The sequence below is a fragment of the Streptomyces sp. NBRC 110028 genome (assembly GCF_001417735.1).
Lineage (GTDB): Bacteria > Actinomycetota > Actinomycetes > Streptomycetales > Streptomycetaceae > Streptomyces.
In genome coordinates, this window is record NZ_BBUZ01000028.1 from 226,297 (window position 1) to 341,639 (window position 115,343).

Consider the following 115,343-nt stretch of genomic DNA (forward strand, 5'->3'; position numbering starts at 1 on the left):
ACACCGGTCCCGGGGCGGGCCCCGGTTGGGTAGGGGCGGGGTGGGGGATTGCTGTCATGGACACAGCCGCGACCGTAGAGGGGACCCATGCCCGGACGACTCCGCACCCTCGCCCTCGCCACCATGGCAGCCGCAGCCACGCTGATACCCACGGGCGGCGCCGTCGCCCAGGACGGTTGCGACGCCCCCATCGTCAACGCGTCACAGCACGTCGTCGAGGTCTGCGATGACCCCGCCCGCATCATCGACAAGGCCGTCCACACCGTTCCCACCCCCGGCCAGCTCGCCTGGCAGCAGCGGGAGGTCACCGCCTTCACCCACTTCGGCATGAACACCTTCACCGACCGCGAATGGGGCTCCGGCACCGAGGACGAGAAGCTGTTCGACCCCGCCGCGCTCGACTTCGGCCAGTGGATGCGCGCGTACAAGGCGGCCGGCGCCCGGCAGGTCATGCTCACCGCCAAGCACCACGACGGCTTCGTGCTCTACCCCAGCCGCTACACGGACCACGACGTGGCCGCCAGCCCCTGGTGGACCCGTGGCCCCGGGGGCCAGAACCCCGACGGGGACGTGCTCGGGGCGTATGTGAAGGCGGCGAGGGCGGCGGGGCTCAAGGTCGGGGTGTACCTCTCGCCCGCCGACGGGGCCGAGCTGCCGCACGCCTGGCACGCCCAGTGGGTCGAGAAGGTCAGGCAGAAGCAGGCGAACGGCGAGCAGCTGTCGCTGCCGGAGCGCATGGCGCTGGAGGACGCGGGCCGCGCGCCCGCCGGGCAGGGCAGGTACGGCAACGGCAGCAAGCCCACCGAGCGCACCATCCCGACCCTCGTGCCCGGCGACGACCGCGCCGCCGACGTCGCCTCCGGCAAGCTGCCCGGCTTCCGCTTCACCGCCGACGACTACGACGCGTACTACCTCAACCAGATCTACGAGATCCTCACCCAGTACGGCCCGATCGACGAGTTCTGGCTGGACGGCGCGAACCCCTGGTCGGGCGCCGGGGTCACGCAGAAGTACAACGTCACCAACTGGTTCCGGCTGATCCAGGACCTCTCCCCGGACACCGTCGTCTTCCAGGGCGCCCAGGGCGTGCGCTGGGTCGGCAACGAGGGCGGAGTGGCCCGCGAGACGGAGTGGTCGGTGACCCCGTCCGCCGTCGATCCCTGGACCGTGATCGGCGGAGGGCTCCCCAACGACTCGACCGACGCCGACATCGGCTCCCGGGCGAAGCTGACCGCCCCCGGTGTGAAGTACCTGCAGTGGTACCCGGCCGAGGCGGACGTCTCGCTGCGCCCGGGCTGGTTCCACCACCCCTCCGAGCGCCCCAGGACGGCTGCGGAGCTGATGTCGCTGTACGAGCGCAGCGTGGGCCGCAACGCCTCGCTGCTGCTCAACGTCCCGCCCGCGAGGAACGGCCGGATCGACGACGCCGACGTCGCCTCGCTGACCGCCTTCGGCGCGGCCGTGACGAAGACCTACGGCTCCGGCCTGCCGACCGGCGGCGGGCCCGTGACGTTCGACCGGGTGCGGCTCGGCGAGGACATCCGCTACGGGCAGCGGGTCGAGGCGTTCACCGTGCAGGCGCGGACGGCGGGGGTCTGGCGGGACATCGCCTCCGGCACCACCATCGGCGCGCGCCGCATTCTGGCGCTGCCCGCTGCCGTGACCGCCGACGCGGTGCGGGTGGGGGTCCAGGAGTCCCGCGCGACGCCCCGGCTGCTGCCGGTGACCGTCCACCGGGCGCAGAAACCCCGAGGTCAGGCCGTCCACCGGGCGGAACGGCCTTAAGGGGCACCCCGCGCACGGACCCCGCACGGACGTCCGATAGCTTGAGCGTGTGAGCAACAAGGTCAAAAAGAACGCCGTGCGCGCCGGTGCCGTCATCGCCGCGACGACGGTGATGCAGCTGATGTCGTCCCCCGCGTTCGCGCTCACCCGCGACGACGGTGACGACCCGGGTCCGGGCCTGAGCGTCGCCGAGACGCTGGGCCTCTTCGTCGTCGCCCCGATCCTTCTGTTCCTGGTGATCGCGGGCCTCGTCATGCTGGGTGACAGGAAGTCCCGTCAGCAGACCGACTGACGGCGGGCGAGCGAAAGACGAAAGCGCTGAACGGCGCTGCGAGGGCGTCCCTGGCCGAACCGGCCGGGGGCGCCCTCGTCGTATGCGCGTACCGCTCCCCGGATCAGGGGCCGCCACACGCGGAACCGGCCCTTTTATTTTCGCTTTAACCTACGGTGTCGTAACCTACGGAGGCGTAGGTAAAGCTCGTTGTACCCGTCCCCGTCCCCAGGAGCTTCGTAGTGACCCTCGCCCCCTCCAGCCGCAACGGTCAGGCCGTGTGGAGCGACGCCCAGCTCCTTTACGCGCTCGAAGAGGTCGTCGAGACCGAGCTGAACCGGCACCTGAAGGTCGCCAAGGAATGGATGCCGCACGAGTACGTGCCGTGGAGCGACGGCCGCAACTTCGACGGCGTGATGGGCGGCGAGGCCTGGGCGCCCGACCAGTCCAAGGTCAGCGACGTCGGCCGGATCGCGCTCGTGGTGAACCTCCTCACCGAGGACAACCTCCCCAGCTACCACCACGAGATCGCGACCCTCTTCGGCCGGGACGGCGCCTGGGGCACCTGGGTGCACCGCTGGACGGCGGAGGAGGGGCGGCACGGCATCGTCATGCGCGACTACCTGCTCACCAGCCGCGCCGTCGACCCGGTGCAGCTGGAGCGGTTCCGCATGACGCACATGGGTGAGGGCTTCGAGTCCGACAACAACCACAGCATGCTGCACACCGTGGCCTACGTCGCCTTCCAGGAGCTGGCCACCCGCATCTCGCACCGCAACACCGGCCACCACTCCGGCGACCCGGTCTGCGACCGGATGCTGGCGCGCATCGCCACCGACGAGAACCTGCACATGATCTTCTACCGGAACCTGCTCGCGAAGGCGTTCGAGCTGGCGCCGGACCAGACCATGTGCGCCGTCCGCGACGTCGTCGTCGGCTTCCGCATGCCCGGTCACGGCATGCCCGGCTTCGAGCGCGCCGCCGCGCAGATAGCGATTGGTGGCATCTACAACCTGCGCATCCACCACGACGACGTCCTCCAGCCGGTGCTGCGCTTCCTGAAGGTGCTGCAGATCGGCGGGCTCGGCCCGGAAGGGCTCAAGGCGCAGGAGGAACTGGGTCTCTACATGGGCGGACTGGACGACCAGGCCACCAAGTTCGACGAGCGCCGCGAGGCGCTGCTGGCCAGGCGCAGGGCCCGTGCCGAGCGGGATTGATCACTCTGGCACCATCGGGTGATGGTCGATCATCGTTCGCACGGGGCGTCCGGCGCGGCCCCTGCGGAAACCGCCGGTGGAAACCGTGACGAGGCAGCCGAGTTGCGGGCCGCGGCGGCGGCCGGGGAACCGGGCGCGTACCGCTCGTACGCCGAACTCCTCACCGGGCGCGGGCAGTTGGACGAGGCCCTGCCCTGGTGGGCCAGGGCCGCCGACGCCGGTGACGCGGACGCCTCGCGCACCCTCGCGATATGCCACCGGGACCGCGGCGACTTCGCCGAGGCCGAACGGTGGTACCGGACCGCCGCCGACCGCGACGGCGGCTGCGCCTTCGGGCTCGCCCGGCTGCTGCAGGAGGCGGGCGACCTGGCCGGTGCCGAGGAGTGGTACGGGCGCGGGGCCGCGCTCGGCAGCGTCGCCTGCACGACCAACGGCGCCCTGATGCTGGCCGCCCGGGGCGAGTGGGACACCGCCCTGGAGCGGCTGGCCGAGGCGTCCGCCGAGGGCGACGACGTCGCCACCCGCGCCCGCAAGGTCATCGAGGACCTGCTCGGGGAACTGGCGGACCGGCGCGACGCGCTCGCCGCGGCGGAGACCGCGGGCGACCCCGAGGCCGCGTACGAGGCGCTGCGCGCGCTGCTCGCCCCCGACCGGGCGACCATGTACGACACCTATCCGCACATGGTCGCCGAGGCGGAGGCGCTGTACGCCCGAGCCGCCGCGGTCGGCAGCGTCAAGGCCCTGGTCGACCAGGCCATCTTCGTCGCCCGCGACCCCGGCCGCCGGGACGAGGCCCGCGCCCTGGTGGAACGCGCCCATGAACTCGGCTACGACGGCGCCGCGTTCGTCCTCGGCGTCTGGTCCGAGGAGCGCGGCGACCTGCGGGCCGCGGAGTCCTGGTACCGCACGGCCGACGACGCGGACGGCGGCCACTTCTGGGCCTGCTACAACCTCGGCGTGCTGTGCACCCGCCAGCGGCGGCTGGACGAGGCCGAGGAGTGGCTGCTGGCCACCGGCGTCGACCCGGAGGACCGGGACCCGTTCTCGGAGAGCGAGGAGCGGGTCGTCAGAGCCCTGGAGGACGTCGCCGCCCTCCGCGACGACCCCGGACGGGAGGGCTCCGCCCAGTGGCGTGACCGTCTCCCCGGGCTGCGCGCCCGCGCCGAGGACGGCGGCCCCGACGCCTGGTACGCCTACGCCGAGGCCCTGGACCACATCCACCGGCTTCCCGAGGCCGCCGAGTGGTACCGCAAGGCCGGCACCCCGCGCGCCCTCCTCGCCCTCGGCCGGATGCTGTACCGGTCGGGCGGCGCCAGGGGCACGCTCATGGTGCCGTACTACGAACCCGCCGCCGGCGAGGGCGATGCCTCCGCCGCGTACGACATCGGCCGCATCCACGACGAGGCCGGGGACCGGCGCGCCGCCGAGATCTGGTTCCACCGCGCCGCCGGGCTCGGCCACGGGGGCGCCGCGTGGTGGCTCGGCCGGACCTCCGAGGAGCGCGGCGGCGATCCCCAGCAGGCCGAGCGCTGGTACGTCCGCGCCGCCCGCACCGGGCTCGTACCGCCCGCCTTTCTCGCCGGGCGCAGCATGGTCCGGCGCGGTGCCCACGCCGACGCCGTACCGCTGCTGCACGCCGCCCACGACGGCGGCCACGCGGAGGCCGCGTACTGGCTGGCCAAGGCCGTACGGGGGCTCGGCCGCCCGGAAGAGGCCGAGCGGTGGCTGCGCACGGCGGCCGAACGCCACCCCCAGATCCTGCGCGAGTACGGCGACATGGCTCGCCTGGCCATCCCCGACCCGGTGGAGTAGCAACCCCGTTCGCGGGCAGTCGTCCCGCCGGTCGGGACGACTGCCCACAGGCGAGGTCAGCTTGCCGCCGCCGCGTCCGCCTCGCGGGCCTTGAGAGCGCGCTCGACGCCCGCCCGGGACTCGGTCACCAGCCGCCGCAGCGCCGCACTGGGCTCGGCGGAGGCCAGCCACGCGTCCGTGGCGTCCAGCGTGGCCCGGGAGACCTGGAGCGCCGGGTACAGCCCGACGGCGATCTGCTGCGCCATCTCATGGCTGCGGCTGTTCCAGACGTCCTTGACCGCCGCGAAGTACTTCTCGGCGTACGGCGCCAGCAGCTCCCGCTGATCGGTCTGGACGAACCCCCCGATCACGGCCGCCTGCACCGCGTTCGGGAGTTTGTCGCCCTCGACGACCGACGCCCACGCCTCGGCCTTGGCGGCCTCGGTCGGCCGGGCGGCCCGCGCCGTGGCGGCGTGCCGCTCGCCCGCCGAGGTCTTGTCGCGCTCCAGCTCGGCGGCGATCCCGTCCTCGTCGATGCGCCCGGTCGCGGCGAGCCGCTCCACCAGGGCCCAGCGCAGCTCGGTGTCGATGACCAGGCCCTCGATCGTCTCGCTGCCGTCGAGCAGGGCGGCGAGCAGGTCGAGCTGGGCGTCGGTGCGGGCCGTCGCGGCGAAGGCGCGGGCCCAGGCGAGCTGGTGGTCGCCGCCGGGGGCGGCGGCGCGCAGATGCTCCAGCGTGGCGTCGGTCCACTGGGCGAGCCCGGTCTCCCGCCACTCGGGCGCGGCGTACAGGTCGAGCGCGAGCTTCACCTGGCGGTGCAGCGACTGCACCACGCCGATGTCGGACTCCTTGGCCACCCCGGACAGCACGAGCGCCAGGTAGTCGCGGGTGGCCAGCTCGCCGTCCCGGGTCATGTCCCAGGCGGAGGCCCAGGACAGGGCGCGCGGCAGGGACGCCTCGAAGTCGCCCAGGTGGTCGGTGACGACGGCCAGGGAGTCGGCGTCGAGCCGGACCTTGGCGTACGACAGGTCGTCGTCGTTGAGCAGGATGACGGCGGACCGCTTGGTGCCGACCAGGGCGGGCACCTCGGTCAGCTCGCCGTCCACGTCCAGCTCGATCCGCTCGGAGCGGACCAGCTTGCCGGTCGCGGAGAGGTCGTACAGCCCGATCGCGATGCGGTGCGGCCGCAGGGTCGGCTCACCCTTGGCACCCGTCGGAAGCGCGGGGGCCTCCTGCCGGATCGCGAAGGAGGTGATGGTGCCGGAGGCGTCCGTGGCGATCTCCGGGCGCAGCACATTGATGCCCGCGGTCTGCAGCCACGCCTTCGACCAGGCCGTCAGGTCCCGTCCGCTGGTCTCCTCCAGCGCGCCGAGCAGATCGGTGAGCCGGGTGTTCTTGTAGGCGTGGCGCTTGAAGTACGCCTGGACGCCGCGGAAGAACTCGTCCATGCCGACGTACGCGACGAGCTGCTTGAGCACGCTCGCGCCCTTGGCGTACGTGATGCCGTCGAAGTTGACCAGGACATCGTCCAGGTCGTTGATCTCGGCCATGATCGGGTGGGTGGACGGCAGCTGGTCCTGCCGGTAGGCCCAGGTCTTCATGGAGTTGGCGAAGGTGGTCCACGAGTGCGGCCACTTGCTGCCCGGCGCGTAGGCCTGGCAGGCGATGGAGGTGTACGTGGCGAACGACTCGTTCAGCCACAGGTCGTTCCACCACTCCATGGTGACCAGGTCGCCGAACCACATGTGGGCCAGCTCGTGGAGGATGGTCTCGGCCCGCACCTCGTACGCCGCGTCCGTCACCTTGGAGCGGAAGACGTACTGGTCGCGGATGGTCACCGCGCCCGCGTTCTCCATCGCGCCCGCGTTGAACTCCGGCACGAAGAGCTGGTCGTACTTGGCGAACGGGTACGCGTAGTCGAACTTCTCCTCGAACCAGTCGAAGCCCTGCCGCGTCACCGCGAAGATGGCGTCCGAGTCGAGGAACTCGGCGAGCGAGGGACGGCAGTAGATGCCGAGCGGCACCGACCGCCCGTCGCCGCCGTCCCAGCTGCTGTGCACGCTGTGGTACGGGCCGACGATGAGCGCGGTGACGTACGTCGAGATGCGCGGCGTCGGGTCGAAGCGCCAGACGTTGTCCTTGGGCTCGGGCGTCGGCGAGTTGGAGATCACCGTCCAGCCCTCGGGCGCGGTCACGGTGAACTGGAAGGTGGCCTTCAGGTCCGGCTGCTCGAAGCTCGCGAACACCCGGCGGGCGTCCGGCACCTCGAACTGGGTGTAGAGGTATGCCTGCTGGTCGACCGGGTCGACGAAGCGGTGCAGCCCCTCACCGGTGTTGGTGTACGCGCAGTCGGCGACGACCCGCAGCTCGTTGCGCCCGGCCAGCAGCGACGGCAGCGTGATCCGCGAGTCCTGGAACACCTCGGCGGGGTCCAGGGCGTCCCCGTTGAGGACCACCTCGTGCACGGCGGGCGCCACCAGGTCGATGAACGAGGCCGCACCCGCCTCGGCGGCGTCGAAGCGCACCGAGGTCACGGATCGGTAGGTGCCGCCCTCCTGCGCGCCGCTCAGGTCCAGCTCGATGTCGTACGCGTCCACGGTCAGGAGGCGCGCTCGCTCTTGCGCTTCCTCCCGGGTGAGGTTGGTACCAGGCACGTCGGCTCTCTCCCGTTCGTCATGTGCGGTATGTGCGGTACGCCATGCGTCAGGCGGATTGCCATCCTCGCACGTCGGAACCGGTTGGCGCCGGTACATGAGCCGGTACGCGGGGGCCCGGGAAACGCCGGAGGGGGGAGCGGCCGAAGCCGCTCCCCCCTCCACGTGTGGGTGTCAGCTCAGATCGGCCGCGACCAGCTCGGCGATCTGCACCGCGTTCAGCGCCGCGCCCTTGCGCAGGTTGTCGTTGGACAGGAACAGCGCGAGACCGTTCTCGACCGTTTCGTCCACCCGGATCCGGCCCACGAAGCTCGGGTCCTGGCCCGCGGCCTGCAGCGGGGTCGGGATGTCGCTGAGGGCCACGCCGGGGGCGCCCGCCAGCAGCTCCACGGCCCGCTCGACGCTGATCGGACGCTCGAAGCGGGCGTTCACCTGGAGCGAGTGACCGGTGAAGACCGGGACCCGGACACAGGTGCCGGAGACCTTCAGGTCCGGGATCTCCAGGATCTTGCGGCTCTCGTTGCGGAGCTTCTGCTCCTCGTCGGTCTCCAGCCGGCCGTCCTCGACGATCTTCCCGGCCAGCGGGAGCACGTTGTAGGCGATCGGGCGGGCGTAGACCTCCGGCTCGGGGAAGTCGATCGCCGAGCCGTCGTGGGTCAGCTCGGCCGCGCGGTCGGCGCCCTTGCGGATCTGGTTGTCCAGCTCGGCGACGCCGGACAGCCCGGAGCCGGAGACGGCCTGGTAGGTGGTGGCCACCAGGGCGGTCAGCCCGGCCTCCTGGTGCAGCGGGCGCAGCACCGGCATGGCGGCCATGGTGGTGCAGTTCGGGTTGGCGATGATGCCCTTGGGGCGCTGCACCGCAGCGTGCGGGTTGACCTCGGAGACGACCAGCGGAACGTCCGGGTCCATGCGCCAGGCGGAGGAGTTGTCGATCACGACCGGGCCCTGCGAGGCGACCTTCTCGGCCAGCGCGCGGGAGGTGGCGCCGCCCGCCGAGAACAGCACGATGTCCAGGCCGGAGTAGTCGGCCGTGGCCGCGTCCTCGACGGTGACCTCGGTGCCGCCCCAGGGGAGCGTGCGGCCCGCGGAACGGGCGGACGCGAACAGCCGCAGCTGGTCGGCGGGGAAGTCGCGCTCGGCGAGTATCCTCCGCATCACTCCGCCGACCTGGCCGGTCGCTCCGACGATTCCGATCCTCATATGAACCCTTTTCCTTGGTCGTGTCTCGCGATGGCGCCTACCCTTCCGGCCAGTGTCTCAGGCCCCGCCGTGACCCTTCCGTGACCAACGCCACGCTGGTCCGCCGCCCCGGGGCGAGGCCCGGCGTTCCCGCGCGGGTGAACACGAAGTGAGCGGAAGAATTCCTGTTCACGAGGGTGCGATGGCCGTTTTCTTCACCAAGATCGACGTGAGCAGATCGGCGACCGACGTTGCCGCGTCGTTCACTCCCAGGCCATCCCCGATGCCAACGATCCGAAGTGAGGACAGCCGCCGCTGTCCGCCCGCTTCGCGAATCCACTCGGGGAGAGATCGCGCATGTCCCGCATACGGTCCGCCGCCTCCGCCGTCGCCGCGCTCGACCGCCGCACCTTCCTCACCGCCGCGGCGGCCACCGGCGCCACGGCCGGCCTCGGCATCGCCTTCGGGCCCGGCAGCGGATCGGCGAAGGCCTCGCAGCCCGCCACGGCACGCACCGTGGGACGCCGGGTGGCCCAGGCGCCCGCCGCGCCCTCCAACGCGGGCACCACCCTGGAGACGTTCTCCGCGCCCCTCTCCGGCTCCGGCGGCTACCGCCGGCTCGGCGACGGCCCGGCCTGGGACCGCAGGGTACGCACCGACATCACCGGCGCCAAGGCGGGCCGGGAGGACCGGCGCACCGCGCTGGCCTCGTTCGTCCAGCTGACCGACCTGCACCTGACGGACGTCCAGCACCCGCTGCGCTACGAGTTCCTGCGCTCCGGGCGCACCGGTGCCTGGCGGCCCCACGAGGCGCTGACCGTCGTCGGCCTCACCTCCCTCATCGAGCGGATCAACGGGCTGCGCGGCGGCCCGGCCACCGGCGCGCCGCTCTCCTTCGTGATGACCACCGGTGACAACACCGACAACAACGCGAAGATCGAGCTGGACTGGTTCCTCACCGCCATGAACGGCGGCCGGATCACCCCCAACACCGGCGATCCGCGCCACTACGAGGGCGTGCAGAACAGCGGGCTCAAGGAGTTCTGGCACCCGGAGCAGGCGCTGCGCGACTCCGACAAGCAGGCCGGTTTCCCGCGCATCGACGGCTTCCTCGACGCCGCCCTGCGCACCGTCAACAGCCCCGGGCTGCGGCTGCCGTGGTACTCGACCATCGGCAACCACGACGACCTGGCGGGCGGCGTCTACTCGTTCGGCGGCGACTACCTCGCCGAGCTGGCGACGGGCAAGCGGAAGCTCCAGCTCATCCCGGCCGACGAGGCCGCGAAGATCTACAAGGGCGAGCGCAAGGGCGCCGACCCCAAGGGCGCCGACATGAAGGCGGTACTGGAGGCGCACGCCAAGGACATGCGCACCGTCACCCCCGACGAGCGCCGCGCTCCCTTCACCCAGAAGGAGTACGTCGCCGCCCACCTCGACCCGCTGGCCGCCGGGGCGGGCCCGGTCGGCCACGGCTACACCAAGGCCAACCTCGAAGAGGGCACCCTCTACTACTCGTTCCGGATCTCCGACAACGTCGTCGGCGTCAGCCTGGACACCACCGACCCGGGCGGCCACTACACCGGCTCGATCGGCACCGCCCAGCTGAAGTGGCTGGAGAAGACGCTCAAGGAGCACAAGGACGACTACGTCATCGTCTACAGCCACCACTACAGCGACAGCCTGAACAACATGAACACCGACCCGAACCACCCGGGCGAGGCCCGGCACGGCGGCGACGAGGTGGTCTCCCTCTTCCAGCGCAACCCCCACGTGCTGGCCTGGATCAACGGCCACAGCCACCAGAACGAGATCACCCCGCACGACACCTTCTGGGAGATCACCACCGCCTCCCACGTCGACTTCCCCCAGCTGGCCCGGGTCATCGAGGTCGTGGACAACGAGGACGGCACGCTGTCCCTGTTCACCACGCTCATCGAGGCGGCCGCCCCGCGCCGCACCGACTTCGAGGACCTGTCGCAGACCGGACTCGCCGCGCTCTACCGCGAACTGGCCTTCAATGCGCCCGGTGCCAGCCAGACCCTCGCCGGTGACCCGGACGACCGCAACACCGAGCTGCTGCTGCGCAAGCCGTGAGCGTTGAGCGCCCTCAGCGCGGCAGGAGCAGCACATAGGGGGCCGGGCCGCGGTCGGCCGCCGCGAACAGCGCCGTACGGACCACCGCGGCCTGCTCCTCCAGGCCCTCCCGGAGCCGCTTGGGCGTGACGCGCACGACCGTGATGCCCATCTCCTCCAGGCGCTCGCGCCGCCGGGCCTGGGCGGTGCCCGGGACGGGCCCGCCGTGGCGCGGCGCCCGGGCGTCGATCTCCAGCGCGACGCCCTGGTCCCGCCAGTACGCGTCCACCCCGCCGAGCGCGGGCCCGCCCGGCAGCCGCAGCTCCACGTTCCACAGCGGTTCGGGCAGGCCGCAGCCGCGCACCAGGTCGTACAGGCGGCCCTCGGCGATGGCCCGCCCCTCGGCGAGCAGCGCGTCCACGGCGTCGACGACATGCGGCCGGGACAGCAGCCGGGCCCCGCTCAGCTCCGTGACCACGGCCGCGGCGTCGCAGTGCCCCTGACGCACGGACTCGGTGAGCAGCGCCCGCACCGTCTCCGCGTCGGACAGCCGGGCGACCGCGTCGGCCAGCGCCCGGGCGACCGGGGCGGTGGGCATCCCGGCGCGGCCCTGCGGCGGCGGGAGGGGGTGGGCCCGGACGAAGCGCACGAAGCCGGTGGAGCGCAGCCGCCGGGCGCGCGGCACGAGGATGTCGATGCGGTCGAGGGAGACCGGCGGGGGAGCGGAGGCGAAGTGGTGCAGGGCGAGCGCGGCGAGCCCGGTGATCATCGCGTCGCCGTCATGGCCGCCGCCCGCGGCGTCGCCGTGCCCGCCGCCGCCCGCCTGGCGGCGGCTCGCGGTGTACAGCAGCGCCGCGTACAGCCGCTCCTCGCCGGTCGGGGGGCCGGGGTGCAGCAGATGCACCCCCGGCAGCATCCGCTGCCAGGGGCCACCGGCCCGGCAGCGCTCGGCGGTCTGGGCCGCCGTCACACCGTGCTCACGCAGCTGATGTGTCGTCAGGACCCGGCAGCGGGCGTCCGAGAGATGGTGGAGGGGGCGGGGCGACAGCGGTGTGTTGTGGTTCATGACCCCGCCATTCCCGCCCGCTCCACCCCGCTCACCGCTGTGACAGAACCGTCGACAAAACCGGACAACACCGCACTAAAGTACGGCAGTTCGAATGCCGAAAGGGCCCCCGTCCGCCGACGGGCGTCACCACCGCGGCCGTCAGCCCGCCGCCCGTGCGTCGCACTCCTGTCCGCGCAGGGTCCGCGCGAGGTCGTCGCGGGCCTCCAGCACCAGGCGCCGCAGCGCGGGCGGCGCCTCCGGGTGACCGGTCAGCCAGGCGTCGGCCGCCGCCAGGGTGGTGGCGTCGCCCTGGGTGGACGGGAACAGCCCGCGCACGATCGCCATGGCGATCTCGATCGACCGCTCCTGCCAGATCCGCTCGATCACCTCGAAGTAGCGCGGGGCGTACGGGGCCAGCAGCTCGCGCTGGTTCGCCTGGTCGAAGCCCGCGATGGTGGCCTCCACCAGCGCGTTGGACAGCCGGTCGGAGTCCACCACGGCCGCCCACGCCTCGGCCTTGACCGACGCCGAGGGCCGGGCGGTCAGGAGGCGCACCTGATGGCGCTTGCCGGACGCGGTGTCGTCGCGGGACAGCTCCGCCGCGATCGCCTTCTCATCGGCCTCGCCCAGCGCGGCGAGCGCCGCCAGGAACGTCCAGCGCAGCTCCTGGTCCACATCGAGCCCGTCAATCCGGGCCGAGCCGTCCAGCAGGCCGCGCAGCATCCGCAGCTCGGCGTCGCCGGTGGCGACCTGGGCGAAGAACCGCGCCCAGGCGAGCTGGTGCCCGCTGCCCGGTTCGGCGAGCCGCAGCTCGCGCAGCGCGCCCTCGGCGATCCGGCTCCCGGCCTCCGCACGCCGCTCCGGCGCGCTGTAGTGGTGCAGCGCGGACAGCGCCCACGCCTGGACCGTCTGGAGCACGCCGATGTCGCTCTCCGCCCCGGCGAACCTCGCCACCAGCGCGAGGTAGTCGCGGGCGGGCATCAGCCCGTCCCGGGTGAGGTTCCACAGCGCGGACCAGCACAGCGCGCGGGCCAGGGGATCGCTCAGCTCGCCCAGGTGCTCGCGCAGCGTGTCCAGCGAGCCCTCGTCGAAGCGGATCTTGCAGTAGGTGAGGTCCTCGTCGTTGACCAGGATCAGATCGGGCCGCTCGGCCCCGGTCAGCTCGGTGACGACCGTACGGGGGCCGTCGACGTCGACCTCGGCGCGGGCATACCGCACCAGCGCCCCGGCGCGCTCGCCGGCGGCCGCGTCCTTCCGGTACAGCCCGACGGCGACCCGGTGCGGGCGCAGCGTGCCACGCGGCGGAGCCGCGTCATCGGGAGCGGCGCGGGTGGACGCGGCCTCCTGGAGGACGGCCAGCTCGGTGATGTGCCCCTCGGCGTCGTAGACGGCCTGCGGGGTGAGCACATTGACGCCCGCGGTCTCCAGCCACGCCCGCGACCAGGCCACCATGTCCCGGCCGGAGGTCTCGGTGAGCACCGACAGCAGATCGGTCAGCCGGGTGTTGCCGTACGCGTGCCGCTTGAAGTAGCGGCGGGAGCCCTCCAGGAAGGCGTCCTGCCCGGCGTAGGCCACCAGCTGCTTGAGCACGGACGCGCCCTTGGCGTACGTGATCCCGTCGAAGTTGAGCTTGGCGTCCTCCAGGTCCCGGATGTCGGCCGTGATGGGATGGGTGGAGGGCAGCTGGTCGGCGCGGTACGCCCAGGACTTGCGGCGATTGGCGAAGGTGATCCAGCCGTCGGTGAAGCGGGTCGCCCCGACCAGCGCGAAGGACCCCATGAAGTCGGCGAACGACTCCTTGAGCCACAGGTCGTCCCACCACTCCATGGTGACCAGGTCGCCGAACCACATGTGCGCCATCTCGTGCAGGATGATCGTCGCCCGGTGCTCGTACGACGCCTGGGTGACCTTGCCGCGGAAGATCAGCTCCTCGCGGAAGGTCACGCACCCCGGGTTCTCCATCGCGCCGATGTTGTACTCCGGCACGAACGCCTGGTCGTACTTCCCGAAGGGGTACGGGTAGTCGAAGTGGTCGTGGAAGAAGTCCAGGCCCTGCTTGGTGACCGTGAAGACGTCGTCCGCGTCGAAGTGCTTGGCGAGCCCCTTGCGGCACAGCGCGCCGAGCGGGATCTCCAGCACCGAGCCGTCCGGCCGGGTGCGGCGGTAGCGGTCGCTCTCGTAGTGGTACGGGCCGGCGACGACGGCCGTGATGTACGTCGAGATGGGCAGCGTCGGGGTGAAGCGGGTGGTCGCGGCCCCGTCGCCGTCGCCGGACGGCTCGACCCCCTCGGCCGTCCCGTTGCTCAGCACCGTCCAGCCTTCGGGGGCGGTCACCGAGAAGGTGAACGGCGCCTTCAGATCGGGCTGTTCGAAGTTGGCGAAGACCCTCCGGGCGTCGGCCGGCTCGTACTGGGTGTACAGATACACCTCGCCGTCCTCGGGGTCCACGAAGCGGTGCAGCCCCTCGCCCGTGCGGCTGTAGGCGCATCGCGCGTCCACCACCAGCTCGTTCTCCCCGGCCAGCCCTTCCAGGGCGATCCGGGTCCCGTCGAAGACGGCCGCCGGGTCCAGCTCCCGCCCGTTGAGCCGCACCGCGACGACCTCCGGCGCCACCAGGTCGGCGAAGGACGCGGCGCCCGGTTCGGCGCAGCGGAAGCGCACGGTCGTCGTCGAGCGGAAGGTGCGCGGGCCCGGGCCGGTGTCCGCCCCGACCGCCGACCGCAGATCGAGGGCCACCTCATAGGCGTCCACCGACAGCAGCCTCGCCCGCTCGCGGGCCTCGTCACGGGTCAGGTTCTCACCGGGCACGTAGCGGCTCCCTCGTCTTCGGCTGGCCATCTCGGATGGCGGACAGCGGGAATCATGTCACGCGGCACTGACACTCGGTATCGGGGAATGGTCCCCGTACCCGGCCACGTTGTCGTACGAGATAACTCCGTATCCGCGCGTTTCCCGTCCGAGGAGAGACCATGGCCGAGACTGTCAAGACGCCCGCCGATTTCTGGTTCGATCCGCTGTGTCCCTGGGCCTGGATGACCTCGCGCTGGATGCTCGAGGTGGAGAAGGTCCGCCCGGTCGAGGTGCGCTGGCACGTGATGAGCCTCGCGGTGCTCAACGAGCCCAAGCTCGATGAGCTGCCCGAGAGGTACCAGGAGCTGATGAAGACCGCCTGGGGCCCGGTCCGGGTCTGCATCGCCGCCGAGCAGAAGCACGGCAGCGATGTCCTCGGCCCCCTTTACACCGCCCTCGGCACCCGCTTCCACAACCAGGGCCTGGAGAAGACCCGGGAGACGATCGTCGCCGCCCTGGAGGAGGCCGGGCTGCCCGCCGACCTCGCGGACGCGGCCGACTCCGACGCGTACGACACCGAGCTGCGCGCCTCCCACAAGGCGGGCATCGACCTGGTCGGCCAGGAGGTCGGCACCCCGGTCATCGCCGTCCCCGGCCCGGACGGCGAGCAGATCGCCTTCTTCGGCCCGGTCGTCACCCCCGCCCCCAAGGGCGACGCCGCCGCCCAGCTGTGGGACGGCACCCTGATGGTCGCCTCCATCCCCGGCTTCTACGAGATCAAGCGCACCCGCACGGTCGGCCCGATCTTCGACTGACCCGCCCGCCTGCCCCGGCACGGCAGGGCCCCCGCGCGACTCGACCGCGCGGGGGCCCTGTTTTTCCGCCTGCCCGTGAAGGTTGAGAAGACGATCACGTGAGCAGGAGGTCTGTCACGGAGCGAGCAGCAGGTTGTGGGCGCGCTCCTTCGCCGCCGTGTAACGGCGGGCCACATCCTGCCAGTTGACGACCTTCCACATGGCCTCGATGAAGTCCACCTTCTGGTTCTTGTACTGCAGGTAGAAGGCGTGCTCCCAGGCGTCGAAGACCAGGATCGGCACCGAGCCCTGCCCCACGTTGCCCTGGTGGTCGTACACCTGCTCCACCACCAGCCGCCCGCTCACCGGCTCGTACGCCAGCACCCCCCACCCCGACCCCTGCGTGGTCGCGGCCGCCTTCGACAGCTGCGCCTTGAACCGGCCGAAGGACCCGAAGTGCTCGGCGATGGCATCGGCCAGCTCGCCCACCCCGTCCTTCTCCAGCGGCTCACCACCGCCGTCGCCGGTCATGTTGTTCCAGTAGATGCTGTGCAGGATGTGGCCCGACAGATGGAAGGCCAGGTTCTTCTCCAGCCCGTTGATGGACCCCCACTGGTCCTTCTCCCGCGCCTCCGCGAGCTGCTCCAGCGTGTCGTTCGCGCCCTTGACGTACGTGGCGTGGTGCTTGTCGTGATGCAGCTCGATGATCTCGGGACTGATGACCGGGGCCAGCGCCGCGTAGTCGTACGGAAGTTCAGGAAGTGTGTAGATGGCCATGCCAAGCCCTCCGGACCCTTATTGCAATTAACTTGCAACTGCACGCTACCAGCAAGAGCGTTTTCCGCCAGGGGGGAGCCGAAGGTTCACGCCAAAAGACCGAGGCGGGGCGGGCCCTCGGATGGAGGACCCGCCCCGCCTCGGAAGCGGAAGGACAGAAGGGAGAGAAGGGGATCAGTGCCGGGCGGACACCGCCCGCTGACGCGCGTAGCCGATGACCGCGAGCACCACCGTCATGCCGAGCGTGAAGTACAGCTGGGTGCTGGTGTCGTCCTCGCGGAGCATCAGGAGCAGGACGGCGATGGTGGCGGCCAGGGCCACGTAGGTCAGATAGGGGAAGAGCCACATCTTGACCACCAGCTTCTCCGGGGCCTCGCGCTGGAGGCGGCGGCGCATCACGAGCTGGGACACGGCGATGAAGCCCCAGACGACCAGCACCGCCGCGCCGACCATGTTGAGGAGCCACTTGAAGATGGTGTCCGGCCACCAGTAGCTGAGCAGGACGGCGACGAAGCCGAAGAAGGACGAGGCGAGCACGGTGAGGCGGGGGACGCCACCGAAGACCCGGCCGAGGAAGGCGGGGCCTTCGCCGCGGACGACCAGGGAGTAGGACATGCGGGAGGCGCCGTAGATGTTGGCGTTCATCGCGGAGAGCAGGGCGACCAGCACGATGACGTTCATGATGTTGCCGGCCGCCGGGATGTCGAGGTGGTCGAGGACCGCCACGTACGGGCCGTCCTTGACGACCGACGCGTCGTTCCACGGTATGAGCGTGACGACGACGACCATCGAGCCGACGTAGAACAGGGCGATGCGCCACATGGCGGTGCGCACGGCGCCGGCGACGCTCTTGACCGGGTTCTCGGACTCGGCCGCCGCGATCGTCACCGTCTCCAGGCCGCCGTAGGCGAAGACGGAGGCCAGCAGACCGACGACGAGGCCGTTCGCGCCGTTGGGCATGAAGCCGCCCTCGCCGGTGAGGTTGCTGCTGCCGGGGGCGTCGGTGCCGGGCAGGACGCCGATGATGGCGAGGACGCCCAGAAGGAGGAAGATGCCGATCGCGGCGATCTTCAGCGCGGCGAACCAGAACTCGAACTCGCCGAAGTTGCTGACGGCCGCGAGGTTGGTGCCGCAGAACATCGCCATGAAGACGGCGACCCACATCCAGGAGTCGGTGCCCGGGAACCAGTGGACCATGATCCCGGCCGCGCCGATCGCCTCCGCGGCGATGCCCACGCACAGCAGCACCCAGAACATCCAGCCGACGGTGAATCCGGCCCACGGCCCGATCGAGCGCTCGGCGTGCACGGAGAACGAACCGGAGGCCGGGTTGGCCGCCGACATCTCGCCGAGCATGCGCATCACGAGCATCACGAGCAGCCCGGAGAGCGCGTAGGCGAGGATGATCGAGGGCCCGGCGGCGGCGATTCCGGCACCGGAGCCGACGAACAGCCCGGCGCCGATCACGCCGCCGAGGGCGATCATCGACAGATGGCGCTGCTTGAGGCCGTGCGAGAGCGGCCGCGCGGCGTCCCCGCCCGCGTCGGTCGCCTTGGTGCCGCTCTGCGGCGCTGAGGACGCAGGTGTCGGGTTCATGGCTGGTCTCTGTCCCTTGTGTGAGGGCGGGCGGATGCAAAACGCCCCCAGTGTGGGGCGTGCGTCCGATCAGGACAACATTGATGTCAAACTTTTCTGGATATCGGACATCCTGGTCACGCTCCGTATCGCGCCATTCTGCGTGACGATCTGCCCGAAGCCGCCAAGCCCGCGGCCCGGCATTTGTGCTGATCCGATGGTGCGCGGCGGCTTCACCTCGGGTTACCGTCGGGTAGTCCGCCCCTCCCGACCCCGGAGTTCCGCTCATGAGCACTGTTTCTGCCGCCGCCCCGACCGGTACGGTCCTCGCCGACGCGGTCTTCCCCGCGCGGCGCGTTCTCGCCCGTGACACCGCGCTCGTCGTGGGTGGCGCCGTGCTCACCGGCCTGGCCGCGCAGATCTCGGTGCCCGTCCCCGGCTCGCCGGTGCCGGTGACCGGCCAGACGTTCGCCGCGCTGCTGGTGGGCACCTCGCTCGGGGCCCGCCGGGGCTTCCTGTCGCTCGCGCTGTACGCGCTGGCCGGGATGGCGGGCATGCCCTGGTTCGCCGAGGGCGACTCCGGCGCCGCGATGCCGTCCTTCGGCTATGTGCTGGGCATGCTGCTCGCCGCGACCGTGGTGGGCGCGCTGGCGCGGCGCGGCGGTGACCGGAGGGCGCTGCGCACCGCGGGCACGATGGCGGTCGGCTCCGCGATCATCTACGCGATCGGCGTCCCGTACCTGGCGCTGGCCACGGACCTCTCCCTCGGCCAGGCGGTCGCCGCCGGACTGACCCCGTTCCTGATCGGGGACGCCCTGAAGGCCGCGCTGGCGATGGGCGCGCTGCCGGCCGCCTGGAAGCTGGTGGGCCGCCGCGGCTGAGCCGTCACTCCTCATCGGTACGCGTCGGGCGGGCTGGTTCTCCAGCCCGCCCGACGCGTATCCGGCGCACGGCCTACGGGGCCACGGACTCCTTGGAGGCGTTCTCGGCCGGGGCGGTCGGCTTGGGTCCGGCGACCCGGTCCCGTACCAGCGCGAAGCCCACCACGAGCACCGCCACCAGGGTGGACAGCAGCACCTGGTCGCGCCCGTCCTTGTCGGTGAGCATGTAGACCAGCACGAACAAGATCATCCCGATGGTCGCCCAGGTCAGATACGGGAAGCCCCACATGCGGACGACCAGCTTGTCCGGGCTTTCGCGCAGGATGATGCCGCGCATCCGCAGCTGGGTGAAGCAGATCACCAGCCAGACGAAGAGCGCGACCGCGCCCGAGGAGTTCAGCAGGAACTGGAAGACCGTGTCCGGCCACTGGTAGTTGAACCACACCGCGACGAAGCCGAAGACGACCGAACCGAGGATCGCGGCCTGCGGTACCCCGCGTCCGTTGGTCCTGGCGAACGCGGCCGGGGCGTCACCGCGCTGCCCGAGCGAGAAGGCCATGCGGGAGGCGGTGTAGAGGCCGGAGTTGAGGCAGGAGAGCACGGCGGTCAGCACGATGACGTTCATGACCTGGCCGGCGTGCGGAATGCCGATCGAGTCGAGCGCGGCGACGTAACTGCCGTCCTTGGTGATCGACTTGGCGTTCCAGGGCAGCAGGGTGACCACGACGAAGATCGAGCCCAGGTAGAAGACCGCGATGCGCCAGATCACGCTGTTGGTGGCCTTGGAGACGGCCCGCTGCGGGTCGGCGGACTCACCGGCGGCCAGGGTGACGATCTCGCTGCCCATGAAGGAGAAGACGACCAGCAGCACTCCGGTGAGGATCGCGCCCGGACCGTTGGGCAGGAAGCCGCTGTGGTCGGTCAGATGCGCCAGACCGGCGCCCTCGTTCTCGGAGCCGGGCAGGAGGCCGAAAACCGCGAGCCCGCCGATGACGATGAAGGCGGCGATCGCGACGACCTTGATCCCGGCGAACCAGAACTCGAACTCGCCGTAGGAGGAGACCGAGGCCAGGTTGGCGGCGGTGAGCACGAGCATCACGATCAGTGCCCAGCCCCACTGCGGTACGGCCGGCCACCACTCCTCCAGGATCTTGGCACCGGCGGTCGCCTCGACCGCCAGCACCACGACCCAGAAGAACCAGTAGAGCCAGCCGATCGAGAAGCCCGCCCAGCGGCCGAGCGCCCGGTCGGCATAGGCGGAGAAGGAGCCGGAGGTCGGATTCGCGGCGGCCATCTCGCCCAGCATGCGCATCACGAGGACGACCATGAGGCCGACGAGTGCGTACGAGACGAGGATGCCCGGTCCGGCCTTGGCGATGCCGGCGCTGGAGCCGACGAACAGCCCGGCGCCGATCACTCCGCCAATCGCGATCATCGAGAGATGGCGGTTCTTGAGCCCGGCCTTGAGGCCATCGGGGGAAGTCGCTGGTTGTGCGCTCATATGGCTCGATCCTTAGCTTCCGGAATAGGAGCGACGCCAGTGAATCTCAGGAGAACCAACAGGTGAACCTTCGATTTCAAATCGTTACTTGAGGTTTCCATGAGGTTCCTTGGTGTTGCGTAGTAATCACAGGGCGCCTACCCGGCTCGGCGGGAAAGACACGGCCATGCCACACTCAGGGCATGCGCGTGTACCTCGGCTCCGATCATGCCGGATACGAACTGAAGAACCACCTCGTGGAGTGGCTCCGGGCGGGCGGTCATGACCCCGTCGACTGCGGCCCGCACATCTACGACGCCCAGGACGACTACCCGCCGTTCTGCCTGCGTGCCGCCGAGCGGACCGCCGCCGACGGCGACAGCCTCGGCATCGTGATCGGCGGCTCCGGCAACGGCGAGCAGATCGCGGCGAACAAGGTCAAGGGGGTGCGCGCCGCACTGGCCTGGAGCGAGCAGACCGCCGCCCTCGCGCGCGAGCACAACGACGCCAACGTGATCAGCATCGGCGGGCGCATGCACACCCGGGAAGAGGCGATCAAGTTCGTCGAGATCTTCCTGGCCACCCCGTACTCCGGCGAGGAGCGGCACACCCGCCGCATCGCCATGCTCGCCGGCTACGAGACCACCGGCGAACTGCCGCCCATCCCGGCCCACCACCCCGCCGGCGACTGATGCCCGAGGGGCACACCATCCACCGACTGGCCGCCGACCACCTCGACCGGTTCGGCGGCCGGCCCGTCCGTGCCGCCAGTCCCCAGGGCAAGTTCGCCGACGGGGCGGCCCTGGTGGACGGGCAGGTGCTCCAGCACGCCGAGGCACACGGCAAGCACCTCTTCCTGGACTTCGCGGCCACCGGCTGGGTCCACGTCCACCTCGGGCTCTTCGGTAAGTACACCTTCGGCCCGGCCCCCGCCCCGCCGCCCACCGAGACCGTACGGCTGCGGCTCGCGGGCCCCGGAGGGTACGCCGATCTGCGCGGGCCGACCGCCTGCGCCCTGATCACCGAGCCCGAGAAGCAGGCCATCCACGACCGCCTCGGACCCGATCCGCTGCGCCCCGGCGACGACGGCGCCGACGCCTGGGCCCGGATCTCCCACAGCCGGGTCAGTGTGGCCGCGCTGCTCATGGACCAGAAGGTGGTCGCGGGCGTCGGCAACGTCTACCGCGCCGAGGTCCTGTTCCGGCACGGCATCGACCCGTACCGCCCGGGCCGCGGGCTGACCCGCGACGAATGGGACGCGCTCTGGGCCGATCTGGCGGAACTGATGCGCGAGGGCGTACGGAACAACCGGATCGACACGGTCCGCCCCGAGCACACCCCCGAGGCCATGGGCCGCCCGCCGCGCGTCGACGACCACGGCGGCGAGGTCTACGTCTACCGCCGGGCCGGGCAGCCCTGCCATGTCTGCGGCGGTGAGATCCGCACCGCGGGCCTGGCCGCCCGGAACCTGTTCTGGTGCCCCGCTTGCCAGCGGTCGTGAGGCGCGGCAGCCGGCGCTCCGTCAGGTGCGACCGCCGCTCCGGCCGCCGGTGGAGCGCTCGCATTCGGTCAACTCCCGCCGCAGCGCGGTTTTCCCCGTCGATCGGGGTACGGGACCGAAGGCGAACACCAGCTTTCCGTACCAATCATCCCAAACAGTCGATCGGCCGCCCCCGGCTCCGCCCTCATATCCCCATCCCCAGCAGCGGTTTCCCGTACACCCGAACGAATACCGCTTATAATTGCCCCCCTGGCTGGGTGGCTCAACGCGCCACGAATCGACGCGCGTCCGAACGGGTGGGTAGGGTCCCGGTGCAATGACTGGCGGCGCGGACACTCCGATGGCCCGGATGCGCAAAGCTCTGCACCGGGTTCGCACAGGCGTGCGCAAAGCCGGAGTCGACTACTTCCGCGGCGAGGGCTCCGACCGGCTCGCCCTCACCCTGCTGCTCCTCGCCGTCCCCGCCATCGCCTGCGGCACCATCGCCACCCCCGACTGGTGCGCCCCCTCGGCCCTCGTCCTGCCGATCGTCGCGGGCGGACTGCTGCTGCGCCAGGACTGGGAAGAGGGCTTCGCGACCTCCGTCCACCTCGTACTCGACCTCGACAGCGGCGACTTCGAGCTCTTCTCCGCCGGACATCTGCCCGCGCTCCAACTCAGCGCGGGCACCGGCAAATGGGAGGAGAAGTCCGCAGACGGCCCGCTGCTCGGCGTCTACGACGGCGCCCAGTTCGACCCCACCAAGGGCACCCTGCGCCCCGGGGACGTCCTGATGCTGTTCACCGACGGCCTCGTCGAGACCGCCGACCGCGACATCAGCGAGGGCATCGACCATCTGACCGGCGAGGCCGACCGCTACGTCGCCTCCGGCTTCCATGGCGCGGCCTGGCACCTGATCGAGACGGTGGCCAAGGACGTCAACGACGACCGGGCGCTCCTGCTGATCTGCCGCCAGTAGGACCGTCGTACCGGGGGTCAACCCCCCGTGGGCACGGCGGTGACCGCCATGGCCCCGGGACACCCCCGATCCCTACGTTCGTGGGACCCCGCAGGACATCGGGCGAACCTTCGGAGAAGGGCCACCACCATACGGCTGCGCAAGCGGCGTACGACAGCGGTGCCCCCGGCACCGCACCCCGCCCCCACGCCATCGAACTCCGGGGCGTCCAGCGCCGCTACGGCCGCGGCGGCAACGCCGTGCACGCGCTCCGCGGCATCGACCTCGCCCTCCCGCACGGCAGCTTCACCGCCGTCATGGGCCCCTCGGGCTCCGGCAAGTCGACGTTCCCGCAGTGCGCCGCCGGACCGGACCGGCCGACCGCCGGGTCCGTGACGCTCGGCGGCACCGAGATCACCGGGATGCTGCCGGCCGGGACAGCCGAGGTGCTCGGGCTGCTGCGGCACGCGGTGGACGCGCTCGGCGCGACCGTGGTGAGGGTCACGCACGACCCGGTGGCCGCGAGCTACGCCGACCGGGTGCTCTTCCTCGCGGACGGAAGCGTGGCCGACCGGCTCACCCGCGCCCCGGCGCACGAGATCGCCGACCGGATGACCCGGCTCACCGCCCGCACCCCCGCCGGCCTCGCCGTCGTCCGGTGAGGGCTGGGCACCCTGCGCCTGATCGGATCGACCCGGCGGCAGGTGCTGGGCATGGTGCGCTGGGAGGCGCTGCTGGTGGCCACGGCCGGTGTCGCGCTGGGCACGGCGATCGCCCTGGCCACGCTCGTACCGATGGTGCGCGGGCTGACCGGCGGGAGCCCGTACGTCCCACCGCTGACCTGCGCCGGGTTCGCGGGCGCGGCCGTGGCGCTCGGCCTCGCGGCGACCCTGCTGCCCGCCCGGGCGGCGCTGCGCCGGGAGGCGGCCGGAAGGAACGGGTGAGCGGATGAGCGAAAGGGGCCGGGGCCGGTGCGGTACCGGTCCCGGCCCCTCGGGGGCGTTCTGTGAGCCGTCAGGCGGCCGTACGGTGGCGCGCCTGCTCGGCGGCGTCCTTGCGGAAGGCCCACGTCATCTTCGGCTCCATCGCGAAGCGGAAGACGCGCTGCACCGGCGGGGTGCACAGCGCGGTGACCACACTGGCGGCGACGACGGTGACCGCGATCTCACCCAGCGGCTTGTGCACCCACTCGGCGTCGAACCAGCCCCAGAAGCGGGAGCCCTTGGCGAGGAAGCCGTGCAGCAGGTAGCCGTACAGCGTCCCGGCGCCCAGCACGGTGAACCACATGTGGCGCCGCGGCACCCAGGCGAAGAAGCAGGCGGTGAGGACCATCGAGCAGCCGAACATGGCCAGGGTCATCACGGGACCGGTCCACGCCGGGGCGTGGAGCTCCTGGACGCTGTCGCGGTGGTAGAACCAGGCCGAGTTCATCCGGGGCGCCGCCCAGTAGGCGAAGAGCAGCGCGCCCGCGAAGATCGGCACGGACGCGATCCGCATCTTGCGGCCCCGCATCAGCTGGAAGTGCTCGGGCTTCATGCACAGGCCGATGACGAAGAACGGCAGGAACTGCAGGACCCGCTGGAGGTCGAGGTCGTCGCCGATGTCGGGCGAGACGGACGCCAGGGTGGCGATCGCCAGCGAGAGCGGGACCGGCCAGCGCACCAGCTTCCAGATGGGCGTCGTGAGCCGCCACACGAACAGCGCGACCAGGAACCAGGTCAGGTACCAGGGGTCGAGCAGGCTGATCGGGTGGCCCGGGTCGTCGTCGGCCCAGCGCTTGAAGAAGCTGTACGCCACTTCGAAGAGCACGTACGGCACGGCGACCCCGGTGATGAGGCGCCGGAGCCGGTCGGGCCGCATGTCGAAGCTGCGGGAGAAGAAGCCGGAGATGACGATGAAGGCCGGCATGTGGAAGGTGTACACGGTCATGTACAGGGCTTCCGCGGTGCGGCTGGAGTCGGTGAGCGGCTCCCACGAGTGGGCCATCGCGACCAGCACGATCGCGAGGTACTTCGCGTTGTCGAAGAACGCGTCCCGCTGCTTCGGCTTCTGCCCGGCAGGGGCACTGGCGGCGGGCGGAGTCGCCTGACGCACCGCTTCTTCGCGCTGCGGTGTGGGGGGTGCCCCGGCCTCGGCCACCCGGGCCGGGGGGAGGGGGGACCGCTGGGAACCGTGCGGGCGCAGGGAGTTGGTCACAGGCCCTCCCACCAGGAGCTGGGGGAGAGCACCCGGGACCGCACTGCGCGTGGGGGAGAGATGGCAGCGTGGAACATCTGAGGCACGATAGCGCCGAAACCTCTATTGCGTAAAACCTCGTCCAGGTCTTCCCCGGTAATACAGTTCACACTCCGGCCGATAGCCGACCGTTATCAAGTCGACATAGCGATCCGGTTGTTCGATATGAGGAACCAGACCGCCCGTTCTGTCGGGTTTCATCCCCCTTAAATGGTGCATATGCCCCTCAGGTGGCTCCGGTGGTATGTCTGATTCATGGAAATCGGAATTCCCTTCCGGGTTATGTGATCAGGCCGAGAATTGATCCACGAAATTGTGGGGAGCGTCACCCGTAACCGCCCGTGTAAAGGATTTCTGACGGGGTACCAAGGGGGTGGGTGTGGTGTGCGCCGGCGCAGGTGATCACCTCACCCTGCTGCTGTGGAGCCGTAGTTGATGGCACGATGGTTGCAGCGGGGGTGTGCGAGGTCGCGTGCTTCCGGGGCCGGGTGAAGACATGAGCGACCGAGGAAGTGTGATCAGCTGTGGTCATTTCCCTGTCATTGGTGGTGCTGGTGGGGATCATCCTCGTATTGATGATCCGTGCCGGGAAGACGAAGCCGGGGCCGGCGCTGGTCGCCGCCCTCTTCGGCTTTCTTCTGGCCTCCTCCGACCTGGCGCCGAACATCCAGGACTTCCTCGACTCGGTCGCCAGCTCCATCAGCGACATCAACCTCTGAGTCGCGTCCGGGAACGCCGACGGCCCGGCTCCTGGGGGATCCCCGGGGCCGGGCCGTCGTGCGTATGGAGCGGGCGACGGGAATCGAACCCGCGTAGCCAGTTTGGAAGACTGGGGCTCTACCATTGAGCTACGCCCGCACGCGCCGCGCTTCGCCCAGGTGTGATCACCTGTGACCGCGGCACGGGAAGCATCGTAGCGGGTCCGGGCCCTGTCCCGCACACCCTTGCCCCGCGGTGGAATAACGGGCGGCCGGGGCGTCCGCGGCCATGTACCCTACGTGTCGCACCGACGGGGTGTGGCGCAGCTTGGTAGCGCGTCCGCTTTGGGAGCGGAAGGTCGTCGGTTCGAATCCGGCCACCCCGACCATCCACAGGCGTCAAGATCGCGTTGTGGGCCGCGTCATGCTTGCGGTTACTATGCAAGCTGCGCGTCTGTGTCCTTTCTCTACCGGGCGCGATCCGCTGCGAAGCATCAGTGCGAGGCAGCAGAACACCACACGTCAGCCCCAAGGAGACCGAACCGTGAAGAGCGCCGTGGAGAACCTGAACCCGACCCGGGTTCGGCTCACTGTCGAGGTGCCCTTCGAGGAGCTCAAGCCCAGCCTCGACGCGGCGTACAAGAAGATCAACCAGCAGGTCACGGTGCCTGGCTTCCGCAAGGGCAAGATCCCGGCCCGCATCATCGACCAGCGTTTCGGCCGCGGCGCGGTGCTGGAGGAGGCCGTCAACGACGCCCTCCCGAAGTTCTACACCGACGCGGTCAACGAGGGTGAGCTGAACCCGCTCGGGCAGCCCGAGGTCGACATCACCGAGCTCAAGGACAACGAGCTGCTGGCGTTCACCGCCGAGGTGGACATCCGTCCGTCGATCGAGATCCCGGACTACTCCGGCATCGAGGTCACCGTCGACTCGGTCGAGGTCTCGGACGAGGACATCGACAAGTCGGTCGAGCAGCTGCGCGACCGCTTCGCCACCACCAGCCCCGTCGAGCGCGCAGCCGGTGAGGGCGACATCGTCGTGATCGACCTGGAGGCCAAGGTCGACGGCGAGGTGCTGGAGGACGGTGTCGCCGAGGGCGTCACCTACACCATCGGCTCCGGTGAGCTGCTCGACGGCATCGACGAGGCCGTGACCGGCCTGGAGGCCGGTGGCACCGCCACCTTCACCTCCGAGCTGAAGGGCGGCTCCGCGCAGGGCAAGGAGGCCGAGGTCTCCGTCAAGGTGAACGAGGTCAAGGCCCGGGAGCTGCCCGAGCTGGACGACGACTTCGCCCAGCTGGCCAGCGAGTTCGACACCCTCGAGGAGCTGCGCGCGGACAGCCGCAAGCGCCTGGAGCAGTCGAAGAAGTACGACCAGGCCACCCAGGCCCAGGAGAAGGTGCTGGACGCCCTCCTGGAGCTGGTCGAGGTGCCGATCCCCGAGAAGCTGCTCGAGGACGAGATCCAGACCCGGAAGCACAACCTGGAGCACCACCAGCTCGGCCAGATGGGCATGAACCTGGAGTCCTACCTGGAGCTTCAGGGCAAGACCGCCGAGGAGTTCGACGCCGAGCTCAAGGAGCAGGCGGAGAAGGGCATCCGGACCCAGTTCGTCCTCGACGAGCTGGTCAACAAGGAGAAGCTGTCCGTCGGCCAGGAGGAGCTCACCGAGCACCTGATGCGCCGTGCGCAGTCCTCCGGCATGAGCCCGGACCAGTTCGCCCAGGCCGTCGTCGAGGGTGGCCAGGTGCCGATGCTCGTCGGTGAGGTCGCGCGCGGCAAGGCGCTCGCGGTCGTGGTCGAGGCCGCCAAGGTCGTGGACGACAAGGGCGAGACCGTCGACCTCGACGACGAGGACGAGACCGCGGAGACGGTCGAGGCCGGTGCCGAGGGCCCCGAGGCGGGCGACGAGGCCGCCGAGGCCACCGAGGCCGCCGAGGCCGCTCCGGAGCAGGAGAAGGCGCAGGACAAGGCCGAGGGCTGATCCTCGCCGCTCCGCAGCCCGTACGAACGGGCCCGAACGTCTGCGCGCGTCCGGGCCCGTTCGTGTTCCGCGAACCGTTCCGTGAGTCCTTTCCGTGGATCCTTCCGTGAAGGCGTTGCGCCAAGGCGTTGCACGAAGGCCGCGGGGGCGGCGGAACCTGCGCTCAGAGCGAACAGTTCCTGATGCGGGATGGCGCCCGCCGACCAGCGCGTTAGGGTCCGTAGATACGAGGGCAGGGAGTCTCGCAGGCCCGCCGGATCGCACCGGCCGGCCCGTCCCGAGCCCAGAAGAAGACGCTGAGACGGCCAGTCGCCGTCAGAGACGAGCAGGTGGATACGTGACGAATACGATGCCTTCCGCCGCCGGCGAGCCGACCGGCGGTGGCCTCGGCGACCAGGTCTACAACCGGCTGCTCGGTGAGCGGATCATCTTCCTCGGCCAGCCGGTCGACGACGAAATCGCCAACAAGATCACCGCGCAGCTGCTCCTGCTCGCCGCGGACCCGGACAAGGACATCAACCTCTACATCAACTCTCCGGGCGGCTCGATCTCGGCGGGCATGGCGATCTACGACACCATGCAGTTCATCAAGAACGACGTGGTCACCATCGCCATGGGCCTCGCTGCCTCGATGGGCCAGTTCCTGCTCAGTGCCGGCACCCCGGGCAAGCGGTTCGCGCTGCCGAACGCCGAGATCCTGATTCATCAGCCGTCCGCGGGCCTGGCCGGCTCGGCCTCGGACATCAAGATCCACGCCGAGCGGCTGCTGCACACCAAGAAGCGGATGGCCGAGCTGACCGCGTTCCACACCGGGCAGACCGTCGAGCAGATCACCCGCGACTCCGACCGCGACCGCTGGTTCTCCGCCGACGAGGCCAAGGACTACGGCCTGATCGACGAGGTCATCACCTCCGCCGCGAACGTTCCGGGCGGGGGCGGCACCGGGGCCTGAGACCCGCCGTCCCGCAGCCGACCTCCAGCCCTTTGATCGCCACAGGATGGTGAACACCCAGATGAACAACTTTCCCGGCAGTGGCCTCTACGACGGCCCGATGGCCGAATCGCGCTATGTCGTTCCGCGCTTCGTCGAGCGCACCTCCCAGGGTGTCCGGGAGTACGACCCGTACGCGAAGCTCTTCGAGGAGCGCGTGATCTTCCTGGGCGTCCAGATCGACGACGCCTCGGCCAACGACGTCATGGCGCAGCTGCTGTGCCTGGAGTCGATGGACCCGGACCGCGACATCTCGGTCTACATCAACTCGCCCGGCGGCTCGTTCACCGCGCTGACCGCCATTTACGACACGATGCAGTTCGTCAAGCCCGACATCCAGACGGTGTGCATGGGCCAGGCGGCGTCCGCCGCGGCCGTGCTGCTCGCCGCCGGTACCCCCGGCAAGCGGATGGCGCTCCCCAACGCCCGTATCCTGATCCACCAGCCGTACAGTGAGACGGGCCGGGGTCAGGTCTCCGACCTGGAGATCGCGGCCAACGAGATCCTGCGGATGCGGTCGCAGCTGGAGGAGATGCTGGCCAAGCACTCCACCACGCCGATCGAGAAGATCCGCGACGACATCGAGCGGGACAAGATCCTGACCGCCGAGGAGTCGCTGGCGTACGGTCTGGTCGACCAGATCGTCTCGACCCGTAAGACCTCGGTCGGCCTGGGCTGAAGCCCGGGCGGCCCGGCGCCCCTTGGACCAGTTCGGTCCAAGGGGGGCCCGAACCGGGGGCCCGGCAAGGTACCGTCATAGAGGGCTGGGGGCCGGCCCCCGGAAACATCAAGCGGAAAGCTCGCAGCGCAAGCACCCGGTTCCGCGGAGCAAAGCGGATCCAAGGCGAAGGGGAAGCACCTCGTGGCACGCATCGGTGACGGCGGCGACCTGCTCAAGTGCTCGTTCTGCGGAAAGAGCCAGAAGCAGGTGAAGAAGCTCATCGCGGGCCCTGGTGTGTACATCTGCGATGAGTGCATCGATCTCTGCAACGAGATCATCGAGGAAGAGCTGGCCGAGACCTCCGAGGTGCGCTGGGAGGAACTCCCCAAGCCGCGGGAGATCTACGAGTTCCTCGAGGGCTATGTGGTCGGCCAGGAGGCCGCCAAGAAGTCCCTGTCCGTCGCGGTCTACAACCACTACAAGCGGGTCCAGGCCGGAGAGAACGGCAGCCACAGCAAGGACGACGGCATCGAGTTGGCGAAGTCCAACATCCTGCTGCTCGGCCCGACCGGCTCCGGGAAGACCCTGCTCGCGCAGACCCTCGCCCGGATGCTGAACGTTCCCTTCGCCATCGCCGACGCCACCGCGCTCACCGAGGCGGGCTACGTCGGCGAGGACGTGGAGAACATCCTCCTCAAGCTGATCCAGGCCGCCGACTACGACGTCAAGAAGGCCGAGACGGGCATCATCTACATCGATGAGATCGACAAGGTGGCCCGCAAGAGCGAGAACCCCTCGATCACCCGCGATGTCTCCGGCGAGGGCGTGCAGCAGGCGCTGCTGAAGATCCTCGAGGGGACCACGGCCTCCGTTCCGCCGCAGGGCGGCCGGAAACACCCGCACCAGGAATTCATCCAGATCGACACGACGAACGTGCTGTTCATCGTGGGCGGTGCCTTCGCCGGTCTGGAGAAGATCATCGAATCGCGGGCCGGTGCCAAGGGCATCGGCTTCGGCGCCACGATCCGCTCCAAGCGCGAGATCGAGGCCAGCGACCAGTTCCAGGAGGTCATGCCGGAGGACCTGGTGAAGTTCGGGATGATCCCGGAGTTCATCGGCCGGCTCCCCGTCATCACCTCCGTCCACAACCTCGACCGCGAGGCGCTGCTGCAGATCCTGGTCGAGCCGCGGAACGCGCTGGTGAAGCAGTACCAGCGGCTGTTCGAACTCGACGGCGTGGAGCTGGACTTCGACCGCCCCGCCCTGGAGGCCATCGCCGACCAGGCGATCCTGCGCGGCACCGGCGCGCGCGGCTTGCGCGCCATCATCGAAGAGGTCCTGATGTCGGCGATGTACGAGGTGCCGTCCCGCAAGGACGTGGCCCGTGTCGTCATCACCGAGGACGTCGTCCACTCGAACGTCAACCCGACGCTGGTGCCCCGCTCGCGCGGTACCGAGCCGGGTGAACGGCACGAGAAGAGCGCGTGAGCGCCGCGTAGAGCGCATGCGAAGAGGGCCCCGGTCTCCCGGGGCCCTCTTCGTGTCACAGGCCGCCGTAGGGCCTCCTGTGGGCGGGCTAGGCGGGCTCGCGGGTGTCCTCGTAGATGCCCGCGGTCACCTTCGCGAAGGCTTCCAGGTCGACGTCGGACGCGGTGGTGTTCTCCGCGTTGACGTCCAGCACCATCGCCGCGTCCGTCTCCTCCGCCCAGGCGCACGCCGGGGCGTAGATCCGGTCGTACATCTTCACGACTTCGCAGTCGATGGCGGGCCCGTCCGCGCCGTCCGGCCGGAACGTCTCGCGCTTCTGCTCGACGGACGGGGTGCCCTCGCCGTCCTCGAAGCCCTTGAACATCCCGTCCTGGACCCGGTCGGGGTCGTTGATCTCCCCGTACATGCCGGAGAACGCGAGCCCCGAGTTCTCGTCGTCGGCGCGCTGGTACTGCCCGAGGACGGAGGTCGCGCCCTTGGGCATGCTGTCCTGCACGCTGGTGCCCTCGTCCTTCAGCTCGTCGGTGCCCTTGGACAGCGTGTACGTGCCGTCGTCGAGCGTCTTGGGCGTGACGAGCCGCATCGGCGCGGGGCCGCTGTCGCCGCCGGAGAGCACCACGGCGCCGGTGACGATCGCCCCCACCACCACGAGTCCCGCCGCCGACATCGCGATGATCTTGGTGCGATTGCGGCCCGGCGGGGGCCCGGGCGGCGCCGGGTAGCCCGGCTGCCCGGCCTGGCCATAGGGACCCGGCGCTTGCGGATAGCCGTACCCCGGCTGGGGCGGCTGCGGATAGCCGTAACCCGGGTTCTGCGCGTACGGGTTGGGCACCGCGGACGGCTGCTGCCCCCCGCCGTACGGGTTGGGCTGGGCGCCCCCGTACGGGCCGGGCCCGCCGCCGCCGTAGGGGCCGGGCGGCGGCGGTGGCTGGTTGTGGCTCATGGGCGTGGGGGTATCCCTCCGGACGGTGGACGGCGTGTGGACAGGGACGGTGCGGAACCGCGCCCGGGAGCGCGGCTACTTGGGGATCTCGACGCGCGCGTCCTTCCGGACCTTCGCGGTGATCTCCGCGGCCGCGTCCAGCGACATGCTCTTGCCGGAGAGCGCGGCCGCGGTGTCGGAGACGACCACATAGGCGATCGTGCTGTGGTCGCCCCACATGCAGATCGGGATGGTGAACCCCTTGGTGGGCAGCCCGCTGGAGCCGGAGTCCCCGCTCGGGGTGAACTTGGCGTTCTGGCACTTCATCACGGCGTTGTCGAGCCCGCTGGGGGACACCTTCTCCGGGCTGCCCACCAGTTCGGCCTTCATGCTGCCGGCCGACTTGTCCTTCTCGGATTCCTCGGCGATCTTCGAGAAGGCACCGTCCACGACCGCCTCGGGGTCCTTCACCTCACCCCAGACGCCGTTGAGCTGCAGCTGCTTCGAGGTCATACCCTCGCCGGACTTGTAGTCCGCGCCCTCGGTCTTCGGGTTGCTGACGCCGAACTTCTCGAAGTCGTCCGCGTCCGACGAGGTGATCCCGCCGCCGCTGGAGGAGTCGGACTTCGTGTACTCACCGGCCACGGTCTGCGGGGTGGTGAGCTTGTAGCGCTTGCCGTCGTCGGCGACCGTGCCGCCGCCGTCGCCGCCGCTGAACACCACGACACCGCCGACCACCGCGGCCACCACGACCACCGCGCCGATGGCTATCGCCAGGCCCTTCTTCTTGCCGCCACCCTGGCCCGGGCCCGGCTGGTACGGCCCCGGCATGCCCGGCTGGCCGTACGGCTGCTGGCCGTAGGGCTGCTGACCATACGGCTGCTGACCGTAGGGCTGCTGCTGGCCGTACGGGTTCGGGGGCTGACCGGGCTGCTGCGGGTGGCCGTAGCCGGACTGCGGGGGCTGTCCGTACGGACCGGGCTGCTGGGGCGGCTGCTGCGGGTAGCCGTAGCCGGGCTGGCCGGCGGCACCGCCCTGTCCGTACGGACCCGGCTGCTGGGGCTGCTGGCCGTAGGGGCCCGGCTGGTTGTGACTCATGTTCTTCCCTCGTTAGGTTGTGCTGTTGGAGCTATTGGTCGATCTCGACGCGTGCGTCCTCACGCACCTTGGCGGTCAGCCCCGCGGCGTCCTCCAGCGACATGCTGCCGCCGAGAACGGCCCGCGCCGGGTCCGCCATCACCGCGACGCCCAGGGTGCTTTTGTCGCCCCAGACGCACGCGGGCGCCTCCATGGATCCCTGATCCGACGTGAACTTCAGGGACTGGCACTTCATCACGTCCCCGTCGAAGCCGTCCGGCGAGAACTCCTGGGGAGTGCCCTTCGCTTGCGCGGTGCCGTTGTCCTGCAGCGCCTTGACGATGACCGCCAGGGCGAGGTCCGCGCCCCGCTTCGGGTCGGTCACCTCTCCCCAGACACCGGTGAACTTCAGCATCTCCTTGCCGTCGGTCTGGTAGTCGGCCGCCACCAGGTGCGGATCCTTGACCACCGGGACCTGCTGCAGGTCCTTCTTGCCCGCCGCCGACAGATCGCCGTCGTCCGTGCCGCTGCCCTGGCGCTGGTACTCCTCCGCGACCGTCTTCGGGGTCGTGAGCTTGTACGGACCGCTGTCACCGCCGAACAGCAGGAACCCGCCCGCCGTCAGCGCTCCCACGACCACCAGCGCACCCACCGCCAGGCCGACGGTCCGGCCCTTGCGGCGGCCACCGGGCGCGGCGGGCGGCGCGGGCGGGCCGCCGTGGAAGCCCTGCCCGGGCTGACCAGGCTGCCCGGGCTGACCCGGCTGTCCGGGCTGACCCGGCCGCGGGGCCTGCCGGCCGTAGGGGTTCGCCGGGGCGCCGTACGGGCCGCCGCCGCTGTACGGAGGGGGCGCGGCGTAACCCCCGGGCTGCCCGGGCTGGGCCGGCTGCGGGTGGCCGTAGCCGGTGGGCTGGGCATACGGATTCGGCACTGGTGGCTGGCCGGCGCCGTGAGGACCCGGCTGCGCCCCGTAGGGACCGGGCTGCGGCGGCGGGCTCTGATAGCTCATCGTGCCTCTCCTAGAAGCGCATGACAGGTCCCGAACATCCTTCCCGACGCGCCCCGGCGGCGTTGCGGCGGGGCCGCAACGGGTTCGTAACGGAGTCCGGCGGCCCTTTAGACTGCCGGGGTGACCGAGAACTCTCAGCAGCGCCCCGACAGCGGGCCGAACAGCCACCCTGAACTGCCGACCCAGTACGCGCCGGCCGATGTAGAGGGGCAGCTGTACGAGCGCTGGGTAGAGCGCGGTTACTTCGAGGCGGACGCCAAGAGCGGCAAGGAGCCGTACACGATCGTCATTCCGCCGCCCAACGTGACCGGATCGCTCCACCTGGGCCACGCCTTCGAGCACACGATCATCGACGCGCTCACCCGCCGCAAGCGGATGCAGGGCTACGAGACGCTGTGGCAGCCGGGCATGGACCACGCCGGTATCGCCACCCAGAACGTGGTCGAGCGCGAGCTGGCCAAGGAGGGCGTCTCCCGGCACGACCTGGGCCGTGAGGCGTTCATCGAGCGTGTGTGGCAGTGGAAGAACGAGTCCGGCGGGCAGATTTCCGGCCAGATGCGGCGGCTGGGCGACGGCGTCGCGTGGAACCGCGAGCGGTTCACCATGGACGAGGGGCTGTCCAGGTCCGTCCAGACCATCTTCAAGAAGCTCTACGACGATGAGCTGATCTACCGCGCCGAGCGCATCATCAACTGGTGCCCCCGCTGCCTCACCGCCATCTCCGACATCGAGGTGGAGTACCAGGACGACGACGGCGAACTGGTGTCGATCCGGTACGGCGAGGGGGACAACTCCATCGTCGTCGCCACGACCCGCGCCGAGACGATGCTGGGCGACACCGCGGTCGCCGTCCACCCCGACGACGACCGCTACCGCCACATGGTCGGCACCGAGATCGAACTGCCGCTCACCGGCCGCCGCATCCCGGTCGTCGCCGACGCCCACGTCGACCCGGAGTTCGGCACCGGCGCGGTCAAGGTCACCCCGGCCCACGACCCGAACGACTTCGAGATCGGCCAGCGCCACGGCCTGCCGAACCTCAGCGTCATGGACGAGCACGCGGTGATCACCGCGCACGGCCCCTTCCAGGGCCTGGACCGGCTGGAGGCCCGCAGCGCCATCGTCGGCGCGCTGCGCGCCGAGGGCCGGATCGTGGCGGAGAAGCGCCCGTACACCCACTCCGTGGGCCACTGCTCGCGCTGCAAGACCACGATCGAGCCGCGGCTGTCCATGCAGTGGTGGGTCAAGGTCGGCCCGCTGGCCAAGGAGGCGGGCGACGCCGTCCGCGACGGCCGGGTCAGCATCCACCCGGAGGACATGTCGAAGCGCTACTTCGACTGGGTCGACAACCTGCACGACTGGTGCATCTCGCGTCAGCTGTGGTGGGGCCACCGGATCCCGGTCTGGTACGGACCGGAGGGCGAGGTCGTCTGCGTCGGACCGGACGAGGAGCCGCCGAGCGGCGAGGGGTGGCGCCAGGACAGTGACGTCCTGGACACCTGGTTCTCCTCCGGCCTGTGGCCGTTCTCCACGCTCGGCTGGCCCGAGCGGACCGACAGCCTGGCGAAGTTCTATCCGAACGCGGTCCTGGTCACCGGCTACGACATCCTCTTCTTCTGGGTCGCCCGGATGATGATGTTCGGCCTGTACGCGATGGACGGCACCCCGCCGTTCCGCACCATCGCCCTGCACGGGATGGTCCGCGACCAGTTCGGCAAGAAGATGTCCAAGTCCTTCGGGAACGCGGTCAATCCGCTGGACTGGATGGACACCTACGGCTCGGACGCCGTCCGCTTCACCCTCGCCCGCGGCGCCAACCCCGGGGTGGACGTGCCGATCGGCGAGGACTGGGTCCAGGCGTCCCGCAACTTCGCCAACAAGATCTGGAACGCGACCCGCTTCGCGCTGATGAACGGCGCGACGGTCGAGGGCGAACTGCCCGCCCCCGAGCAGCTGTCGGCCACCGACCGATGGATCCTGTCCCGGCTGAACGAGGTCGTCGCGGACGTCGACGCGTTCTACGACGACTACCAGTTCGCGAAGCTCTCGGACACGCTCTTCCACTTCGCGTGGGACGAGGTCTTCGACTGGTACGTCGAGCTGTCCAAGACCACCTTCCAGAAGGGCGGCCCGGAGGCCGACGCCTCGCGGCGCGTCCTCGGTGAGGTCCTCGACGTCACGCTGCGGCTGCTGCACCCGGTGGTCCCGTTCGTCACCGAGAAGCTGTGGACCGCGCTCACCGGCCAGGAGTCGGTCGTCATCGCCGACTGGCCGACCGACAGCGGCTTCCGCGACGAGGCCGCGGAGCGGGAGATCGAGAACCTGCAGCAGGTGGTCACCGAGGTCCGCCGGTTCCGCGCCGACCAGGGTCTCCAGCCCGGTCAGAAGGTCCCGGCCCGGCTCGAGCTGTCCGGCACCTCGCTCGCCGCGCACGAGGACGCGATGCGCTCCCTGCTGCGCCTCCAGCCGGCCGGGGAGGGCTTCACCGCCACCGCCTCGCTGCCGGTGGCGGGCGCGACCGTGGCGCTGGACCTGTCCGGCGCGATCGACGTCGAGGCCGAGCGCAAGCGGCTGGCCAAGGACCTCGCCGCGGCCGAGAAGGACAAGGCGCAGACCACGGCCAAGCTGTCCAACGAAGGGTTCCTGGCCAAGGCCCCCGACCACGTGGTGGAGAAGATCCGCGTCCGGCAGGCCACCGCCGAGGCCGACATCGCCCGGATCACCGCGCAGTTGGCGTCCCTGCCCCAGGGCTGAGCCCGGCCCGTACCGAGCGCCCCCGCCTTCAGGCGGGGGCGCTCCGTGCTTCCCCCGCCCCCCCCGGGCCGGTGTGCGATGTCCCACGGTGACCGCCGGGGAGGCCGATCCGTACGGTGGGTCGGGAACCCATGACCGCCTTCCGGGAGTTATCCACCAGTACGTCCCGGAAGGAGCTCCCCCTCCCATGAACAAACCGCTGCGGCGCGCCTCCGTCTTCTCCCTGCTGCTCGTGCTGGTCCTGGTCGCCTGGGTCACCTATGTCCAGGTGGCGGAGGGGGCGAGTTTCCGGGACAACTCCCACAACGAACGCAACACCATCAGCCAGTACGCCAACCCGCTGGGCAACATCATGGCGGGGGGCAGGCCCATCACCGGCTCGACCGCCACCACCGGCGATCTGAAGTACAAGCGGACGTACCCCGACGGGAAGCTCTACGCCCCGGTCACCGGCTATTCCTCGCAGTCGTACGGCAGCAACCAGCTGGAGGCCCTGAACCGGTCCGTGCTCGACGGCTCCGACACCCGGCTGAAGAACCCCTTGGAGGCGCTGACCCGGGAGCCGTCCAAGCCGGGCGATGTGCTGACGACGATCGACCCGGCCGTGCAGAAGGCCGCCTTCGAGGGACTGGGGAACAAGACCGGCGCGGCCGTGGCGCTCGACCCGGAGACCGGCAAGGTGCTCGCCCTGGCCAGCACGCCCTCGTACGACCCGGGCACCTTCGCCGGGTCCGGTACCGCCGACCAGAAGGCGTGGCTGAAGCTGACGAAGGACAAGGACCAGCCGATGCTGAACCGGGCGCTGCGCCAGACGTATCCGCCGGGGTCGGCGTTCAAGCTGGTGGTCGCCGCGGCGGCCCTGGAGGACGGGCTGTACTCGTCGGTGGACGAGCCGACCAGGAGCCCGGACCCGTACCGGCTGCCCGGCACGGTCACCGACATGAAGAACGAGAACGCGTCGGCGCCCTGTGAGAACGCGACGATCCGCACGGCCCTGCAGTACTCGTGCAACACGGTCTTCGCGAAGCTGGCCGTGGACCTGGGCCAGTCCAAGCTGCGCGCCGAGGCGAAGAAACTGGGCTTCGGCGACTCCGAGCTGGACATACCGGTGCGGGCCGCCAAGAGCGTGTACCCGAGCGGGATGGACGACGCGCAGACGGCGCTGACCGGCATGGGCCAGTTCGACGTGACCGCGACCCCGCTCCAGATGGCGATGGTCTCCTCGGCGATCGCGAACGACGGCAAGCTGATGAAGCCCCACGAGGTGGACCGCACGACGGACGGCAGCGCGACCACCCTGGACCGCACCGAGCCGGAGACCTACAGCCAGGCGATGTCGAAGTCCACGGCGAAGGAGCTGCGGTCGGCGATGCGGACCGTCGTGCAGAAGGGCACGGGCACCAACGCGAAGATCCCCGGGGTCGAGGTCGGCGGCAAGACCGGCACCGCGCAGCACGGCGAGGACAACAGCGGTAATCCGTTCGCGTGGTTCGTGAGTTACGCGGATGACGGAAGCGGCCACAAGATCGCGGTCGCGGTGGTGGTCGAGGACAGCGACGCGCCCCGCGCGGACATCTCCGGTGGCGGTCTGGCCGGGCCGATCGCCAAGTCGATGATGTCCGCGGCCCTGGAGGGCGGCGCGGCCTCCTGAGGGGCCGTTCGGGGCCGCTCCCGGGACGGCATGGGCGCTTCCGGGGCCTGTCGGGGGTCACTCGTAGACTGGTCCGTGTGAGCGAGCGCCCCCAGAACCAACCGGACGAACAGAACGAACCGGACGAATTCGACGACATCGTCGGAGCCGAGACCGACCGCGACCCCGATCTGGCGGTGATCGAGGCGGGCAGCCGGACGCTGCGCGCGCAGTCGGGCCCGCCGCAGGGCGACGGCATTCCGGCTCGTCCCTCCGACCCCGAGGTGGACCGCGCGCTGCGCGAGGTGGAGGCGGAGCTGGCCACGCGGTGGGAGGAGACCAAGCTCGACCCCTCGCTGGTGCGCATGGAGGCGCTGCTGGACATCCTCGGCTCGCCCCACCGCGCCTACCCCTCGATCCACATCACCGGGACGAACGGCAAGACCAGCACCGCCCGCATGATCGAAACGCTGCTCGGCTCCTTCGAACTGCGCACCGGCCGCTACACGAGCCCGCACGTGCAGTCCGTCACCGAGCGGATCAGCCTGGACGGGGCGCCGATCTCCGCCGAGCGCTTCATCGAGACGTACCAGGACATCGCGCCGTACATCGAGATGGTCGACGACCGGCAGCAGTACCGGCTGTCGTTCTTCGAGGTGCTCACCGGCATGGCCTACGCGGCCTTCGCGGACGCCCCGGTGGACATCGCCGTCGTCGAGGTCGGCATGGGCGGCTCCTGGGACGCCACCAATGTGATCGACTCGGACGTCGCGGTGATCATGCCGATCTCGCTGGACCACACCGACCGGCTCGGCGGCACTCCGGGGGAGATCGCGGCCGAGAAGTCCGGGATCGTCAAGCAGGACGCCACGGTGGTGCTCGCGCAGCAGCCCGTGGAGGCCGCGTCCGTGGTGCTCAAGCGCGCCGTCGAGGTGGACGCCACGGTGGCCCGCGAGGGCATGGAGTTCGGGGTGGTCTCCCGCGAGGTGGCGGTCGGCGGCCAGCTGGTGACGCTGCGCGGCCTCGGCGGTGAGTACCCCGAGATCTTCCTCCCGCTGCACGGCGCCCACCAGGCGCACAACGCGGCGGTGGCGCTGGCCGCCGTCGAGGCGTTCTTCGGCGTCGGCTCCCAGCACGCCCGGCCGCTGGACCTGGACACCATCCGCTCCGCCTTCGCCTCCGTCAGCTCCCCGGGCCGGATGGAGGTGGTGCGCCGCAGCCCGACCGTGGTGCTGGACGCCGCGCACAACCCCGGGGGCGCCCGGGCGGCGGCCGAGGCGGTCACCGAGGCGTTCGATTTCAGCCGCCTCATCGGCGTGGTCGGGGCCAGCGAAGGCAAGGACGTTCGGGGGCTATTGGAAGCCTTTGAGCCGATTTTCGCCGAAATCGTGGTGACCCGTAATTCCAGCCATCGCGCGATGGACGCGGATGAGCTGGCCGGGCTCGCCGTCGAGGTGTTCGGCTCCGACCGCGTGCAGGTCGAGCCCCGGCTGGACGACGCCCTGGAGGCCGCGATCACCCTCGCGGAGGAGGAGGGCGAATACGCTGGTGCGGGGGTGCTGGTCACCGGGTCGGTCATCACGGTCGGCGAGGCCCGGCTGCTTCTGGGAAAGGGCTGAAATGCGGACGCTGTGCGCCTCCACTCTGATCGGCGAGTTCTTCGTGATCGGCTTCGCCGGGCTGGTCGCGATGAAGGTGTCCGGCCTGTCGATGGGCACCGTCTGGACGGTCTGCGGTATCGCCATGGCGCTGTGTGTACTGCTGTGCGGCATGCTGAGCCGCCCCGGGGCGGTGCAGATCGGCTGGGCCCTGCAGATCGGGCTGGTGCTGAGCGGTTTCGTGGTGACCACCATGTTCTTCCTCGGCGTGGTCTTCGCCGGGCTGTGGTGGGCCTCGGTCCACTTCGGCCGCAAGGTCGACCAGGCGAAGGAGCGGTTCGCCGCGGCCTCCGCCGCCTCGCCTGACGCTGCGTGACGTGGTCGGCGATCACCCATGTAGCCTCAGCCGCACAGCTTCACCCGCATGCCACTTCCCAAAGGAGCCCGCACCGTGAGCCAGCGCACGCTCGTCCTTCTCAAGCCCGACGCCGTACGACGCGGACTGGTGGGCGAGATTCTCGGCCGGATCGAGCGGAAGGCGGGGTGGACGATCTCCGCCCTGGAGCTGCGCCGGCTGGGCCGTGAGCTGCTGGAGCAGCACTATGCCGAGCACGTCGGCAAGCCCTTTTACGAGCCCCTGGTCGAGTTCATGTCCTCCGGGCCGGCCGTGGCGCTGGTCGTCGAGGGCGAGCGTGTGATCGAGGGCGTCCGGGCGCTGGCCGGGCCGACCGACCCGATCGCCGCGGCGCCCGGTTCCATCCGTGGCGATTTCGGCACCATCGTTCGGGAAAATCTGATCCATGCCTCCGACTCCGAAGAGTCGGCCGAGCGGGAAATCAAGATTTTCTTTCCCGGTCTCGCCTGATCTCATCTGATCTCGCTCTGATCGATCATCAGCTGGTCACACCCCTGCTGGCCTGGGGGCGGTCGAATTTATCGGCCGCCCCTCGGCATATGCGAGCCGATCGGGGGAACGCATCTCCGCGACACGACGTCACCATTAGAGGGGGCGGGCTCGTGTTCTGCTGACAATGGCGGAGGACCCCCGCAGCGTGTTCGCGCGGGCGTGACTACGATGAAGCTTCCGCGCCTCGCAGCGCACCACATCCTGCCGACCTCAAGCAAGCAATCGCTCCAGCAGGGAAGGCCTGACGTATCCTCATGGGGAACAACATGTCGTTCATCGGCCGTGACATGGCTGTCGACCTCGGGACCGCCAACACGCTGGTGTACGTCAGGGGCCGCGGGATCGTCCTCAACGAGCCATCCGTCGTCGCCATCAACACCAACACCGGCGGAATTCTCGCCGTGGGCGCCGAGGCAAAGAAGATGATCGGCCGCACCCCTGGCAACATCGTCGCCGTGCGTCCGCTCAAGGACGGCGTTATCGCCGACTTCGAGATCACCGAGCGGATGCTGCGGTACTTCATTCTGAAGATCCATAAGCGCCGCTATCTGGCCCGTCCCCGGGTGGTCGTGTGCGTTCCGTCCGGCATCACCGGAGTCGAGCGCCGCGCGGTCATCGAGGCGTCCACCCAGGCGGGCGCCCGCCAGGTCCACATCATCGAAGAGCCCATGGCCGCGGCCATCGGTTCCGGCCTCCCGGTCCACGAGGCCACCGGCAACATGGTGGTGGACATCGGCGGCGGCACCACCGAGGTCGCCGTCATCTCGCTCGGCGGCATCGTCACCGCCCAGTCCATCCGGGTGGCCGGCGACGAGCTGGACAACGCGATCATCCAGCACATCAAGAAGGAGTACAGCCTCCTCCTTGGCGAGCGCACCGCCGAGAACATCAAGATCACGATCGGCTCGGCGTTCGAGAGCGAGGAAGAGGAGCACACCGAGATCCGCGGCCGCGACCTGGTCAGCGGGCTCCCCAAGACCGTCGTGATCTCCGCCGCCGAGGTCCGCAAGGCCATGGAGGAGCCGGTCAACTCCATCGTCGACGCGGTCAAGACCACGCTCGACAAGTGCCCGCCGGAGCTGTCCGGCGACGTCATGGACCGCGGCATCGTGCTCACCGGCGGCGGCGCGCTGCTCCGCGGCCTCGACGAGCGGCTGCGCCGCGAGACCGGCATGCCCATCCACATCGCCGAGGACCCGCTCGACTCGGTCGCGCTCGGGTCCGGCAAGTGCGTGGAGGAATTCGAGGCGCTCCAGCAGGTGCTGGACGCCCAGCCGCGCAGATGACAACCAGGTGGATCGGCCGTGCGGGCGGTGTGTCGCCCGTACGGCGCATCGGCGGATCCGCTGATATACAGGCATAAGGCTCCTTAAGGACCGGACGGCCACAACGAGATCGGGACCGGTCCGACTTCGACGAGGAAGGCACGTCGCCGCACGTGAGGGACACACGAGAGAGCCGGCTGCTCCTGGTGCTGCTGATCGCCATCGCGTTCGCGCTGATCACGGTGGATATCCGCGGCGGTGAGGACTCGCCCCTCGACGGCGCCCGTCAGGCCGCCGCTTCCGCCTTCGGCCCGGTGGAGAACGGTGTCGCGAGCGCCGTCGATCCGGTCGGCAACGCCGTCGCCGCGATCCGGGACTCCGACGAGCGGCACGACCGCATCAGCCAACTGGAGCAGGAGAACACCAGACTCAGGCAGCGGCTCGGCAGCGACGACCGCAACCGCGCCCGTACCGTCGAACTCGACAAGCTGCGCAAGGTCGCCGGCGCCGGCCAGTACGGCATCAAGGGCGCCGAGGTCATCGGCATCGGCGCCGCCCAGGGCTTCTCCTGGACCGTCACCCTCGACGTCGGCAGCGACGACGGGATCCAGCGCGACCAGACCGTCATCAACGGCGACGGACTCGTCGGCCGGGTCACCACGGTCGGCCCCTCCACCTCCACCGTGCTGCTCGCCATCGACCCCGACTTCACCGTCGGCACCCGGATGGAGAAGTCCAGCGAGCTGGGCTTCGCCACCGGACGCGGCGATCGCTCCCTGCACGTCCAGCTCCTCAACGGCAAGGCCAAGATCAAGAAGGGGGACCGGCTCGTCACCTTCGGCTCTCAGGCCGACAAGCCGTTCGTGCCCGGCGTCCCGGTCGGCAAGGTGGTCCGCGTCGACCCCACCGGCGGCGACCTCACCCGCACCCTCCAAGTGCGCCCCTACGTCCGGTTCAGCAGGCTGGACATCGTCGGCGTCGTCGTCCAGGCGCCGCGCTCCAACCCGCGCGACACCGTACTGCCGCCCAAGCCCGCGAAACCCAAGCCGGCGCCCACGGTCACCGTCACGGCCACCCCCTCCGCCACCGCAACGAGCCCGGCCAACAGGAGCTGACCGATGCTGCGCCTCAACCGTGTCCTCCTGTCCACCGTCCTCGTCGTCGTCGCCCTCGTCGTCCAGATCTGCGTCCTCGCCCGGCTGCAACTGCCCGGCGCCGTCCCCGATCTGCTGCTGCTCGTCGTCCTCGGCCTCGCGCTGGTCTACGGCCACACCGGCGGCGCCCTGGTCGGCTTCGGCGCCGGTCTGCTCGCCGACCTCGCCCCGCCCGCCGATCACGCCGCCGGGCGCTACGCCCTGGTGCTGTGCGTCATCGGCTATCTGGCGGGGCTCGCCAAGCCCGAGAGCGGCCAGCTCCGGTCGGCCACCGGGCCGATGGTGGTGGTCGTCGCGGCGGCCATCGGCGCCACCCTGCTGTACGCGGGGGTCGGCATCCTCGTCGGCGACGACGCGGCCCGCCATGTGGGCCTGGGCGAGCTGCTGTTCACGGCCGCCCTGTACGACCTGCTGCTGGCGCCCTTCACGGTGCCGCTGATCATGGGGCTGGCCAGACGCGGGGAGAACGACCGGATGGCCGACAGCTCCGGCGGCACCGGCACCGAGAGCGCCACCCGCTGGATCACCTCGGCGAGCAGCGTCCGGACCGGCCGGATGAGCCGCTTCCGCCGTTCCGGCCGGGCCGCCCGGCTCGGCGGCCTGGGCGGTGGCCTGGGCGGCGGTCAGGGCGGTGGCCTGCTGGCGAAGGCGACGAAGCGGACCGGCCGCGTCAAGGACGGCCGCGTCAAGCTCAAGGGGGTCAAGCGCCTGTGAGCACCGCCGTCCCGCCGGCCGCCGCCGCCCGCCGGTCGCCCGCGGCCCTCCCGTCTCCCGCGGTTCTCCCGTCTCCCGCCTCCACCCTCGACGGAGCGCCATGAGCAATATTCCGGAGACCGGACGGACTCCCCGGGTCACCGTCCGCCTCGTCGCCATCCAGATCATCGTCTTCTCGCTCCTGCTCACCCTCGGCGGACGGCTGTGGTACCTGCAGATCCGCAACGGCGACGAATACACCGAGAAGGCCGCCAACAACCACGTCCAGCAGGTCGTCCACCCGGCCGTCCGCGGCTCGATACTGGACGCCCGCGGCGTGCCCCTCGCCGACAACGAGACCCGGCTCGTCGTCTCCGCCAGCCGCACCGCGCTGATGAAGGAGCCCGACGACGGCGAGGCCGTCCTCACCCGGCTCGCGGGCGTCCTCCACATGAAGCCCAAGGACGTCAAGGACAAGGTCCGGCTGTGTGACGCCGAGACCCCGCAGCCCTGCTGGAACGGCTCCCCGTACCAGCCCATCCCGATCACCGACGAGGCCAGCGCCAAGCAGGCGCTCCAGATCCGCGAGCGCGAAGAGGACTTCCCCGGGATCAGCGCCGAGCCCACCGCCGTGCGCCGCTACGCCGCCCCGGCCGGCTCCAACGCCGCCCAGGTGCTCGGCTACCTCTCGCCCGTGACCGACGAGCAGATCAAGAAGGCCGAGCACACCAAGTCGCCGCTGCTCCGCTCCGACCAGGTCGGCTCCAACGGGCTGGAGAGCGAGTACGACAGCAAGCTGCGCGGCAAGGCCGGGGTGACCCGCTACGAGGTCGACAACCTCGGCCGCGTCATCGGCCAGCGGGAGAGCCAGCGGGCCCGGCCCGGCGACAACGTCGTCACCAGCCTCGACGCACGCGTCCAGGCGGTCGCGGAGAAGGAGCTGGACCAGGCGATGAAGGACGCCCGCAAGCAGTACGACCGGAACACCGGCCGGAAGTACAAGGCGGACTCGGGCTCGGTCGTGGTCATGGAGGCCAAGACCGGCCGGGTGGTGGCGATGGCGTCCAACCCGGCGTACGACCCCAACGCCTGGGTCGGCGGCATCTCCGGCAAGGACTACAAGAAGCTCACCGGCAAGGACAGCAACTACCCGCTGCTGAACCGGGCGATCCAGGGCCAGGCGGCCCCCGGCTCGATCTTCAAGGTGATCCCGACGACCGCCGCGGTCAACGCCGGATACGCCTTCAACGGGCCCTACCCGTGCACCAGCTCCTTCAGCATCGGCGGCCAGGTCTTCAAGAACTTCGAGTCCGAGAACTTCGGCGGGATCAGCCTCGGCCGCGCGCTGGAGGTCTCCTGCGACACGGTCTTCTACCGCCTCGCCTACGACGAGTGGAAGAAGGACGGCGGCAACAAGCCCAAGAAGCACCCGGGGGACTGGTTCTACAAGACCGCCCACCAGTTCGGCCTCGGCAAGGAGACCGGCGTCGACCTCCCCAACGAGGTCAGCGGCCGGGTCCCGGACCGCCAGTGGAAGAAGGACTTCTGGAAGGCCAACAAGGACGCCTGGTGCAAGAACGGCAAGAAGAACGGGAACTACACCCAGCGCCTCTCCTACGAGAACTGCCTCGAAGGCATGAAGATGCGCGCCGGTGACTCCGTGAACTACTCGATCGGCCAGGGCGACACGCTCGTCACCCCGATCCAGATGGCCACCATCTACGCGGCGATCAGCAACGGCGGCACGCTCTACGACCCGACCGTCGGCAAGGCGATCGTCAGCCCGGACGGCAAGCACATCCAGGAGATCAAGCCCAAGGCGCACGGCAAGCTCCCGATGAAGGGGCAGACGCGCGAACAGATCGACCAGGCGCTCGCGGGCGTCGCCACCCGGGGTACCGCCGCCTGGCGGTTCCAGGGCTGGCCGCAGGACAAGATCCCGATGCACGCCAAGACGGGTACCGCCGAGGTCTACGGCAAGCAGACCACCTCGTGGTTCGCGACCTACACCAAGGACTACTCGGTCGTCATGACGATCTCGCAGGGCGGCACCGGCTCCGGCGCCTCCGGTCCGGCCGTCCGCAAGATCTACAACGCGCTGTACGGGGTCGACGGCAAGGGCAAGATCGACGAGAAGAAGGCGCTGCTGCCCAAGCCGCAGGCCGACCTCCCCAAGATCGCCTCCGACGGCTCGATCGAGGCCCAGCCGGTGGGCAAGCCGTTCTCCCTGCTGGGTGACACCAGGCGGCGGGGAGGTGCGCAGCAGTGAGCGCGTCGACCCACGGCTACTCCGTCCCCCGCTTCACCCCCGAGCGCGGCACCTGGCGCAAGCTCATGGCGCGCGACTCGCTCGTGCGCCGCCTGGACTGGGTGCTGCTGCTCAGCTGCCTCGCGCTGTCCGCGATCGGCACCCTGCTGGTCTACTCGGCGACCCGCAACCGCACCGAGCTGAACCAGGGCGATCCGTACTACTTCCTGGTCCGGCACGCCCTGAACACCGGCATCGGGCTGCTGCTCGCGATCGGCACCATCTGGCTCGGCCACCGCACCCTGCGCGGCGCGGTGCCGGTGCTGTACGGCCTGTCCGTCATCCTCGTGCTCGCCGTCCTCACCCCGCTGGGCTCGACCATCAACGGCGCCCACGCCTGGATCGTGATCGGTGCCGGGTTCTCCCTCCAGCCCGGCGAGTTCGCCAAGATCACGATCATCCTGGGCATGTCGATGCTGCTGGCCGCACGGGTGGACGCGGGCGACCGGCTCACCCCCGACCACCGCACCGTCGTCCAGGCGCTCGGCCTGGCCGCGCTGCCCATCGCGATCGTGATGCTGATGCCGGACCTCGGTTCGGTGATGGTCATGGCGGTGATCGTGCTCGCGGTGCTCCTCGCCTCCGGTGCGTCCAACCGCTGGATCGCCGGGCTGATCGCCACCGCGGTGGTCGGCGCGCTGCTGATCTGGCAGCTGCACATCCTCGACCAGTACCAGATCGACCGCTTCGCCGCCTTCGCCAACCCCGCCCTGGACCCGGCGGGCGTCGGCTACAACACCAACCAGGCGCGCATCGCGATCGGTTCGGGCGGTCTCACCGGCAAGGGGCTCTTCCACGGCACTCAGACCACCGGTCAGTTCGTGCCCGAGCAGCAGACGGACTTCGTCTTCTCGGTCGCGGGGGAGGAGCTGGGCTTCCTCGGCGCGGGTCTGATCATCGTGCTGCTGGGCGTCGTCCTGTGGCGCGCCTGCCGGATCGCCCGGGGCACCACCGAGCTGTACGGGACGGTCGTCGCGGCCGGAATCATCGCCTGGTTCGCGTTCCAGTCGTTCGAGAACATCGGCATGACGCTGGGCATCATGCCGGTGGCCGGTCTGCCGCTGCCGTTCGTCTCCTACGGCGGCTCGTCGATGTTCGCCGTATGGATCGGAATCGGGCTGCTCCAGTCGATCCGGGTGCAACGGCCCGTATCGGCCTGACCCGGACGCGGGGGACTCCCGCCGGGCGTCCCGGGCGACTACATTCACGCCATGGTGGACATGATGCGGGAAATCGAACGCAAGTACGAGACCACCGATGACGGCGCCCCGTCCGGCGGCCTCCCCGAACTGGCCGGGGTCGCCGGAATCGCGCAGGTCAGGGACGAGGGCGTCGTCACGCTCGACGCCACGTACTACGACACCCCCGGGCAGCGCCTCGCCGCCGACGGCATCACCCTGCGCCGCCGCACCGGGGGCGGCGACGCCGGCTGGCACCTCAAGCTGCCGGTGGGCCCCGACGTACGGGACGAGATCCGCGCCCCGCTCGCGGACGCGCTGCCCGCCCACCTCGCGGGCCTCGTGCGCTCCCGCGTCCGCGGCCACGGCCTCGTCCCCCTCGTCCATCTGCTGTCGGAGCGCAACGTCCGGCACCTCCTGGACGGCGATGGCACGCTGCTCGCCGAGCTGTCCGCCGACCGGGTCACCGCGCGCCGACTGGCCCCGGCCCCCGGCGACCCGGTGAGCTGGACCGAGGTCGAGGTGGAGCTGGCCGAGGGCGGCGACCCCGCGTTCCTCGACACCCTGGAACCGCATCTGACGGACGCCGGGCTGCGCCGGGCCGACCTCCCCTCCAAGCTCGCCCGCGCCCTGGCCGAAACCGGCCCGCACCGGGAAGGCGGGAAACCCGGAAAGCGCGACAAGAAGTCCGGCCAGAAGAAGATGGGCCAGAAGAAGGCCGGGAAGAAGGCCGCGGCCGAGGCCACCGCCGGTGACGCCATCCTGGACTACGTACGCCGCCAGATCACCGCGATCGTCACCCTCGACCCCGCCGTACGCCTGGACACCCCCGACTCCGTGCACCGCATGCGGGTCGCCACCCGCCGGCTGCGCAGCGCCTTCCGCTCGTACCGCAAGGTCCTGGACCGCGCCGTCACCGACCCCATCGGTGCCGAGCTGAAGTGGCTGGCCGCCGAACTGGGCATCGACCGGGACCGCGAAGTGCTCACCGCGCGCATCGCCGAACGGCTCTCCGAGGTGCCCGTGGAACTGCGGCTCGGCCCCGTCGCCGCCCGGCTGGAGATCTGGTCGCACGCCCGCCGCACCGGCTCCCGCGACCGGCTGACCGGCGTCCTGGACGGCGAGCGCTACCTCGCCCTCCTCGACACCCTCGACGCGCTCCTGGCCGACCCGCCGCTGCGCCCCGCGGCCGCCCGCCCGGCCGCCGAGGTGATCCGCAAGGCCGTGCTGCGCGACTACGAACGGCTCGCGGACCGTCTCGGCCCGGCCCTGGACGCCCCCTCCGGACCCGACCGCGACGTCGTCCTGCACACGGCCCGCAAGGACGCCAAGCGGGCCCGCTACGCCGCCGAGGCCGCCCGCCCGGTGCTGGGCCCGCCCGCGAAGGCGTTCGCCGGGCTCATGACCGAGGTGCAGGAACTGCTCGGCGACCACCAGGACAGCGTGGTCGCGCGCGAGGCACTGCGCGAACTGGCGATCCAGGCGCACGCGGCGGGGGAGTCCACCTTCACCGTCGGCCTGCTCTACGGCCGCGAGGAGGCCCGCGCGGCCGCCCGCGAGCGCGAACTGCCCGGCCTGTGGGCCGAGGTCTCGCGCCCGGAGCACCGGGCGGCGCTGGAGCCGTAACCGAACGGACGGACGATCGTTGGTCCAGGTGCACGGCTTTCCCCGCTCGCGCGGGGGTGGCCCGGAGTGCGATGTCCGTTGGGCACTGTGGACCCTGGAAGCGCGGGGTGTGCCGATCGCCGTGCCACGGGTGGCTCCGGTCGCGTTAGGCTTGTGGGTCACCCCTGTCAGCTCACGAAAGTCCGCGATGTCTGCCGAGTCGGTCTTCCCACAGCTCGAGGCCCTGCTGCCGCATGTGCAGAAGCCCATCCAATACGTAGGCGGTGAGCTGAATTCCACCGTCAAGGATTGGAACTCCTGCGACGTCCGCTGGGCGCTCATGTACCCGGACGCCTACGAGGTCGGGCTGCCCAACCAGGGCGTCATGATCCTCTACGAGGTGCTCAACGAGCGCGAGGGCGTGCTCGCCGAGCGCACGTACAGCGTCTGGCCGGACCTCGAAGAGCTGATGCGCGAGCACAAGGTGCCGCAGTTCACCGTGGACGCGCACCGGCCCGTCGGGGCCTTCGACGTCTTCGGCGTCTCCTTCTCGACCGAGCTGGGCTACACCAACCTGCTCACCGCGCTGGACCTCGCCGGTATCCCGCTGGACGCCGCCGACCGCACCGTCGACCACCCGGTCGTCGTCGCGGGCGGCCACGCCGCGTTCAACCCGGAGCCGATCGCGGACTTCATCGACTGCGCGGTGATCGGCGACGGTGAGCAGGCCGTCCTGGAGATGACCGAGATCATCCGCGCCTGGAAGGCCGAGGGACGCCCGGGCGGCCGCGACGAACTGCTCTTCCGCCTCGCCCGCACCGGCAGCATCTACGTGCCGAAGTTCTACGACGTGGAGTACCTGGCCGACGGCCGGATCTCCCGCGTCGTGCCGAACCGCTCGGGCGTGCCGTGGCGCGTCTCCAAGCACACCGTCATGGACCTCGACGAGTGGCCGTATCCGAAGCAGCCGCTGGTGCCGCTCGCCGAGACCGTGCACGAGCGGATGTCGGTGGAGATCTTCCGCGGCTGCACCCGCGGCTGCCGCTTCTGCCAGGCGGGCATGATCACCCGCCCGGTGCGCGAGCGCTCCATCACCGGCATCGGTGAGATGGTCGATCGCGGCCTCAAGAACACCGGTTTCGAGGAGGTCGGCCTGCTGTCGCTGTCCTCCGCCGACCACACCGAGATCGGCGACATCGCCAAGGGCCTCGCCGACCGGTACGAGGAAGACAAGATCGGCCTGTCCCTCCCGTCGACCCGGGTGGACGCCTTCAACATCGACCTGGCCAACGAGCTGACCCGCAACGGCCGCCGTTCGGGCCTCACCTTCGCCCCCGAGGGCGGCTCCGAGCGCATCCGCAAGGTCATCAACAAGATGGTCTCGGAAGAGGACCTGATCCGTACGGTGTCCACCGCGTACGGCAACGGCTGGCGGCAGGTGAAGCTGTACTTCATGTGCGGTCTGCCCACCGAGACCGACGACGACGTGCTCCAGATCGCCGACATGGCGACCAAGGTGATCGCCAAGGGCCGTGAGGTGTCCGGCAAGAACGACATCCGCTGCACCGTCTCGATCGGCGGCTTCGTCCCCAAGCCGCACACCCCGTTCCAGTGGGCGCCGCAGCTCAGCGCCGAGGACACCGACGCCCGGCTGGAGAAGCTGCGCGAGAAGATCCGCGGCGACAAGAAGTACGGCCGCTCGATCGGCTTCCGCTACCACGACGGCAAGCCCGGCATCGTCGAGGGCCTGCTCTCGCGCGGCGACCGCCGGGTCGGCGCCGTCATCCGCGCCGTCTACGAGGACGGCGGCCGCTTCGACGGCTGGCGCGAGCACTTCTCCTACGACCGCTGGATGGAGTGCGCCGAGCGCACCCTGCCCGACTTCGGTCTCGACGTCGACTGGTACACCACCCGCGAGCGCACCTACGAGGAGGTCCTGCCCTGGGACCACCTCGACTCCGGTCTCGACAAGGACTGGCTGTGGGAGGACTGGCAGGACGCGCTCGACGAGACCGAGGTCGAGGACTGCCGCTGGACCCCGTGCTTCGACTGCGGTGTCTGTCCGCAGATGGACACGTCCATCCAGATCGGCCCCACCGGCCGCAAGCTGCTGCCGCTGTCGGTCGTGCAGTAGCCCTCGGGCAACCGGCCGGTCACAAAGTACGCTGGAAGGCGCACGGGCCGCACAGGCCCGTGCGCGACAAGCGAAGAGACACCAGAAGAAGCAACAAGGAGCAGTCCCCTGGGCAAGCGACAGCCCGAAGGCCCGCCGCCCGCACCCGCGGTGCAGCGCATCCGTTTGCGTTACACCAAGCGCGGCCGCCTCCGGTTCACCAGCCACCGCGACTTCCAGCGCGCCTTCGAGCGGGCGCTGCGCCGCGCCGAGGTGCCCATGGCGTACTCGGCGGGCTTCACCCCGCACCCCAAGGTGTCGTACGCCAATGCCGCCCCTACTGGCACCGGCAGTGAGGCCGAGTACCTGGAGATCCAGCTCACCGAGGTACGGGACCCCGAGACGCTGCGCGGGCTGCTCGACGAGTCGATGCCCTCCGGGCTCGACATCATCGACGCCGTCGAGGCCCGCACCTCCGGGCTCGCCGACCGGCTCCAGGCGTCCGTGTGGGAGATCCGGCTCGACCGGGTCGCCCCGGCGGAGGCCGAACGGGCCGTGGCCGCCTTCCTGGAGGCCGAGACCGTCGAGGTCGAGCGCCGGACGAAAAACGGCATGCGCACCTTCGACGCCCGGGCCGCGGTGGCCCGCCTGGAAGCGGTCGCAGGTCGGGGCGATAGGCCAGGCGACGATGGCTGTGCGATACTGCGGCTGGTAGTACGGCATCTGACACCTGCCGTGCGACCCGACGACGTCCTGTCCGGTCTCCGCGCTACGGCCGACCTGGCGCCGCCGGTCCCCGCAGCGGTGACCAGGCTGGCGCAGGGGCTGCTCGATGAGGAGTCCGGCACGGTGACCGACCCGCTCGCGCCCGATCGCGAGGCAGTTCAGGCCGCCCCACCCACGGCCGCCGAGCTGACCGCCGCGATGGCGGCGCCGGAAGGTTCCGCGTAAGGACCGCCGTCGATGCGCCGCCCAGGCACTTGGGAGCCACCCGGGTCCGGCAGGCGCACTGACCAGGAGACTTTCGCCGGTCCCGGCCCTGAAAACCGGCCCGGCGAGCGATACGACAGCTCCCGTGCGGCGCCCGCGCCCCGGACGGCGGACACCGCGCAGCGCGCGGGGCCCGGCCGGAAACAGGCGCGGCGCCCGGGAGCGTGACGGGAGAACCGCCCGCATGCTCGAGCCCATTGAGCCGACCGAACCCATCCAGCCCCAGGGACAGGCCGCGCCGCGCGCCGCCGCCTCCGGGGATCCGACCTCGCCCAGTGACACCCTGCCGCCGCGCCGCCGCCGCGCGGCCTCCCGGCCCGCCGGCCCTCCGGTGGGCACCGTGGGTGACGCCGAGGTGACCACACCCGCCGTACCGGCCATACCGGCCGAGTCGATCGCCGCCGGCGCCGCCATGGTCGCCGGGGAGGCGTCCGACGGTGACACCGGTTCCGCCGCTCCGCCCGCCCGTTCGCGCCGCCGTGCGACGCGCAAGACGGCCGCACCGGCGGGTGCGCCGGAGGCCGCGGAGACCGTGGTCCCGGCGGACGCGCCCCGGGCCGCCGAGCCCGCCGGGGCCCCGGCCGCCGATCCGGAGCCCGCCGCCGAGCCCGCTCCGCCCGCCCGTACCCGCCGCCGGGCCACCCGTAAGGCGACCGCCCCGGCCGGAGCGCCGGAGACCGCCGAGACGGTGGTGCCGGCGGAGGAGCCCGTCGCCGCGGCACCGGCCGAGGCCGCCGCGCCCGTCGAGGCCGCGGCCGAGCCCGCCCCGGCGCCCCGTACCCGCCGCCGGGCGACGCGCAAGGCCGCCGCTCCGGAGGGTGCCCCGCAGGCGGAGCCCGCCGACGTGGACGCGTCGTCTGCGGCGGCCGCTGGTGGCAGTGGCGACGAGGACACCGCCCCAGCTGCAGTCGCAGCCGACGCCCCGGCCGACGAGGCGCCCCGTGGCCGTACGCGCCGCCGGGCCGCCCGTAAGGCGGCTGCCCCGGCCGGTGTGCCGCAGGCCGCCGACGACGAGCCGAGCGCCGGGGAGACCGCCCCGGCCGAGCCCGCGGCCGCCGAGGCCGAGGCCTCCGCGGAGGCCGCTCCGGCGCCGCGCACCCGCCGCCGGGCCACCCGTAGGACGACCACCGCCGTGGCCGAGGCCGCCGCCCCGGACGAGGCCGCCGACCAGCCCGCCGAGGCCGCTGCGGCGACCCCCGAGGCCCCGGCCGCGGAGGAGAGCGCCGAGGAGCCGCGCGCCCGTACCCGCCGCCGTGCCACGCGCAAGACGGCCGCCGCCGCCGAGGAGCAGCCCGAGCCGCGGGCCGCCGAGGCCGAGCCGGAGCCCGCGCCGCGCGGTGGCCGCCGCCGCGCCGTGCGCCCGCCGACAGCGGTCTTCCAGGCACCGGTCTTCACCGAGCCGGTCTTCCAGACCCCGGAGAGCGCCGCCGCCGAGGCCGCCGCGTCCGCCCTGGAGGAGGCTGCCGAGGCCGACGAGGCCGACGAGACCGACGAGACCGCGGCCCAGGACAAGACGGCGGCCGCCGAGCCGGTGGCCCCCGCCGCGGGCCGTCGCCGCCGTCGCCGCCGGGGCGAGCCCGCCGAGGAGCAGCGCCCGGCGGAGGCCGAGGAGCGCGCCGCCGTCGAGGACGCCGAGCAGGACGTCCGCGCGGCCGACCGTGAGCAGGGCGACGAGGAGTCGGGCGACCGCCCGGCCCGTCGCCGTCGCCGGGGCGGCCGTCGCCGCCGCCGGGGCGAGGCCGCCGACGCCGAGGGTGCCGAGGGCCGTTCCGAGGGCGAGGACGGCGAGGCTTTCGAGGACGAGGCGCAGGCCGAGGGCGAGACCGGCGAGGAGCAGGGCGCCGACGAAGAGGGCGCCGAGGCCGGTGAGTCCGCCGGTGGCGGCTCCAGCAGCAGCCGTCGCCGTCGTCGTCGCCGCCGTCGCAGCGGGGACTCCGCCGAGGCGGAGTCGGGCGGTGACGACCCGGAGCGTACGGTCGTCAAGGTCCGGGAGCCTCGGGAACGGCGTGGGAAGGATGCCGAGACCAGCTCCGACGAGGTGCAGTCGATCAAGGGGTCGACGCGTCTGGAGGCCAAGAAGCAGCGCCGCCGCGAGGGCCGTGAGCAGGGCCGCCGCCGGGTGCCGATCATCACCGAGGCCGAGTTCCTGGCCCGCCGCGAGGCGGTCGAGCGGGTGATGGTCGTCCGGCAGAACGGCGAGCGCACCCAGATCGGCGTGCTGGAGGACAACGTCCTCGTCGAGCACTTCGTCAACAAGGAGCAGGCCACCAGCTACGTCGGCAACGTCTACCTGGGCAAGGTCCAGAACGTGCTGCCGTCGATGGAGGCCGCCTTCGTCGACATCGGCAAGGGCCGCAACGCCGTGCTGTACGCGGGTGAGGTCAACTTCGAGGCGCTGGGGCTGTCCAACGGGCCGCGCCGCATCGAGACCGCGCTGAAGTCCGGGCAGTCCGTGCTCGTGCAGGTCACCAAGGACCCGATCGGTCACAAGGGCGCCCGGCTCACCAGCCAGGTCTCCCTGCCCGGCCGCTACCTGGTGTACGTCCCCGAGGGTTCCATGACGGGCATCAGCCGCAAGCTGCCCGACACCGAGCGCGCCCGGCTGAAGCAGATCCTCAAGAAGATCGTCCCCGAGGACGCGGGCGTGATCGTCCGCACCGCCGCCGAGGGCGCGAGCGAGGACGAGCTGGCCCGCGATGTCCAGCGGCTGCAGGCGCAGTGGGAGGAGATCAAGAAGAAGGCGAAGAGCGGCAACGCGCCGACGCTCCTCTACGGGGAGCCGGACATGACCGTCCGGGTCGTCCGCGACATCTTCAACGAGGACTTCTCCAAGGTCATCGTGAGTGGTGAGGACGCCTGGCAGACCATCCACGGCTATGTCTCGCACGTCGCGCCCGACCTCGCCGACCGGCTGCAGAAGTGGAACTCGGACGTCGACGTCTTCGCCACGTACCGGATCGACGAGCAGCTGATGAAGGCGCTGGACCGCAAGGTCTGGCTGCCCAGCGGCGGCTCGCTGGTGATCGACCGGACCGAGGCGATGGTCGTGGTCGACGTCAACACCGGCAAGTTCACCGGCCAGGGCGGCAACCTGGAGGAGACGGTCACCAGGAACAACCTGGAGGCGGCCGAGGAGATCGTGCGCCAGCTGCGGCTGCGCGACCTCGGCGGCATCATCGTGATCGACTTCATCGACATGGTGCTGGAGTCCAACCGCGATCTGGTGCTGCGGCGGCTGCTGGAGTGCCTGGGCCGCGACCGTACGAAGCACCAGGTGGCGGAGGTCACCTCGCTGGGCCTGGTCCAGATGACCCGTAAGCGGGTCGGCCAGGGCCTGCTGGAGTCGTTCTCCGAGTCCTGTGTCCACTGCAACGGCCGCGGCGTGATCGTCCACATGGACCAGCCGACGGTGGCCGGCGGCGGTGGCGGCGGCAAGCGCAAGAAGAAGAAGGGCGGCGGCCAGCAGGCGCCCGCGCCGGAGGAGACCTCCGTGGCCGACGCCGAGACGGTCGTCGAGGCCGCCGAGGAGATCGCGGCGGAGATCGCCGAGCCGAAGGCGCTGCCGGAGCCGGTCTTCGCGGCCGACGAGGAGCTGTACAGCAGCGCCGCCGAGGCCGAGGCCGCCGCGGGCCGCGGACGGACCCGGCGCCGGGCGACGCGCAAGGTGTCCGCCCCGGCCGGCGCCCCGAAGAGCGCCGAGCAGCCGCAGGCCGTGGTCGTCGTCGCGGACGAGCCGAAGCCGGAGGCGGCCGCCGAGGCGCCCGAGGCCGCCGCTCCCGCCCCCGAGCCGGAGACGGCCGGGCCGGAGGCCGCCGAGGAGGCCGCTCCCGCGCCGCGTGCGCGCCGCCGGGCGACCCGTAAGGTGTCCGCTCCGGCGGGCTCGCCGACAGGCTCCGAGGACGCCGCCGTGGTGGTCGTCAGCGCTCCCGCCACCGAGCCGAAGCCGGAGGCCGACGAGCCGGCGGACGGCGAGAAGCCGGACGGTGGCGAGGCTGCGGACGGTGGCGAGGCGGCGGACGGCGAGGCCAAGGCACCGGCGAAGAAGGCGGCCCGTAAGACGGCCAAGAAGGCGCCGGCGAAGAAGACGGCCGCCAAGAAGACCGCCGCGAAGAAGACCGCGTCGAAGACGACCGCGGCCAAGAAGACGACCGCGAAGAAGACGACGGCGAAGAAGACGACCGCCAAGAAGACGGCGTCGAAGAAGACCGCGGCGGCGGAGCAGCAGACGCCGCAGTCGGTCTCGGCCGCCGCCGACGACTGAGGGGGACGGTCATCAGTCCGGAGGGCACCTGCGCAGGTGCGTAGGTGCCCTCCGGGCTCTGGTAGCCTTGACCCTCGGCGTCTTACGCCAAGCCCCTGAGCACATCCCTCCCGTTCCGCGGGAGAGGCCGCTCGGCCGGTGCTGAACCGCGAGATATCACTCGGGGAATCACTCGGTTGTCATGACCTTCGTGGGGTCATGTGGAGCGGCTGGCATCAGAGGTCCCGTTTACTAGCGAGAGAGTGAGAACCGCGTGTACGCAATCGTGCGCACCGGCGGCCGCCAGCAGAAGGTAGCCGTGGGCGATGTCATCGAGGTCGACCGGATCGGCACCAGCAAGGTCGGCGACACCGTCGAGCTCTCGACTCTGCTCGTTGTCGACGGCGATGCCGTCACCAGCGATCCGTGGGTCCTGGCCGGTGTGAAGGTTCGCGCCGAGGTCGTTGACCACCACAAGGGTGCCAAGATCGACATCCTGAAGTACAAGAACAAGACCGGTTACCGGAAGCGGATCGGCCACCGCCAGCTGCACACCGCGCTGAAGATCACCGGCATCGACTCGGCTGCGAAGTAAGGGACTGAGGAGACATGGCACACAAGAAGGGCGCATCGTCCACTCGGAACGGTCGCGACTCCAACGCCCAGCGGCTCGGGGTCAAGCGCTTCGGCGGCCAGGCCGTCAACGCGGGTGAGATCCTCGTCCGCCAGCGCGGCACGCACTTCCACCCGGGCACGGGCGTCGGCCGCGGCGGCGACGACACGCTGTTCGCGCTGGCCGCCGGTGCGGTGCAGTTCGGCACCCACCGTGGCCGCAAGGTCGTGAACATCGTTCCGGTCGCCGAGTAATTCCGGCACCGGCACGACGCCACACACCTTTCCGAGGGCGGACCGCTCTTTCCCGTGACGGGGAAGCGGGTCCGCCCTCGGCGCGTTATCCCGGTAACGACGACACACCGATCCCGTACGCAACTGGAGGCACCCGTCATGACCACCTTCGTGGACCGCGTCGAGCTGCACGTCGCCGCGGGTAGCGGAGGCCACGGCTGCGCCTCCGTACACCGCGAGAAGTTCAAGCCGCTCGGCGGCCCGGACGGCGGAAACGGTGGCCGGGGCGGCGATGTGATCCTGGTCGTCGACCAGTCGGTCACCACGCTGCTCGAGTACCACCACAGCCCGCACCGCAAGGCCACCAACGGCAAACCCGGCGAGGGCGGCCACCGCTCCGGCAAGGACGGCAGCGACCTGGTCCTGCCGGTCCCGGACGGCACGGTCGTCCTCGACAAGAAGGGCAACGTGCTCGCCGACCTGATCGGCGAGGGCACCACCTACATCGCCGCCCAGGGCGGCCGTGGCGGCCTCGGCAACGCGGCCCTCGCCTCGGCCCGCCGCAAGGCCCCCGGCTTCGCGCTGCTGGGCGAGCCGGGCCACGCCGGGGACGTCGTCCTGGAGCTGAAGACCGTCGCGGACGTGGCCCTCGTCGGCTACCCGAGCGCCGGCAAGTCTTCCCTGATCTCGGTGCTCTCGGCCGCCAAGCCGAAGATCGCCGACTACCCCTTCACCACCCTGGTCCCCAACCTCGGCGTGGTGACGGCCGGTTCGACCGTCTACACCATCGCGGACGTGCCCGGTCTGATCCCGGGCGCCAGCCAGGGCAAGGGCCTCGGCCTGGAGTTCCTGCGCCATGTGGAGCGCTGCTCGGTGCTGGTGCACGTCCTGGACACCGCGGCCCTGGAGTCCGAGCGTGACCCGCTGACCGATCTCGATGTCATCGAGGCCGAACTCGCCGAGTACGGCGGCCTGGAGGACCGGCCCCGGCTCGTCGTCCTCAACAAGGTCGACATCCCCGACGGCAAGGACCTCGCCGACATCATCCGCCCGGACCTGGAGGCCCGCGGCTACCAGGTCTTCGAGGCCTCGGCCATCGCCCATCTCGGCCTCAAGGAGCTGTCGTTCGCCCTCGCGGACATCGTCGGACGAGCGCGCGCGGCCAAGCCGAAGGAGGAGGCGACCAGGATCGTCATCCGTCCGAAGGCCGTGGACGACGCGGGCTTCAAGGTCGTCGTCGAGGACGGTTTCTACCGCGTCGTGGGCGAGAAGCCCGAGCGCTGGGTCCGCCAGACCGACTTCAACAACGACGAGGCCGTCGGCTACCTCGCCGACCGGCTGAACCGCCTCGGCGTCGAGGAGGAGCTGGTGAAGGCGGGCGCCCACGCGGGCGACGAGGTCGTCATCGGCCCCGAGGACAACGCGGTCGTCTTCGACTGGGAGCCGACGCTCGCGGCCGGTGCCGAGATGCTGGGCCGCCGCGGTGAGGACCACCGCTTCGAGGCCCCCCGCCCGGCGGCGCAGCGGCGCCGCGACCGGGACACGGAGCGGGACGAAGCGGAGGAGGAGTACGAGTCGTTCAAGCCCTTCTAGGGGCCGGGGCCGGGGTGGGCGGCCCCCGCCACGAGCCCTGACAGCGGCTCTCGGCCGCGACGGACCGGTGGCACGGCAAAAGGACCCGGGAGCGATGCTCCCGGGCCCTTACGCGTGGCCGGCGGCGGCTCAGACCGTCGCCGTCTCCTCCGGCTCCGACGATCCGGCCTCCAGCTCCGCCTCCTCGGCCGCGTCCCGGGCCTCCCGCTGCGCGGGGATCTCATCGGCCAGCCGCGTGGCCATCCGCACCCGGCGCTCGTCGGCCTTCCGGCACAGCGTCTGCGCGGCCTGGTCGAAGCGCACCAGGGACGGCGGGTCGGACGGCCCGAGCAGGTGCACCTTCAGCTCGGCGCGGGCGGCCGCGAGGGTGTCCTTCTCGGGGTCGCGGACGGCCTCCAGCAGCTCCGGGACCTCCGTCGCCTCGGGGCTGAGGATCGTGGCGGCGCGCACGGTCGGGAAGGTCGCCCGGAACTCCTCCTCGCTCAGCCCGCTGGTGTTCGCCACCGCGTACGGCTTCTCGCTCGTCAGGTAGTCCGAGACGACGCTCGACACATCGCTGATCAGCACATCGGCCTGGTTGAAGCAGGTGAAGATGGCCGGCCGCGGCCCGGTGATGATCTGGTGCTCCCAGTCCGGCAGCGACGTCCAGTAGGCGCTCTCCCAGGCGGCGGTGGCCGCCGCCACGCCCGCGGCGCGGTTGTCGTCCGGGGTGCCCTGGAGCTTCATGCGCTCGATCTCGTCCGCGCTGTGGCGGAAGGACGTGCTGGTGAGCTGGTTCAGCTCATCGGCACGCCGGTTCAGCTCGGCCGCGGCCTCGGCGGGCGGACGGGCCCCGCCGCGCTTGGTGTTCGCCTCGGCGATCATCGCCTTGATGCGGTCGTCGGCGTGGCCGGCCCGCCGGTCGACGGAGCCGGTCATCGGGTGCGGCTTGTACAGCAGCCGCACCTTGGGGTCGGCGAGCAGTTCGCGGACGATGTTCTCGCCGGCCAGGATGACCGAGGTGTTGCCGGGGTTGCCGTCCCAGCCCTCCCAGGTCGGCGCGTACAGCACGGTGGTGTACTCGCCGGTCGGGGCGCCCGCGTAGGGGCGGATCGGCGCCAGCTGCGGGCGGCCGACCTCCACGACGTCCTTGTCCTCGACGCCGATGTCGGCGAGCTGGTAGCGGTCGCGCGCGGCCGGGCCCGCGACCCACACCTCGTCGTACGCCTTGGCGTACGGGTTGCAGCTGGAGAGCTTGTCGCTCTCGCCGTGGTTGATGAACGCGTGCTTGATCGAGGGGATGCGCAGCACCTGCGAGGTCTTGCCCGAATTGGCCGGGTGCAGCAGCACCTTGAGCGTCGAGTGCTCGAGCCGCATCAGATGGGCGACCTTGGGGAGGCAGACGATCGGGACGTCCGTCGCGTCGATCTTCTGCACCATGAACCGCTCGCGCAGCACGATGATGGGGTTGCCGTCGAGCGCGGCGAGGGTGGAGAGCCACATGTTCGCCTGGTAGGCGGAGCTGGTGCCGCCGGAGAAGTACATGCCGACGGTCGGCTGGTACTCGGCCAGCCAGGTGTCGAGCCACTCCAGGGCCTTCGCCTCGCTCACCGCCCGCTTGCGCGGCAGCAGCCAGGTGGCCAGGTGGGCGGTGCCGGCGATGCCGATCAGCAGGGCGATCGAGAGGCCGACGGCTCCCCAGGCACCGTTCTTGGTGCCGGCGGTCAGCAGCAGTCCGGCGGTGGCGGGGGCGGCGAGCCGCAGCATCCGGCGGCCGTGCTGGCGGGCGAACAGCCGCGGCGGGGCATCGCTCAGGCGCAGCGCGGAGGCGTCGATGTTGCGCGTGACGAAGGGCAGCTGCCGCGTGCGGCGCACCATTATGGCGGCCGCCTGGCAGGCGAAGTGCACGACGTAGAAGAGCAGCAGCCCGACGGTCAGCGGCGCCTGCTCGTGCAGCGGATTGATTCCCTCTATCCGCAGCAGCCCGACCATGATGAGCATGTCGCGGAACAGCTGGCGCACCGTGATGTCGAAGCGGACCTTGCCCAGCAGCGACAGCAGACCGGGCTGCTTGTGCTGCAGGAAAAGATCGAGGGCGAGGCCGCACGCCGAGGAGGCGATGAAGAGCGGTACGTTCGGGAGTACGGCGCCGACGAGCTGTGTGGTGAAGAACACCACCATGGCGAGCAGCGCCGTGAGCTGTACGACCCGGCGTGGGGCGAATCCGGCGGAGGGCACGGGTTGGGCTCCTGGCGGGAGGGCGGTGGACGACTGGGGGGACCCCTGACCGTATGCCGCCGTCCGGCCCGGTGACAATCCGCGCAGGTGCCAACCGCCCCGAAACAGGCCCAAACGCTCCGCGGAGCGGTCCGGGCGGCCGTCGCGGCGGTGAAGCGGCGGCGAAATGGCGGCGAAATGGCCGGGCGGCCATGGGCCCGGCTCACGTAGATTGCCCCCTTGTCATGATGTGAGTGTGCAGGACACGCGTTTTACGCTCATCGCGAGGTGCGCGTGAGAGCCGGGGACGAGCCCGGGGATGAGCAGGGGAGAGGCGTGGCGAAGCAGGACGGGTCGGCGGTACGGGACGAGGTGGCCGCGGCCCGCAGGATCGTGGTGAAGATCGGTTCGTCTTCCCTCACCACCGCGGCAGGGGGGCTGGACGCGGACCGGGTTGACGCGCTGGTGGACGTGCTCGCGAAGGTGCTCGGCCAGGACGCGGGCGGGGACGGCGGTGCGGGCGGTGGTGCCGGCGGCGCGGGCGGCAAGGAGATAGTCCTGGTCTCCTCCGGGGCCATCGCCGCCGGACTCGCCCCCCTGGGCCTGGACCGGCGCCCCCGCGACCTCGCCCGCCAGCAGGCCGCCGCGAGCGTCGGACAGGGCCTGCTGGTGGCCCGCTACACCGCCTCCTTCGCGCGCTACGGGCGCCGGGTCGGCCAGGTGCTGCTCACCACGGACGACACCAGCCGCCGCGCCCACTACCGCAACGCCACCCGGACCCTGGACCAGCTGCTGGCCATGGGCGCCCTGCCGATCGTCAACGAGAACGACACCGTGGCCACCGACGAGATCCGGTTCGGGGACAACGACCGCCTCGCGGCCCTGGTCGCCCATCTCGTACGGGCCGATCTGCTGGTGCTGCTCTCCGATGTGGACGGGCTCTACGACGGCGACCCCAGGACCCCGGGAACCTCGCGGATCGACGAGGTCAAGGGCCCCCAGGACCTCGCCGGGGTCTCGATCGGCAGCGCGGGCCGCTCCGGAGTCGGTACGGGCGGCATGGTCACCAAGGTCGAGGCGGCCCGGATCGCCGCCGCGGCCGGGGTCCCGGTGGTGCTCACCTCCGCCAGCCGGGCCGGGGACGCCCTGCTGGGCCGCCCCACCGGTACGTACTTCCACCGCACCGGCCGCCGCTCGGCCGACCGGCTGCTGTGGCTCGCCCACGCCTCGGAGCCCCGCGGCGCGCTCACCCTGGACGACGGGGCGGTGCGGGCCGTCGTGGAGCGCCGCACGTCGCTGCTGCCCGCGGGGATCGCGGCGGTGGAGGGCGAGTTCACCGCCGGGGACCCGGTCGAGCTGCGGGACACCGAGGGCCGCGCGGTGGCCCGCGGGCTGGTGAACTTCGACGCCAAGGAGATCCCGCGGCTGATCGGCCGCTCGACCCGCGACCTCGCGCGCGAGCTGGGCCCCGCGTACGAGCGCGAGGTCGTGCACCGGGACGACCTGGTGGTGCTGCACCGCCACGGATGAGCCGTCCCGTCGGGGCCCGCACGGGCCGGGGCGCCCGCCCGGCCGGCCGGGGGTGCCCCGGAAGGTGAGCCGGGCCTCAAAAAAAGGGGGGCTTACCTTCCGCAAAAACGCCCCGCGGCCGCGCGAGGACTGGTCAACTTTGTTCAACGGGGTCGCGCGGGCAGCGGGCCCGCGGTGGGAACGCGGCGGGTCCGGATCGGCACCGCCGGCCACGGCACCACCGCACCACAGTGCTCCGCCCGCGCGTGAGCGGAGCAGCGAGCTACAGGAGGCCGCCGGTGAGACGAGGGCGCCCGGGGGCGCCGCCCCGAGGGGCGGCGGAGCGCACCCTGACCAGTGTCGGGTTGAACGGTGCCGGCGCGAACGGTGCCGGCGCGAACGGCGCCGGGGCGGGCGATGCCGGGACGGAGGACGCGACGGCGCAGGGCAAGCGGGTCGAGGTGTCCCGGCTGTGGCACATCACGCTGAGCGTCTCGGGTGCCGAGGCGCCGCTGCGGGAGGTCCGGCGGGCGCTGGAGCAGCTGGCCCACGACCATCCCTTCCTGCTGACCAGTCGCTACGCCAACGATCACGCCGAGATCCGGTACTGGGAGGAGGCGCGCGATCTGCACGACGCCGCGGCGGTGGCGCTGCGGCTGTGGGGCGAGCACCGTTCGACGGCCAAGCTGCCGCCATGGGAGATCGTCGGGCTCGAGGTCATCGACCGTGATACGTATCACCAGCGCATCGCCGAGGGATACGGGCCGCCACCGGCTTCTCCGGTGGGTGTGCACCCGTTCTGAAGGGGCGGGCGGGGCGCCGAGATGTGAGAAGGCCATCTCGAAGGGCGGAATACCGGAGGGATCGCCGCGCTCGGCTCAGTAGGCTGCCTGCATGACCAGCGCACCCACGTCGCCGCTCACCGACCCCTGGCCGAAGTCCCCGGTCCTCCAGACCGCCTATCGGGCGCGCGCCGCGGCCGTCGACCTCGCCCCGCTGCCGCGCGCACTGAAGGACGACGCGCTGCTGGCGATGGCCGACGCGCTGGAGGTGCGGACGAAGGAGATCGTCGAGGCCAACGCCGCCGATGTGGAGCGGGCCCGGGAGGCGGGCACGAGCGAGGCGATCGTCGACCGGCTGACCCTCACCCCGGAGCGGGTGCGGGCCATCGCCTCCGATGTCCGCGACGTGGTCGCGCTGCCCGACCCGGTCGGCGAGGTGGTGCGCGGTTCGACGCTCCCCAACGGCATCGACCTGCGCCAGGTGCGCGTCCCGCTGGGCGTCGTCGGCATCATCTACGAGGCCCGCCCGAACGTCACCGTGGACGCCGCCGCGCTGTGCCTGAAGTCGGGCAACGCCGTCCTGCTGCGCGGCTCTTCGTCGGCGTACCACTCGAACAGCGCGCTGGTGAAGGTGCTGCGCGACGCCGTCGGCGGCGCCGGACTGCCCGCGGACGCCGTTCAGCTGGTGCCGGGGGAGAGCCGGGAGTCGGTGCGCGAGCTGATGCGCGCCCGCGGCCTGGTGGACGTGCTGATTCCGCGCGGCGGCGCCTCGCTCATCCGTACGGTGGTCGAGGAGTCGACGGTGCCGGTCATCGAGACCGGCACCGGCAACTGCCACGTCTACGTGGACGCCCAGGCCGACCTGGACATGGCCGTGGACATCCTGGTGAACTCCAAGGCCCAGCGCCCGAGCGTGTGCAACGCGGCGGAGACCCTGCTGGTGCACCAGGACATCGCCGCCGAGTTCCTGCCGCGCGCGCTGGACGCGCTGGCGGCGGCCGGGGTCACGGTGCACGCCGACGAGCGGGTGCTGGCGCTGGCCGAGGCCGAGGGGACGAAGGCCACGGTCGTCCCGGCGGTGATGGAGGACTGGGAGACCGAGTACCTGTCGTACGACATCGCCGCGGCGGTCGTGGACTCCCTGGAGGCCGCGGTGGCCCACATCGGCCTGTGGTCCTCCGGTCACACCGAGGCCATCGTCACGACGTCACAGGCGGCCGCCCGCCGCTTCACCCAATTGGTGGACTCCACCACCGTCGCGGTGAACGCCTCCACCCGCTTCACGGACGGCAGCCAGTTCGGCTTCGGCGCCGAGATCGGCATCTCCACCCAGAAGCTCCACGCCCGGGGACCGATGGGACTGCCCGAGCTGACGTCGACCAAGTACATCGTCACCGGCGACGGACACACCCGCTGAGTCACCCGTTCGGGGGATGACCGAACCCGGAGGTCAACGGGCGGATCTTCCCTCGAATACCATTTCACCCTGCCCAAATTGACCCGTCGGGTCTACTCTGAACGGGTGCCGGACGACGTGGGGGGCAAGCCGTTCCCGGACGGCGACGAGCCCGACGAGCGCAGCCACGGAGAGGCGAACGACGAGTTCGCCACCGTGGTCTTCGACGAGGACTTCGTGCGGTCCGCCGTCATCCATGAGCCCACCGCCATCGAACGGATGCTGGCCGCGGCGCAGGCCCGTGCCGAGGCCGAGGCGTCCCGGCGCGGCGGGGCCGGGATGGCCCCCGAGGACGAGCTGTTCGACGACGCGTACGGCCCGGAGGGCGAGTTCGGGGACGGCCCGTACGACGACTACGCCGACCCGGACGGCCGCTTCGGCCCGCGCCGGGACCTGGACGGCGCCTACGGCCCGTACGGGCGCTACGGAAGCGCCGGGCGGCCCTATCGCGGCCATGCCCGCTGGCACCGCCCGGTGGCCTGGCTGCTGGCCGTCCTGATGGGCATCGGGGTGGTCGCGCTGGCCTTCACGGCGGTCTACCGGGGCACCTCGGGCAACCGCCAGAACCCCGCCCCGCCGCCCGCCACCAGCGGCGTCGACGGCACGCCCGCGGGGCGGCCGGGCAGTGTGCCGTCCACGGCGGCCGAGCGCGAGGTGCCGCCCGCCTCCGTCGTGCCGCGCTCCCCGTGATGTCGTCGTCCCCCGCATCCATCGCCGTCCCTCACCTCCCCGGTGGCGTACCCGTAGCACGTCGCGCCGTATGCGGCGTTTCCTCCGTACCGTGCGTGAAGTTGTGGAGTACCACCGCGTTTACCGCTGCCCCCGGCGACCTACTCTTGAGGTATGACCGGGCGTGGAGACCCTCCCGAGGGGACACCCGAGGGCGTCCCGGGAGGTGGTGAGGACGAGTACCGCTCCGTCGTATTCGACGAGTCCTTCGTTCGTGCTGCCCGGCTCCAGGAGCTCTCCGCGCAGGAGCGCATGGACGATCACTCGCGCGCGGTGCGCAGCCGCCACGCCTGGACGCGCGCCGGGGCGTCGCGGCAGGCCGTCGTCCTCGTCCTGCTGATCGCCTTCGCCTTCGCGGCGGCCGTCTACATGGGCGTACGCCACCCCTACCAGCCGCCGGAGCCGCAGGCCGTCGAGCCGCTGCGCAGCAGCGTGGTGCCGCTCTCGCCGCGCGGCGAGGTGCCCGGCGGGCGGCCCGCCGAGCTGTTCCGGAAGAGCCCGGCCGCCGAGTTCCGCACCGGCGCCGAGGGGATCACCCTGCCCGCCGCCCGGCGCACCCAGGGCTTCTCCGAGAGCCAGGTGATGACGGCGCTCACCACGGCCAAGGACTACGTGGTGAGGTCCGCCCTCGACCCGGGCGTGCTCACCGGCGGACCGGTGCAGGCGGTGCGGCTGCTGCTCGATCCCGCCCAGCAGATCCAGTTCGACCAGAGCTTCGAACACCCGGTCGACGACGGCCGCCACGCGGCCACCGGCTGGCTGACCCGCTTCAACCCGGCCGAGGTGACGCTGGCCGACGCGCCGGTGAGGGTGCGCGGCTCGCTGACGGTCGTCGAGCGCACCCCCTCGACCCTGGAGGTCAGCGCCGACCACGTCTTCGTCTACGCTGTCCAGCGGGCCCACGAGCGGGCCCCGGACCACGCCTCGCTGTACACGGTCCGCCGGGAGACCCGGTTCCGCTTCGACCGCGGGGATCTGCGCGACCACCGGGTGGAGCTGGTGCACAGCTCGGTGCTGGCGGGCCCGCAGGCGTGCTCCGCGAACGCCTCCGGCTATCTGCGACCGCTGACGGCCGGGCAGAGCGTCCGGAACGACGCCCCGGCCGGCACCGACCCGTATGCCCCGGGCCGCACCCCGGTCTCCCTCTGCGGCGTGCTTTCCCCGGGCACGCACACCGTCTCTTAGCGCGCCCTCTCGGCGCGCCGCCGGCCCTCGCCGCGCGTCAGGCCCGTGGCGGCGGTCCGTCCCCCCGGGAATCCCCGCCGGAATCCCGGTCGGGGTCCTCCTGGGCGTCCCGCGGGGGCGTGCCCTCGGTGGTGTCCCCGCCTGGCCTTCCGCCGCCGCTGAACCGGTCGCGCAGCTTGCTGCCCAGGTCCCCGGCGCCGCCCGCCACGTCCCGTACGAACGCGATCAGCGGGTCCTTGCTGGTGCGGATCGACTCCGCGTAGTGGTCCGCGGACTGCCGGAAGGAGTCGCCGACCGAGGTGTCCTTGTCCTCGTCGCGGCGCGGGTAGTGGCCGTCCATGAGCCGCTGGAAGTCCCGGCTCGCGGCCCACTTCTTCAACTCGGCGGCGCGCACGGTGGTGAACGGGTGGCTGCGCGGCAGCATGTTCAGGATCTTGAGGACGGAGTCCCGCAGATCACCGCTGTTCTCGTACTCCTCGGCCTGCTCCAGGAAGGCGTCCACGTTCATCTCGTGCAGATGGTGGCCGCCCGCGAGCTTCATCAGCCCGCGCATCGAGGCCCGCAGATCCTGCCCGACCAGCAGCCCCGCCCGGTCCGCCGACAGCTCCGACTTGCGGAACCACTCGCGCAGCGCCGTCACCAGGGCCAGCACCGCCACATTGCCGAGCGGGATCCAGGCGACCTTCAGCGCGAGGTTGGTCAGGAACAGCAGTATGGTCCGGTAGACGGAGTGCCCCGACAGCGCGTGGCCCACCTCATGGCCGATGACCGCCCGCATCTCCTCCTCGTCGAGCAGCTCGACCAGCCCGGTGGTCAGCACGATGATCGGCGTGTCCATGCCGATGCACATCGCGTTCGGCTTCGGGTCCTGGGTGACGTACATCGCCGGGACCCGCTCCAGGTCCAGGATGTAGCAGGCGTCCCGCAGCATGTCGTGGAGGTGCGCGAACTGCCGGTCGCTCACCCGCACCGAATCGGACAGGTACAGCAGCCGCAGACTGCGCTCGGGCAGCAGCCCGCTCAGCGCCTTGAAGACGGTGTCGAAGCCGGTCAGCTTGCGCAGCGCGACCAGCGCCGAGCGGTCGGCCGGATGTTCGTACGCGCGCGAGGAAATGCCCGGAAACCGCCGCCTCTCGCGGCTGGGCACATGCGCCCGTCCCTCTTCGGCGCCGCTCCCGTCGCCACCGGTCCCCTGCGTATGGCTGTCGCTCATCTGTCCCCCTCGTACGGACTGTTTCCCGAACCGCCCCGGTACTGCCCCGGTCGCGCCCGTCCCCTGGCGGACCCCACCTTAGGCCCTGCCCGGCGAGGGGCTAGCGTGGAGACATGCCCGATATGACTGGACTCACCGCCGTGCTCGCCGCCACTTCCAAGGACCAGGGACCGGGAGCGCTGCTGCGCACCGTCATCGTCGTCGGCATCGTGGGATCCGCCCTGGTCGCGTGGTTCCTGCTGCGCGGGTACAAACAGGACTGACCGCGGGCTGGAGGGCGGACTGGGAGCAGGCCCGCGATCCGGCTCGCATACGATGTGGCGGACGTGACGTGACGCCGAGACCCGGATAGGTAACGCCTGCGATGAGCGCTTTCAGCACCGCACATGCCGCCCTGACCACCCTCGCGGCCGAGGGCGGTGAGCATGTCGACACCCACCCGAGCATCAGCCCCTTCATGACCGGCGGCGCGGCCCTCGTCATCCTGTTCCTGCTGCTGTGGATCACCACCCGCTTCAACCGGGACCGCTGACCAGCGCCGTTGCCTCTTCGGGCCCCGGTTTCGGGCCGGGCCCAGTAGGGTCTGCACGCATGGAAGAGGAGAAGGGCCCGGCCAAGCGGCGGCTCGGTGTGATGGGCGGGACGTTCGACCCGATCCACCACGGTCACTTGGTCGCGGCGAGCGAGGTGGCGTCGCAGTTCCACCTGGACGAGGTCGTGTTCGTACCGACCGGGGAGCCGTGGCAGAAGAGCCACAAAAAGGTTTCCCCGGCCGAGGACCGCTATCTGATGACGGTCATCGCGACCGCGTCGAACCCGCAGTTCTCGGTCAGCCGCATCGACATCGACCGCGGCGGTGCGACGTACACGACCGATACGCTCCGGGACCTGCGCGCGCTCAACGGTGACGCGGACCTGTTCTTCATCACCGGAGCGGACGCGCTCGCCCAGATCCTCACCTGGCGCGACGCCGAAGTGCTGTTCTCGCTCGCCCACTTCATCGGGGTGACCAGGCCCGGGCACATACTGGCCGACCCCGGGCTGCCGGAGGGCGGGGTGTCGCTGGTCGAGGTTCCGGCGCTGGCGATCTCGTCGTCGGACTGCCGCGCGCGTGTCGCCCACGGCGAGCCCGTCTGGTACCTGGTGCCGGACGGCGTGGTGCGGTACATCGACAAGCGAGAGCTGTACCGGCACGACTGCTGAAGGGGTACCGGTGAACGACGGACAGGACCCGTACGACCCGTACGCGCGGGATCCGTATGCCCAGGAGCCGCAGATCGTCGGCTACGACGCCTATGGGCAGCCGGTGTACCAGTCCCAGGGGGCGCAGCAGGGTTACGACCCGTCGTCGTACTACGGGCAGCAGCAGGGACAGCAGCAGGACGGGTACGGCTACGGCTACGACCCGTACGGCCAGGTCCAGCAGGGGCAGCAGGCCCCGACGCAGTATCCGCAGACGCAGCAGTACGACCCGTACTACGGACAGCAGCAGCACTACCCGCAGCAGGAGCAGTACGGGCAGCAGGGCTACGACTACGCCGCGCCCGCCCCGGCCTCGCCCGCGGCTCCGGCCGCACCGGCCCCACCGGCTCAGGACGACGAGCCGAACCCGTACGAGGAGCTGGCGGAGCTGGGCCGGGATGAGCCGTCCCATGCCGCCCCGGCCGGTGCCTCGGAGGGGCCCGGTAAGGGCAAGCCCGGCCCGGACGCGGAGGGCGAGGAGTACCGCACCGAGCAGTTCTCCTTCGTGGAGGACCCCGACGAGGACTCCGAAGACGTCATCGACTGGCTGAAGTTCGCCGAGACCCGCTCCGAGCGGCGCGACGAGCGCCGCCGCAAGGGCCGCAACCGGTTCGTCGCGCTCATCGTGGTGCTGGTCCTCGCCGCCGTGGGCGGGGTCGGCTACCTCTGGTACGCGGGCATGCTGCCCGGGCTCTCCGCCGACGGCGACGCCCAGACGGCCGCGGGCCCGCAGAAGCGGGACGTGATCGTCGTCCATCTGCGCGAGCTGAAGGGCGGCCGTACCTCCACCGCGCTGCTGGTGGACAACGAGACCACCAAGAAGGGCACCACCGTCCTGCTGCCGAACGCGCTGTCCGTCTCCACCGAGGACGGCGGCTCCACCACGCTCGGCAAGTCGGTGACCGACGAGGGCTCCGACGCCACCCGGGACTCCCTGTCCACGCTGCTGGGCTCGAAGATCCAGGGCACCTGGCGGCTGGACACGCCCTATCTGGAGAACCTCGTCGAGCTGGTCGGCGGCATCACCCTGGACACCGACACCACGGTGCCGGCCACCCGGAAGGGCGAGGACCCGCTGGTCAAGCGGGGCAAGGAGCAGGTCCTGAGCGGTCAGGCGGCTGTGGCGTACGCCACCTACCGGGCCCCGGGCGAGGCGCAGACCAAGCAGCTCGCGCGGTTCGGACAGGTCATGGACGCCACCTTGAAGAAGGTCTCCAGCGATACGGGCGGCGCCACCAGGACCGTCGAGCAACTGGCGCAGATCCCCGACCCGTCGCTGTCCGAGCAGCAGCTCGGCGCCTCGCTGGCGCGGCTCGCCGGGCAGGCCAAGGGCGGCGACCACGACACGATGATGCTGCCGGTCCAGGGCGACGGCACGCTCAGCGCCCGCGCGACGGACCGGGTGGTCAAGGACGTCCTCGGCGGCACGGTCAAGAACACCGACCCGGGCTCCGCGGCACGGGTGAGCGTGACCAGCGCCGGCGGGGTCAAGGACGCCTCGGGTGCCGCCCGGGTCGCGCTGGTCAACGGCGGTTTCACGGTCGTCGCCGCCACCGAGGGCGGCTCCCCGCGGCAGACCTCGCGGGTGACGTACGCGGACGCCGGGCAGGCCGGGCAGGCCAAGGAGGTCGCCAAGACCCTCGGACTGCCCGCGACCTCGGTCACCAAGGGCAGGGTCGCCGCCAACGCGGATGTGACGGTGGTCCTCGGCGCGGACTACGACCCTCAGGGCTGACCGCGGCCGCCGCCGCGCGGCCGCGGAAGAGTCGGGAGAGTCACCGCGGTCACGGGGGAATGGCCGGGAGTCATGACGGTGGGGCGTGAGACCCTTGGGGTTGCCCAGACCCTGAGGGTCCCCACCGACCGGAAAGCCTCGCCTGTGACCGCCACGGACCGCTCCATCGAGCTCATCAACGCCGCCGCCCAGGCGGCCGCCGACAAGCTCGCGCACGACATCATCGCGTACGACGTCAGCGATGTGCTCTCGATCACCGACGCCTTCCTGCTGGCCTCGGCGCCCAACGACCGCCAGGTCAAGTCGATCGTCGACGAGATCGAGGAGCGGCTGAACAAGGACCTCGGAGCCAAGCCGGTGCGCCGCGAGGGCGACCGCGAGGCCCGCTGGGTGCTGCTGGACTACGTGGACATCGTGGTGCACGTCCAGCACAGCGAGGAGCGGGTCTTCTACGCCCTGGAGCGGCTGTGGAAGGACTGCCCGCAGCTGGAGCTGCCGGCCGACGCCGAGGCCACCCGCGGCAAGGCGGAGGAGTACGCACAGGCGCAGGGCCCGGACGGCGGTGCGGGTGGTGAGCTGAGCTGAACGGCACCATGAGCGGCCGCGGCCGCCGCATAGTCCTGTGGCGGCATGGCCAGACGGCCTGGAACATCGAGCGCCGCTTCCAGGGCTCCCTGGATGTCGAGCTGACCGACACCGGTGTCGCGCAGGCCCACCGCGCGGCCCGGCTGCTGGCCGGGCTGCGGCCGGACGCGATCATCGCTTCCGACCTCAAGCGGGTCATGGCGACCGCCGCCGAGCTGTCGGCCGTGACCGGGCTCACGGTCGACCACCACGCGGGGTTGCGGGAGACCTACGCCGGTGAGTGGCAGGGGCTCACGCACGAAGAGATCATCGAGCGGTTCGGTGAGCAGTACGCGGCGTGGAAGCGCGGCGAGCCGGTGCGGCGCGGCGGCGGCGAGCTGGAGTCCGAGGTCGCCGACCGGGCGGCGCCGGTCGTGCTGGAGGCCGCCGAGAAGCTGCCCGACGGCGGCACGCTCGTGGTGGTCAGCCACGGCGGCACGATCCGCACCACCATCGGGCGGCTGCTCGGCTTGGAGCCGCACACCTGGGAGGCCCTCGGCGGCCTCTCCAACTGCTGCTGGTCGGTGCTGGGTGAAGGCGCGCGCGGCTGGCGGCTGCTGGAGCACAACGCCGGATCCCTCCCCGAGCCCGTCCTCGGCGACGACGACTAGTGCCGCGTCAGCCAAGGTTTGCCCGGTAGCGAGGCGTCCTGGTGCGGTCAGATGCAAGGCGCCGGATCGGCCTCGTAGTGGGCCTACTCGGTCGATTCGGCAACGCCGCAGATGGCCGTGCCAGGACGGCGAGCGGGGTGAACCTTGGCTGACGCGGCACTAGGGGGTGTCTTGCCGATCAGGACGGCCGGGGAGGGCCTTCCGACCCGGCCCGGGGTCACCTCCTGGCTCGATTTCCTTTTCCGGCTGGTCACCGGCTAAGCTCCTACTTGTTCGAAGCGCGGCGGCGCGGAGAGCAGCGGGGCTATAGCTCAGTTGGTAGAGCGCCTGCATGGCATGCAGGAGGTCAGGAGTTCAATTCTCCTTAGCTCCACAGATGGCGGCGATCCCGTCTCCCTCACCGGGAGGCGGGATCGCCGCTTTTGCGTGGGCGGAACCTCCGGTGGCCCGCCCCCTGTTGACGTCGGCTCAACTCGGCCCGACCCCGGGGTGGCTGGTTCGGTGCGATCTTCCTGGGTAGGTTGGACGACACCGCACCGAGCGCGCGAGCCTCGGCGGAAGTGGCGTTGCGCGCGGGGCGCTTGTGAGTCTGGTGAGGCGTCTGTTGCATCTCCGCTGACCTGGGCGTCGCCCCGTGGCAGAATCGGACAGCCGGCGGGGGCGCAGGGCCGATAGTCCGATGGGGAGGGACGGGTGGGATGCCGACCAGCATCCTCGACGCGCTCGAGGACCTTTCCGAGACGGCTCGGGAGGGCATCGAATGCCCGTCCTGCGGTTCCGGCCATGTGGCTCAGGTACTCGGCGACAACGGCGGTGTTTCCTACGTGTGTACGGCCTGCGGCCACAGCTGGAGCTGAGTGACATGGGAGCACACAGCCGGAAATGTGACTGGTGCGGCGGTGGCACGCCCATCGTCCGCGACATGGAGCCGCTCAACTCCGACTACCAGTACTGGTGTGCGGAGTGCGCCCAGGCGTTGATCATCAAGGGTGACCCGATCGAGACGTACCGGGAGCTGGAGGGCGAGCCGATCTACGGTCGGCTCCTCGAAGAGCACTGCACGCTGAAGCGTTTCTACTCGTTCGCGACAGCGTGAAGCGGCATGAGGTGGGCCGGTCACGGGGTCGCGGCAATCGATTTGGCTAAAGCCCGGGGCGTCCGTGTAATGTAGGCGATGCCGCCGAGGGGAACCGGGCGGAGCAAGACCTGGGGCTATAGCTCAGTTGGTAGAGCGCCTGCATGGCATGCAGGAGGTCAGGAGTTCAATTCTCCTTAGCTCCACAATCGCGGGAGCGGGTCGTCCGATACGGATGGCCCGCTTCTCGTTTCCCCGCTCCCGAGTCACCTCGATGCGGCTCGTCGGTGCCCTGCGGTAACCTGACCCCATGCGTGCCGTACGCCTTCTGCTTAGCGGGCCGCGCTGATCAGTACCGACCGCGATCATCTCCGGTCGGCATCGGCGCGGCGTCCCCTCCTGTGCGAGGGGCCTTTTTGTTTCACCGGACAAGAGGGAATCGGCCTGTACCGCGGGCAGAGACGACCAATGGAGCTTTGAGGATCATGAGCGAGACCAATGCCGCGGCCGAGGTGGCCGCGCCGCACCGCTACACGGCCGCGCTGGCCGCTGACATCGAGGCCCGCTGGCAGGATTTCTGGGACGCGAACGGCACGTATGACGCGCCCAACCCGGGCGGCGATCTGACCGGTGACGCCGAGGTCGTCGCCCGGCCGAAGAAGTTCGTCATGGACATGTTCCCGTATCCCTCGGGGGCGGGACTGCACGTGGGCCATCCGCTGGGCTACATCGCCACCGACGTGTACGCCCGCTACCACCGCATGACGGGCCACAACGTCCTGCACACCCTGGGTTTCGACGCCTTCGGCCTGCCCGCCGAGCAGTACGCGGTGCAGACCGGCACCCACCCCCGGGTCAGCACCGAGGCGAACATCGACAACATGCGGCGCCAGCTGCGCCGTCTGGGCCTGGGCCACGACCCGCGCCGCTCCTTCGCCACGATCGACCCGGACTACTACAAGTGGACCCAGTGGATCTTCCTGCAGATCTTCAACTCCTGGTACGACCCGGAGGCGAACAAGGCGCGCCCGATCGACACCCTGGTCGAGCAGTTCGCCTCCGGTGAGCGCGCCACCCCCGACGGGCGCCCCTGGGACGGGCTGACCGAGCCCGAGCGGGCGGACGTCCTGGGCGGCTACCGCCTGGCCTACGCCTCGGACGCGCCCGTCAACTGGTGCCCCGGCCTGGGCACCGTGCTGGCCAACGAGGAGGTCACCGCCGACGGCCGCTCCGAGCGCGGCAACTTCCCGGTCTTCAAGGCCAAGCTGCGCCAGTGGAACATGCGGATCACCGCCTACGCGGACCGGCTGCTGGAGGACCTGGACGCGCTGGACTGGCCCGAGGCCATCAAGCTGCAGCAGCGCAACTGGATCGGCCGCAGCGAGGGCGCCCGGGTCGACTTCCCGGTGCAGGACCACCCCGACGCGAAGATCACGGTCTTCACCACCCGCCAGGACACCCTGTTCGGCGCGACCTACATGGTCCTGGCGCCCGAGCACGACCTGGTCGACTCCATCGTCCCGGCGGCCTGGCCCGAGGGCGCCCACGACGTGTGGACCGGCGGGCACGCCACCCCGGCCGAGGCCGTCGCCGCCTACCGCAAGCAGGCCGCGGCCAAGTCGGACGTCGAGCGGCAGGCCGAGGCCAAGGACAAGACCGGCGTCTTCACCGGTGCGTACGCGGTCAACCCGGTCAGCGGCGACCGGGTGCCGGTCTTCATCGCCGACTACGTCCTGATGGGCTACGGCACCGGCGCGATCATGGCTGTTCCGGCGCACGACAGCCGTGACTTCGCCTTCGCCCGCGCCTTCGAGCTGCCCATGCGCTGTGTCGTCGAGCCCTCCGACGACCGCGGCACCGACCCGTTGACCTGGGACGACGCGTTCAGTTCGTACGACGCCAAGATCGTCAACTCCGCCGGTGAGGGTGTCTCCCTGGACGGCCTGGGCGTGACCGAGGCCAAGGCCCGGATCACCGCATGGCTGGAGGACCGCTCCATCGGCGAGGGCACCGTCAACTTCCGGCTGCGCGACTGGCTGTTCAGCCGTCAGCGCTACTGGGGCGAGCCCTTCCCGATCGTCTACGACGAGGATGGCGTGGCGCACGCGCTGCCCGAGTCGATGCTGCCGCTGGAGCTGCCCGAGGTCGAGGACTACTCGCCGCGCACCTTCGACCCCGACGACGCCGACACCTCCCCGGAGACCCCGCTGTCCCGGAACGAGGAGTGGGTCAACGTGGTGCTGGACCTGGGCGACGGACGCGGCCCGCGCCCGTTCCGCCGCGAGACCAACACCATGCCCAACTGGGCCGGCTCCTGCTGGTACGAGCTGCGCTACCTGGACCCGCACAACGGCGAGCGGCTGGTCGACCCCGGCACCGAGCGCTACTGGATGGGCCCGCGCGACGGCCGGCCGCACGGCGGCGTCGACCTGTACGTCGGCGGCGCCGAGCACGCCGTGCTGCACCTGCTGTACGCCCGCTTCTGGTCCAAGGTGCTGTTCGACCTGGGGCACGTCTCGTCGGTCGAGCCGTTCCACAAGCTCTACAACCAGGGCATGATCCAGGCGTACGTCTACCGGGACAGCCGCGGCATCGCCGTCCCGGCCGCCGAGGTCGAGGAGCGCGACGGGGCGTACTGGTACCAGGGCGAGAAGGTCACCCGGCTGCTGGGCAAGATGGGCAAGTCCCTGAAGAACGCCGTCACGCCGGACGAGATCTGCGCCGAGTACGGGGCCGACACGCTGCGCCTGTACGAGATGGCCATGGGCCCGCTGGACGTCTCGCGCCCCTGGGACACCCGCGCGGTCGTCGGCCAGTACCGGCTGCTGCAGCGGCTGTGGCGCAACGTCGTGGACGAGGCCACCGGTGAGGTCACCGTCGTCGACGCGGAGCCCGACGAGGACACGCTGCGCGCCCTGCACAAGGCGATCGACGGGGTCCGGCAGGACATGGTGGGCCTGCGCTTCAACACCGCCATCGCCAAGATCACCGAGCTGAACAACCACGTCACCAAGGTGCGCGAGGTGCCGCGCTCCATCGCCGAGCGGCTGGTGCTGCTGATCGCGCCGCTGGCCCCGCACATCGCCGAGGAGCTGTGGCGCAAGCTGGGCCACGAGTCCTCGGTCGTCCACGAGCCCTTCCCGGCCGCCGACCCGGCGTACGTGGTGGACGAGACGGTGACCTGTGTGGTCCAGGTCAAGGGCAAGGTCAAGGCCCGGCTGGAGGTCGCCCCGTCGGTCTCCGACGAGGAGCTGGAGGCGCAGGCCCTGGGCGACCCGGCGGTGGTCGCGGCGCTGAACGGCGCGGGCATCCGCAAGGTGATCGTGCGGGCGCCGAAGCTGGTGAACATCGTCCCGGCCTGACGGCTCCGGGAGCTTCCGCACGGGCGGGCTGGGGGTTCGTCAGGAACCCCCGGCCCGCCCGGTCCGTTTACGCTGGGAGGACAGCAGCCACCGCGGTGACCGCCGCCCTAAGGAGCGCACATGGAAGCCATCTGGATCCTGTTGCTGCTTTTCGTCATGTTCATCGTGACCGGCGCCTATGTCACGGTGCGGGTGGTGCGGACGGCCAAGCGCGGCCTCGACCGCACCGTGGAGCAGGCCCGCCGCACGGTCGAGGACACCCGGCTCCGGGCCCGCCAGTTCGCCCGGCCGGGCGCCTCCGGTGAGCTGGCCGAGCTGCGGCTGTCGCTGCGTACGTCGATGTCCGCCACCGAGCAGGCCCTGCGCGCGGTCGCGGGCCAAGACCGCTCCGTGGCGGAATCGTTGAACCTGTTCCAGCGGCTCAGCGCGCACGGCCACGAGCTGGACGACGATCTGAAGCGGCTGGAGCGGGAGCCGGACAAGACCCGCCTCGCCGCGCTGCTCCCCGAGCTGCGGGAGCGTACGGAGCGGATCACGCACTCCGCGGACTCGCTGCGCTGGGCGGTGCGGGAGCGGGCGCAGCGGTTCGCCCACGACGAGCTGGACGTGCTGGGGCGCGAGATCGAGATGGAGGCGGGGGCGCTGCGGCACTGGACGGTGGAGGAGCCGCGGCCCGAGGCGAGCCCGCGGCCCTCATCGGAGCCGGAGCCGGAGCGGAAGCCGGAGCCGGAGTCTGCGCCCGTGGGCGAGTCCGGGCCCCGGCCGGAACCGCCCTCCCTGGAGAGCACGCCCCGATCGCGGCCGTACTCCTGGCAAAAGTCCTGGCAGGAGTCCCCCCGCCCCGAGAACACCGCCTGAACACGGGCTTACCGATAGGGTCGGTGATCATCGGTGGGGTCGCGCTGTCGGCCCGGGGCTTCCCCGGATAATCTCCCAGTCATGTCCCGCCATGTCGCGATCGTGACCGATTCAACGGCTTACCTGCCGCAGGAGGCGATGGAGCGGCACCGCATCACCGCCGTGCCGCTGACGGTGGTGCTCGGAGACCGGGCGCTGGAGGAGGGGACCGAGATCTCGGCCCTGTCGCTCGCGGAGGCCCTGCAGAAGCGCAAGCCGGTGACCACGTCCCGGCCCAGCCCCGAGACCTTCGCGGACGCCTACCGCGCGGCCGCGGCGGAGGGCGCGACCGGCATCGTCTCGCTGCATCTGTCCGCCGAGATCTCCGGCACCTACGACGCGGCGGTGCTCGCCGCGCAGGACGCGCCCGTGCCGGTACGGGTGGTGGACAGCGGCATGGTCGCGATGGCGCTCGGCTTCTGCGCGCTGGCGGCGGCCGCGACCGCGGAGGGCGGCGGCACGCTGGACGAGGCCGTCGCGGCGGCCCAGAAGCGGGCCGACGGCACCTCCGCCTACTTCTACGTCGACACCCTCGACTACCTGCGCCGAGGCGGCCGTATCGGCGCGGCCCAGGCCCTCCTCGGTTCCGCGCTCGCGGTCAAACCGCTGCTCCAGCTCGACGAGGGCCGGATCGAGCTGCGGGAAAAGGTCCGCACCGCGTCCAAGGCCATCGCCCGGCTCGAGGAGATCGTGGTGGAGCGGGCGGGCCGGAGCCCGGTGGACATCGCCGTCCAGCACCTCGCGGCGGGAGAGCGCGCGACCGCCCTCGCCGAGCGGCTGCGGGAGCGGGTGCCGGGGCTCGCGGAGCTGTACGTGAGCGAGGTGGGCGCGGTGATCGGGGCACACACCGGGCCGGGGCTGTTGGGCGCGGTGGTCTCTCCGCGGTAGCGGCTGCTCGTCCAGTGGTTAACTCTTTCGGGTGGCGGGGTTATCCACATTCCGCGGGTTATCCCCGGGAATCGGGACTGATCAGCGGGGTCGGGTGAAGGTGCCTACCGTCGGGTGGCATGAGGACACGATCACGCACCGTTACGAATCAGCAGCCGGGCCGCGGCCGCCACCGCCTCGCCGCGCCCCGCCCGGGCGTTCACCTCCGGGCCACCTGTCGTCGGACCCGCCCCGCGCCGCCTGCGCGCAATGCCCGCGCGGCCGCTCTCTTCCCCCTCCCGCGCGAGGCGACCGCCCTCACCGCCCCCACCGTCCCCGGGAGCCGGGCTCCGGCCCCCGGCGCGCCGTCCCCCCGAAGCCCGACCCCGGCCGACCCCACCCCGGCTGCGACTGCGGCTCCGGCTGTGGCCATGCACGAGACGACGGTGGACGAGGCCATGGACGAGGAGGCGGCCGTAGACGGAGAGGGCGCGGGGGAGAAGACCGGCACCGGCGGCGGCCGGGCGCTGCGCCGCCGCGACCGGATGCGGCTGGCGCTGCGCGAACGCCTTCCGCTGTGGCTCCAACTGCGCTGCGGCATGGAGTTGCGGACCGTCGCCGCGCTGGCGGTCGCCCTCGTCGCCGCGATGGCCTTCGCGGTCCACCACTTCTGGAGCGGCCGCCCCCAGACCGTGCGGGCGCCCGAACCCGAACCGGCGCCTGCGGCGGCCCCCCACCCCGGCCCGATGTCCGGCCCGATGTCCGGACCGACGACCGGGGCGCGTGCGGCCGCCGGTGCGGGCGGCCGCTCGGTCGTGGTCGATGTGACGGGCAAGGTCCGCCGCCCGGGGCTGCGTCATCTGCCGTCCGGGGCGAGGGTCGCCGACGCGATCGAGGCGGCGGGCGGGGCGCGGCCGGGCGCGGACACGAGCGGACTGAACCGGGCCCGGCCCCTGGTGGACGGGGAGCAGATCGTGGTCGGCGCCCCGGCGCGTCAGGCCCCCGCGGGACCCGCCCCCGCCGGCCCGGCCGCCGCCCCCGCACCCGCCTCCGCGCCCGGAGCCGGCCCCGGCGCACCGGGCGGCGGCGTGATCAGCCTCAACTCTGCGACCGCGGAACAGCTCGACACCCTGCCGGGCGTCGGCCCGGTCCTGGCCCGGCACATCCTCGACTACCGCACCCAGCACGGCGGTTTCCGCTCCATCGATGAACTCCGCGAGGTCAACGGGATCGGCGACCGCCGGTTCGCCGATCTCCGACCGCTGGTTCAGCCATGACGCCCGTACGGACGGCGCGCCCCCGCGCCCCGGTGCACGCGGCCGCCGCCTCACCGCGCGGGGCGTCCGACCCCCGCCAGGAGGGCCCGGCGGACCTCCGCCTGGTGCCACCCGTGCTGGCCGCCTGGGCCGCGGCGGCGATCGCCCTGGGCACACCGGGCCGCACGGTGGCCGTGGTCTGCGCGGGAGCCTGCCTGGTGGCGGCCGCCCTGCTGTCCGTGACCCGCCGGCGCCGGGCGGCCATGGGGCGGACCCGGAGGCGGACGGCGGGGGCCGTGGCCGCGGTCCTGCTGTGCGGGGCCACGGCGGGAGCGGTCGCCGCGCTGCACGCGGCGGATGTGCGGCGGGGCCCGGTCCCGGCGCTGGCCGGGGAATTCGCCGAGGCGACCGTCGAGGTGGCGGTCACGGGGGATCCCAGGCTCAGCCGCCCCCGGGTGCGCGGGGCCGCGCTCGCGCCCGTGTCGGTGGTGGTCGAGGCGGAGGCCACCCGGGTCACCGGGCCTGACGGCAGGACGACGGACACCCGGGCCCCGGTGCTGGTGACGGTCCGTCCGGAGGCCCGGAAGCGAGCGGCGTGGCTGCGGCTGCTGCCGTCCACGCGGCTACGGGTGCCCGGCCGTCTGGCGCCGCCGCTGCGCGACGGGGACCGTGTCGCGGCGGTGGTGCGCGGCGGTGGCGGGCCGCCGCGCGTCATCGGGGCGCCCAGCTCCGTCCAGCGGCTGGCGGGCCGGTTGCGCGCCGGGCTCCGCACGGCGACCGACGAGCTGTCCCCGGACGCGCGGGCGCTGCTTCCGGGGCTGGTCGTGGGGGACACCTCACGGGTTCCGCCGGACCTCGAGGAGGCGTTCCGGGCCACGGACATGACGCATCTGCTGGCCGTCTCCGGCAGCAACCTCACCCTGCTGCTGGCGCTGCTGACCGGCCCTCCGCACCTCGCCGCGCGCGCCGAGCGGCGCGGGCTGGCCGCGGCGCTCGGTATGCGGCTGCGCACGACGGCCCTGCTCGGCGGCGGGCTCACGCTCGCCTTCGTGATCGTCTGCCGACCCGATCCCAGCGTGCTGCGGGCGGCGGCCTGCGGGCTGATCACGCTGCTGGCCATCGGCACCGGGCGCCGCCGCTCCCTGCTCCCGGCCCTGGCCGCCGCGGCCCTCGCGCTGCTGCTGTACGACCCGTGGCTGACCCGGAGCTATGGGTTCCTGCTCTCCGTCCTGGCCACCGGCGCGCTGCTCACCTTCGCACCGGGGTGGAGCGCCACCCTGCGGCGCCGTGGGGTGCCGCCCCGTCCGGCGGAGATGCTGGCGGCCGCCGCGGCGGCGCAGGCGGTGTGCGCCCCGGTGGTGGTGATGATGGCCGCGCGGGTGAGCCTGGTGGCGATCCCCTGCAATCTGCTCGCCGAGCTGGCGGTGGGGCCCGCCATGGTCCTCGGCTCCGCCGCGCTCGCGGTGGCCCCGCTCGCGCCTCCGGCCGCCCGGTGGATCGCCTGGCCCGCCAGCTGGCCTGCCGAGTGGATAGCCGGGGTGGCCCGGACCGGCGCGGGCCTTCCCGGCGCGGAGGCGGGCTGGCCGGGCGGCTGGCCCGGTGGGCTGCTGCTGGCGGCGGTCACCCTGGCCGCCGTCCTCCTGGGGCGCCGTCTGCTGCGGCACCGTTGGCTGTGGGCGGTCTGCGCGCTGCTCCTGCTGCTCGCGGTGGTCCGCCCGGCGCCGCTGACCCGGGTCATCACCGGCTGGCCCCCGCCCGGCTGGCGGATGGTGGCCTGCGATGTGGGCCAGGGGGACGCCCTGGTCCTGGCCGCCGGGCCCGGCACGGCCGTCGTCGTGGACGCCGGGCCCGAGCCACGGGCGGTGGACCGCTGTCTGCGGACGCTGGGTGTGGTCCGCATCCCGCTGCTCGTCCTGACCCACTTCCACGCCGACCATGTGGCCGGGCTGCCCGGGGTGCTGCGCGGCCGCTCGGTGGGAGCGATCGAGACGACCGGCCTGGCGGAGCCACCCGGCCAGGCCGCGGCCGTGCGGCGCGGGGCCGCGGCGGCGCGGGTGCCCCTGGTGACGGCCCGGCCGGGGGAGCGGCGCCGGTTGGGCCCGCTGTCCTGGGAGGTGCTGTGGCCCGGGCCCGGCACCCCGGCCGCCACCCCGGCCCAGGAGGGGCCGAACGACGCCAGTGTGACCCTTCTGGTCCGTACGGCGAGCCTGACCCTGCTGCTCCTCGGCGACCTGGAACCGCCCGCCCAGCAGGCCCTGCTGACGGCATATCCGGCCCTGCCCCCGGTGGATGTGCTCAAGGTCGCCCACCATGGCTCGGCCTACCAGGACCCGCGGCTGATCCACCGGCTGCACCCGCGTCTCGCCCTCATCTCCTGCGGCGCGGACAACCCGTACGGGCATCCGTCACCCCGCACCGTCGCGGTCCTGAGGGCCCGGGGCGCCGCCGTGCTGCGGACCGACCGGGACGGGCCGATCGCGGTGACCGGCCCGCGGCTGCGGGCGGCGGTCGGTGGAAAAAGGAGACGCCCGGTGCGCCGGGTGGCAGTAGGTTCCAGGGGCGGACTCGGTCGGTGCCGAAGGGAGGCTCACTCATGTCGCTCGCACAGTGGACCAAGGTCGATGACTACTTCAACGGCCTTCTGGCGCCGTCGGATCCGGCCCTGGACGCCGCCTTGGAGCACAGCGCGGCCGCCGGGCTGCCGCCGCATCAGGTGGCGCCCAATCAGGGGAAGCTGCTGCATCTACTGGCCCGGATCCAGGGGGCGCGCACCGTCCTGGAAATCGGCACCCTGGGCGGGTACAGCACGATCTGGCTGGCCCGGGCGCTGCCCGAGGGCGGGCGGCTGGTCTCCCTGGAGGCCGACCCCCGGTGTGCGGAGGTGGCGCGGGCCAATGTGGAGCGGGCGGGTCTGGGTGAGGTCGTCGAGATCCGCACCGGCAGGGCGCTGGAGTCGCTGCCCCGGCTGGCCGAGGAGGAGCACGGCCCCTTCGACGTGGTCTTCATCGACGCCGACAAGCCCGGCAACCCCGACTACCTGGCCTGGGCGCTGCGGCTCACCCGACCCGGCAGCCTCATCATCGGGGACAACGTGGTGCGGGACGGGGAGGCAGACGGTAGGCGAGAAGGGGTACGACGGCTTCGCGCTGGCGCTGGTCACCGGGTAGCGGACGAGGGGGCGGACGGTTGCGGCCACGGCCGGCTTCAGTCGGTCTCCAGCCAGCCCTCGTACTCCTCGGCGAAGGCGTCCAGCGCGGCCCCGTCCAGCCGCGCGGCCGGATCCTCAACGACCACCAGCCACTGGGCGTCCTCGGCGTCGTCCTCACCTGCCAGGGCGTCCCGCACCAGCTGGGGCTCCTCCGCGACACCGAAGCGCCCGGGCAGCGCCTCGGCCACCTCCTCCGCCGCGTCGCGGTCGGGCAGCACCAGCACATGGCGTACGCCGTTCGGTCCTCCATCCATCACCGGAACATTGTCGGCCATACGCGAGGCCGGGCCCGTCGGGGGACCGGGCCGTCGGGGGACCGGATCGTCGGGGACCGGCCCTCGGGAGACCGGGCTGTCGGTGGTCCGTGGGATGCTGGACCGCGATGGCCAGGAAGACGACGACCGACGATCCCCTCGCCCCGGTGACCCTCGCCGTGGGCCAGGAGGACCTGCTGCTCGACCGCGCCGTGCAGCAGGTCGTGGCGGCCGCGCGCGCGGCCGACCCCGACACCGATGTGCGCGACCTCACGCCCGACGCGCTGCAGCCCGGCACCCTCGCCGAGCTGACCAGCCCCTCGCTCTTCGCGGAGCGCAAGGTCGTGGTGGTGCGCAGCGCCCAGGATCTGTCGGCCGACACGATCAAGGACGTGAAGGGGTATCTCGGCGCTCCCGCCGAGGAGATCACCCTGGTCCTGCTGCACGCCGGTCAGGCCAAGGGCAAGGGGCTGCTGGACGCCGCCCGCAAGGCCGGGGCGCGCGAGGTGGCGTGCCCGAAGATGACCAAGCCCGCCGACCGGCTGGCGTTCGTCCGGTCGGAGTTCCGCACCAGCGGCCGTTCCGCCACGCCGGAGGCATGCCAGGCCCTGGTGGACGCCATCGGAAGCGATCTGCGCGAGCTGGCCAGCGCGGTGTCCCAGCTCGTCGCCGATGTCGAGGGCACGATCGACGAGGCCGTCGTCGGCCGCTACTACACGGGCCGCGCCGAGGCGTCCAGCTTCACCGTCGCCGACCGCGCCGTCGAGGGGCGGGCGGCCGAGGCGCTGGAGGCGCTGCGCTGGGCCATGGCCACCGGCGTGGCTCCGGTGTTGATCACCAGCGCCCTGGCCCAGGGCGTCCGCGCCATCGGCAAGCTCGCCTCCGCCCCGCGCGGAGCCCGCCCCGGTGATCTGGCCCGTGAGCTGGGCATGCCGCCCTGGAAGATCGACCGGGTGCGGCAGCAGATGCGCGGCTGGTCGGCGGACGGGGTGTCGATCGCGCTGCGTGCGGTCGCCGAGGCCGACGCGGGCGTCAAGGGCGGCGGCGACGATCCGGAATACGCCCTGGAGAAGGCCGTCGTCACCATCGCCCGTGCCGCCCGCGCGGGCCGTGCCTAGCGTTTCCGGCCGGCGGTCCCCGGCCCTACTCCTTCAGCTTCGCCAGGGTCGCCCGGGCGCTCTTCTCCAGCATCTCGGTGGCCTCCGACGACGACATGGCGTCGTCGCTCGATGAGCTGGACACGTACTCCGACCACGTCGACTGGTAGGTCGTCCAGCCCTCCCGCACGCCGAGGATCACATACGCCCCGGTGCCGCTGCTGGTGCTCTGCTGGGTGACGACGTACGCCTCGTCGCCGAGGCCGTCCACCTCGCTCACCCTGTAGGTGTAGCTGGAGGTCTTCTGGTCCTCGTACTGCCGGTACTGGGCCTCGAACTCGGGCTCCGGGTCGGACTCGCGGTGCAGGCCGGCCGTCGTGGAGAGCCACGCCGAGGAGTAGTCGCCGCTGGACGCGTCGCTCGGCTCGAAGTCGATCTGGCAGGTCATCGAGTCCAGGGCCGGGTCCCGGGTGGAGCTGTGCCGCGGATTCGTCGATCCGCTGGAGTTCTTCTGCTCGTACCCGGCGTCCTCGATGGCCTTGAGATCGGTCGAGGAGCACAGATCGCTCGTGTAGCCGTAGCCCGCGAGGTCGGCCTTCGGCTCGCCGCCGAACCCTCCGGTCGCGAACACCACGCCCGCCCAGACCGCCGAGGCGGCCACGGCCCCGCCGAGCGCCCACAGCCAGCTCTTCCCGCCCCCGCCCCCGCCCCCGTTTCCGCCGCCGCCGGGCGGCATCGGGGCGGGCGCGGCGTACGCCCCGTACCCACCGCCCACCTGTACGCCCGGCATGGTCGGCTGCGCGTACGCCGGGGCGTGCGGTGGAGGCTGCGGCGGCTGTCCGTAGGAGCCGGACGGCGGCTGGGGCTGAGGGTTCTGCTGTGACGGGAGCGGCGGCTGAGGTGGCTGCGGCGGCCCGTACGGATTGGGTGTCTCCCCCGGTATCGACATGACGTGAACATACCCGAAGAAACACCGAAATCCCCCCGCTGCGCAGGTGGATCCGGATACAGCAATGCCCCCGGAGTGGGCCCGGGGGCATTGAACGTAGCGTGGCGTACTACGAAGGCTGTCCGTGATCCGAGGTAGAGGGCTCGGATGTTCCCCACGGTGGGGTGGGGGCGACGGATCGCCCCGGTGGGTCACCCGTACGGGCGGCCCGGAAGCGTCAGCCCTTGAGGGCGGCGAGCTGCTGCGCGAGCGCCGACTTCTTGTTGGCGGCGTTGTTCTTGTGGAGCACGCCCTTGCTGACGGCCTTGTCGAGCTTGCGCGCGGCGGTCCGGGCGGCAGCGGTGGCCTTCTCGGTGTCACCGGCGGCCACGGCCTCGCGGGTCCGGCGGATGGCGGTCTTCAGCTCGGACTTGACGGCCTTGTTGCGCTGGCGCGCCTTCTCGTTCGTCTTGTTCCGCTTGATCTGGGACTTGATGTTCGCCACGTAAAGAGCCTTCGCAGGTTCGTTGGTTTTCGCTGTCTGTCGTGCGTTCGTGCCCCGCGCGAGAGGAGCGCGTAAGACACAGTCCGCCAGATTACCAGCAGCGCTGGTGGCCTCCCAAACCCGGAAGCGGTCGCCGTTCATGGGACCATGGAGAAACTGAGAACACCGAGTCCCGCCTAGACACAGGACGCTGCGTGCCCGCGACCCCTACCAATGTGCCGGAGCCGAGCCGTACCGACCCGGCTCTGCTCCGTAACTTCTGCATCATCGCGCACATCGACCACGGCAAGTCGACGCTTGCCGACCGCATGCTTCAGCTGACCGGTGTGGTCGAGCAGCGACAGATGCGCGCGCAGTACCTCGACCGCATGGACATCGAGCGCGAGCGCGGCATCACGATCAAGTCCCAGGCGGTCCGGCTGCCCTGGGCGCTGACCGAGGAGCAGGGGAAGCCGGAGCCGGTCACCCATGTGCTCAACATGATCGACACCCCCGGCCACGTGGACTTCACCTATGAGGTCTCGCGGTCGCTGGCGGCCTGTGAGGGCTGCATCCTGCTGGTCGACGCGGCCCAGGGCATCGAGGCCCAGACCCTCGCCAACCTCTACCTGGCGATGGAGCACGACCTCACGATCATCCCGGTCCTCAACAAGATCGACCTCCCGGCCGCCCAGCCCGAGAAGTACGCCGCCGAGCTGGCGCACCTGATCGGCTGCGACACCTCCGACGTGCTCAAGGTCTCCGCCAAGACCGGCGAGGGCGTGGACGAGCTGCTGGACACGGTGGTGCGGCTGGTCCCGCCGCCGGTCGGGGTCAAGGACGCGCCCGCCCGCGCGATGATCTTCGACTCCGTCTATGACGCGTACCGCGGTGTCGTGACGTACGTGAAGGTCGTGGACGGCACGCTCAGCAAGCGTGAGCGCATCAGGATGATGTCCACCGGCGCCGCCCACGAGCTGCTGGAGATCGGCACCAACTCACCCGAGATGACGGTCTGCGACGGGCTGTCCGTGGGCGAGGTGGGCTATCTGATCACCGGTGTGAAGGACGTCCGCCAGTCCAAGGTCGGCGATACGATCACCCAGTTCACCAAGGGGGCCGAGGAGCCGCTGGGCGGCTACAAGGACCCCAAGCCGATGGTGTACTCCGGCCTGTATCCGCTGGACGGCTCGGACTATCCGGTGCTGCGCGAGGCCCTGGACAAGCTCCAGCTCAACGACGCCGCGCTGGTCTACGAGCCGGAGACCTCCGCCGCCCTCGGCTTCGGCTTCCGGGTCGGCTTCCTCGGGCTGCTGCACCTGGAGGTCATCCGTGAGCGTCTGGAGCGCGAGTTCAACCTCGACCTGATCGCCACCGCGCCCAACGTGATCTACCGGGTGGACATGGAGGACGGCGCCGTGCACACGGTGACCAATCCCAGCGAGTTCCCCGTGGGCAAGGTCGACAAGGTGCACGAGCCGGTCGTGCGGGGCACGATCCTCGCCCCCAGCGAGTTCATCGGCGCGATCATGGAGCTGTGCCAGAACCGCCGGGGCGTGCTGCTCGGCATGGACTACCTCTCCGAGGACCGGGTCGAGATCCGCTACACGCTCCCGCTCGCCGAGGTCGTCTTCGACTTCTTCGACCAGCTGAAGTCCAAGACCCGCGGCTACGCCTCGCTCGACTACGAGCCCACCGGCGAGCAGGCCTCCGACCTGGTCAAGGTCGACATCCTGCTGCACGGCGACAAGGTCGACGCCTTCTCCGCGATCACCCACAAGGACAAGGCGTACGCGTACGGCGTGCGGCTGGTCGCCAAGCTGCGGGAGCTGATCCCGCGGCAGAGCTTCGAGGTGCCGATCCAGGCCGCCATCGGTTCCCGGGTCATCGCCCGCGAGACCGTCCGGGCCATCCGCAAGGACGTCCTCGCCAAGTGCTACGGCGGTGACATCTCCCGTAAGCGGAAGCTGCTGGAGAAGCAGAAGGAGGGCAAGAAGCGGATGAAGATGGTCGGCAGCGTGGAGGTGCCGCAGGAGGCCTTCATCGCCGTGCTGTCCTCCGACGAGGGCGGCGACGGCAAGGGGAAGAAGTAGGTGTGATCGGCGGGCCCGGTGCGCAGGAGGCGCCGGGCCCGTTGTCGTGTGACGCTCGATTCTGAACGCGCCCCTCATTTGAACTACGTGGCCCGGAACCCCTTACGCAGTACGGTTTCGGCCCTTACGCTGATCGCCACGCGAAGGTTACTCGCGAGTCACCAAGCACTGAGGCGGGCCCCGGAGGATGCCGTGACCGACACCCAGAATCTGCTCCAGAACCGGCCGCCGTCCCTGGCGACGCACTTCCTCCAGCGCGTCGAGGCGACTCCGGACCGGGAGGCGTACCGCTATCCCGTGCCACCCGCCTCCGGCCGGGGCCCCGACGAGTGGCGCCCGTTGACCTGGCGCGAGAGCGCGGACCGGGTCTTCGCCATCGCCGCCGGGCTGATCGCCCTCGGCGTCCGCCCCGAGGAGCGGGTGGCGCTCGCCTCCTCGACCCGCGTCGAATGGATCCTCGGCGATCTCGGCGTGCTGTGCGCGGGCGCGGCGACCACCACGGTCTACCCGAGCACCAACGCCGAGGAGACCGCCTTCATCCTCGCCGACTCCGGCAGCCGGGTCCTGATCGCCGAGGACGGCGCCCAGCTCGCCAAGGTCCGCGAGAAGCGCGACGAGCTGCCCGATCTCGCCCATGTGGTGGTGATCGAGGCCGAGGACGCGACGCCCGCCGGGGACGATCCGGAGGGCTGGGTGCTGTCCCTGGCCGAGCTGGAGAAGCGCGGTGCGGCGCATCTGGACGAGCAGCCCGACGCCGTACGGGAGCGGACCGACGCGCTGCGCGCCGACCAGCTGGCGACGCTCATCTACACCTCCGGTACGACCGGCCGCCCCAAGGGCGTGCGGCTGGCGCATGACTCCTGGTCCTACATGGCCATCGCGATCGGTACCCAGGAGGGCCTGCTCTACCCCGACGACATGCAGTACCTGTGGCTGCCGCTCGCGCATGTCTTCGGCAAGGTGCTGACAGCGGGGCAGATCTACGTCGGCCACACCACCGCGGTGGACGGCCGGGTCGACAAGATCATCGAGAATCTGCCGGTGGTCCGGCCCACCTACATGTGCGGGGTGCCGCGCATCTTCGAGAAGGTCTACAACGGGGTGGCGCAGAAGGCCCGCGAGGGCGGCGCCGCCAAGTACAAGATCTTCCAGTGGGCGGCCGGGGTCGCCCGCGACTACGCCAAGATCTCCCAGGACAACTTCCGCCGCACCGGCACCCCGTCCGTGCCGTTCGGCCTCAAGGCCCAGCACGCCGCCGCCGACAAGCTCGTCTACACCAAGCTGCGCGAGGCGTTCGGCGGGCGGCTGCGCGCCGCGGTGTCCGGGTCGGCCGCGCTGGCCCCCGACATCGGCTACTTCTTCGCGGGCGCCGGGATCAACATCCTGGAGGGGTACGGGCTCACCGAGTCCAGCGCCGCCAGCTTCCTCAACCCGCCGGACTACCGCACCGGTACGGTCGGCAAGGCGTTCCCGGGCACGGAGGTGCGGTTCGCCGACGACGGCGAGGTGCTGCTGCGCGGGCCCGGCATCATGCAGGGCTACCACGGGCTGCCCGAGCTGACCGCGCAGGTGCTGGAGTCCGACGGCTGGTTCCACACCGGGGACATCGGGGAGCTGTCGCCCGACGGCTATCTGCGGATCACCGACCGCAAGAAGGACCTGATCAAGACCTCGGGCGGGAAGTACGTCGCCCCGGCGGAGGTCGAGGGGCAGTTCAAGGCCGTGTGCCCGTTCGTCTCCAACATCCTGGTGCACGGCTCCGACCGCAACTACTGCACCGCGCTGATCGCCCTCGACGAGCCGACCATCATGGGCTGGGCGGAGGAGAACGGTCTGGCGGGGAAGTCCTACGCCGAGGTCGTGGACACCGAGGCGGTGCGGGAGTTGATCGACGGCTATGTGCGGCGGCTCAACGAGGGGCTGCAACGGTGGCAGACGATCAAGAAGTTCCGGCTGCTGCCGCGTGATCTGGACGTGGAGCACGGCGAGCTGACGCCCAGTCTGAAGATGAAGCGTCCGGTGGTGGAACGGGAGTACAAGGCCCTGATCGAGGACATGTACGCCGGTACGCGCGAGGCCTGACGGACGTCCCCGACGGCAGCCTCCGACGGAGGTCCCACCCCGGGTCCGGCCCCAGGGTCCCTTACCGGAACAGGCCTGGCGTACGCACGATTTTTCCCCTCAACACAGTTAACTTGCGTGACTCGGTGCATATAAGTGCGGTCCGTCTGTCACTCTGTCCGTGCCGGATACGGCGCATATGACGGAGCTTCTCAGGAGCCGCACAGTGGGGACGTCATCTTCCACCCCGTCTGCATCCGCAGGCGGGGTGGCTCTGCCGGTCGGGGGATTCGGCCCCGTCCGTACCAGCGCCTCGGCCCGAGCGAGCCTGCCCGGCAGCCCGCTCGCGGCCTCCGCCGCACGGCGGTTCGTGCGTGCCGCGCTCGCCGAGTGGATCGCGCTCGACGTACCGGCCGCGAACCGGATCACCGACCGGGTCGCGGACGAGGCCGTCCTGCTGGTGAGTGAACTGGTCACCAACGCCGTGGTGCACGCGGGCACCGCGGTCGAGGTGTGCTGTGCGCTCGACGTGTCGAGCCACGAGGGCGAAGCGCCCTCCCTCATCGTGGAGGTGACCGACCACCACCCCACCCGGGTGCTGCGCGGCGATCCGCCGCCCGACGAGGGCGGCGCGGAGTACGCCGGCGGCCACGGGCTGCGGCTCGTGGCCGAGATCGCCGAAGCGTGGGGGACGACGTACCGGCGGGCCAGCAAGACCGTGTGGTTCCAGGTGTCGGTCTCGGCCGCAGCCGAGCCGCCGGTGCCCGAGGAGCCCGCGGCCGGGGACCTCGCGCCGCAGTGGGCCTCGCGCGGGACCGAGATCGTCGCCCCCGCGCCCCGCCGGACGCCCGCCCGCCGCGCCGATCCGGAGTGGACCCGGCACGGGGCGCTGTCCTTCCTCGCCGAGGCGTCCGACCTGCTCGCCGGGCAGTTCGACGAGGAGATGGTCACCTCCCTCGCCGGACAGCTGCTGGTGCCCCGGCTCGCCGACTGGTGTGCGATCTGGCTCGACACCGGCAGCGGGCCGCCGCGGCTGGCCCGGGTCTGGCACGCCAGCGAGAGCCGCATGGAGGGGCTGCGGCAGGTGCTGGAGAAGGAACCGCCCCTGCTGCCCGCCACCGCGCGCGGCGGGGCGCTGGACTGGCCATGGCCGGCCGACCCCGCGGCGTACGGGCCCGGCGGTGCGGCGCTCGCCTGCCGGCTGATCGCGGGCGGGCGCGCGCTGGGCACGCTGCTGCTCGGGCGGGCCGGGCTCGTCCGCATGCCGGACGAAGTGGTCGGCCTGATCGAGGACTTCACGCGCCGCGTCGCGCTCGCCCTCGCCTCCGCCCGGCGCTACACCCGCCAGGCCACCATCAGCCGGGTGCTCCAGCGCGGGCTGCTGCCGTCCGGGATCGCCCGGATCCCCGGCGTCGAATCGGCCGTCGTGTACGAGCCGACCGGCGACATCTCGGCCGGAGGCGACTTCTACGACGTCTTCCCGGCCGGCGACGGGCGCTGGTGCTTCGTGCTCGGCGACGTCTGCGGAAACGGTCCTGAAGCGGCCGTGGTGACCGGCCTGGTGCGGCCCTGGCTGCGGCTGCTGGCCCGCGAGGGCTACGGCGTGGGGGAGGTCCTCGACCGCCTCAACCAGCTGCTGGGCGAGGAGGCCGTCGGCGAGGCCGTCGAGGCGGCCGGTGGCGCGGACGGCGGCGCGGGCCTGCCGCCGGGCGGCGGCTCGGCGCGCTTCCTGTCGGTCCTCTACGGCGAGCTGGTGCCGCTGCGGCAGGGCGGCGAGGCAGTGGTGCGGTGCACGCTGGCGAGCGCGGGCCATCCGCTGCCGCTGCTCCTCCAGCCCGATGGAACGGTACGAACCGTCGCCGTGCCGCAGATACTCCTCGGCGTGGTGGACGAGGCCGCGTACGAGAGTGAAACGTTCGATCTGGCGCCCGGCGAGACGCTGCTGTGCGTGACGGACGGCGTGACCGAGCACCGCTCCGGCAGCCGCCAGTTCGACGACGAGGACGGTCTCGCGGCGGTGCTCGGAGGCTGCGCCGGGATGAGCGCGCGGGAGGTCGCCGAGCGGGTGCGGCGGGCGGTGGACGAGTTCGCGGTGGAGCCCCCGGACGACGACCTGGCGATGCTGGTGCTCAGGGCGCTGTAGGGCGCATGGCGGGGGCGTGCCGCGGCATGGCGGACAATGGGGCGTATGCCTTCCGTACTGCCCGACGGCGACCCCATGCCCCAGGACGGCGCGCTGCCCCCCGGCGCGCTGGCCGGCGCGGCGGCGCGGCCGCTGGGGTTCTATCTGCACGTGCCCTACTGCGCCACCCGCTGCGGGTACTGCGACTTCAACACGTACACCGCCGCCGAGCTGCGCGGTTCCGGCGGGGTGCTCGCCTCCCGGGACACCTACGCCGAGCAGGTCGTGGAGGAGGTGCGGCTCGCGCGGAAGGTGCTGGGGGACGATCCGCGGCCGGTCGAGACCGTGTTCGTCGGCGGGGGCACGCCGACGCTGCTCGCGGCCGAGGACCTCGGGCGGATGCTCGCGGCCATCCGGGACGAGTTCGGCCTCGCGGACGACGCCGAGATCACCACCGAGGCCAACCCGGAATCGGTCGATCCGCGCTATCTGGAGGCGCTGCGGGAGGCCGGGTTCAACCGGGTGTCGTTCGGGATGCAGAGCGCCCGGCAGCACGTCCTCAAGGTGCTGGACCGCACCCACACCCCCGGGCGCCCCGAGGCCTGCGTCGCGGAGGCCCGGGCCGCCGGGTTCGACCATGTGAACCTGGACCTGATCTACGGAACCCCCGGCGAGAGCGACGACGACTGGCGGGCCTCCCTGGAGGCGGCGCTCGGCGCGGGACCGGACCATGTGTCGGCGTACGCGCTGATCGTCGAGGAGGGCACCCAGCTGGCGCGCCGCATCCGGCGCGGCGAGGTGCCGATGACCGACGACGACGCGCACGCGGACCGGTATCTGATCGCCGAGGAGACGCTGTCGGCGGCGGGCTTCGCCTGGTACGAGGTCTCCAACTGGGCGACCTCGCCCGAGGGCCGGTGCCGCCACAACGAGCTGTACTGGCGCGGCGCCGACTGGTGGGGCGCCGGACCCGGCGCGCACAGCCACGTCGGCGGGGTGCGGTGGTGGAACGTCAAGCACCCCGGCGCCTACGCCCAGGCGATCGGAGAGGGCCGCTCACCGGGTGCCGGGCGGGAGCTGCTGTCCGACGAGGAGCGCCGGGTGGAGCGGATCCTGCTGGAGCTGCGGCTGGCCGAGGGGTGCCCGCTGGAGCTGCTGCGCCCGGCCGGCGCCGCGGCCGCGGCGCGGGCGCTGGAGGACGGCCTGCTGGAGCCGGAGCCCTACCGGCGGGGCCGGGCCGTGCTCACGCTCGGGGGCCGCCTGCTGGCCGACGCGGTGGTGCGGGACGTGGTGGACTGAAAGACCCGTCAGGGCGCCGTCACGGCGCCGTGACGAAGTCGATCAACTCCTCGACCTTGCCCAGCAGCTCCGGCCGCAGGTCCTTGTAGGAGTGGACCGCGGACAGGATCCGCTGCCACGCCGCGCCCGTGTTCTCCGGCCAGCCCAGTGCCCGGCAGACGCCCGTCTTCCAGTCCTGGCCGCGCGGCACCGACGGCCAGGCGGGAATGGCGAGCGAGGACGGCTTCACGGCCTCCCACACGTCGATGAAGGGGTGCCCGACGACCAGGACGTTCTCGTCGGTGATCTGGTCGGCGATCCGGGACTCCTTGGACCCGGCCACCAGATGGTCCACCAGGACGCCGAGCCGGGCGTCCGGGCCGGGGGAGAAGTCGCGGACGATGGCGGGCAGGTCGTCGATGCCCGCCAGGTACTCCACGACGACGCCCTCGATGCGCAGGTCGTCGCCCCAGACCCGCTCCACCAGCTCAGCGTCGTGGCGGCCCTCCACGTAGATGCGCCCGGCGCGGGCGACCCGTGCGCGGGCGCCCGGGACGGCGATCGAGCCGGAGGCCGTGCGCCGCGGCGCGCCGGGGGCCGTCGCGCGCGGGCGTACGAGGGTGACGACGCGGCCCTCCAGGAGGAAGCCGCGCGGCTCCATGGGGAAGACACGATGTTTGCCGAAGCGGTCCTCCAGAGTGACCGTCGGCCCCTGGGCGGTCTTCTCACAGCGGATCACGGCACCACAGAACCCGGTGGTGACCTCCTCGACCACCAGATCCGGGTCGGCGGGGACCTCGGGGGCGGGCTGCTGCCGCTTCCAGGGCGGGGTCAGATCCGAGTCGTACCGTCGGCTGCGCATCCGGATGACGATAGCGCGGCGCCTCAGCGTGACACGCCGAAGCGCGCGGCCAGTTCGTCGCGTTGGTCACGTACGAACGCCGCGTCCACGACCGACCCGTGGCCGGGGACGTACCGCGCGTCCTCGCCGCCGAGGGCGAGCAGCCGGTCGAGGGCGGCGGGCCAGTGGGAGGGGATCGCGTCGGGCCCGGCCTGCGGCGGGCCCGACTCCTCGACCAGATCGCCGCAGAAGACCACCTCCGGTCGGCCCGGCACCAGAACGGCCAGGTCGTGGGCGGTGTGCCCGGGGCCCACGTTCGCCAGCAGCACGGACCGGCCGCCCAGGTCGAGGCTGATCTCCCCGGAGACCGCGTGATGCGGCGGTACGAGGTGATCGACGGCCTCGGCGGCGGCACCGGGGGCCACCCCGTGCCGTACCGCGTCCTCGCGCAGCACCTCCCTGTCGCGCCGCAACAGGGCGTCCAGACCGGTGGCCCCGTACGCCTCGCAGCCCGCGAAGGCGGCCGTGCCCAGCACATGGTCGAAATGCGGGTGGGTGAGCGCGATCCGGGTCGGCCGGCGGCCGGTCAGCCGGGTGATCTCGGCGCGCAGCGCCGCGCCCTCGCGCAGCGTCGAGCCGGTGTCCACCACGAGGACGTCCGTACGGCCGACGATCACGCCGACCGTGCAGTCCCAGTCCGGCAGGCGGCGCCGGGCGACATCGGGCGCGAGCTGTTCCCACCCGGCCTCTTCCCAACACGTCTTCATACCGAGACGCTAGCTCCAACAGCGATAGCGTGACGTGTGGCCGGGCACCGGCGGGGGGCGGCTCTTGCCGTGGCCACCGCACCCCGCCGTACACTGGCTGAGGGGTTCTGGCACTCGTGAGCATTGAGTGCCAGACGGACGACCTGATGACACGGCTGGACTGGAGGTGCGCGGGGTGCTCAGCGAACGCAGACTCGAGGTGCTGCGTGCCATTGTCCAGGACTACGTGGGCACCGAGGAGCCGGTCGGCTCCAAGGCGCTCACCGAGCGGCACCGGCTGGGGGTCTCCCCGGCCACGGTGCGCAACGACATGGCCGCGCTGGAGGACGAGGGCTTCATCGCCCAGCCGCACACCAGCGCCGGGCGCATCCCCACGGACAAGGGCTACCGGCTCTTCGTGGACAGGCTGGCGGGGGTGAAGCCGCTGTCCGCGCCGGAGCGGCGGGCCATTCAGAACTTCCTGGACAACGCCGTCGACCTCGACGACGTGGTGGGGCGCACCGTCCGGCTGCTGGCGCAGCTGACCCGGCAGGTCGCGGTGGTGCAGTATCCGTCGCTGACCCGTTCGACGGTGCGGCATGTGGAGCTGCTGCCGCTGGCCACGGCCCGGGTGATGCTGGTGCTGATCACCGACACCGGGCGGGTCGAGCAGCGCGTGGTGGACTGCCCGGCTCCGATCAGCGACGACTCGCTGGCGGATCTGCGGGCCCGGCTCAACAGCCGGGTGGTGGGGCGGCGGTTCGCGGATGTGCCGCAATTGGTGCAGGATCTTCCGGAGTCCTTCGAGCAGGAGGACCGGGGGACGGTCTCGACCGTGCTGGCGACGTTGCTCGAAACGCTTGTCGAGGAGACCGAAGAGCGGCTGATGATCGGCGGCACCGCGAACCTCACGCGTTTCGTGCATGATTTCCCCCTGACGATCCGGCCCGTGCTGGAGGCACTTGAGGAGCAGGTCGTCCTCCTCAAGCTGCTCGGCGAGGCCAAAGACTCGGGTATGACCGTGCGCATCGGGCATGAGAATGCTCACGAGGGGCTGAATTCCACCTCGGTCGTCGCGGTCGGCTACGGTTCGGGCGACGAGGCCGTCGCCAAACTCGGCGTGGTCGGACCGACCCGCATGGACTACCCCGGAACGATGGGAGCGGTACGCGCAGTGGCACGTTACGTCGGACAGATCCTGGCGGAGTCGTAAGTGGCGACGGACTACTACGCAGTCCTGGGCGTGCAGCGCGATGCCTCGCAGGACGAGATCAAGAAGGCATTCCGCCGGCTCGCACGCGAGCTGCACCCGGACGTGAACCCGGATCCGAAGACCCAGGAGCGGTTCAAGGAGATCAACGCCGCTTACGAGGTCTTGTCGGACCCGCAGAAGAAGCAGGTCTACGACCTGGGCGGGGACCCGTCGGGTTCGGCCGCGGGCGGCGCCGGTGGGTTCGGCGCGGGCTTCGGCAACTTCTCCGACATCATGGACGCCTTCTTCGGCACCGCCTCGCAGCGCGGCCCGCGGTCCCGGACCCGACGCGGCCAGGACGCCATGATCCGCCTCGATGTGGAGCTGAACGAGGCCGCGTTCGGCACCACCAAGGACATTCAGGTCGACACCGCCGTGGTGTGCACGACCTGTAGCGGTGAGGGCGCGGCGCCGGGCACCTCGGCGCAGACCTGCGACATGTGCCGCGGCCGCGGTGAGGTCTCCCAGGTGACGCGGTCCTTCCTCGGTCAGGTCATGACCTCGCGGCCGTGCCCGCAGTGCCAGGGCTTCGGCACCGTGGTGCCGACCCCGTGCCCGGAGTGCGCGGGCGATGGCCGGATCCGCTCGCGGCGCACGCTGACCGTGAAGATCCCGGCCGGTGTGGACAACGGCACCCGCATCCAGCTCGCGGGCGAGGGCGAGGTCGGCCCGGGCGGCGGCCCGGCGGGCGATCTGTACGTGGAGATCCACGAGGTGCCGCACCCGGTCTTCCAGCGGCGCGGCGACGACATGCACTGCACGGTGACGATTCCGATGACCGCGGCGGCCCTCGGCACCAAGGTGCCGCTGGAGACGCTGGACGGCATGGAGGAGATCGACATCCGGCCCGGCACCCAGTCCGGCCAGTCGGTCCCGCTGCACCAGCGCGGCGTCACCCATCTGCGCGGCGGCGGCCGGGGCGATCTGATCGTGCACGTCGAGGTGACGACGCCGACCAAGCTCGACCCGGAGCAGGAGGAGCTGCTGCGGCGGCTGTCCAAGCTGCGGGGTGAGGAGCGGCCGACAGGGGAATTCAAGCCGGGGCAGCAGGGGCTGTTCTCGCGCCTGAAGGACGCGTTCAACGGACGGTAGGCGCCCGGCCGGGGGTCCGGGGGTTGCCCCCCCCGGGGGAATGCAGCCAAGCCGGGGCAGCAGGGGCTGTTCTCGCGTCTGAAGGACGCGTTCAACGGACGGTAGGCGTCGTCGCGCGACGCCTTCGGTGACGCTGATCCGGTGACGGTTCGCCGCGGGGGACATGGCACCATGTGCCCATGTCCTCCGCGTTGACCGATCTCGCCCGGTACCCGATCGTGCAGGCTCCGATGGCCGGCGGGGCCTCCTGCCCGCAGCTCGCCGCCGCCGTCTGCGAGGCCGGGGGCCTCGGCTTCCTCGCCGCCGGTTACAAGACGCCGGAGGCGATGCACGAGGAGATCAAGCAGCTGCGCGGGCTGACCGGCCGCCCCTTCGGCGTCAACCTGTTCATGCCGCAGTCGCCCGGCGACGCGGCCGCCGTCGCGGTCTACGCCGAGCGCCTCGCGGGCGAGGCGTCCCACTACCGGACCGCCCTCGGCGACCCCGAGTCCGGTTCGGACGACGCGTACGAAGCCAAGCTGGCGATCCTGCTGAACGACCCGGTCCCGGTGGTCTCGTTCACCTTCGGCTGCCCCACCCGCACCGTGCTGGAGGCGTTCGCCCGGGTGGGCACCCGGACCGTCGTCACCGTGACCTCAGCCGTCGAGGCGGAGACCGCCCAGTGGGCGGGCGCCGACGCCGTCTGTGTCCAGGGCGTGGAGGCCGGTGGCCACCAGGGCGGCTTCCGCAACGACCCGGCCGACGACGCCCCCGGCGCCGTCCTCGGGCTGCTGTCGCTGGTCGCGCTGGTGCGCGAGACGGTGCGGATCCCGATCATCGCGGCGGGCGGGCTGATGCGCGGTTCGCAGATCGCCTCGGTGCTGGCGGCGGGCGCGGCCGCGGGGCAGCTGGGCACCGCGTTCCTGGTCTGCCCCGAGTCGGGGGCGAACGCGCTGCACAAGGGGGCCATCACCGACCCGCGGTTCGGCCGGACCGAGCTGACCCGGGCCTTCTCCGGCCGCCCGGCGCGCGGGCTGGTCAACCGGTTCATCCGCGACCACGGCCCGTACGCCCCGGCCGCCTACCCCCAGCTGCACCACCTCACCTCCGGGCTGCGCAAGGCGGCGGCCCAGCAGGGCGATCAGCAGGCGATGGCGCTGTGGGCCGGGCAGGGGCACCAACTGGCCCGTGACCTGCCCGCCGCGCGGCTGGTGGAGACCCTGGCCGCCGAACTGGACGCGGCGGGGGCCACGCACGGGCTCCAGGCCCCGCGAGGCGTGGTGTCGTGACCGCCCCGGTGTTCGTGGCCGACTCCCTCGCGGGAGCGGCCACAGGGGCCCGTATCGCGCTCGACGGCCCCGAGGGACGGCACGCGGTGTCGGTGAAGCGGCTGCGGGCCGGTGAGGCCGTGATCCTCACGGACGGCGCCGGTACGGGCGTCTCGGGCACCGTGGCGGCCGTCGAGGGCAAGGACCGGCTGCTGGTCGAGGTCGACGGCGTACGCCACGAGGCGGCGCCGAACCCGCGGATCACCGTCGTCCAGGCGCTGCCCAAGGGCGACCGCGGCGAGCTGGCCGTGGAGACCATGACCGAGACGGGCGTCGACGCGATCGTCCCGTGGGCGGCCGCCCGCTGCATCACCCAGTGGAAGGGTGAGCGCGGGCAGAAGGCGCTCGGCAAGTGGCGGTCGACCGCGCGCGAGGCGGGCAAGCAGTCCCGTCGGCTGACCTTCCCGGAGGTCGCGGACGCGATGACGACCAAGGAGGTTGCCCGACTTCTCGCCGATGCCGACCTCGCGGCCGTGCTCCACGAGGAGGGCAGCGACCCCCTGGCCACCGCCCGACTGCCCCACGAGGGCCACATCGTGCTCGTCGTGGGCCCCGAAGGGGGCGTTTCGCCCGAGGAGTTGACGGCCTTCGCCGCGGCGGGCGCACGGCCGTACCGGCTGGGCCCGAGCGTCCTGCGCACCTCCACGGCCGGAACGGCCGCCGCCGCACTGCTCTTGGGGCGCACCGGCCGCTGGGGCTAGAGGCGCACCGCCACGTGGCCGATGATGGTCTTCCGGTTCGCCACGCGCGATGGGAACCTGTCCCCTATGGGGGTATTGAGCCATCATGTGCGGCGCGGACGGACGCTGCTGGCCGCCGTGGCCGCCGTGGCCGCGGCCGTCGCGGCCACGGGGTGTGAGCCGAGGGACGGCGGGGTCACCGCGATCGCCGTATCGATCACCACGGACAAGGTCGGCACCTCCGCCCTGGAGCGGGGCGGCGTCGGGGTGCGCTGGCTGACCTGCAACGCGGACCTCAAGACCCGACCCACCGCCGGGGCCTCGGCCTCCGGCACCGGTGACTCGGGCACCACGGACGCCACCGTGAACTGCCGCGGCAGGACCGAGGACGACAAGTCCATCGGCATCGGCGGCAGGGTCACCTATGTGCGCAAGAACCACTGCGTACGCGGCGATCTGACCGGCAGTGTCGCGGGAGCCAAGGTGTTCGAGGCCAACGTCATCGGCGAGTGCGACGGCGGCGACGACACCGGGAGCCCCACGCCGGCCCGCACCCACCCCCGGGACGGGGCCACACCCACCCACCCCTGGGACCGGAGAACCACCGCACCCGGCACATAGGCCCGCATAAGCTGTGCGCCATGCCGGACGAGTCACCGCTGATCCAGAGCCTCCGCGCGGCCGTCGCCGCCGCCCCGGACGACGTGCCCCTGCGGCTGCACCTGGCCGGGCTGTTGCTGGAGGGCGGGCTCGGGCAGGACGCGATATCCCAGACCGCGGCGGCCCTTCAGCGCGACCCCGGGAACGCCGAAGCGCAGGCCCTGATGGCGCGCGCCGTCACGGCCCCGCCCGCCCCCGCGCCGGTGGACCCGCGCGTTCCCGCCCCGGCGGCCCCGCCCGCGCCGCCGCGAGGCGCTCCCGGTCCCGCGTCCGGACGTGATTCCTCCGGACGCGGTTCCTACGACTGGCGGCGGGCCGAGGGCGAGTTGGCGGACGTCGTCCCGCCACGCTTCGTCGAGACGCCGGACACCCCTGACGCCCCCGAGCCGCACCGGCCGCTGGCCGCCGACGGCTCCGACGACCCCGGGGGAACTTCCGCGTGGGAGGTGGAGCGCACCGGTGTGCGCCTGGCCGACATCGGCGGCATGGACGAGGTCAAACAGCGCCTGGACGCGGCCTTCCTCGCCCCCATGCGCAACCCCGAGCTGCGCAAGCTGTACGGCAAGAGCCTGCGCGGCGGGCTGCTGTTGTACGGGCCGCCCGGCTGCGGCAAGACGTACATCGCGCGCGCCGTGGCCGGGGAACTGGGCGCCCACTTCATGTCGGTCAGCATCAGCGACGTGCTCGACATGTGGATCGGGAACTCCGAACGGAACATGCGCGAACTGTTCCAGACCGCCCGCCGCAGCGCCCCCTGCGTGCTCTTCCTGGACGAGCTGGACGCCCTGGGCGCCAAGCGCAGCCAGCTCCGCCACAGCGGGCTGCGCACCACCGTCAACCAGCTGCTGGCCGAACTGGACGGGGTCGACGCGGACGCCAACGAGGGGTGGTTCGTACTCGCCGCCACCAACCACCCCTGGGACGTGGACGGCGCGCTGCGCCGCCCCGGCCGCCTCGACCGCACCCTGCGAGGCGGTGTGGTGCACGGTGTGCGCGGTGCTGATCGTGACCGTCCCGTGGACGGACCGGGTGGTCCTCCAGGTGCTCACGCACGCGGGCTGGGTGCCGCCCTTGATCACCATCTGGTTCGAGCGGGCCGCCCTGCGGGAGGCCCGGTAGCATCCCGTCCGAAACCCTTGATGATCCGTAAGTGCCGATGATCCAGCCGACGATCCGTGAGGAGCCACCGGTGGCGGGAGAACCGCAGGCCGACTGCCTGTTCTGCAAGATTGTCTCGGGGGAGGTGCCGGCGACCGTCGTCCGTGAGACGGACACCACCGTCGCCTTCCGCGACATCAACCCCCAGGCCCCGACGCATGTCCTGGTGATCCCCAAGGCGCACTATCCGGACGCCGCGTCCCTGGCGGCCGCCGAGCCGCAGGTCGCCGCGGACATCCTGTGCGAGACGAGCGCGGTCGCCGCCGACGAGAAGATCGACGGCACCGGCTTCCGGGTGGTGTTCAACACGGGCTCGGGCGCCGGGCAGACCGTCTTCCACGCGCATGCCCACGTCCTCGGCGGCCGCGGCCTCAACTGGCCCCCCGGGTAGTCCCGTTGTCCACGCGCGAACTGGTCGTCCTCGGCACCGCGAGCCAGGTGCCGACCCGGCACCGCAACCACAACGGCTATCTGCTGCGCTGGGACGGCGAGGGCGTGCTGTTCGACCCCGGCGAGGGTACGCAGCGGCAGATGCTGCGGGCCAGGGTCGCCGCCCATGACATCAACCGGATCTGCGTCACCCACTTCCATGGGGACCACTCGCTGGGGCTCGCCGGAGTCATCCAGCGGATCAACCTCGACCGGGTCCCCCACCCGGTGACCGCGCACTACCCGGCGAGCGGGCAGCGCTTCTTCGACCGGCTGCGGTACGCCACGGCCTATCGCGAGACGGTGCGGCTGACCGAGCGGCCGGTCAGCGGTGACGGCGAGGTGATCGCCCGCACCCCCGCGTACGCCCTGGAGGCGGTTCGCCTCTCGCACCCGGTCGAGTCCTACGGCTATCGCCTGGTCGAGCCCGACGGCCGCCGGATGCTGCCGGAGCGGCTCGCGGCGCACGGGGTGCGCGGGCCCGAGGTCGGCAGGCTCCAACGGGAGGGCGCGATTCTGCGGGACGGGCGCACCGTCACGCTGGAGGAGGTCAGCGAGGTCCGGCCCGGCCAGCGGTTCGCGTTCATCATGGACACCCGGCTGTGCGAGGGGGCGGAACGGCTGGCGGAGGGCTGCGATCTGCTGGTGATCGAGTCGACGTTCCTGGACGAGGACGAGCCGCTGGCCACCGAGCACGGCCATCTGACGGCCGGGCAGGCGGCCCGGGTCGCGGCCGGGGCGGGCGTACGCCACCTGGTGCTGACGCATTTCTCGCAGCGCTACGGCGACCCGGCCGAGTTCGAGCGCCAGGCGCGGGCGGCGGGCTTCGAGGGGGAGCTGACCGTCGCCCAGGACCTGATGAGCGTGGCCGTGCCGAAGCGGCGTTAGGGGGTGTCTTGTGGATCACGCCGGACTGATCCACAAGACACCCCCCGGCGCCGCCGTCCCGCCGCGGGGCGTATGCCATCGGGCACACTGGCCGCATCCGTCCCGGCAGCCGTGACCGACCCCGGACAGCGGCACAGCGCGGAACAGCGGCGCGGAACAGCGGCGCGGAACAGCGGCGCAGAACGGCGGCGCAGAGCGGCGGCGCGGAACGGCGGCAACGGAACAGAGCGGACCTCCCTGGGAGCACACGGTGACGACACACGACGTTGACCAGCCATCGCCCTGCCGCCCCCTGCTCGATCCCCTGGCGGCCGTCCGCGACCCCGGCGACCCGGGCTATGACGTCTATCTCACCGGCACCGTCTTCCTCGACATCATCTTCACCGGCCTGGACTCCGCGCCCGTCCGCGGCACCGAGTCCTGGGCCCGCGGCATGGGGTCCAGCCCCGGCGGCGTCGCCAACATGGCCACCGCGCTGGCCCGGCTGGGGCTGCGCACCTCGCTCGCCGCCGCCTTCGGCGACGACCACTACGGCGACTACTGCCGGGACGCGCTGGAGCGCGGCGAGGGCATCGATCTGTCGCTGTCCCGCACCATCCCCGGCTGGCACTCCCCGGTGACCGTCTCCATGGCGTACGAGGGGGAGCGCACGATGGTCAGCCACGGCCACGAGGCGCCGCCGCCCGAGGAGCCCGCGCCCAGCTGCCCGCCCCCGGCCCGGGCCGCCATCGCCTCCCTCGTGCCCGGCCGCCGGGAGGAGTGGGTCGCCGAGGCCGCCCGGCACGGCAGCCGGATCTTCGCGGACGTCGGCTGGGACGACACCGGCCGCTGGGACCCGGCGGACCTCGCCGACCTGGAGCACTGCGAGGCGTTCCTGCCCAACGCGGCCGAGGCGATGTCCTACACCCGCACCGACTGCCCGCGCGCCGCCGCCCGCGCGCTCTCCGACCGGGTGCCGCTCGCCGTGGTCACCCTCGGCTCGGAGGGGGCGTACGCGGTGGACGGCCGCACCGGCGAGACCGCCGAGGTGCCCGCGATCGCCGTGGAGGCCCTGGACCCGACCGGCGCCGGGGACGTGTTCGTCGCGGGCTTCGTCACCGGCACTCTCGCCGAGTGGCCGCTCGCCGACCGGCTCGCGTTCGCCGGGCTGACCGCCGCGCTGTCCGTCCAGGAGTTCGGCGGCTCGCTCTCCGCGCCCGGCTGGTGCGAGATCGGCGCCTGGTGGCAGCACGCCCGCTCCTACGACGACCAGACCCCGAGCGCGCTGCGCCGCTACGCCTTCCTCGACCGCCTGCTGCCCACCGCCGCCCGCCCGAGCCTCCTGCGCCGGGCGGTCCCCACGATCGGCTTCCGCCGGGCGTGAACACCCGTGCCCCGCACCAGGCACTTCAGCGTTCGGGGCACGGTGTGATGAACGGAAGGGAGCAAAAGCACTCGGGTGTTGTCGGTGGCCCGTCGTACCCTGGTATCCCAAGGTTGTCGAGCAGCGAGAACCCTTGTCGCAGGAGGTAGGAGCAGGCCGTAGAGCCGAGCCCATGACGCAACCAACCACAGCACCGCAGGCGCATGCGCAGTTCACGGTCCCGACCAAGCATCCGATGGTCATGGTTCTGGGGTCGGGTGACTCGCTGCTGCGTGTGATCGAAAAGGCGTTCCCGTCGACCGATATCCATGTCCGGGGCAACGAAGTCAGCGCGACCGGGGACCCTGAGGAAGTCGCCCTGGTCCAGCGTCTGTTCGATGAGATGATGCTGGTGCTCCGCACCGGTCAACCGATGACGGAGGACGCGGTGGAGCGCTCCATCTCCATGCTGCGCGCAGCCGAGAACGGCGAGGGCGAGGCGGCCGAGACGCCCGCCGAGGTGCTCACGCAGAACATCCTCTCCAACCGCGGCCGCACCATCCGCCCCAAGACGCTCAACCAGAAGCGCTATGTCGACGCGATAGACAAGCACACCGTCGTCTTCGGCATCGGCCCCGCCGGTACCGGCAAGACCTATCTCGCCATGGCCAAGGCGGTCCAGGCCCTGCAGTCCAAGCAGGTCAACCGGATCATCCTGACCCGGCCCGCGGTCGAGGCGGGGGAGCGGCTCGGCTTCCTGCCGGGCACCCTCTACGAGAAGATCGACCCGTATCTGCGGCCCCTGTACGACGCGCTGCACGACATGCTCGACCCCGACTCCATCCCGCGCCTGATGGCCGCGGGCACGATCGAGGTCGCCCCGCTGGCGTATATGCGCGGCCGTGCGCAGCCCGTCTTCACCAAGGTCCTCACGCCGGACGGCTGGCTTCCGATAGGCGACCTCCGGGTGGGGGACCTGGTCATCGGATCGAACGGCGAGCCGACCCCGGTCCTCGGTGTCTACCCGCAGGGTGAGAAGGACATCTACCGTGTCACCGCCCAGGACGGTTCCCGGACCCTGTGCTGCGGCGAGCATTTGTGGACCGTGCGCACCGCCTCGGACCGCCGCCGGAACAAGCCGTGGCGGGTCCTCGAGACCCGGCAGATGATCGGCAAACTGCGTGCCGCGCATGCCCGCAGGTACGAGCTTCCGATGCTCACCGCGCCTGTGCATTTCCCGGAGCGAGAGGTCCCCATGGACCCGTACGCCTTGGGTCTGCTGCTCGGGGACGGCTGCCTGACCGGATCCACCACGCCCGCTTTCTCCACCGAGGACCCGGAGCTGGCCTCAGCCTTCGGTGCGGCGTTGCCCGGTGTCCAGATGCGCCGGAAGTCGAGCGTGGATTACGTCCTGAACCGGGTGCGGGCGTCCGGTGACGTCGTCACCTTGGAGAACCCGGTCACAGGAGTGCTGCGCACCCTGGGGCTGCTCGGCACCCGCTCGCATTCAAAGTTCGTCCCGGAAAGCTATCTGCACAACGCGGCGGAGGTCCGGCTCGCCGTCCTTCAGGGCCTGCTGGACTCCGACGGCGGACCGGTCGCCCAGGTCGGCCGGACCTGCCGCATCCAGTACACCACCACGTCGGCCCAGCTGAAGGATGACGTGCTCTCCCTGGTCCGGTCGCTGGGCGGTGTCGCGTACACGCGCTGCCGGACAGCGGCAGGCCGGACGCCGGGCAAGGCGAACGGCCGTGATGTCGGCTACCGCCATGACGCGCACATCATGGACATCCGACTCCCAGAGGGCATCGAGCCGTTCCGGCTACCGCGTAAGCGGGACAAGTACCACGCAGCCGGGGGCGGTGGTCGTCCGATGCGTTCCATCGACAGCATCGAGCCCGCTGGCCGTGAGGAGGCCGTGTGCATCCAGGTCGCGGCGGAAGACTCGTTGTATGTCACTGAGGACTACCTGCTTACACACAACACGCTGAACGACGCGTTCATCATCCTCGACGAGGCCCAGAACACGAACCCCGAGCAGATGAAGATGTTCCTCACCCGGCTCGGCTTCGACTCGAAGATCGTGATCACGGGTGACGTCACCCAGGTCGACCTCCCGGGCGGGACCAAGAGCGGTCTGCGCCAGGTGCGGGAGATCCTGGACGGCGTCGACGACGTCCACTTCTCCCTGCTCACCAGCAAGGATGTGGTCCGGCACAAGCTGGTCGGCCGTATCGTCGACGCGTACGAGCAGTACGACAGCCGCAACGGGCAGTGACCCTCCCTGAGCGGACAGAGCAGACCGAGCAGACCCGAGAACCCCGAGAACCCCGAGAAAAGACGAACCACCCCATGGCGATCGACGTCAACAACGAATCCGGTACGGACATCGACGAGCGCGCGATCCTGGACGTCGCCCGCTACGCCCTGGCCCGGATGCGTATCCACCCGCTCTCCGAGCTGTCGCTGATCGTCGTCGACGCCGACGCCATGGAGCAGCTCCACATCCAGTGGATGGACCTGCCGGGGCCGACCGATGTCATGTCCTTCCCGATGGACGAGCTGCGGCCGCCCGTCAAGGACGACGAGGAGCCGCCGCAAGGTCTCCTCGGGGACATCGTGCTCTGCCCCGACGTGGCCAAGAAGCAGGGGGAGGAGGCGCCGACCGGGCACTCCATGGACGAGGAGCTGCAACTGCTCACCGTCCACGGCGTCCTCCACCTCCTCGGCTACGACCACGAGGAGCCGGACGAGCGCGCCGAGATGTTCGGCCTCCAGGCGGCGATCATCGACGGCTGGCGGGCCGAGTACGGTCTGACCGGGCCCTCCCCGGCCCCCACCACCCGATGAACGGGCAGCTCCTCACGGCGGCGGTCCTGCTGGTGGTGGTCGCCTGGCTGGCGGCCTGCGCCGAGGCGGGCCTCGCCCGCACCACCCGGTTCCGCGCCGAGGAAGCGGTGCGCAACGGGCGGCGGGGCAGCGCCAAGCTGATGCTGGTCGCCGAGGACCCCACCCGCTACCTCAACGTGGCGCTGCTGGTGCGCGTCGCGTGCGAGGTGGCGGCGGGCGCCGTCGTCACGTTCGCCTGTGTGCGCGGCTTCCCGGAGACCTGGAAGGCGCTGACGGTCGCGATCGGCGTGATGGTCCTGGTGTCGTACGTGGCGGTCGGTGTCTCGCCGCGCACCATCGGCGCCCAGCATCCGCTCAACACCGCGACCGTCGCCGCCTATGTGCTGATCCCGCTGGCCCGCATCATGGGCCCCATCCCGCCGCTGCTGATCCTCCTGGGTAACGCGCTCACGCCCGGAAAGGGCTTCCGGAAGGGCCCGTTCGCCTCCGAGGCCGAGCTGCGCGCGCTGGTCGACCTCGCCGAGCAGGAGTCGCTGATCGAGGACGACGAGCGGCGCATGGTGCACTCCGTCTTCGAGCTGGGCGACACCCTGGTGCGCGAGGTGATGGTGCCGCGCACCGATCTGGTGGCCATCGAGCGCTTCAAGACCATCCGGCAGGCGCTCACCCTCGCGCTGCGCTCCGGCTTCTCCCGGATCCCGGTCACCGGGGAGAACGAGGACGACATCGTCGGGATCGTCTATCTGAAGGACCTGGTCCGCAAGACCCACATCAACCGGGAGTCCGAGTCCGATCTGGTCTCCACCGCCATGCGGCCCGCCGCCTTCGTCCCCGACACCAAGAACGCGGGCGATCTGCTGCGCGAGATGCAGCGGGAGCGCAACCATGTGGCCGTGGTGATCGACGAGTACGGCGGCACGGCCGGAATCGTCACCATCGAGGACATCCTTGAGGAGATCGTCGGCGAGATCACCGACGAGTACGACCGCGAACTGCCGCCCGTCGAGGACCTCGGCGACGGCACCCACCGGGTCACCGCCCGGCTCGGCCTCGGCGATCTCGGCGAGCTGTACGGCACGGCCCTGGAGGACGAGGACGTCGAGACGGTGGGCGGGCTGCTCGCCAAGTCGCTGGGCCGCGTGCCGATCGCGGGCGCCACGGCCCAGGTCGACATCCCCGAGGGCGGCACCGACCCGGCCCTGAAGGCGCTTCGGCTGACCGCCGAATCCCCGGCGGGCCGCCGCAACCGCATCGTGACGGTGCTGGTGGAGCCGGTGCGGGAGACGGCGGCGGCCGAGTCGTAAGGCACCGGGTCGTAAGGCACCGGGTCGTAAGGCACTGGGTCGTAAGGCACCGAGTCATGAGACACCGGGGCGGCGCCGACGCGTGCCGTTTCGCAGCCGCCGGGGGGACGGGCGCGGGCGCGGGGGCGCCCTCTCTCACGCCCGCGCGTGAAGGCGCACGGACGTGCGAGGTCGCGCTGCGCCATACGGATGCATTCACCCTCTGCGGTCTGGCCCATCTGACGTAGGCGACGGCTTACTTGCAGATACCGACCGGTGGGCCGCCCATACCCCTGTCGGGGGACAGCCGGCTTGTCTGCTTGACGTAGACCGATCGGCTGTATGGGCACCCCCGGACAGAGGCCGTGGCTCCGCGCGGCGTGTACGCCACGCGGAGCCAGGCGGCTCACCTCCCCCTGAGCACAGGAAGGGCGGCCGCCTCCATGTCGACCACCACGGTGACCTCCGTACCGAACCCCTCCGTCGTCGGCCAATCCGTCACCTACACCGCCACCGTCACCGGCATCACCGCCGGCACCGCTCCGTTCGGTGACGTGACCTTCGTCATCGCCGGCGGCCCGACCCTCGGCCCCGTGACGCTCACCCCCACCGGGCTGGACTCCGGCACGGCCAGCGTCACCGATTCGTCTCTCGCCATCGGCTCCCATGTGGTCACGGCGAACTTCGTCAACACCGCAGACCCGCTGGACAATTCGTCCGGCACGACCATCCAGCAGGTCAATCAGGCGGCGACCACCACCACCGTCACCTTCACTCCGCCCGCGCCCGTCTGCGGGGAGACCGTGACGCTGACCGCCAACGTGGCGGCGGTGCCCCCCGGCAGCGGCACACCTACCGGCACGGTCACCTTCATCATCAGCGCGGACGGGCCCACGGCGACGGGCACCCTCGACGCCTTGGGGAACGCCTCCGTCACCGTCCCCGCCCTGAGCGTGGGCACTCACCAGGTCGCCGCGTTCTACAGCGGCGACACCACCTTCGCCGCGTCCAACTCGCCCTTGGTGCCGCTCACCGTCAGCCCGGCGTCCTCGTCCACGACTCTCACCGTGTCCCCCGCCTCACCGGTCTGCGGCGAGGCGGTGACCTTGTGCGCGCAGGTGGCGACGGTCGCGCCCGGTACCTGTACCCCGACGGGCACGGTGACGTTCGTTATCGCCGGTGGTCCGACGCTCACGGGCACGCTGGACGCGAGTGGTCAGGCGTGCGTGACGACCAGTGCCGTCCCAGTGGGGATCCACGCCGTGACGGCCACCTACGGCGGCAACGGGGACGTCTCCGGCTCGACGGGCGCCGGATCGCTCACGGTCGGTCAGGGAGCCTCGACCACCGTGGTCACGGTGTCTCCCGCCTCGCCGGTCTGCGGCGAGCCGATCACCCTCTGCGCCCAGGTGACGGTGTCGCCGCCGAGCACCTGTACGCCCACGGGCACGGTGACCTTCGCGATCACCGGCGGTCCGACCCTGACGGGCACGCTGGACGCGAGTGGTCAGGCATGTGTGACGACCAGCGCCATCCCGGTGGGGACGCACGCGGTGACGGCCACGTACGCGGGCAGCACGAACATCGCGGGCTCCAGCGGCACAGCGTCGGTCACGGTGGGCCAGGGCACGTCGGCCACCTCGGTGAGTGTCACGCCCAGCCCGTCCGTCTGCGGCGAGCCGGTGACCATCTGCGCGAACGTGACCGTCGCACCGCCGAGCACCTGCACTCCGACCGGGACGGTGACGTTCGTGATCGCGGGTGGTCCGACGCTCACGGGCACGTTGAACGCGAGTGGTCAGGTGTGTGTGACGACCAGTGCCATCCCGGTGGGGACGCACGCGGTGACGGCCACCTACTCCGGGAACACCGGCGTCGCGGCCTCGTCCTCGGCCTCCGTCCCCATCACCGTCAACCAGGCGAGCACCACCACCACGCTCACCTCCGCCCCCAACCCCTCCACCCCCGGCCAGAACGTGACCTTCACGGCCACCGTGACCGCGGTGCCACCCGCGACGGGCACGCCGACCGGGACCGTCACCTTCGCGATCAGCGGTGGTCCCACCCTCACCGGCACCCTCAACGCCTCGGGGCAGGCCACCGTCAGTACCAGCGCCCTCACCGCCGGACCGCACACGGTCACCGCCACCTACGGTGGCGACGGCTGCTTCACCGGTTCGACCTCACCGACGATCACCCAGGTCGTGAGCATGGTGTCGACCGGGACCACCGTGACCGCGACCCCGGCCACCATCCGGCTGCGGTTCAACGGCATGCTCATCATCCCGACCCTGAGCGCGACGCTGAGGGACGCGTCGAACAACCCGGTCCCCGGCCAGACCCTCACCTTCGTCGCCAACACCGCTGTGGGCCCGGTCGCCCTGGGCAGCGCGGTCACCGACGCCTCCGGCACGGCGACGCGCAGCAACGTCACCGTCCCGTCGTCGGTGCTGACCGCCAGCACGTACACCGCCTCCTTCGCGGGTGCGCCCGGACTGAGCGCGTCGTCGGGCTCCGCTTCGCTGACGTTCCAGCCGCTGCCGCTGTACCCGTAGCGGCGCCACGGGGCCCCCGAAACCGCCCGCGCCGGGCCGTCGCCACTGCGGCCCGGCGCGGGCCCATGCGCGCCAAGCGAGCCGCGCAAGCGGTGTCACGCCCGGTCAGCGCACTGTCAGCGCCCCGTCCTATGCTCATCCGTATGAGCGATGCAGCGCAGCTGGACCCCGAAGACCGCAAGATCATCACGCTGGCCCGCTCCGCGCGGGCTCGCAACGGCGTCGCGGAGGGCGCCGCCGTACGCGACGAGACGGGCCGTACGTATGTCGCCGGCACGGTCGCCCTCGATTCGCTCCGGCTCAGCGCGGTGCGCACCGCCGTCGCGATGGCGGTCGCCAGCGGCGCGAAGTCGCTGGAGGCCGCGGCCGTGGTGACCGAGGCGGAGACCGCCTCGGACGAGGACCGCGCGGCCGTACGCGACCTCGGCGGGGCCGGCACCCCCCTCCTGCTGGCGGGCACCGACGGCACCCTGCGCACCACGCTGCCCGTCTGATCCGCCGCCCCGCGGGCGGGGTGGGTGGACTGCTGGTCGGAGCGGGGCGGGGCATCGGGGAGAATGGTGGCCATGACTGCCGGTACCCCGTCCCCGACCGAGCAGCGGGAGACCCCGCACCGCTCGGGTTTCGCCTGCTTCGTCGGCCGCCCCAACGCGGGCAAGTCGACCCTGACCAACGCGCTGGTGGGGACGAAGGTCGCGATCACCTCCAACCGCCCGCAGACCACCCGGCACACCGTGCGCGGCATCGTGCACCGCCCCGACGCACAGCTGGTGCTCGTCGACACCCCCGGTCTGCACAAGCCGCGCACCCTGCTCGGCGAGCGGCTGAACGATGTCGTACGGACCACCTGGTCCGAGGTCGACGTCATCGGCTTCTGCCTGCCCGCCGACCAGAAGCTGGGCCCCGGCGACCGCTTCATCGCCGCCGAGCTGGCCGGGATCAAGAAGACGCCCAAGGTCGCGATCGTCACCAAGACCGACCTGGTCGAGTCCGAGCAACTGGCCCAGCAGCTCCTGGCCATCGACCGGCTCGGCAAGGAACTGGGCATCGAGTGGGCCGAGATCGTCCCGGTCTCGGCCGTGGGCGCGGAAAAAGAGAGGGCGGGACGCAGTCCCTCGGATGAGGGTGGTGGCGGGAGAGGAGCCGGCCAGGTGGGCCTGCTGGCCGATCTGCTCGTCCCGCTGCTCCCCGAGGGCCCGGCGCTCTACCCCGAGGGCGACCTCACCGACGAGCCGGAGCAGGTGATGGTCGCCGAGCTGATCCGGGAGGCGGCGCTGGAGGGCGTACGGGACGAGCTGCCGCACTCCATCGCGGTGGTGGTGGAGGAGATGCTGCCGCGCGAGGACCGTCCGGCGGACAAGCCGCTGCTGGACATCCACGCCAATCTGTACATCGAGCGCCCCAGTCAGAAGGGCATCATCATCGGCCCGAAGGGCCGCCGTCTGAAGGACGTCGGCTCCAAGTCCCGCAAGCACATCGAGGCCCTGCTCGGGACGCCGGTCTTCCTGGACCTTCATGTGAAGGTCGCCAAGGACTGGCAGCGCGACCCGAAGCAGCTGCGCAGGCTGGGTTTCTGAGAGCGGGGCTTACGAGCCCGCGCGCTACGTGCCCTCCTTCAGGACCGTCCGCACCAGCTCGCGCTGGGCGTCGCTGAGGTGGGGGTCCGCGGCGTGGACCGTGCGGCCGTCCACCGTGATCTCGTAGTGGAAGCCGTCCGGGACGCCGCGCGTGGCCTCCGGGGCGCCGGATTCGACGGCCTGGTGGGCCAGGGCGGACAGATGGGTGGCGTCGGGCCGTCCGGTGGTGTCCAGATCGGCCCGGCGCTCGATTCCGGCGAATCCGCCGGAGCGGGTCACGGAGATACGCATAGGTCCATCAGTACCCCGAGGGTGAGGATCAGCGCGCGTCCAGATCGGTGATTCCGACGCCTTCCCAGGCCTCCCGCACCGCGTCCCGCTCCTCGCCCTCACCGTAGCGGGCCTGCGCCGCGGCCACCGTGAGCCGGGCGAAGTCGGCGAACTGCGCCTCCTGCGACAGCTCGCCGCCGGTCAGCACGTCGTACCAGATCCGCCCGGCCTTCTCCCACGCGCTGCCGCCGAGTGCCGTGGCGGCCAGGTAGAAGGCGTGGTTGGGGATGCCGGAGTTGATGTGGACGCCGCCGTTGTCACGTGAGGTGCGCACGTAGTCGTCCATCGTGGCCGGCTGCGGGTCCTTGCCGAGGACGTCGTCGTCGTACGCCGTGCCGGGGGCCTTCATCGAGCGCAGGGCCACCCCGGTGACCCGCTCCGCCAGCAGCCCGGCCCCGATCAGCCAGTCGGCCTCGTCGGCGCTCTGGCCCAGCGCGTGCTGCTTGACGAGCGAGCCGAAGACGTCGGACATCGACTCGTTGAGCGCCCCGGACTGGCCGAAGTACTCCAGGTTGGCGGTGTACTGGGTGACGCCGTGGGTCAGCTCGTGGGCCATGACGTCCACGGGGATGGTGAAGTCGAGGAAGACCTCGCCGTCACCGTCGCCGAAGACCATCTGCTCGCCGTTCCAGAAGGCGTTGTTGTAGTCCTCGCTGTAGTGGACGCTCGCGTCCAGCGCGAGGCCCGCGTCGTCGATCGAGTGGCGGCCGTAGACCTTGAGGAACAGCTCGAAGGTCGCGCCCAGCCCGTTGTACGCGCGGGTCACCGAGTCGTCCGAGGTGGCCGTGTCGCCCTCGCCGCGGACCTTCTTGCCCGGCAGCGTGTCCTGGTGCTGGGAGTCGTAGATCGTGCGCCGGGGCCGGTCGGAGCGCGCGCCCTCCAGGGTGGGGGCGGCGATCCCGCGGACGGTGGTGATCCGGCGGCGCGTGCGCTCCAGGGCGTCCCGCTCCAGGGTGCGGCGGGCGGGGCCGGCGAGGGCGGAGTCCTCGGATCGGGACAGCTTGTCGAGGACATGCGGCGGCACGATCGTGCAGAAGACACCGCGGCTGCGGGAGTTCGCGTTGACATCCATCCAGGCAATGTCGCACTGGGTCGATCGCTTGTCACGCCTTGCGGTCATGATTGATGAAATCGAGTGGTTCATGGCCATTCGCCCGCGCGGGATGCCGTGGTCCGCATAGTGATACGGGACCCCGCGCCGCGCGCGTCTCGGTTAAGCTTCCGGACATCATGCGTTTCGGGCTGCTTCTTCTTAGCCGCCGCGGCGAGGGCCTGTAGTCGTAGGCCGACCCCCTCCCCGCGGAGTTCGGTGTTGCGGTGATTACGCCCCGTCGGCCGCCCCATGGACTTTCGTCCAAGCGGACAGCAGAGGAGCCCACGCATCATGAGCACGTCCGACAATCCCGGTCAGCGCGCCGTAGGCCGTCCCACCCCCGTCACCGCCGCGACCGTCACCCAGCGGCCCTCGGGCATGCCGATCCACAAGTACGGCCCGTACGAGGCCGTCGACATCCCCGACCGCACCTGGCCGAACAACCGCATCACCGCCGCGCCGCGCTGGCTGTCCACCGACCTGCGGGACGGCAACCAGGCGCTGATCGACCCGATGTCCCCGGTGCGCAAGCGCGAGATGTTCGACCTGCTGGTCCGCATGGGATACAAGGAGATCGAGGTCGGCTTCCCCTCCTCCGGGCAGACCGACTTCGACTTCGTGCGGTCGATCATCGAGGAAGACGCGATCCCCGAGGACGTGACGATCTCCGTCCTCACCCAGGCCCGCGAAGAGCTGATCGAGCGCACCGTCGAGTCGCTGCGCGGCGCGCACAAGGCCACCGTGCACCTGTACAACGCCACCGCGCCCACCTTCCGCCGCGTCGTCTTCCGCGGCACCCGTGAGCAGGTCAAGCAGATCGCGGTGGACGGCACCCGGCTGGTGGTCGAGTACGCCGACAAGATCCTGGGCGACGACACGGTCTTCGGCTACCAGTACAGCCCGGAGATCTTCACCGACACCGAGCTGGACTTCGCGCTGGAGGTCTGCGAGGGCGTCATGGACGTCTGGCAGCCCGAGGCCGGCCGCGAGATCATCCTCAACCTGCCCGCGACCGTCGAGCGCTCGACGCCCTCCACTCACGCCGACCGGTTCGAGTGGATGTCGCGGAACCTGTCCCGCCGCGAGCACATCTGCCTGTCCGTGCACCCGCACAACGACCGCGGCACGGCCGTCGCCGCCGCCGAACTGGCGATCATGGCCGGGGCGGACCGCATCGAGGGCTGCCTGTTCGGGCAGGGCGAGCGCACCGGCAACGTCGACCTGGTGACGCTGGGCATGAACCTGTTCTCCCAGGGCGTCGACCCGCAGATCGACTTCTCGCAGATCGACGAGATCCGCCGCACCGCCGAGTACTGCAACCAGATGCAGATCCACCCGCGCCACCCCTATGCGGGCGACCTGGTCTACACCGCCTTCTCCGGCTCCCACCAGGACGCCATCAAGAAGGGGTTCGAGGCGATGGAGGCCGGCGCGGCCGAGCAGGGCAAGACCGTCGACGACATCGAGTGGGCCGTCCCGTACCTGCCCATCGACCCCAAGGACGTCGGCCGTTCCTACGAGGCCGTCATCCGGGTCAACTCGCAGTCCGGCAAGGGCGGTATCGCCTATGTCCTGCGGAACGACCACAACCTGGATCTGCCGCGCCGCATGCAGATCGAGTTCTCCAAGACGATTCAGGCCAAGACCGACGCCGACGGCGGCGAGGTCACCCCGGCCCAGATCTGGGCGACCTTCCAGGACGAGTACCTGCCGACGGAGGACAACCAGTGGGGCCGGATCGCGCTGCGAACCGCCCAGACCTCCACCACCAGCGAGGGCACCGACGCGCTCACCGTCGAGGCCGTCGTGGACGGCGCCGAGACCGTCCTGACCGGCACCGGCAACGGCCCGCTGGCCGCCTTCTTCAACGCGCTGGCCGCCATCGGCATCGACGTACGGCTGCTGGACTACTCCGAGCACACCCTGAGCGAGGGCGCGGCCGCCCAGGCCGCCGCGTACATCGAATGCGCGATCGACGGCAAGGTGCTGTGGGGCGTCGGCGTCGACGCCAACATCGTGCGCGCCTCCCTCAAGGCCGTCGTCTCGGCGGTCAACCGCGCACGGCGGTGAACACCCGCTGACCTTGTCACCCACAAGGGGCCCCGTGCACCGCGAGAGGTGGGCGGGGCCTCGTGTTTGGCCTGTTGTCTCCGTTCGGGGTACTGACGGCACATCACGAATGTGGCTAGCATCACGTCAACGCGGCAACGTGGCCGAAGCGTTATGGAGGTGTGACGTGGTGCACGCGCGAGCCCACCGTGACCGGGACCGATGTGTGGTAGGCGTCCGCACCCTGTGGCGGAC

92 protein-coding genes, 4 tRNA genes and 3 pseudogenes (1 of these 99 running past the window's edge) are annotated in these 115,343 nt (G+C 71.4%); 78 read left to right on the top strand and 21 right to left on the bottom strand.

Going from position 1 to position 115,343, the window contains the following annotated elements; genetic code table 11:
- Positions 1 to 87 precede the first annotated feature (87 nt).
- From ASC60_RS20165 to ASC60_RS20180, 4 genes are all read left to right on the top strand, one after another.
- Positions 88 to 1,785: an alpha-L-fucosidase gene (locus ASC60_RS20165; RefSeq protein ID WP_055552824.1), complete on the top strand. Its 1,698-nt coding sequence runs from the start codon at positions 88 to 90 to the stop codon at positions 1,783 to 1,785.
- Positions 1,786 to 1,834: 49 nt separating this feature from the next.
- Complete coding sequence (locus tag ASC60_RS20170) at positions 1,835 to 2,077, top strand: hypothetical protein (protein WP_055552826.1); 243 nt, start codon at positions 1,835 to 1,837, stop codon at positions 2,075 to 2,077.
- 221 nt (positions 2,078 to 2,298) lie between these two features.
- Entirely contained in the window at positions 2,299 to 3,273 is a 975-nt protein-coding gene (locus ASC60_RS20175) for an acyl-ACP desaturase (RefSeq protein ID WP_055552828.1), read from the top strand.
- 21 nt (positions 3,274 to 3,294) lie between these two features.
- Positions 3,295 to 5,085 (top strand): tetratricopeptide repeat protein, encoded by a 1,791-nt coding sequence (locus tag ASC60_RS20180; RefSeq protein ID WP_234357034.1) that lies wholly within the window; start codon positions 3,295 to 3,297, stop codon positions 5,083 to 5,085.
- A gap of 56 nt (positions 5,086 to 5,141) precedes the next feature.
- Here the strand turns inward: ASC60_RS20180 and pepN (ASC60_RS20185) are convergent, their stop codons facing one another.
- Positions 5,142 to 7,718, bottom strand: a complete 2,577-nt coding sequence (pepN, locus tag ASC60_RS20185) for an aminopeptidase N (RefSeq protein WP_055552833.1) — start codon at positions 7,716 to 7,718, stop codon at positions 5,142 to 5,144.
- A gap of 174 nt (positions 7,719 to 7,892) precedes the next feature.
- The gene (locus tag ASC60_RS20190; protein WP_055552835.1) at positions 7,893 to 8,918 is read right to left on the bottom strand and encodes an aspartate-semialdehyde dehydrogenase; all 1,026 of its coding nucleotides are present in this window, start codon (positions 8,916 to 8,918) and stop codon (positions 7,893 to 7,895) included.
- Positions 8,919 to 9,254: 336 nt separating this feature from the next.
- Here ASC60_RS20190 and ASC60_RS20195 point away from each other — a divergent pair, with 336 nt between their 5' ends.
- Positions 9,255 to 10,991 (top strand): TIGR03767 family metallophosphoesterase, encoded by a 1,737-nt coding sequence (locus tag ASC60_RS20195; protein WP_055552837.1) that lies wholly within the window; start codon positions 9,255 to 9,257, stop codon positions 10,989 to 10,991.
- A 13-nt stretch (positions 10,992 to 11,004) separates the two neighbouring features.
- Here the strand turns inward: ASC60_RS20195 and ASC60_RS20200 are convergent, their stop codons facing one another.
- The gene (locus ASC60_RS20200) at positions 11,005 to 12,036 is read right to left on the bottom strand and encodes a hypothetical protein (RefSeq protein ID WP_055552839.1); all 1,032 of its coding nucleotides are present in this window, start codon (positions 12,034 to 12,036) and stop codon (positions 11,005 to 11,007) included.
- Between the two features lie 141 nt (positions 12,037 to 12,177).
- Positions 12,178 to 14,826: an aminopeptidase N gene (gene pepN, locus ASC60_RS20205; protein WP_055552841.1), complete on the bottom strand. Its 2,649-nt coding sequence runs from the start codon at positions 14,824 to 14,826 to the stop codon at positions 12,178 to 12,180.
- Between the two features lie 161 nt (positions 14,827 to 14,987).
- Here pepN (ASC60_RS20205) and ASC60_RS20210 point away from each other — a divergent pair, with 161 nt between their 5' ends.
- Positions 14,988 to 15,623 carry a DsbA family protein gene (locus ASC60_RS20210; protein WP_055552843.1) on the top strand — a complete coding sequence of 212 codons (636 nt, stop codon included), beginning with the start codon at positions 14,988 to 14,990 and terminating at the stop codon, positions 15,621 to 15,623.
- Positions 15,624 to 15,737: 114 nt separating this feature from the next.
- Here ASC60_RS20210 and ASC60_RS20215 read toward each other — a convergent pair whose 3' ends face one another.
- Positions 15,738 to 16,379, bottom strand: a complete 642-nt coding sequence (locus tag ASC60_RS20215) for a superoxide dismutase (protein WP_055552845.1) — start codon at positions 16,377 to 16,379, stop codon at positions 15,738 to 15,740.
- A 174-nt stretch (positions 16,380 to 16,553) separates the two neighbouring features.
- Entirely contained in the window at positions 16,554 to 17,975 is a 1,422-nt protein-coding gene (locus ASC60_RS20220; protein WP_055552846.1) for an amino acid permease, read from the bottom strand.
- A gap of 266 nt (positions 17,976 to 18,241) precedes the next feature.
- Between ASC60_RS20220 and ASC60_RS20225 the strand changes: the two genes are divergently transcribed.
- Positions 18,242 to 18,835, top strand: coding sequence for a biotin transporter BioY (locus tag ASC60_RS20225; protein ID WP_055552848.1), 594 nt, complete (start codon positions 18,242 to 18,244; stop codon positions 18,833 to 18,835).
- A gap of 73 nt (positions 18,836 to 18,908) precedes the next feature.
- Here ASC60_RS20225 and ASC60_RS20230 read toward each other — a convergent pair whose 3' ends face one another.
- Positions 18,909 to 20,336, bottom strand: coding sequence for an amino acid permease (locus ASC60_RS20230; RefSeq protein WP_055552850.1), 1,428 nt, complete (start codon positions 20,334 to 20,336; stop codon positions 18,909 to 18,911).
- A 182-nt stretch (positions 20,337 to 20,518) separates the two neighbouring features.
- On the opposite strand from ASC60_RS20230, the gene ASC60_RS20235 reads away from it, so the two are divergent.
- The 5 genes and pseudogenes from ASC60_RS20235 to ASC60_RS20255 form a co-directional block, all read left to right on the top strand.
- Entirely contained in the window at positions 20,519 to 21,007 is a 489-nt protein-coding gene (locus ASC60_RS20235) for a ribose-5-phosphate isomerase (protein WP_055552851.1), read from the top strand.
- Positions 21,007 to 21,816 (top strand): Fpg/Nei family DNA glycosylase, encoded by an 810-nt coding sequence (locus ASC60_RS20240; RefSeq protein WP_055552853.1) that lies wholly within the window; start codon positions 21,007 to 21,009, stop codon positions 21,814 to 21,816. The genes ASC60_RS20235 and ASC60_RS20240 overlap by 1 nt, the downstream gene beginning before the upstream one ends.
- A gap of 349 nt (positions 21,817 to 22,165) precedes the next feature.
- Positions 22,166 to 22,774: a PP2C family protein-serine/threonine phosphatase gene (locus tag ASC60_RS20245; protein WP_199830998.1), complete on the top strand. Its 609-nt coding sequence runs from the start codon at positions 22,166 to 22,168 to the stop codon at positions 22,772 to 22,774.
- Between the two features lie 191 nt (positions 22,775 to 22,965).
- On the top strand, positions 22,966 to 23,415 hold the full coding sequence (locus ASC60_RS20250) for an ATP-binding cassette domain-containing protein (RefSeq protein ID WP_063787176.1): 450 nt from the start codon (positions 22,966 to 22,968) through the stop codon (positions 23,413 to 23,415).
- 3 nt (positions 23,416 to 23,418) lie between these two features.
- Positions 23,419 to 23,697: pseudogene (locus ASC60_RS20255) on the top strand (FtsX-like permease family protein); the annotation flags it as partial.
- Positions 23,698 to 23,767: 70 nt separating this feature from the next.
- Here the strand turns inward: ASC60_RS20255 and ASC60_RS20260 are convergent.
- Entirely contained in the window at positions 23,768 to 24,949 is a 1,182-nt protein-coding gene (locus tag ASC60_RS20260) for an acyltransferase family protein (protein WP_055552860.1), read from the bottom strand.
- A 563-nt stretch (positions 24,950 to 25,512) separates the two neighbouring features.
- Between ASC60_RS20260 and ASC60_RS20265 the strand changes: the two genes are divergently transcribed.
- Entirely contained in the window at positions 25,513 to 25,707 is a 195-nt protein-coding gene (locus ASC60_RS20265; protein ID WP_055552862.1) for a hypothetical protein, read from the top strand.
- Positions 25,708 to 25,772: 65 nt separating this feature from the next.
- Here ASC60_RS20265 and ASC60_RS20270 read toward each other — a convergent pair.
- A tRNA-Gly gene (locus tag ASC60_RS20270) sits at positions 25,773 to 25,846 on the bottom strand.
- A 152-nt stretch (positions 25,847 to 25,998) separates the two neighbouring features.
- Here ASC60_RS20270 and ASC60_RS20275 point away from each other — a divergent pair.
- The 5 genes from ASC60_RS20275 to clpX all read left to right on the top strand — a co-directional run bounded on the left by ASC60_RS20275 (position 25,999) and on the right by clpX (position 30,810).
- A tRNA-Pro gene (locus tag ASC60_RS20275) sits at positions 25,999 to 26,075 on the top strand.
- A gap of 155 nt (positions 26,076 to 26,230) precedes the next feature.
- Positions 26,231 to 27,670: a trigger factor gene (gene tig, locus ASC60_RS20280; protein ID WP_055552864.1), complete on the top strand. Its 1,440-nt coding sequence runs from the start codon at positions 26,231 to 26,233 to the stop codon at positions 27,668 to 27,670.
- 337 nt (positions 27,671 to 28,007) lie between these two features.
- Entirely contained in the window at positions 28,008 to 28,622 is a 615-nt protein-coding gene (locus ASC60_RS20285) for an ATP-dependent Clp protease proteolytic subunit (protein ID WP_079038502.1), read from the top strand.
- A gap of 61 nt (positions 28,623 to 28,683) precedes the next feature.
- On the top strand, positions 28,684 to 29,340 hold the full coding sequence (locus tag ASC60_RS20290; protein ID WP_055553128.1) for an ATP-dependent Clp protease proteolytic subunit: 657 nt from the start codon (positions 28,684 to 28,686) through the stop codon (positions 29,338 to 29,340).
- A gap of 183 nt (positions 29,341 to 29,523) precedes the next feature.
- Positions 29,524 to 30,810, top strand: a complete 1,287-nt coding sequence (clpX, locus tag ASC60_RS20295) for an ATP-dependent Clp protease ATP-binding subunit ClpX (protein WP_009717929.1) — start codon at positions 29,524 to 29,526, stop codon at positions 30,808 to 30,810.
- Positions 30,811 to 30,898: 88 nt separating this feature from the next.
- On the opposite strand, the gene ASC60_RS20300 is transcribed toward clpX, so the two are convergent.
- The 3 genes from ASC60_RS20300 to ASC60_RS20310 form a co-directional block, all read right to left on the bottom strand.
- Positions 30,899 to 31,753 carry a hypothetical protein gene (locus tag ASC60_RS20300; RefSeq protein ID WP_055552868.1) on the bottom strand — a complete coding sequence of 285 codons (855 nt, stop codon included), beginning with the start codon at positions 31,751 to 31,753 and terminating at the stop codon, positions 30,899 to 30,901.
- A gap of 75 nt (positions 31,754 to 31,828) precedes the next feature.
- Positions 31,829 to 32,830 (bottom strand): hypothetical protein, encoded by a 1,002-nt coding sequence (locus tag ASC60_RS20305; protein ID WP_055552870.1) that lies wholly within the window; start codon positions 32,828 to 32,830, stop codon positions 31,829 to 31,831.
- A 31-nt stretch (positions 32,831 to 32,861) separates the two neighbouring features.
- Positions 32,862 to 33,818, bottom strand: coding sequence for a hypothetical protein (locus tag ASC60_RS20310; RefSeq protein ID WP_055552872.1), 957 nt, complete (start codon positions 33,816 to 33,818; stop codon positions 32,862 to 32,864).
- A 120-nt stretch (positions 33,819 to 33,938) separates the two neighbouring features.
- Between ASC60_RS20310 and ASC60_RS20315 the strand changes: the two genes are divergently transcribed.
- The 17 genes from ASC60_RS20315 to obgE all read left to right on the top strand — a co-directional run bounded on the left by ASC60_RS20315 (position 33,939) and on the right by obgE (position 58,692).
- A complete protein-coding gene (locus ASC60_RS20315; protein ID WP_055552874.1) occupies positions 33,939 to 36,572 on the top strand; it encodes a valine--tRNA ligase in 2,634 nt (877 codons plus the stop codon).
- A gap of 187 nt (positions 36,573 to 36,759) precedes the next feature.
- Positions 36,760 to 38,223: a penicillin-binding protein 2 gene (locus ASC60_RS20320; RefSeq protein WP_055552876.1), complete on the top strand. Its 1,464-nt coding sequence runs from the start codon at positions 36,760 to 36,762 to the stop codon at positions 38,221 to 38,223.
- Positions 38,224 to 38,300: 77 nt separating this feature from the next.
- The gene (locus ASC60_RS20325; RefSeq protein WP_055552878.1) at positions 38,301 to 39,821 is read left to right on the top strand and encodes a folylpolyglutamate synthase/dihydrofolate synthase family protein; all 1,521 of its coding nucleotides are present in this window, start codon (positions 38,301 to 38,303) and stop codon (positions 39,819 to 39,821) included.
- Position 39,822: 1 nt separating this feature from the next.
- Positions 39,823 to 40,176, top strand: a complete 354-nt coding sequence (locus ASC60_RS20330; RefSeq protein WP_055552880.1) for a DUF4233 domain-containing protein — start codon at positions 39,823 to 39,825, stop codon at positions 40,174 to 40,176.
- A 75-nt stretch (positions 40,177 to 40,251) separates the two neighbouring features.
- Entirely contained in the window at positions 40,252 to 40,665 is a 414-nt protein-coding gene (ndk, locus tag ASC60_RS20335; RefSeq protein WP_055552882.1) for a nucleoside-diphosphate kinase, read from the top strand.
- A gap of 308 nt (positions 40,666 to 40,973) precedes the next feature.
- A complete protein-coding gene (locus tag ASC60_RS20340; protein ID WP_039941926.1) occupies positions 40,974 to 41,993 on the top strand; it encodes a rod shape-determining protein in 1,020 nt (339 codons plus the stop codon).
- Between the two features lie 152 nt (positions 41,994 to 42,145).
- Entirely contained in the window at positions 42,146 to 43,087 is a 942-nt protein-coding gene (gene mreC / locus ASC60_RS20345; RefSeq protein WP_055552884.1) for a rod shape-determining protein MreC, read from the top strand.
- Between the two features lie 6 nt (positions 43,088 to 43,093).
- Complete coding sequence (mreD, locus tag ASC60_RS20350; protein WP_055553130.1) at positions 43,094 to 43,840, top strand: rod shape-determining protein MreD; 747 nt, start codon at positions 43,094 to 43,096, stop codon at positions 43,838 to 43,840.
- A 100-nt stretch (positions 43,841 to 43,940) separates the two neighbouring features.
- The gene (mrdA, locus tag ASC60_RS20355; protein ID WP_055552885.1) at positions 43,941 to 46,088 is read left to right on the top strand and encodes a penicillin-binding protein 2; all 2,148 of its coding nucleotides are present in this window, start codon (positions 43,941 to 43,943) and stop codon (positions 46,086 to 46,088) included.
- A 65-nt stretch (positions 46,089 to 46,153) separates the two neighbouring features.
- Positions 46,154 to 47,287: a rod shape-determining protein RodA gene (gene rodA, locus ASC60_RS20360; RefSeq protein ID WP_234357047.1), complete on the top strand. Its 1,134-nt coding sequence runs from the start codon at positions 46,154 to 46,156 to the stop codon at positions 47,285 to 47,287.
- 51 nt (positions 47,288 to 47,338) lie between these two features.
- Positions 47,339 to 48,931 carry a CYTH and CHAD domain-containing protein gene (locus tag ASC60_RS20365; RefSeq protein ID WP_055552889.1) on the top strand — a complete coding sequence of 531 codons (1,593 nt, stop codon included), beginning with the start codon at positions 47,339 to 47,341 and terminating at the stop codon, positions 48,929 to 48,931.
- Positions 48,932 to 49,118: 187 nt separating this feature from the next.
- Entirely contained in the window at positions 49,119 to 51,044 is a 1,926-nt protein-coding gene (locus ASC60_RS20370) for a TIGR03960 family B12-binding radical SAM protein (protein WP_055552891.1), read from the top strand.
- Positions 51,045 to 51,194: 150 nt separating this feature from the next.
- Entirely contained in the window at positions 51,195 to 51,974 is a 780-nt protein-coding gene (locus ASC60_RS20375) for a TIGR03936 family radical SAM-associated protein (RefSeq protein ID WP_055552893.1), read from the top strand.
- A 223-nt stretch (positions 51,975 to 52,197) separates the two neighbouring features.
- A complete protein-coding gene (locus ASC60_RS20380; protein ID WP_234357035.1) occupies positions 52,198 to 56,274 on the top strand; it encodes an Rne/Rng family ribonuclease in 4,077 nt (1,358 codons plus the stop codon).
- 253 nt (positions 56,275 to 56,527) lie between these two features.
- On the top strand, positions 56,528 to 56,848 hold the full coding sequence (gene rplU / locus ASC60_RS20385) for a 50S ribosomal protein L21 (RefSeq protein WP_055552895.1): 321 nt from the start codon (positions 56,528 to 56,530) through the stop codon (positions 56,846 to 56,848).
- A 14-nt stretch (positions 56,849 to 56,862) separates the two neighbouring features.
- A complete protein-coding gene (rpmA, locus tag ASC60_RS20390; protein ID WP_009717948.1) occupies positions 56,863 to 57,120 on the top strand; it encodes a 50S ribosomal protein L27 in 258 nt (85 codons plus the stop codon).
- A gap of 138 nt (positions 57,121 to 57,258) precedes the next feature.
- Positions 57,259 to 58,692 carry a GTPase ObgE gene (obgE, locus tag ASC60_RS20395; RefSeq protein WP_055552896.1) on the top strand — a complete coding sequence of 478 codons (1,434 nt, stop codon included), beginning with the start codon at positions 57,259 to 57,261 and terminating at the stop codon, positions 58,690 to 58,692.
- A gap of 129 nt (positions 58,693 to 58,821) precedes the next feature.
- On the opposite strand, the gene ASC60_RS20400 is transcribed toward obgE, so the two are convergent.
- Entirely contained in the window at positions 58,822 to 60,909 is a 2,088-nt protein-coding gene (locus ASC60_RS20400) for a hypothetical protein (RefSeq protein ID WP_055552898.1), read from the bottom strand.
- 315 nt (positions 60,910 to 61,224) lie between these two features.
- On the opposite strand from ASC60_RS20400, the gene proB reads away from it, so the two are divergent.
- The 5 genes from proB (at position 61,225) to ASC60_RS20425 (ending at position 66,549) form a co-directional block, all read left to right on the top strand.
- Positions 61,225 to 62,418 carry a glutamate 5-kinase gene (gene proB, locus ASC60_RS20405; protein WP_055552900.1) on the top strand — a complete coding sequence of 398 codons (1,194 nt, stop codon included), beginning with the start codon at positions 61,225 to 61,227 and terminating at the stop codon, positions 62,416 to 62,418.
- Positions 62,419 to 62,696: 278 nt separating this feature from the next.
- Complete coding sequence (locus ASC60_RS20410) at positions 62,697 to 63,200, top strand: hypothetical protein (protein WP_055552902.1); 504 nt, start codon at positions 62,697 to 62,699, stop codon at positions 63,198 to 63,200.
- A gap of 91 nt (positions 63,201 to 63,291) precedes the next feature.
- Positions 63,292 to 64,596, top strand: coding sequence for a glutamate-5-semialdehyde dehydrogenase (locus ASC60_RS20415; protein WP_055552904.1), 1,305 nt, complete (start codon positions 63,292 to 63,294; stop codon positions 64,594 to 64,596).
- A gap of 105 nt (positions 64,597 to 64,701) precedes the next feature.
- A complete protein-coding gene (locus ASC60_RS20420; RefSeq protein ID WP_055552906.1) occupies positions 64,702 to 65,325 on the top strand; it encodes a hypothetical protein in 624 nt (207 codons plus the stop codon).
- Positions 65,326 to 65,478: 153 nt separating this feature from the next.
- On the top strand, positions 65,479 to 66,549 hold the full coding sequence (locus ASC60_RS20425; RefSeq protein WP_055552907.1) for a hypothetical protein: 1,071 nt from the start codon (positions 65,479 to 65,481) through the stop codon (positions 66,547 to 66,549).
- A 37-nt stretch (positions 66,550 to 66,586) separates the two neighbouring features.
- On the opposite strand, the gene ASC60_RS20430 is transcribed toward ASC60_RS20425, so the two are convergent.
- A complete protein-coding gene (locus ASC60_RS20430; RefSeq protein ID WP_234357036.1) occupies positions 66,587 to 67,762 on the bottom strand; it encodes a M48 family metallopeptidase in 1,176 nt (391 codons plus the stop codon).
- 113 nt (positions 67,763 to 67,875) lie between these two features.
- Here ASC60_RS20430 and ASC60_RS42260 point away from each other — a divergent pair, with 113 nt between their 5' ends.
- From ASC60_RS42260 to ASC60_RS39425, 16 genes and pseudogenes are all read left to right on the top strand, one after another.
- Positions 67,876 to 68,025, top strand: coding sequence for a hypothetical protein (locus ASC60_RS42260; protein WP_199831004.1), 150 nt, complete (start codon positions 67,876 to 67,878; stop codon positions 68,023 to 68,025).
- A 101-nt stretch (positions 68,026 to 68,126) separates the two neighbouring features.
- Positions 68,127 to 68,294: a hypothetical protein gene (locus ASC60_RS42265; protein WP_199830999.1), complete on the top strand. Its 168-nt coding sequence runs from the start codon at positions 68,127 to 68,129 to the stop codon at positions 68,292 to 68,294.
- Positions 68,295 to 68,353: 59 nt separating this feature from the next.
- The gene (gene nadD, locus ASC60_RS20435; protein WP_055552909.1) at positions 68,354 to 68,965 is read left to right on the top strand and encodes a nicotinate-nucleotide adenylyltransferase; all 612 of its coding nucleotides are present in this window, start codon (positions 68,354 to 68,356) and stop codon (positions 68,963 to 68,965) included.
- Positions 68,966 to 68,975: 10 nt separating this feature from the next.
- The gene (locus ASC60_RS20440) at positions 68,976 to 70,739 is read left to right on the top strand and encodes an LCP family protein (RefSeq protein ID WP_055552911.1); all 1,764 of its coding nucleotides are present in this window, start codon (positions 68,976 to 68,978) and stop codon (positions 70,737 to 70,739) included.
- A gap of 144 nt (positions 70,740 to 70,883) precedes the next feature.
- Positions 70,884 to 71,324, top strand: a complete 441-nt coding sequence (gene rsfS / locus ASC60_RS20445) for a ribosome silencing factor (RefSeq protein WP_055552914.1) — start codon at positions 70,884 to 70,886, stop codon at positions 71,322 to 71,324.
- Positions 71,321 to 71,974 (top strand): histidine phosphatase family protein, encoded by a 654-nt coding sequence (locus tag ASC60_RS20450; RefSeq protein ID WP_079038503.1) that lies wholly within the window; start codon positions 71,321 to 71,323, stop codon positions 71,972 to 71,974. The genes rsfS and ASC60_RS20450 overlap by 4 nt, the downstream gene beginning before the upstream one ends.
- Positions 71,975 to 72,274: 300 nt before the next feature.
- Positions 72,275 to 72,347: transfer RNA gene (locus ASC60_RS20455), tRNA-Ala, on the top strand.
- A 325-nt stretch (positions 72,348 to 72,672) separates the two neighbouring features.
- Positions 72,673 to 72,831 carry a hypothetical protein gene (locus tag ASC60_RS42270; protein WP_199831000.1) on the top strand — a complete coding sequence of 53 codons (159 nt, stop codon included), beginning with the start codon at positions 72,673 to 72,675 and terminating at the stop codon, positions 72,829 to 72,831.
- A 5-nt stretch (positions 72,832 to 72,836) separates the two neighbouring features.
- Positions 72,837 to 73,070, top strand: coding sequence for a hypothetical protein (locus tag ASC60_RS20460; protein WP_009717962.1), 234 nt, complete (start codon positions 72,837 to 72,839; stop codon positions 73,068 to 73,070).
- 112 nt (positions 73,071 to 73,182) lie between these two features.
- Positions 73,183 to 73,255 (top strand) — tRNA-Ala (locus ASC60_RS20465).
- A gap of 279 nt (positions 73,256 to 73,534) precedes the next feature.
- Entirely contained in the window at positions 73,535 to 76,411 is a 2,877-nt protein-coding gene (leuS, locus tag ASC60_RS20470) for a leucine--tRNA ligase (protein WP_055552921.1), read from the top strand.
- Between the two features lie 120 nt (positions 76,412 to 76,531).
- A complete protein-coding gene (locus ASC60_RS20475) occupies positions 76,532 to 77,269 on the top strand; it encodes a hypothetical protein (RefSeq protein ID WP_055552930.1) in 738 nt (245 codons plus the stop codon).
- Positions 77,270 to 77,350: 81 nt separating this feature from the next.
- Positions 77,351 to 78,196: a DegV family protein gene (locus ASC60_RS20480; protein WP_055552935.1), complete on the top strand. Its 846-nt coding sequence runs from the start codon at positions 77,351 to 77,353 to the stop codon at positions 78,194 to 78,196.
- Positions 78,197 to 78,606: 410 nt separating this feature from the next.
- Positions 78,607 to 79,452, top strand: coding sequence for a helix-hairpin-helix domain-containing protein (locus tag ASC60_RS40880; RefSeq protein ID WP_370592945.1), 846 nt, complete (start codon positions 78,607 to 78,609; stop codon positions 79,450 to 79,452).
- Positions 79,449 to 81,944 (top strand): annotated as a pseudogene (locus tag ASC60_RS20490) (ComEC/Rec2 family competence protein); the annotation flags it as partial. The gene ASC60_RS40880 and the pseudogene ASC60_RS20490, both read left to right, overlap by 4 nt.
- Before the next feature lie 80 nt (positions 81,945 to 82,024).
- Positions 82,025 to 82,480 (top strand): annotated as a pseudogene (locus ASC60_RS39425) (O-methyltransferase); the annotation flags it as partial.
- Between the two features lie 155 nt (positions 82,481 to 82,635).
- On the opposite strand, the gene ASC60_RS20495 reads toward ASC60_RS39425, so the two are convergent.
- Complete coding sequence (locus ASC60_RS20495) at positions 82,636 to 82,914, bottom strand: hypothetical protein (protein ID WP_199831001.1); 279 nt, start codon at positions 82,912 to 82,914, stop codon at positions 82,636 to 82,638.
- Positions 82,915 to 83,021: 107 nt separating this feature from the next.
- Here ASC60_RS20495 and holA point away from each other — a divergent pair, with 107 nt between their 5' ends.
- Positions 83,022 to 84,011, top strand: coding sequence for a DNA polymerase III subunit delta (gene holA / locus ASC60_RS20500; RefSeq protein WP_055552947.1), 990 nt, complete (start codon positions 83,022 to 83,024; stop codon positions 84,009 to 84,011).
- A 25-nt stretch (positions 84,012 to 84,036) separates the two neighbouring features.
- Here the strand turns inward: holA and ASC60_RS20505 are convergent, their stop codons facing one another.
- Both ASC60_RS20505 and rpsT read right to left on the bottom strand, forming a co-directional pair.
- The gene (locus ASC60_RS20505) at positions 84,037 to 84,939 is read right to left on the bottom strand and encodes a hypothetical protein (protein ID WP_234357037.1); all 903 of its coding nucleotides are present in this window, start codon (positions 84,937 to 84,939) and stop codon (positions 84,037 to 84,039) included.
- A 217-nt stretch (positions 84,940 to 85,156) separates the two neighbouring features.
- Positions 85,157 to 85,423 (bottom strand): 30S ribosomal protein S20, encoded by a 267-nt coding sequence (gene rpsT / locus ASC60_RS20510; RefSeq protein ID WP_055552957.1) that lies wholly within the window; start codon positions 85,421 to 85,423, stop codon positions 85,157 to 85,159.
- Between the two features lie 194 nt (positions 85,424 to 85,617).
- Here rpsT and lepA point away from each other — a divergent pair, with 194 nt between their 5' ends.
- The 4 genes from lepA (at position 85,618) to hemW (ending at position 92,977) form a co-directional block, all read left to right on the top strand.
- Complete coding sequence (lepA, locus tag ASC60_RS20515; protein ID WP_055552962.1) at positions 85,618 to 87,495, top strand: translation elongation factor 4; 1,878 nt, start codon at positions 85,618 to 85,620, stop codon at positions 87,493 to 87,495.
- A 192-nt stretch (positions 87,496 to 87,687) separates the two neighbouring features.
- Positions 87,688 to 89,577, top strand: coding sequence for a long-chain fatty acid--CoA ligase (locus ASC60_RS20520; protein ID WP_055552965.1), 1,890 nt, complete (start codon positions 87,688 to 87,690; stop codon positions 89,575 to 89,577).
- A 178-nt stretch (positions 89,578 to 89,755) separates the two neighbouring features.
- Entirely contained in the window at positions 89,756 to 91,699 is a 1,944-nt protein-coding gene (locus tag ASC60_RS20525) for an ATP-binding SpoIIE family protein phosphatase (RefSeq protein ID WP_234357038.1), read from the top strand.
- A gap of 45 nt (positions 91,700 to 91,744) precedes the next feature.
- Positions 91,745 to 92,977 (top strand): radical SAM family heme chaperone HemW, encoded by a 1,233-nt coding sequence (hemW, locus tag ASC60_RS20530; RefSeq protein WP_055552969.1) that lies wholly within the window; start codon positions 91,745 to 91,747, stop codon positions 92,975 to 92,977.
- Between the two features lie 19 nt (positions 92,978 to 92,996).
- Here hemW and ASC60_RS20535 read toward each other — a convergent pair whose 3' ends face one another.
- Both ASC60_RS20535 and ASC60_RS20540 read right to left on the bottom strand, forming a co-directional pair.
- Complete coding sequence (locus ASC60_RS20535) at positions 92,997 to 93,818, bottom strand: DUF3097 domain-containing protein (protein WP_055552977.1); 822 nt, start codon at positions 93,816 to 93,818, stop codon at positions 92,997 to 92,999.
- A 23-nt stretch (positions 93,819 to 93,841) separates the two neighbouring features.
- Positions 93,842 to 94,564 (bottom strand): MBL fold metallo-hydrolase, encoded by a 723-nt coding sequence (locus tag ASC60_RS20540; RefSeq protein ID WP_055552981.1) that lies wholly within the window; start codon positions 94,562 to 94,564, stop codon positions 93,842 to 93,844.
- A gap of 175 nt (positions 94,565 to 94,739) precedes the next feature.
- Between ASC60_RS20540 and hrcA the strand changes: the two genes are divergently transcribed.
- From hrcA to ASC60_RS20615, 15 genes are all read left to right on the top strand, one after another.
- Entirely contained in the window at positions 94,740 to 95,756 is a 1,017-nt protein-coding gene (gene hrcA / locus ASC60_RS20545; RefSeq protein ID WP_055552987.1) for a heat-inducible transcriptional repressor HrcA, read from the top strand.
- Positions 95,757 to 96,887 carry a molecular chaperone DnaJ gene (gene dnaJ / locus ASC60_RS20550; RefSeq protein WP_055552992.1) on the top strand — a complete coding sequence of 377 codons (1,131 nt, stop codon included), beginning with the start codon at positions 95,757 to 95,759 and terminating at the stop codon, positions 96,885 to 96,887.
- 179 nt (positions 96,888 to 97,066) lie between these two features.
- Positions 97,067 to 98,155 carry a nitronate monooxygenase gene (locus ASC60_RS20555; protein ID WP_055552996.1) on the top strand — a complete coding sequence of 363 codons (1,089 nt, stop codon included), beginning with the start codon at positions 97,067 to 97,069 and terminating at the stop codon, positions 98,153 to 98,155.
- Entirely contained in the window at positions 98,152 to 98,895 is a 744-nt protein-coding gene (locus ASC60_RS20560; protein ID WP_055553001.1) for a 16S rRNA (uracil(1498)-N(3))-methyltransferase, read from the top strand. Before ASC60_RS20555 ends, ASC60_RS20560 begins: the two co-directional genes overlap by 4 nt.
- An 87-nt stretch (positions 98,896 to 98,982) precedes the next feature.
- Positions 98,983 to 99,495, top strand: coding sequence for a hypothetical protein (locus ASC60_RS20565; protein WP_234357039.1), 513 nt, complete (start codon positions 98,983 to 98,985; stop codon positions 99,493 to 99,495).
- 20 nt (positions 99,496 to 99,515) lie between these two features.
- A complete protein-coding gene (locus ASC60_RS20570) occupies positions 99,516 to 100,694 on the top strand; it encodes a 26S protease regulatory subunit (protein WP_234357040.1) in 1,179 nt (392 codons plus the stop codon).
- A gap of 29 nt (positions 100,695 to 100,723) precedes the next feature.
- Positions 100,724 to 101,083 carry a histidine triad nucleotide-binding protein gene (locus ASC60_RS20575; protein ID WP_055553141.1) on the top strand — a complete coding sequence of 120 codons (360 nt, stop codon included), beginning with the start codon at positions 100,724 to 100,726 and terminating at the stop codon, positions 101,081 to 101,083.
- Positions 101,084 to 101,088: 5 nt separating this feature from the next.
- Positions 101,089 to 102,009 (top strand): ribonuclease Z, encoded by a 921-nt coding sequence (locus tag ASC60_RS20580; RefSeq protein ID WP_055553005.1) that lies wholly within the window; start codon positions 101,089 to 101,091, stop codon positions 102,007 to 102,009.
- Between the two features lie 250 nt (positions 102,010 to 102,259).
- Positions 102,260 to 103,372, top strand: a complete 1,113-nt coding sequence (locus tag ASC60_RS20585; protein WP_055553008.1) for a carbohydrate kinase family protein — start codon at positions 102,260 to 102,262, stop codon at positions 103,370 to 103,372.
- A gap of 172 nt (positions 103,373 to 103,544) precedes the next feature.
- Positions 103,545 to 105,629: a PhoH family protein gene (locus ASC60_RS20590; RefSeq protein WP_055553012.1), complete on the top strand. Its 2,085-nt coding sequence runs from the start codon at positions 103,545 to 103,547 to the stop codon at positions 105,627 to 105,629.
- Between the two features lie 74 nt (positions 105,630 to 105,703).
- On the top strand, positions 105,704 to 106,201 hold the full coding sequence (gene ybeY / locus ASC60_RS20595; protein ID WP_055553014.1) for an rRNA maturation RNase YbeY: 498 nt from the start codon (positions 105,704 to 105,706) through the stop codon (positions 106,199 to 106,201).
- A complete protein-coding gene (locus ASC60_RS20600) occupies positions 106,198 to 107,505 on the top strand; it encodes a hemolysin family protein (protein WP_055553016.1) in 1,308 nt (435 codons plus the stop codon). The genes ybeY and ASC60_RS20600 overlap by 4 nt, the downstream gene beginning before the upstream one ends.
- Positions 107,506 to 107,927: 422 nt before the next feature.
- On the top strand, positions 107,928 to 110,039 hold the full coding sequence (locus ASC60_RS20605) for an Ig-like domain-containing protein (RefSeq protein ID WP_055553018.1): 2,112 nt from the start codon (positions 107,928 to 107,930) through the stop codon (positions 110,037 to 110,039).
- A 131-nt stretch (positions 110,040 to 110,170) separates the two neighbouring features.
- Complete coding sequence (locus ASC60_RS20610) at positions 110,171 to 110,533, top strand: cytidine deaminase (RefSeq protein WP_370592946.1); 363 nt, start codon at positions 110,171 to 110,173, stop codon at positions 110,531 to 110,533.
- A 63-nt stretch (positions 110,534 to 110,596) separates the two neighbouring features.
- Entirely contained in the window at positions 110,597 to 111,616 is a 1,020-nt protein-coding gene (locus ASC60_RS20615; RefSeq protein ID WP_055553020.1) for a GTPase Era, read from the top strand.
- A 24-nt stretch (positions 111,617 to 111,640) separates the two neighbouring features.
- Here the strand turns inward: ASC60_RS20615 and ASC60_RS20620 are convergent, their stop codons facing one another.
- Entirely contained in the window at positions 111,641 to 111,907 is a 267-nt protein-coding gene (locus tag ASC60_RS20620) for a protealysin inhibitor emfourin (protein WP_055553023.1), read from the bottom strand.
- Between the two features lie 28 nt (positions 111,908 to 111,935).
- The gene (locus tag ASC60_RS20625; RefSeq protein WP_055553028.1) at positions 111,936 to 113,018 is read right to left on the bottom strand and encodes a M4 family metallopeptidase; all 1,083 of its coding nucleotides are present in this window, start codon (positions 113,016 to 113,018) and stop codon (positions 111,936 to 111,938) included.
- A 312-nt stretch (positions 113,019 to 113,330) separates the two neighbouring features.
- Between ASC60_RS20625 and leuA the strand changes: the two genes are divergently transcribed.
- Together leuA and ASC60_RS20635 are read left to right on the top strand one after the other, a co-directional pair.
- On the top strand, positions 113,331 to 115,109 hold the full coding sequence (leuA, locus tag ASC60_RS20630) for a 2-isopropylmalate synthase (RefSeq protein WP_055553035.1): 1,779 nt from the start codon (positions 113,331 to 113,333) through the stop codon (positions 115,107 to 115,109).
- A gap of 166 nt (positions 115,110 to 115,275) precedes the next feature.
- A protein-coding gene (locus tag ASC60_RS20635; protein ID WP_055553040.1) for a TerB family tellurite resistance protein crosses the window boundary here: on the top strand, positions 115,276 to 115,343 show its beginning. 646 nt of this gene lie beyond the right edge of the window; only the first 68 of its 714 coding nucleotides appear in the window; it begins with the start codon at positions 115,276 to 115,278; its stop codon lies off the right edge, out of view.

Excerpts from the sequence above, each read along its gene's own strand:
- nadD (WP_055552909.1), top strand. The coding sequence starts at position 68,354 with ATGGAAGAGGAGAAGGGCCCGGCCAAGCGGCGGCTCGGTGTGATGGGC.
- ASC60_RS20590 (WP_055553012.1), top strand. The coding sequence starts at position 103,545 with ATGACGCAACCAACCACAGCACCGCAGGCGCATGCGCAGTTCACGGTC.
- ASC60_RS20235 (WP_055552851.1), top strand. The coding sequence starts at position 20,519 with ATGCGCGTGTACCTCGGCTCCGATCATGCCGGATACGAACTGAAGAAC.
- ASC60_RS20290 (WP_055553128.1), top strand. The coding sequence starts at position 28,684 with ATGAACAACTTTCCCGGCAGTGGCCTCTACGACGGCCCGATGGCCGAA.
- ASC60_RS20525 (WP_234357038.1), top strand. The coding sequence starts at position 89,756 with ATGACGGAGCTTCTCAGGAGCCGCACAGTGGGGACGTCATCTTCCACC.
- ASC60_RS20245 (WP_199830998.1), top strand. The coding sequence starts at position 22,166 with ATGCGCAAAGCTCTGCACCGGGTTCGCACAGGCGTGCGCAAAGCCGGA.
- ASC60_RS20225 (WP_055552848.1), top strand. The coding sequence starts at position 18,242 with ATGAGCACTGTTTCTGCCGCCGCCCCGACCGGTACGGTCCTCGCCGAC.
- ASC60_RS20475 (WP_055552930.1), top strand. The coding sequence starts at position 76,532 with ATGGAAGCCATCTGGATCCTGTTGCTGCTTTTCGTCATGTTCATCGTG.
- ASC60_RS20190 (WP_055552835.1), bottom strand. The coding sequence starts at position 8,918 with ATGAGGATCGGAATCGTCGGAGCGACCGGCCAGGTCGGCGGAGTGATG.
- ASC60_RS20540 (WP_055552981.1), bottom strand. The coding sequence starts at position 94,564 with ATGAAGACGTGTTGGGAAGAGGCCGGGTGGGAACAGCTCGCGCCCGAT.
- ASC60_RS20430 (WP_234357036.1), bottom strand. The coding sequence starts at position 67,762 with ATGAGCGACAGCCATACGCAGGGGACCGGTGGCGACGGGAGCGGCGCC.
- ASC60_RS20240 (WP_055552853.1), top strand. The coding sequence starts at position 21,007 with ATGCCCGAGGGGCACACCATCCACCGACTGGCCGCCGACCACCTCGAC.
- ASC60_RS20215 (WP_055552845.1), bottom strand. The coding sequence starts at position 16,379 with ATGGCCATCTACACACTTCCTGAACTTCCGTACGACTACGCGGCGCTG.
- leuS (WP_055552921.1), top strand. The coding sequence starts at position 73,535 with ATGAGCGAGACCAATGCCGCGGCCGAGGTGGCCGCGCCGCACCGCTAC.
- rodA (WP_234357047.1), top strand. The coding sequence starts at position 46,154 with ATGGCGCGCGACTCGCTCGTGCGCCGCCTGGACTGGGTGCTGCTGCTC.
- holA (WP_055552947.1), top strand. The coding sequence starts at position 83,022 with ATGGCCAGGAAGACGACGACCGACGATCCCCTCGCCCCGGTGACCCTC.
- ASC60_RS42260 (WP_199831004.1), top strand. The coding sequence starts at position 67,876 with ATGCCCGATATGACTGGACTCACCGCCGTGCTCGCCGCCACTTCCAAG.
- ASC60_RS20460 (WP_009717962.1), top strand. The coding sequence starts at position 72,837 with ATGGGAGCACACAGCCGGAAATGTGACTGGTGCGGCGGTGGCACGCCC.
- ASC60_RS20165 (WP_055552824.1), top strand. The coding sequence starts at position 88 with ATGCCCGGACGACTCCGCACCCTCGCCCTCGCCACCATGGCAGCCGCA.
- leuA (WP_055553035.1), top strand. The coding sequence starts at position 113,331 with ATGAGCACGTCCGACAATCCCGGTCAGCGCGCCGTAGGCCGTCCCACC.
- ASC60_RS20415 (WP_055552904.1), top strand. The coding sequence starts at position 63,292 with ATGACCAGCGCACCCACGTCGCCGCTCACCGACCCCTGGCCGAAGTCC.
- ASC60_RS20180 (WP_234357034.1), top strand. The coding sequence starts at position 3,295 with ATGGTCGATCATCGTTCGCACGGGGCGTCCGGCGCGGCCCCTGCGGAA.
- ASC60_RS20600 (WP_055553016.1), top strand. The coding sequence starts at position 106,198 with ATGAACGGGCAGCTCCTCACGGCGGCGGTCCTGCTGGTGGTGGTCGCC.
- ASC60_RS20195 (WP_055552837.1), top strand. The coding sequence starts at position 9,255 with ATGTCCCGCATACGGTCCGCCGCCTCCGCCGTCGCCGCGCTCGACCGC.
- ASC60_RS20610 (WP_370592946.1), top strand. The coding sequence starts at position 110,171 with ATGCTCATCCGTATGAGCGATGCAGCGCAGCTGGACCCCGAAGACCGC.
- ASC60_RS42270 (WP_199831000.1), top strand. The coding sequence starts at position 72,673 with ATGCCGACCAGCATCCTCGACGCGCTCGAGGACCTTTCCGAGACGGCT.
- ASC60_RS20495 (WP_199831001.1), bottom strand. The coding sequence starts at position 82,914 with ATGGCCGACAATGTTCCGGTGATGGATGGAGGACCGAACGGCGTACGC.
- ASC60_RS20310 (WP_055552872.1), bottom strand. The coding sequence starts at position 33,818 with ATGAGCTATCAGAGCCCGCCGCCGCAGCCCGGTCCCTACGGGGCGCAG.
- ASC60_RS20605 (WP_055553018.1), top strand. The coding sequence starts at position 107,928 with ATGTCGACCACCACGGTGACCTCCGTACCGAACCCCTCCGTCGTCGGC.
- ASC60_RS20555 (WP_055552996.1), top strand. The coding sequence starts at position 97,067 with ATGTCCTCCGCGTTGACCGATCTCGCCCGGTACCCGATCGTGCAGGCT.
- ASC60_RS20330 (WP_055552880.1), top strand. The coding sequence starts at position 39,823 with ATGCGGACGCTGTGCGCCTCCACTCTGATCGGCGAGTTCTTCGTGATC.
- hemW (WP_055552969.1), top strand. The coding sequence starts at position 91,745 with ATGCCTTCCGTACTGCCCGACGGCGACCCCATGCCCCAGGACGGCGCG.
- ASC60_RS40880 (WP_370592945.1), top strand. The coding sequence starts at position 78,607 with ATGCACGAGACGACGGTGGACGAGGCCATGGACGAGGAGGCGGCCGTA.
- ASC60_RS20480 (WP_055552935.1), top strand. The coding sequence starts at position 77,351 with ATGTCCCGCCATGTCGCGATCGTGACCGATTCAACGGCTTACCTGCCG.
- ASC60_RS20220 (WP_055552846.1), bottom strand. The coding sequence starts at position 17,975 with ATGAACCCGACACCTGCGTCCTCAGCGCCGCAGAGCGGCACCAAGGCG.
- ASC60_RS20620 (WP_055553023.1), bottom strand. The coding sequence starts at position 111,907 with ATGCGTATCTCCGTGACCCGCTCCGGCGGATTCGCCGGAATCGAGCGC.
- ASC60_RS20535 (WP_055552977.1), bottom strand. The coding sequence starts at position 93,818 with ATGCGCAGCCGACGGTACGACTCGGATCTGACCCCGCCCTGGAAGCGG.
- ASC60_RS20615 (WP_055553020.1), top strand. The coding sequence starts at position 110,597 with ATGGTGGCCATGACTGCCGGTACCCCGTCCCCGACCGAGCAGCGGGAG.
- ybeY (WP_055553014.1), top strand. The coding sequence starts at position 105,704 with ATGGCGATCGACGTCAACAACGAATCCGGTACGGACATCGACGAGCGC.
- ASC60_RS20365 (WP_055552889.1), top strand. The coding sequence starts at position 47,339 with ATGGTGGACATGATGCGGGAAATCGAACGCAAGTACGAGACCACCGAT.
- ASC60_RS20505 (WP_234357037.1), bottom strand. The coding sequence starts at position 84,939 with ATGTCGATACCGGGGGAGACACCCAATCCGTACGGGCCGCCGCAGCCA.
- mrdA (WP_055552885.1), top strand. The coding sequence starts at position 43,941 with ATGAGCAATATTCCGGAGACCGGACGGACTCCCCGGGTCACCGTCCGC.
- ASC60_RS20370 (WP_055552891.1), top strand. The coding sequence starts at position 49,119 with ATGTCTGCCGAGTCGGTCTTCCCACAGCTCGAGGCCCTGCTGCCGCAT.
- ASC60_RS20230 (WP_055552850.1), bottom strand. The coding sequence starts at position 20,336 with ATGAGCGCACAACCAGCGACTTCCCCCGATGGCCTCAAGGCCGGGCTC.
- ASC60_RS20300 (WP_055552868.1), bottom strand. The coding sequence starts at position 31,753 with ATGAGCCACAACCAGCCACCGCCGCCGCCCGGCCCCTACGGCGGCGGC.
- obgE (WP_055552896.1), top strand. The coding sequence starts at position 57,259 with ATGACCACCTTCGTGGACCGCGTCGAGCTGCACGTCGCCGCGGGTAGC.
- ASC60_RS20570 (WP_234357040.1), top strand. The coding sequence starts at position 99,516 with ATGCCGGACGAGTCACCGCTGATCCAGAGCCTCCGCGCGGCCGTCGCC.
- ASC60_RS20200 (WP_055552839.1), bottom strand. The coding sequence starts at position 12,036 with ATGAACCACAACACACCGCTGTCGCCCCGCCCCCTCCACCATCTCTCG.
- ASC60_RS20320 (WP_055552876.1), top strand. The coding sequence starts at position 36,760 with ATGAACAAACCGCTGCGGCGCGCCTCCGTCTTCTCCCTGCTGCTCGTG.
- ASC60_RS20625 (WP_055553028.1), bottom strand. The coding sequence starts at position 113,018 with ATGGATGTCAACGCGAACTCCCGCAGCCGCGGTGTCTTCTGCACGATC.
- ASC60_RS20380 (WP_234357035.1), top strand. The coding sequence starts at position 52,198 with ATGCTCGAGCCCATTGAGCCGACCGAACCCATCCAGCCCCAGGGACAG.
- ASC60_RS20305 (WP_055552870.1), bottom strand. The coding sequence starts at position 32,830 with ATGAGTCACAACCAGCCGGGCCCCTACGGCCAGCAGCCCCAGCAGCCG.
- ASC60_RS20210 (WP_055552843.1), top strand. The coding sequence starts at position 14,988 with ATGGCCGAGACTGTCAAGACGCCCGCCGATTTCTGGTTCGATCCGCTG.
- ASC60_RS20340 (WP_039941926.1), top strand. The coding sequence starts at position 40,974 with ATGTCGTTCATCGGCCGTGACATGGCTGTCGACCTCGGGACCGCCAAC.
- ASC60_RS42265 (WP_199830999.1), top strand. The coding sequence starts at position 68,127 with ATGAGCGCTTTCAGCACCGCACATGCCGCCCTGACCACCCTCGCGGCC.
- rpmA (WP_009717948.1), top strand. The coding sequence starts at position 56,863 with ATGGCACACAAGAAGGGCGCATCGTCCACTCGGAACGGTCGCGACTCC.
- ASC60_RS20425 (WP_055552907.1), top strand. The coding sequence starts at position 65,479 with ATGACCGGGCGTGGAGACCCTCCCGAGGGGACACCCGAGGGCGTCCCG.